The 95450-nt window shown below is 36.0% G+C and carries 101 protein-coding genes, 2 pseudogenes and 2 riboswitches; of the genes and pseudogenes, 93 read left to right on the top strand and 10 right to left on the bottom strand.

The window, feature by feature from the left end; all coding sequences use genetic code 11:
- Positions 1-541: 541 nt before the first annotated feature.
- The 14 genes from LRP83_RS15595 to LRP83_RS15530 all read left to right on the top strand — a co-directional run bounded on the left by LRP83_RS15595 (position 542) and on the right by LRP83_RS15530 (position 14196).
- Positions 542-1210 carry a DUF4912 domain-containing protein gene (locus LRP83_RS15595; protein WP_230497610.1) on the top strand — a complete coding sequence of 223 codons (669 nt, stop codon included), beginning with the start codon at positions 542-544 and terminating at the stop codon, positions 1208-1210.
- Positions 1203-2465, top strand: a complete 1263-nt coding sequence (locus tag LRP83_RS15590; RefSeq protein ID WP_230497609.1) for a glycosyltransferase family 4 protein — start codon at positions 1203-1205, stop codon at positions 2463-2465. Before LRP83_RS15595 ends, LRP83_RS15590 begins: the two co-directional genes overlap by 8 nt.
- A 16-nt stretch (positions 2466-2481) precedes the next feature.
- A complete protein-coding gene (locus tag LRP83_RS15585; protein WP_230497608.1) occupies positions 2482-3108 on the top strand; it encodes a hypothetical protein in 627 nt (208 codons plus the stop codon).
- Between the two features lie 55 nt (positions 3109-3163).
- A complete protein-coding gene (gene rpmG / locus LRP83_RS15580) occupies positions 3164-3313 on the top strand; it encodes a 50S ribosomal protein L33 (RefSeq protein ID WP_230497607.1) in 150 nt (49 codons plus the stop codon).
- A gap of 72 nt (positions 3314-3385) precedes the next feature.
- Positions 3386-3937, top strand: coding sequence for a 5-formyltetrahydrofolate cyclo-ligase (locus tag LRP83_RS15575; protein ID WP_230497606.1), 552 nt, complete (start codon positions 3386-3388; stop codon positions 3935-3937).
- Positions 3938-3941: 4 nt separating this feature from the next.
- On the top strand, positions 3942-4730 hold the full coding sequence (locus LRP83_RS15570) for a DUF92 domain-containing protein (RefSeq protein WP_230497605.1): 789 nt from the start codon (positions 3942-3944) through the stop codon (positions 4728-4730).
- A gap of 16 nt (positions 4731-4746) precedes the next feature.
- Positions 4747-5697, top strand: a complete 951-nt coding sequence (locus tag LRP83_RS15565) for an L-lactate dehydrogenase (RefSeq protein ID WP_230497604.1) — start codon at positions 4747-4749, stop codon at positions 5695-5697.
- Between the two features lie 88 nt (positions 5698-5785).
- Positions 5786-5980: a protein YqgO gene (gene yqgO / locus LRP83_RS15560; RefSeq protein WP_230497603.1), complete on the top strand. Its 195-nt coding sequence runs from the start codon at positions 5786-5788 to the stop codon at positions 5978-5980.
- An 81-nt stretch (positions 5981-6061) separates the two neighbouring features.
- Positions 6062-7585 (top strand): rhomboid family protein, encoded by a 1524-nt coding sequence (locus LRP83_RS15555; protein ID WP_230497602.1) that lies wholly within the window; start codon positions 6062-6064, stop codon positions 7583-7585.
- A 111-nt stretch (positions 7586-7696) separates the two neighbouring features.
- Positions 7697-9157 (top strand): spore germination protein, encoded by a 1461-nt coding sequence (locus LRP83_RS15550; protein WP_230497601.1) that lies wholly within the window; start codon positions 7697-7699, stop codon positions 9155-9157.
- A 138-nt stretch (positions 9158-9295) separates the two neighbouring features.
- Complete coding sequence (locus LRP83_RS15545) at positions 9296-9499, top strand: YqgQ family protein (protein WP_230497600.1); 204 nt, start codon at positions 9296-9298, stop codon at positions 9497-9499.
- Between the two features lie 23 nt (positions 9500-9522).
- Complete coding sequence (locus tag LRP83_RS15540) at positions 9523-10497, top strand: ROK family glucokinase (RefSeq protein ID WP_230497599.1); 975 nt, start codon at positions 9523-9525, stop codon at positions 10495-10497.
- A gap of 394 nt (positions 10498-10891) precedes the next feature.
- On the top strand, positions 10892-12754 hold the full coding sequence (locus LRP83_RS15535) for an LTA synthase family protein (protein ID WP_230497598.1): 1863 nt from the start codon (positions 10892-10894) through the stop codon (positions 12752-12754).
- 305 nt (positions 12755-13059) lie between these two features.
- Positions 13060-14196: a YqgU-like beta propeller domain-containing protein gene (locus LRP83_RS15530; protein ID WP_230497597.1), complete on the top strand. Its 1137-nt coding sequence runs from the start codon at positions 13060-13062 to the stop codon at positions 14194-14196.
- Positions 14197-14240: 44 nt separating this feature from the next.
- Here LRP83_RS15530 and LRP83_RS15525 read toward each other — a convergent pair whose 3' ends face one another.
- A complete protein-coding gene (locus LRP83_RS15525) occupies positions 14241-14420 on the bottom strand; it encodes a DUF2759 domain-containing protein (protein WP_230497596.1) in 180 nt (59 codons plus the stop codon).
- Between the two features lie 204 nt (positions 14421-14624).
- Here LRP83_RS15525 and LRP83_RS15520 point away from each other — a divergent pair, with 204 nt between their 5' ends.
- Both LRP83_RS15520 and LRP83_RS15515 read left to right on the top strand, forming a co-directional pair.
- On the top strand, positions 14625-15260 hold the full coding sequence (locus LRP83_RS15520) for an MBL fold metallo-hydrolase (RefSeq protein ID WP_230497595.1): 636 nt from the start codon (positions 14625-14627) through the stop codon (positions 15258-15260).
- A 167-nt stretch (positions 15261-15427) separates the two neighbouring features.
- The gene (locus tag LRP83_RS15515; protein ID WP_230497594.1) at positions 15428-16510 is read left to right on the top strand and encodes a class I SAM-dependent methyltransferase; all 1083 of its coding nucleotides are present in this window, start codon (positions 15428-15430) and stop codon (positions 16508-16510) included.
- 64 nt (positions 16511-16574) lie between these two features.
- Here LRP83_RS15515 and LRP83_RS15510 read toward each other — a convergent pair whose 3' ends face one another.
- Together LRP83_RS15510 and LRP83_RS15505 are read right to left on the bottom strand one after the other, a co-directional pair.
- Positions 16575-16820 (bottom strand): DUF2626 domain-containing protein, encoded by a 246-nt coding sequence (locus tag LRP83_RS15510; RefSeq protein WP_230497593.1) that lies wholly within the window; start codon positions 16818-16820, stop codon positions 16575-16577.
- Between the two features lie 83 nt (positions 16821-16903).
- Positions 16904-17605 carry a helix-turn-helix transcriptional regulator gene (locus LRP83_RS15505; protein ID WP_230497592.1) on the bottom strand — a complete coding sequence of 234 codons (702 nt, stop codon included), beginning with the start codon at positions 17603-17605 and terminating at the stop codon, positions 16904-16906.
- A gap of 204 nt (positions 17606-17809) precedes the next feature.
- Between LRP83_RS15505 and comGA the strand changes: the two genes are divergently transcribed.
- The 9 genes from comGA to LRP83_RS15460 are packed head-to-tail and all read left to right on the top strand — an operon-like array spanning position 17810 to position 22528.
- Positions 17810-18892 carry a competence type IV pilus ATPase ComGA gene (comGA, locus tag LRP83_RS15500; protein ID WP_230497591.1) on the top strand — a complete coding sequence of 361 codons (1083 nt, stop codon included), beginning with the start codon at positions 17810-17812 and terminating at the stop codon, positions 18890-18892.
- Positions 18893-18932: 40 nt separating this feature from the next.
- The gene (gene comGB, locus LRP83_RS15495; protein WP_230497614.1) at positions 18933-19913 is read left to right on the top strand and encodes a competence type IV pilus assembly protein ComGB; all 981 of its coding nucleotides are present in this window, start codon (positions 18933-18935) and stop codon (positions 19911-19913) included.
- A gap of 17 nt (positions 19914-19930) precedes the next feature.
- Positions 19931-20245 (top strand): competence type IV pilus major pilin ComGC, encoded by a 315-nt coding sequence (gene comGC / locus LRP83_RS15490; RefSeq protein ID WP_230497590.1) that lies wholly within the window; start codon positions 19931-19933, stop codon positions 20243-20245.
- Positions 20246-20249: 4 nt separating this feature from the next.
- Positions 20250-20687, top strand: a complete 438-nt coding sequence (gene comGD, locus LRP83_RS15485) for a competence type IV pilus minor pilin ComGD (protein WP_230497589.1) — start codon at positions 20250-20252, stop codon at positions 20685-20687.
- Entirely contained in the window at positions 20674-20994 is a 321-nt protein-coding gene (locus LRP83_RS15480; RefSeq protein ID WP_230497588.1) for a hypothetical protein, read from the top strand. The genes comGD and LRP83_RS15480 overlap by 14 nt, the downstream gene beginning before the upstream one ends.
- The gene (comGF, locus tag LRP83_RS15475; RefSeq protein ID WP_230497587.1) at positions 20945-21409 is read left to right on the top strand and encodes a competence type IV pilus minor pilin ComGF; all 465 of its coding nucleotides are present in this window, start codon (positions 20945-20947) and stop codon (positions 21407-21409) included. Before LRP83_RS15480 ends, comGF begins: the two co-directional genes overlap by 50 nt.
- Position 21410: 1 nt before the next feature.
- The gene (gene comGG / locus LRP83_RS15470; RefSeq protein ID WP_230497586.1) at positions 21411-21794 is read left to right on the top strand and encodes a competence type IV pilus minor pilin ComGG; all 384 of its coding nucleotides are present in this window, start codon (positions 21411-21413) and stop codon (positions 21792-21794) included.
- 8 nt (positions 21795-21802) lie between these two features.
- Positions 21803-22306 (top strand): shikimate kinase, encoded by a 504-nt coding sequence (locus tag LRP83_RS15465; protein WP_230497585.1) that lies wholly within the window; start codon positions 21803-21805, stop codon positions 22304-22306.
- Between the two features lie 39 nt (positions 22307-22345).
- Positions 22346-22528, top strand: a complete 183-nt coding sequence (locus LRP83_RS15460; RefSeq protein ID WP_230497584.1) for a YqzE family protein — start codon at positions 22346-22348, stop codon at positions 22526-22528.
- A 77-nt stretch (positions 22529-22605) separates the two neighbouring features.
- Here LRP83_RS15460 and LRP83_RS15455 read toward each other — a convergent pair whose 3' ends face one another.
- Together LRP83_RS15455 and LRP83_RS15450 are read right to left on the bottom strand one after the other, a co-directional pair.
- Positions 22606-23397 carry a YqhG family protein gene (locus LRP83_RS15455; protein ID WP_230497583.1) on the bottom strand — a complete coding sequence of 264 codons (792 nt, stop codon included), beginning with the start codon at positions 23395-23397 and terminating at the stop codon, positions 22606-22608.
- On the bottom strand, positions 23375-25063 hold the full coding sequence (locus LRP83_RS15450) for a DEAD/DEAH box helicase (RefSeq protein WP_230497582.1): 1689 nt from the start codon (positions 25061-25063) through the stop codon (positions 23375-23377). The genes LRP83_RS15455 and LRP83_RS15450 overlap by 23 nt, the downstream gene beginning before the upstream one ends.
- A gap of 207 nt (positions 25064-25270) precedes the next feature.
- Positions 25271-25368: riboswitch (glycine riboswitch) on the top strand.
- Between the two features lie 3 nt (positions 25369-25371).
- Positions 25372-25451: riboswitch (glycine riboswitch) on the top strand.
- A gap of 78 nt (positions 25452-25529) precedes the next feature.
- On the opposite strand from LRP83_RS15450, the gene gcvT reads away from it, so the two are divergent.
- The 3 genes from gcvT to gcvPB are packed head-to-tail and all read left to right on the top strand — an operon-like array spanning position 25530 to position 29467.
- A complete protein-coding gene (gene gcvT, locus LRP83_RS15445; RefSeq protein ID WP_230497581.1) occupies positions 25530-26636 on the top strand; it encodes a glycine cleavage system aminomethyltransferase GcvT in 1107 nt (368 codons plus the stop codon).
- Between the two features lie 31 nt (positions 26637-26667).
- A complete protein-coding gene (gcvPA, locus tag LRP83_RS15440; protein ID WP_230497580.1) occupies positions 26668-28014 on the top strand; it encodes an aminomethyl-transferring glycine dehydrogenase subunit GcvPA in 1347 nt (448 codons plus the stop codon).
- Complete coding sequence (gene gcvPB, locus LRP83_RS15435; protein ID WP_230497579.1) at positions 28007-29467, top strand: aminomethyl-transferring glycine dehydrogenase subunit GcvPB; 1461 nt, start codon at positions 28007-28009, stop codon at positions 29465-29467. Before gcvPA ends, gcvPB begins: the two co-directional genes overlap by 8 nt.
- Before the next feature lie 95 nt (positions 29468-29562).
- On the opposite strand, the gene LRP83_RS15430 is transcribed toward gcvPB, so the two are convergent.
- On the bottom strand, positions 29563-29982 hold the full coding sequence (locus LRP83_RS15430; RefSeq protein ID WP_435531365.1) for a rhodanese-like domain-containing protein: 420 nt from the start codon (positions 29980-29982) through the stop codon (positions 29563-29565).
- Positions 29983-30121: 139 nt separating this feature from the next.
- On the opposite strand from LRP83_RS15430, the gene LRP83_RS15425 reads away from it, so the two are divergent.
- From LRP83_RS15425 to LRP83_RS15395, 7 genes and pseudogenes are all read left to right on the top strand, one after another.
- Positions 30122-30958, top strand: a complete 837-nt coding sequence (locus LRP83_RS15425; RefSeq protein ID WP_230497577.1) for a lipoate--protein ligase family protein — start codon at positions 30122-30124, stop codon at positions 30956-30958.
- Positions 30959-31278: 320 nt separating this feature from the next.
- Positions 31279-32067 (top strand): annotated as a pseudogene (locus LRP83_RS15420) (ribonucleotide reductase N-terminal alpha domain-containing protein); the annotation flags it as partial.
- 436 nt (positions 32068-32503) lie between these two features.
- The gene (locus LRP83_RS15415; protein WP_230497576.1) at positions 32504-33289 is read left to right on the top strand and encodes an HNH endonuclease; all 786 of its coding nucleotides are present in this window, start codon (positions 32504-32506) and stop codon (positions 33287-33289) included.
- A 277-nt stretch (positions 33290-33566) separates the two neighbouring features.
- Positions 33567-35303: pseudogene (locus LRP83_RS15410) on the top strand (vitamin B12-dependent ribonucleotide reductase); the annotation flags it as partial.
- 157 nt (positions 35304-35460) lie between these two features.
- Positions 35461-36114, top strand: a complete 654-nt coding sequence (locus LRP83_RS15405; protein WP_230497575.1) for a carboxymuconolactone decarboxylase family protein — start codon at positions 35461-35463, stop codon at positions 36112-36114.
- Between the two features lie 150 nt (positions 36115-36264).
- Positions 36265-37152: a patatin-like phospholipase family protein gene (locus LRP83_RS15400; protein WP_230497574.1), complete on the top strand. Its 888-nt coding sequence runs from the start codon at positions 36265-36267 to the stop codon at positions 37150-37152.
- Positions 37153-37366: 214 nt separating this feature from the next.
- Complete coding sequence (locus LRP83_RS15395; protein WP_230497573.1) at positions 37367-37702, top strand: zinc ribbon domain-containing protein YjdM; 336 nt, start codon at positions 37367-37369, stop codon at positions 37700-37702.
- A gap of 28 nt (positions 37703-37730) precedes the next feature.
- On the opposite strand, the gene LRP83_RS15390 is transcribed toward LRP83_RS15395, so the two are convergent.
- Positions 37731-38105 carry an SA1362 family protein gene (locus LRP83_RS15390; protein WP_230497572.1) on the bottom strand — a complete coding sequence of 125 codons (375 nt, stop codon included), beginning with the start codon at positions 38103-38105 and terminating at the stop codon, positions 37731-37733.
- A 297-nt stretch (positions 38106-38402) separates the two neighbouring features.
- On the opposite strand from LRP83_RS15390, the gene LRP83_RS15385 reads away from it, so the two are divergent.
- The 18 genes from LRP83_RS15385 to LRP83_RS15300 all read left to right on the top strand — a co-directional run bounded on the left by LRP83_RS15385 (position 38403) and on the right by LRP83_RS15300 (position 52275).
- Positions 38403-38924: a YqhR family membrane protein gene (locus LRP83_RS15385; RefSeq protein WP_230497571.1), complete on the top strand. Its 522-nt coding sequence runs from the start codon at positions 38403-38405 to the stop codon at positions 38922-38924.
- Between the two features lie 93 nt (positions 38925-39017).
- Positions 39018-39464, top strand: coding sequence for a type II 3-dehydroquinate dehydratase (gene aroQ, locus LRP83_RS15380; RefSeq protein ID WP_230497570.1), 447 nt, complete (start codon positions 39018-39020; stop codon positions 39462-39464).
- A 3-nt stretch (positions 39465-39467) separates the two neighbouring features.
- Positions 39468-40529 (top strand): M24 family metallopeptidase, encoded by a 1062-nt coding sequence (locus LRP83_RS15375; RefSeq protein ID WP_230497569.1) that lies wholly within the window; start codon positions 39468-39470, stop codon positions 40527-40529.
- A gap of 31 nt (positions 40530-40560) precedes the next feature.
- The gene (gene efp, locus LRP83_RS15370) at positions 40561-41118 is read left to right on the top strand and encodes an elongation factor P (RefSeq protein WP_230497613.1); all 558 of its coding nucleotides are present in this window, start codon (positions 40561-40563) and stop codon (positions 41116-41118) included.
- Between the two features lie 161 nt (positions 41119-41279).
- Positions 41280-42125 carry a class I SAM-dependent methyltransferase gene (locus LRP83_RS15365; protein ID WP_230497568.1) on the top strand — a complete coding sequence of 282 codons (846 nt, stop codon included), beginning with the start codon at positions 41280-41282 and terminating at the stop codon, positions 42123-42125.
- 190 nt (positions 42126-42315) lie between these two features.
- The gene (locus tag LRP83_RS15360) at positions 42316-42768 is read left to right on the top strand and encodes a PCYCGC motif-containing (lipo)protein (RefSeq protein WP_435531364.1); all 453 of its coding nucleotides are present in this window, start codon (positions 42316-42318) and stop codon (positions 42766-42768) included.
- A gap of 9 nt (positions 42769-42777) precedes the next feature.
- A complete protein-coding gene (locus LRP83_RS15355; RefSeq protein WP_230497567.1) occupies positions 42778-43428 on the top strand; it encodes a c-type cytochrome in 651 nt (216 codons plus the stop codon).
- Positions 43429-43760: 332 nt separating this feature from the next.
- Positions 43761-44813 (top strand): hypothetical protein, encoded by a 1053-nt coding sequence (locus tag LRP83_RS15350; protein ID WP_230497566.1) that lies wholly within the window; start codon positions 43761-43763, stop codon positions 44811-44813.
- A 14-nt stretch (positions 44814-44827) separates the two neighbouring features.
- The gene (locus tag LRP83_RS15345) at positions 44828-45295 is read left to right on the top strand and encodes a cytochrome c maturation protein CcmE (RefSeq protein WP_230497565.1); all 468 of its coding nucleotides are present in this window, start codon (positions 44828-44830) and stop codon (positions 45293-45295) included.
- A 21-nt stretch (positions 45296-45316) separates the two neighbouring features.
- Complete coding sequence (locus LRP83_RS15340) at positions 45317-47299, top strand: heme lyase CcmF/NrfE family subunit (RefSeq protein WP_230497564.1); 1983 nt, start codon at positions 45317-45319, stop codon at positions 47297-47299.
- Position 47300: 1 nt separating this feature from the next.
- Positions 47301-47843 (top strand): cytochrome c-type biogenesis protein, encoded by a 543-nt coding sequence (locus LRP83_RS15335; protein WP_230497563.1) that lies wholly within the window; start codon positions 47301-47303, stop codon positions 47841-47843.
- 12 nt (positions 47844-47855) lie between these two features.
- Positions 47856-48224 (top strand): hypothetical protein, encoded by a 369-nt coding sequence (locus tag LRP83_RS15330; RefSeq protein WP_230497562.1) that lies wholly within the window; start codon positions 47856-47858, stop codon positions 48222-48224.
- A gap of 1 nt (position 48225) precedes the next feature.
- Positions 48226-49257: a hypothetical protein gene (locus LRP83_RS15325; RefSeq protein WP_230497561.1), complete on the top strand. Its 1032-nt coding sequence runs from the start codon at positions 48226-48228 to the stop codon at positions 49255-49257.
- Positions 49258-49268: 11 nt separating this feature from the next.
- Positions 49269-49973 (top strand): heme ABC exporter ATP-binding protein CcmA, encoded by a 705-nt coding sequence (ccmA, locus tag LRP83_RS15320; RefSeq protein ID WP_230497560.1) that lies wholly within the window; start codon positions 49269-49271, stop codon positions 49971-49973.
- Positions 49970-50650, top strand: a complete 681-nt coding sequence (locus LRP83_RS15315; RefSeq protein WP_230497559.1) for a heme exporter protein CcmB — start codon at positions 49970-49972, stop codon at positions 50648-50650. Before ccmA ends, LRP83_RS15315 begins: the two co-directional genes overlap by 4 nt.
- A gap of 2 nt (positions 50651-50652) precedes the next feature.
- The gene (locus LRP83_RS15310; RefSeq protein WP_230497558.1) at positions 50653-51399 is read left to right on the top strand and encodes a cytochrome c biogenesis protein; all 747 of its coding nucleotides are present in this window, start codon (positions 50653-50655) and stop codon (positions 51397-51399) included.
- 211 nt (positions 51400-51610) lie between these two features.
- Positions 51611-51736, top strand: coding sequence for a CcmD family protein (locus LRP83_RS15305; RefSeq protein ID WP_230497557.1), 126 nt, complete (start codon positions 51611-51613; stop codon positions 51734-51736).
- A 26-nt stretch (positions 51737-51762) separates the two neighbouring features.
- On the top strand, positions 51763-52275 hold the full coding sequence (locus tag LRP83_RS15300; RefSeq protein WP_230497556.1) for a TlpA family protein disulfide reductase: 513 nt from the start codon (positions 51763-51765) through the stop codon (positions 52273-52275).
- A gap of 77 nt (positions 52276-52352) precedes the next feature.
- On the opposite strand, the gene LRP83_RS15295 is transcribed toward LRP83_RS15300, so the two are convergent.
- The gene (locus tag LRP83_RS15295; protein WP_230497555.1) at positions 52353-53021 is read right to left on the bottom strand and encodes an SIMPL domain-containing protein; all 669 of its coding nucleotides are present in this window, start codon (positions 53019-53021) and stop codon (positions 52353-52355) included.
- 181 nt (positions 53022-53202) lie between these two features.
- Here LRP83_RS15295 and spoIIIAA point away from each other — a divergent pair, with 181 nt between their 5' ends.
- The 23 genes from spoIIIAA to LRP83_RS15180 all read left to right on the top strand — a co-directional run bounded on the left by spoIIIAA (position 53203) and on the right by LRP83_RS15180 (position 73662).
- Positions 53203-54126: a stage III sporulation protein AA gene (gene spoIIIAA, locus LRP83_RS15290; RefSeq protein ID WP_230497554.1), complete on the top strand. Its 924-nt coding sequence runs from the start codon at positions 53203-53205 to the stop codon at positions 54124-54126.
- Positions 54127-54642, top strand: a complete 516-nt coding sequence (gene spoIIIAB / locus LRP83_RS15285; RefSeq protein WP_230497553.1) for a stage III sporulation protein SpoIIIAB — start codon at positions 54127-54129, stop codon at positions 54640-54642.
- A gap of 17 nt (positions 54643-54659) precedes the next feature.
- Positions 54660-54866: a stage III sporulation protein AC gene (spoIIIAC, locus tag LRP83_RS15280; protein ID WP_127737492.1), complete on the top strand. Its 207-nt coding sequence runs from the start codon at positions 54660-54662 to the stop codon at positions 54864-54866.
- Between the two features lie 15 nt (positions 54867-54881).
- Positions 54882-55271 carry a stage III sporulation protein AD gene (gene spoIIIAD / locus LRP83_RS15275; protein WP_230497612.1) on the top strand — a complete coding sequence of 130 codons (390 nt, stop codon included), beginning with the start codon at positions 54882-54884 and terminating at the stop codon, positions 55269-55271.
- 34 nt (positions 55272-55305) lie between these two features.
- On the top strand, positions 55306-56505 hold the full coding sequence (spoIIIAE, locus tag LRP83_RS15270; RefSeq protein ID WP_230497552.1) for a stage III sporulation protein AE: 1200 nt from the start codon (positions 55306-55308) through the stop codon (positions 56503-56505).
- A gap of 11 nt (positions 56506-56516) precedes the next feature.
- The gene (spoIIIAF, locus tag LRP83_RS15265) at positions 56517-57149 is read left to right on the top strand and encodes a stage III sporulation protein AF (RefSeq protein WP_230497551.1); all 633 of its coding nucleotides are present in this window, start codon (positions 56517-56519) and stop codon (positions 57147-57149) included.
- A complete protein-coding gene (spoIIIAG, locus tag LRP83_RS15260) occupies positions 57139-57804 on the top strand; it encodes a stage III sporulation protein AG (RefSeq protein ID WP_230497550.1) in 666 nt (221 codons plus the stop codon). The genes spoIIIAF and spoIIIAG overlap by 11 nt, the downstream gene beginning before the upstream one ends.
- The gene (locus LRP83_RS15255) at positions 57805-58356 is read left to right on the top strand and encodes a SpoIIIAH-like family protein (protein WP_230497549.1); all 552 of its coding nucleotides are present in this window, start codon (positions 57805-57807) and stop codon (positions 58354-58356) included.
- Between the two features lie 258 nt (positions 58357-58614).
- Positions 58615-59112: an acetyl-CoA carboxylase biotin carboxyl carrier protein gene (gene accB / locus LRP83_RS15250; protein WP_230497548.1), complete on the top strand. Its 498-nt coding sequence runs from the start codon at positions 58615-58617 to the stop codon at positions 59110-59112.
- A gap of 14 nt (positions 59113-59126) precedes the next feature.
- Positions 59127-60479, top strand: coding sequence for an acetyl-CoA carboxylase biotin carboxylase subunit (gene accC, locus LRP83_RS15245; protein ID WP_230497547.1), 1353 nt, complete (start codon positions 59127-59129; stop codon positions 60477-60479).
- Between the two features lie 22 nt (positions 60480-60501).
- Positions 60502-60909, top strand: a complete 408-nt coding sequence (locus LRP83_RS15240) for an Asp23/Gls24 family envelope stress response protein (RefSeq protein WP_230497546.1) — start codon at positions 60502-60504, stop codon at positions 60907-60909.
- A 197-nt stretch (positions 60910-61106) separates the two neighbouring features.
- Positions 61107-61499 carry a transcription antitermination factor NusB gene (gene nusB / locus LRP83_RS15235; RefSeq protein ID WP_230497545.1) on the top strand — a complete coding sequence of 131 codons (393 nt, stop codon included), beginning with the start codon at positions 61107-61109 and terminating at the stop codon, positions 61497-61499.
- A gap of 90 nt (positions 61500-61589) precedes the next feature.
- On the top strand, positions 61590-62459 hold the full coding sequence (folD, locus tag LRP83_RS15230) for a bifunctional methylenetetrahydrofolate dehydrogenase/methenyltetrahydrofolate cyclohydrolase FolD (protein ID WP_230497544.1): 870 nt from the start codon (positions 61590-61592) through the stop codon (positions 62457-62459).
- A gap of 85 nt (positions 62460-62544) precedes the next feature.
- On the top strand, positions 62545-63900 hold the full coding sequence (gene xseA, locus LRP83_RS15225; protein ID WP_230497543.1) for an exodeoxyribonuclease VII large subunit: 1356 nt from the start codon (positions 62545-62547) through the stop codon (positions 63898-63900).
- Positions 63893-64126 (top strand): exodeoxyribonuclease VII small subunit, encoded by a 234-nt coding sequence (locus tag LRP83_RS15220; protein WP_230497542.1) that lies wholly within the window; start codon positions 63893-63895, stop codon positions 64124-64126. The genes xseA and LRP83_RS15220 overlap by 8 nt, the downstream gene beginning before the upstream one ends.
- Positions 64127-64129: 3 nt before the next feature.
- Positions 64130-65023, top strand: a complete 894-nt coding sequence (locus LRP83_RS15215) for a polyprenyl synthetase family protein (RefSeq protein ID WP_290369564.1) — start codon at positions 64130-64132, stop codon at positions 65021-65023.
- Between the two features lie 216 nt (positions 65024-65239).
- Positions 65240-67135 (top strand): 1-deoxy-D-xylulose-5-phosphate synthase, encoded by a 1896-nt coding sequence (gene dxs, locus LRP83_RS15210; RefSeq protein WP_230497541.1) that lies wholly within the window; start codon positions 65240-65242, stop codon positions 67133-67135.
- Positions 67136-67138: 3 nt separating this feature from the next.
- The gene (locus tag LRP83_RS15205) at positions 67139-67978 is read left to right on the top strand and encodes a TlyA family RNA methyltransferase (protein ID WP_230497540.1); all 840 of its coding nucleotides are present in this window, start codon (positions 67139-67141) and stop codon (positions 67976-67978) included.
- A gap of 144 nt (positions 67979-68122) precedes the next feature.
- Positions 68123-68572, top strand: a complete 450-nt coding sequence (ahrC, locus tag LRP83_RS15200; RefSeq protein WP_230497539.1) for a transcriptional regulator AhrC/ArgR — start codon at positions 68123-68125, stop codon at positions 68570-68572.
- 12 nt (positions 68573-68584) lie between these two features.
- Entirely contained in the window at positions 68585-70288 is a 1704-nt protein-coding gene (gene recN / locus LRP83_RS15195) for a DNA repair protein RecN (protein ID WP_230497538.1), read from the top strand.
- Positions 70289-70483: 195 nt separating this feature from the next.
- Positions 70484-71746, top strand: coding sequence for a SpoIVB peptidase (spoIVB, locus tag LRP83_RS15190; RefSeq protein ID WP_435531366.1), 1263 nt, complete (start codon positions 70484-70486; stop codon positions 71744-71746).
- A gap of 298 nt (positions 71747-72044) precedes the next feature.
- On the top strand, positions 72045-72836 hold the full coding sequence (gene spo0A / locus LRP83_RS15185) for a sporulation transcription factor Spo0A (RefSeq protein WP_230497536.1): 792 nt from the start codon (positions 72045-72047) through the stop codon (positions 72834-72836).
- An 85-nt stretch (positions 72837-72921) separates the two neighbouring features.
- Positions 72922-73662: a glycerophosphodiester phosphodiesterase gene (locus LRP83_RS15180; RefSeq protein ID WP_230497535.1), complete on the top strand. Its 741-nt coding sequence runs from the start codon at positions 72922-72924 to the stop codon at positions 73660-73662.
- Here LRP83_RS15180 and LRP83_RS15175 read toward each other — a convergent pair.
- Complete coding sequence (locus LRP83_RS15175; RefSeq protein ID WP_230497534.1) at positions 73659-73907, bottom strand: DUF2627 domain-containing protein; 249 nt, start codon at positions 73905-73907, stop codon at positions 73659-73661. The two genes, LRP83_RS15180 and LRP83_RS15175, sit on opposite strands and share 4 nt — an antisense overlap.
- A gap of 161 nt (positions 73908-74068) precedes the next feature.
- On the opposite strand from LRP83_RS15175, the gene LRP83_RS15170 reads away from it, so the two are divergent.
- The 15 genes from LRP83_RS15170 to LRP83_RS15100 all read left to right on the top strand — a co-directional run bounded on the left by LRP83_RS15170 (position 74069) and on the right by LRP83_RS15100 (position 92880).
- The gene (locus tag LRP83_RS15170) at positions 74069-76144 is read left to right on the top strand and encodes a sigma-54 interaction domain-containing protein (protein ID WP_230497533.1); all 2076 of its coding nucleotides are present in this window, start codon (positions 74069-74071) and stop codon (positions 76142-76144) included.
- Between the two features lie 133 nt (positions 76145-76277).
- Positions 76278-77183, top strand: a complete 906-nt coding sequence (gene yqiS / locus LRP83_RS15165; RefSeq protein ID WP_230497532.1) for a phosphate butyryltransferase — start codon at positions 76278-76280, stop codon at positions 77181-77183.
- Positions 77184-77210: 27 nt separating this feature from the next.
- Positions 77211-78308, top strand: coding sequence for a Leu/Phe/Val dehydrogenase (gene bcd / locus LRP83_RS15160; RefSeq protein ID WP_230497531.1), 1098 nt, complete (start codon positions 77211-77213; stop codon positions 78306-78308).
- Between the two features lie 136 nt (positions 78309-78444).
- Positions 78445-79551 (top strand): butyrate kinase, encoded by a 1107-nt coding sequence (gene buk, locus LRP83_RS15155; RefSeq protein WP_435531363.1) that lies wholly within the window; start codon positions 78445-78447, stop codon positions 79549-79551.
- 15 nt (positions 79552-79566) lie between these two features.
- The gene (lpdA, locus tag LRP83_RS15150) at positions 79567-80988 is read left to right on the top strand and encodes a dihydrolipoyl dehydrogenase (protein WP_230497529.1); all 1422 of its coding nucleotides are present in this window, start codon (positions 79567-79569) and stop codon (positions 80986-80988) included.
- Between the two features lie 118 nt (positions 80989-81106).
- Positions 81107-82099 (top strand): thiamine pyrophosphate-dependent dehydrogenase E1 component subunit alpha, encoded by a 993-nt coding sequence (locus LRP83_RS15145; RefSeq protein ID WP_230497528.1) that lies wholly within the window; start codon positions 81107-81109, stop codon positions 82097-82099.
- Between the two features lie 18 nt (positions 82100-82117).
- Positions 82118-83101, top strand: coding sequence for an alpha-ketoacid dehydrogenase subunit beta (locus LRP83_RS15140; protein ID WP_230497527.1), 984 nt, complete (start codon positions 82118-82120; stop codon positions 83099-83101).
- A gap of 27 nt (positions 83102-83128) precedes the next feature.
- Positions 83129-84436 (top strand): dihydrolipoamide acetyltransferase family protein, encoded by a 1308-nt coding sequence (locus LRP83_RS15135; RefSeq protein ID WP_230497526.1) that lies wholly within the window; start codon positions 83129-83131, stop codon positions 84434-84436.
- Between the two features lie 237 nt (positions 84437-84673).
- On the top strand, positions 84674-85363 hold the full coding sequence (locus LRP83_RS15130) for a hypothetical protein (protein WP_230497525.1): 690 nt from the start codon (positions 84674-84676) through the stop codon (positions 85361-85363).
- A gap of 225 nt (positions 85364-85588) precedes the next feature.
- A complete protein-coding gene (locus LRP83_RS15125) occupies positions 85589-87454 on the top strand; it encodes a methylmalonyl-CoA mutase family protein (RefSeq protein ID WP_230497524.1) in 1866 nt (621 codons plus the stop codon).
- The gene (gene scpA / locus LRP83_RS15120) at positions 87451-89643 is read left to right on the top strand and encodes a methylmalonyl-CoA mutase (protein ID WP_230497523.1); all 2193 of its coding nucleotides are present in this window, start codon (positions 87451-87453) and stop codon (positions 89641-89643) included. The genes LRP83_RS15125 and scpA overlap by 4 nt, the downstream gene beginning before the upstream one ends.
- Entirely contained in the window at positions 89644-90663 is a 1020-nt protein-coding gene (meaB, locus tag LRP83_RS15115) for a methylmalonyl Co-A mutase-associated GTPase MeaB (protein WP_230497522.1), read from the top strand. It abuts the gene before it with no gap.
- Between the two features lie 150 nt (positions 90664-90813).
- Positions 90814-91251, top strand: coding sequence for a BrxA/BrxB family bacilliredoxin (locus tag LRP83_RS15110; protein ID WP_230497521.1), 438 nt, complete (start codon positions 90814-90816; stop codon positions 91249-91251).
- A gap of 93 nt (positions 91252-91344) precedes the next feature.
- Positions 91345-92343, top strand: a complete 999-nt coding sequence (locus LRP83_RS15105; protein WP_230497520.1) for an aromatic acid exporter family protein — start codon at positions 91345-91347, stop codon at positions 92341-92343.
- A gap of 24 nt (positions 92344-92367) precedes the next feature.
- Positions 92368-92880, top strand: a complete 513-nt coding sequence (locus LRP83_RS15100; RefSeq protein WP_230497519.1) for a L,D-transpeptidase — start codon at positions 92368-92370, stop codon at positions 92878-92880.
- A gap of 46 nt (positions 92881-92926) precedes the next feature.
- On the opposite strand, the gene prli42 is transcribed toward LRP83_RS15100, so the two are convergent.
- A complete protein-coding gene (gene prli42 / locus LRP83_RS15095) occupies positions 92927-93022 on the bottom strand; it encodes a stressosome-associated protein Prli42 (RefSeq protein WP_230497518.1) in 96 nt (31 codons plus the stop codon).
- A 163-nt stretch (positions 93023-93185) separates the two neighbouring features.
- Here prli42 and mce point away from each other — a divergent pair, with 163 nt between their 5' ends.
- Positions 93186-93605 carry a methylmalonyl-CoA epimerase gene (gene mce, locus LRP83_RS15090; RefSeq protein ID WP_230497517.1) on the top strand — a complete coding sequence of 140 codons (420 nt, stop codon included), beginning with the start codon at positions 93186-93188 and terminating at the stop codon, positions 93603-93605.
- Complete coding sequence (locus tag LRP83_RS15085) at positions 93598-95148, top strand: acyl-CoA carboxylase subunit beta (RefSeq protein ID WP_230497516.1); 1551 nt, start codon at positions 93598-93600, stop codon at positions 95146-95148. Before mce ends, LRP83_RS15085 begins: the two co-directional genes overlap by 8 nt.
- Positions 95149-95450 lie beyond the last annotated feature (302 nt).

The raw sequence follows: 95450 nt of genomic DNA, 5'->3' as shown, positions 1-95450 counted from the left end.
GTTCTCGCGAACGCGCCTCCCGCCCAAATGGTTGTAAAGGTGCACGCGAGAAGTTCTCGCGGAACGCGCCTCCCGCCCAAATGGTTGTAAAGGTGCACGCGAGAAGTTCTCGCGAACGCGCCTATCTGACAAAACATGGTCATAATTCAATCAAAACGCCGAATGGCCGCTCCTTTGACTTATCTATATGCTTTTAGTTTGTTCTTAAAGGTCAATACTCTATAAAGTGGTACCTAGCCCCATGCTGTTTCCCTATTAAAGCATTTGTCTGATGATGACAAATTTCGAAGGAAATCTCTTTTTGTGTATTATATTGTCGCTTATTAATAACAGAGAACAAGAAAAAATGTCGAATACTACTCAAAAGAGTGGACCGAAAAATATTTTTTCGAGGCTGAGGATAAGTCTACCGCGAACAAGCAAATTACGACAAATTGTGTTCATTGTAGGAGTCAACGTTCAATGCTACCATTAAATTAACTGATTTTGGAATATTCGAAGAATAGAAGCATATACTTACTAGTTTTGAAGGAGGGGCGTCATGATTAACGAAATCGTTCAATATAGAAGGCATGGGATGTCCTTCAGGAAAATTGCAGAAAAATTAAATTCAACAGTTGGTAAAGTTCATTACCAATGGATTAAACATGGAATGGATGATTCAAATATAGAATTACAGACAACAAAAGATGGAATTACAAAGCAGATAGAAACAAATATTCAACCAAATAAAGAAAGTGACTCTTACTTAGTTACTCAATTGGTATCAAATCATAAATTAATTTCCAATTGGGAGATTGCCACTTGGCAAAAAAAATTATCAGCTTCTTATTTTGATCAAATTAATCAAGAGATTATTATATTACGTCTTTATGATGTAACTGATATTTATTTTAATGGCTCTAATGCTCATTCATCATATGAATTTCGACTAAAGAAAGATACAACCAACTGGACGATAAAGGGAATTAAACAAGGGAGAAGCTATTTGACTGAGATTGGCTACAAAGTTAATCAAAATCAATACTTTCCAATTCTTCGTTCAAATGCTGTTCATAATCTATTGGGCGCAGTAGAACAAAAGGACTTATTAAGATTTCAACATGATGCTTTCTATAAAGAACGTTTATTGCAACCTAAATGGACTAATAAGGTTAGTACGTATAGCTATTATGAAAATATCAATGAGGAGAATGAAAATAATGGTTAAGTTGGAAATGAAAGATAGGGAGATCCAGGATACTTACATTTCTAATCCAAAACGATTGACCATTCTAATGTTAACTTGGGAGTTCCCTCCGCATATTATTGGTGGGTTAGCTAGACATACGGAAGGTTTATCCCTTCAATTGCAGAAACAAGGTGTGGACGTGCATGTCATCACTACCAAACCAAATCATATGGTTTCAGCCTTTGAGGAATTTGAAGGGGTTAAGGTGCATAGGGTAGAGCCATTAAATGCCATGGATCCTCAATTTCTAAATTGGATAGGTGGGTTAAATTTAAGAATCGCTGAAAAAGCATTTGAGCTTTCAAGAGAGAATAAATTTCATCTCATCCATGCACATGATTGGCTAGTAGGTGAAGCGGCTCAAATCCTTGCAAAGGAATTAAAGCTACCTCTAATTACAACCATTCATGCAACTGAATATGGACGAAATGCCGGGATACATACAGAACTTCAAAACTTCATTCATAACAAAGAGCTGCAGTTAATCCAATCCTCTCAACAAGTGATTGTTTGTAGTGAATATATGAAGGAAGAGATTAGGGGAATTTTTCAAATTTCGGAAAGTAAGATGTCGATTATTCCTAATGGGGTTCAAATTGAGAAGCATAGGGGCGATGGCCATAGTTCCCTACATCCTATCTTGCAAAAGGAAAAACGAAAAATCATTTTTTCTATTGGTAGGCTTGTAAAAGAAAAAGGGTTTGACTTATTAATAGAAGCAGCATCTAAAATGAATAGAAAAGATATCTGTTTTGTTTTAGCTGGCAATGGACCAATGTACGAGGAATACGAACGCTTAATTAGACTACACAAACTTGAAGATGTCATTTATTTAATTGGATTTATTTCTGATCAACATAGAAACCAATTTTTTGAAAGGTGTTCAATGGCGATTTTTCCTAGTCGATATGAACCTTTTGGGATAGTGGCATTAGAAGCAATGACTTTTTCTAAACCGATTATTGTTAGTGAAACTGGAGGTCTTCGTGGAATTAATGAGCATTTAGTCACAGGTTTATTTATGAAACCTGATGATGTGGAAAGTCTCATAATACAAATAGAGATGATACTTTCAAATCCAAAAGTTGCTCAGAAGATGGCTATAAATGGGAAGGCTCTTGTTGAATATTACTATAGCTGGCAAAGAGTAGCGGAAATGACAAAACGACAATACGAGGAACTACAGTTGTTATTTTCTATTAATGAAGAATTGAATGGGATGTATATTAAATAAAAATAGGGTGAAGAGAATGAATACAATCTTCGAAAAAGAAGAGTCGAAAATGGCGGGTTATTTTTTACCACAACTACAACTGGTTATTGGAGTTTGGATCAATGGTCAAACGTATTGGCTCCATAATCAAACGGAAAAAATTATTACAAACGAAAAGCTGACTGTTAAGTTAAAACAAGAAAATATTTTTTCTAAGATAAGAAATAGCCATATTTGTATTACTAATCATGATGAATCAGAAAAAAACGTGATGATTGTCATGATGCATCGTTATCTTCATGCATCGAAAGATCATTTAGCCTTTATTTCTCCTACAGAACACATAATTTTTCATTTAGCTAATAAAAAGATATTTTTAGTAAATGGTCAATACGAAGGACAAGCTATTCAACAGGCAACAATCCAGCCGTTTTGGTCGATGAATACTGATTACATGTGGAGCTGTGAAAGCAAAGGAACATTAAAATATCAACCAATGGCAAAGGGGATAGCAGTAAGTATGTTTACGCTAAATCTATCCATCCCCTCCCATGAAACCAAAATTGCTTACACCTGGACCATTCAAGGAGAAGCAAAAAGTGAATTATTAAATGTAAATGAAGCCCTTTTAAAAAACACACTAGCATTTCCGTTGAAAAAGTGATATTATAGAAAAGTCGTAAAAACGTACTAGCTTTTATCGTTTGGAGGGAAATATAATGCGTGTAAATATTACGTTAGCTTGCACAGATTGTGGAGAGCGTAACTATATTTCGAACAAAAATAAGCGTAACAACCCAGATCGTCTTGAGCTTAAGAAATATTGCCCAAGAGAAAAACGCACAACTACACATCGCGAAACAAAATAAGCAGTAGGGCTATCCTACTGTTTTTTTTGTGCGTAAAATAGAAGGTAGAGAATAGGAAGGAGACGAGGGTATATGAACAAGAAGGAGCTTCGGTCAGTAGTATTGGGGGAATTAAAAAAACTGTCAAAACCTGAATATGAACAGTTTTCTTATGAGATTGCCAATCAACTATTTGCTGATGAATTATGGAAAAAAGCCAATACTATAGGCATTACTGTTTCAAATTATCCTGAGCTTGATACCTATCAAATTATTCGAAAAGCTTGGGAACAAAACAAACGGGTTGTTGTCCCTAAGTGTCAGCCAAAAAGTAAACAAATGAGTTTTCATGAATTAAAACAATTTACCCAACTAGATTCCGTCTATTATGGATTATTAGAGCCCATTGAAGCTCTAACTAAGCAGGTAGACAAAGAGGATATAGATCTATTGATTGTTCCTGGTCTTGCCTTCACAAATGAAGGATACCGATTGGGCTTTGGTGGAGGTTATTATGACCGGTTTTTAACTGATTATAAAGGAAGTACTGTTTCATTAGCCTTTCCAGATCAACTAAAGGAAAAACTCCCTATCGAAAAACATGATATACCTGTCCAAAAAATTATTACATACGAGAAGGCTTAACCCTATGTTAATGGATTTACTGATTATTTTTTTCATAATTATTATGGCGATTGTTGCAAATAAGGGTCAATCGCTTTCGAGATCAGGTGCGATCGCAGCAACCGTAGTAGGCGGACTCATTTATCAAGGACTTTACCTTCAAGGACTTTTGATTTTAGGTACTTTCTTTTGTACATCAAGCTTTTGGTCTTTTTATAAAAGTAAGTTAAAGAAAGATTTAGAAGAAAAACATGAAAAAGGGAGCAAGAGAGATTGGATTCAAGTATTTGCAAATGGTGGAGTTGCTGCTTTATCTAGCCTTCTTTATTACTTCACAAATGATGTCATATGGGTAATAGCCTTTTTAACCTCTCTTGCTAGTGCAACTGGTGATACATGGTCTTCTGAAATTGGTCCATTAAGCAAACGCCCTCCGCTATCTGTGAAGAGCTTTAAGGTAGTAGAAGCAGGTACTTCGGGAGCTATAAGCACTCTAGGAACCATAAGTGCCATTGTTGGGGTCGGAGTTATTACAATCGTCGGGATGTACGTTTTGCCGATTACGGCAAAAATGGCATGGATTATCTTTGTTTTTGGCATATTAGGTAATGGAATAGATACTTATCTCGGTGCTTATTTTCAAAGAACCTATCAGTGTAGGATATGTTTACTTGATACTGAAAAGCCGATTCATTGTAATGAGAAAGCTAGAAAAATAGGTGGGTCCACACTTTTAAATAATGACGGTGTTAATTTCCTAGCGGGTTTATTTGCCCCGATTTTTGCCATTCTTACATATCAGATTTTATTGTAAACAGGGAGGAAAAATCATGAAAAATCATGTTAATCGAGTGGCTCTAATAGGTACCGGCTCTGTAGGTTCTAGTTACGCTTTTGCATTATTAAACCAAGGCGTAACAGAAGAACTTGTGATGATTGATTTAAATAAGGAAAAATCTGAAGGTGATGCAATGGACTTAAATCATGGACTTCCTTTCGCTCCTTCTCGGACAAAAATTTGGTTTGGTAATTATTCAGATTGCAGGGATGCAGATATTGTTGTAATTTGCGCAGGTGCTAATCAAAAGCCAGGAGAAACTAGACTGGATCTTGTTGAAAAAAATACTATAATTTTTAAAGGAATCGTTGACCAAGTGATGGGGCATGGTTTCGATGGAGTCTTTTTAGTTGCAACAAACCCTGTTGATATTTTAACCTATGCAGTCTGGAAATTTTCTGGTTTACCTAAGGAACGAGTAATTGGTTCAGGAACGATCCTAGATACCGCCAGGTTCCGTTTCCTACTTGGGGAATACTTTAACGTTGATACCAGAAATGTTCATGCTTATATTATTGGTGAACATGGCGATACGGAGCTACCTGTTTGGAGTCATGCGGACATTGCGGGAACTTCGATTCAAGAATGGATGAAGAAGAAACCTGAATACAAGCAGGAACACTTAGACGAACTTTTCCTAAATGTAAGGGATGCAGCATACCATATTATTCAACGTAAAGGTGCAACCTATTATGGTATTGCAATGGGATTAGTTCGATTGACCAAAGCTCTTCTTCAAAATGAAAACTCTGTGTTAACCATTTCAGCATATTTAGACGGTGAATACGGACAAAAGGATATCTACATAGGAGTACCAGCGGTAGTAAACCGATCTGGTATTCGTGAAATTGTTCAGTTGAAGCTTAATGAAGAGGAAACAGAAAAATTTAACAACTCAGTCAATGTCCTGAAAAAGACTATGTCCTCGGTTCTTTTACAATAGCTCCCCAAGTAACCAAAATTAAGATATTTTTAAAACTTTTGGATAAAACTTACCCCTCCATCTCAAACTAAGAACAGGAGGGATGTCTATGACAAAATTATTTTCGTCCATAATTATGATTGGTACACTTGGATACACATTATATCGTTATCGTTATCGTTTAATGAATCTAGTTTTAGGTACTGGTTATTTACGAAGAGTTCTAGTGCGCTCGATGATGAGCTTACCGGGTATAAGAAAAAGAATGATGAGTGTTGTATTCAATGGACCGTCCAATTGGTAAAGACCAAGGACGGTCTTTTTTTCGTAAATTAGTTTATAATGAAGGGGTTGGCCCAATATTTATAAAGGAGGCGTATTCCGTTTGGAGGAGGAATATACTTTTTGGACGTTAGCGCATTATTTTGTCAAGGATGAAAATTATCGAATTCTGCATATTTCTAAAGAACAAAAAGAAATCTGGTTAGAGAATCCTGACTCCAAGGAACTTCCAATTATTAGATTGATAAACTGTATTTTAGATTGGAGTAGTTGGTTGGAAAGAGATCTTCAGTTAACAGGGATGAATGGAGAAAATATTAGAAAGCAAAAATTTAAGAAGAATTTACATATTTTAAATATATATATTAGTCCTAATTTACCAGTCGATGACTATGAGCACAGACTTAGCCAGCTAGGTCAATTTAATCAGACACATATTCAGGTTTTAATAATGTCTAGAGAATCTTACCAAACTGTAATAGACAAACTTCAAATGATTTTTAATAAAAGGATCCCTATAGCTAGAGAGATTGAACATGAAATTAGTCCTATTCAAATAGATAATTTAAAAAAAGAAACACTACAGCTTTCAGTAAAGAAGGTCCAGACTGAAAAAAACATTTTCACTTTTGGAAAACCCATAATGACCTATGTTTTTATTGCTGTTCAGATCTTTATTTTCCTATTGTTAGAATTTAACGGAGGAAGTGAAAATTCATCGACACTTGTGGAATTTGGAGCGAAATTTAATCCTTTAATATTAGAAGGTGAATGGTGGAGGTTTATTTCTCCTATTTTTCTGCATATAGGCTTTCTCCACCTTTTAATGAACACATTAGGTCTATACTTTTTAGGTACTGCTGTTGAAAAAATATATGGTAGCTTTCGATTCCTATGGATTTATCTGTTTGCGGGAGTTATAGGATCTATCGCCAGCTTTGCTTTTAGTCCCAATCTATCAGCAGGAGCAAGTGGAGCTATATATGGCTGTTTTGGGGCTCTTCTATATATGGGACTAATCTTTCCGAAATTGTTTTTTCGAACATTAGGAAAAAATGTTATCACGATTCTTGGTCTAAACATTATTATTAGCTTTACAGTACCAAATATAGATATGGCTGGACATCTTGGTGGTTTAGTTGGAGGGTTTGTGGCAACGGGGGTAGTTCATTTTCCTAAAAAGAAAAAAATTGGAAGCCAAGCACTATTCTTCTTTATGAGCCTTGTATTAACAATATCATTATTGTTTTATGGTTTTAATAGACCCGCTGCATTTCAAAGTGAGGATTCCATCCTACAATTAGCACAGGAATATGTAAAAGAAAAAGAGTATGAAAAGTCGTATCAACTACTTTTTGATTACCTGGATGAGGGACGTAATCATTCGGAATACTTTTATTTTCAATTGTCTTATGTTGAAGTTCAATTGAAGATGTATGATGAGGCTAGAGAGCATTTGGTGAAGACAATTAACTTAAAACCTGATTTTCATGAAGCTCATTTTAATTTAGCTCTAGTTTTACTTCAGCAGCATGAGTATGAAGCAGCAAAAAAACATGCAAAAAGGGCTTTAGATTTAGCTCCTGAAAATAAAAATTATCAAGAAATATTTGAAAGCATTCAATAATATATGAAAGATATTTAAAGTAATATGAATTCCATTAGAAGTATGTTTTGACATCCCCTTGTCTATGATGTTGATGATAATTATGTTTGATATAGGCTTGGGGTGCGAAAGATGGACAGTGGAAAGAGAAAAGCAGTTAGTAAAAAAATTAAGGAAAATCTTTTATACTTAAGAGAAGAGCTTGGTGTCGATAAAAGCTTCGACGTCATTCAAATTGATACTTTTTATGCTGAACGTGAAATGGCCCTCTATTTAGTAGATGGGTTTGTAAAGGATGACATTTTACATTATTTAATGAAACTGTTAGCTGATTTAACCAAGGAGCAACTAGAAGAGCATACACTTGAAAAATTACTAAAAACATACATCCCTTATGTTGAAGTGGAATCAACTGATGATTTAAATCAGGTAGTGAATTCTGTTTTAGCCGGTCCAACAGCACTTGTTGTGGATGGGGTTGATAAAGTAATTTTAATTGATGCACGTACGTATCCTGTAAGAGGACCACAAGAACCCGACATCGAAAGGGTGGTTAGAGGGTCAAGGGATGGTTTTGTTGAAACACTGGTATTTAATACCGCCTTAACTAGAAGGAGAATCCGTGATCGAACGTTAAGGATGGAATATTTACAGGTGGGTCGTAGGTCTAAAACAGATATTGTGGTCTGCTATATTGAAGATATTGCTGATCCTGATTATGTGGCTAGGATAAAGGAGTCTATTACTAAAATTGATACCGATGGCTTACCGATGGCTGAAAAAACCGTCGAGGAGTTTATTGAAGGACGACATTGGAATCCATATCCAATGGTTCGCTATACCGAAAGGCCTGATACGGCAGCCTCACATCTTTATGAGGGTCACGTTTGTATTATAGTAGATGGGTCTCCCAGTGTTTTAATAACACCTACTACCTTTTGGCATCACATGCAGCATGCAGAAGAATATCGAAATAAGCCGTTAGTCGGGGCTTATTTAAGATGGGTTCGATTTATTGCTGTTTGGGCATCGGTATTCATGTTGCCATTATGGTATCTGTTTGCCGTGCAACCCAATCTATTGCCGGATGCGATTTCATATATTGGGCCAAATGATTCAGGAAAAGTCCCTTTATTTCTTCAATTCTTAATAGTAGAAATTGGAATAGATGTACTCCGAATGGCTGCTATTCATACCCCCTCAGCACTTGCAACTGCTCTAGGCTTAGTGGCAGCATTAATGATTGGTCAAGTTGCTGTTGAGGTCGGTTTGTTAACAAATGAGGTCATGCTATATTTAGCTATTGCAGCTATTGGAACCTTTGCAACACCTAGCTATGAAATGAGTTTAGCAAATCGAATTTTTCGAATTGGATTACTAACTATTACAGCTCTTTTCCAAACATCAGGTTTCATCGTAGGTGTCTTCTTTTGGATACTTGCTTTAAGCAGGATGAAATCATTCGGTGTTCCATACTTATGGCCGTTTATTCCATTTAATCCACGTGCTTTAAGAGATGTTCTTTTTAGATCGCCAATACCTTTAAAAAATCGTCGACCTAAAATATTGCATCCTCAAGACCCCGACCGTTAAGATACGATCACTCCTTATTCAAGGGATAAGGAGTTTTTCTTTTTAATCAAGACCTATATCTATTGAGATAGATATCCTTTTTGTTTATACTTTAGGAGATTGCTGCGTTTATCATTTCACAAACTCGAGGGACAATCTATGAAAACAATATATGACATTCAACAATTTCTAAAGCAATATGGAACAATCATTTATGTAGGAAGCCGTTTGGCTGATTTAGAGTTAATGGAAGAGGAATTAAAGGATCTTTATCAATCGCAATTAATTGAAACGCAAAAATTTCAAAATGCCTTATTTCTGTTAAGACATGAAATACAAATGGAGAAGGAAAAAAAGAAGTAAAAGTAGTAGGAAAAGGTGATCATATGACAGAAAAATGGATAGTTGGTGTCGATCTAGGAGGCACAACAACAAAGCTCGCATTTATCAATACATATGGAGAAATTATTCACAAATGGGAAATATCAACAGATAAAGAAGAGGATGGAAAATACATCGTTATTAATATAGCTAAAGCTATCGATCAAAAGCTTCAGGAGCTTGATTTAACTAAAGATAAATTAATCGGCATAGGAATGGGAGCACCTGGACCTGTAGATACGAAAACAGGTGTTATATATAATGCGGTTAACTTAGGCTGGAACACACATTTTCCATTAAGAGATATGCTAGAGGTCGAAACATCCTTACAGGCAGTAATTGATAATGATGCTAACTGTGCAGCTCTAGGTGAGATGTGGAAAGGGGCAGGGAATGGTGCTAAGGACCTTGTCTGCATTACTCTTGGCACTGGAGTTGGTGGTGGAGTTATTGCAAATGGTCAAATTGTGCAAGGCGTAAGTGGGGCTGCTGGAGAAATTGGACATATAACATCTGTTCCAGTCAATGGTGCACGTTGTAATTGTGGGAAGACGGGCTGTCTAGAAACGATTGCTTCTGCTACAGGGATAGTAAGAATCGCATCAAATATGCTTGAAAATAATACATCATCTGGTGAATTAATGGGGATTTATCAGAAAGAAGGACATGTGTCAGCTAAAAATGTATTTGATGCAGCTCGAAATGGAGATAAAATAGCTAATAGTGTCATTGAAGAGGTTTCATTTTACTTAGGGTTAGCACTGGCTAATATTGCAAATACATTAAATCCAGAAAAAATGGTTCTAGGTGGCGGCGTGTCAAAGGCAGGTCAAATTCTTTTAAATCCAATCAAAGAAAACTTTGGTAAATATAGCTTTCCTAGAGTAAAAGAATCAACGGAAATAGCAATTGCCACTCTTGGAAATGATGCCGGTGTCATTGGTGCTGCCTGGCTAATAAAAAATAATATTAGTAAATAATTTACGAAAACAAGGAGTTTCCAGTTTATATGGAAACTCCTTGTCGTTTTTAGTCTTCACTTTATGTCGAACTTTGGTTATAGGATTTATTTCACAAACTAATCGTTGGTTTGATACAATAAGACAGCCCCATATCCAACAAAAGAAGTATTTTTTATGAAGTTGGACAATTTTGAAACATAAATGGGTTTCAATCGTCTAATATGTGGGGAATAGGAATAGCGATATATATATATAACAAGTTTAATTTATTTTCTTGAAGCACAGTTTGATTTTTTATAAAAAAAGTATTAAGATATTGTTTGATTGTTTTATAGATATCCATAATTTACAAAATTTTCACAAAGGGAATAAAAAGATTCCAACTGTTTTTTTACAGGGAGGGTATTAGGGTATGCACAAAATAAATTTGCCAAAGGTATCTTTAATTGCAATCGTAACTGTGATGCTATGGCTGAAAACATATATTGTCTACCAAACTAGCTTTGACATAAAAATAGAAAACTGGAAACAAGAATTTATCTTGTTTATAAACCCATTAAGCTTTTTAATGTTTGTTTTTGGTATTGGCCTTTTAATGAAAGAAAAGAACCAAAAACGATTTATTGTCGTCACAAGTTTCTTTATTTCGGCCATTTTATTTGCTAATGTTGTTTTTTATCGGTTTTTTAATGACTTTTTAACAATTCCAGTACTTTTCCAAACCTCAAATATGAGTGATCTCGGTAGTAGTGTAAATGAGTTATTAAATCTAAGTGACTTATTATATTTTGTAGACTTTTTTATTTTAATAGTACTTGTTAAGTTCAAACCGAGGTTTGTTCAATATCGTGAGTTTTCTAAAACTAACCGTCGTGCCTTTTTACTAATTGCAATAGCCATTGCGTTTTTTAACTTAGGCTTAGCTGAAACTGAAAGGCCACAATTATTAACCCGTACCTTTGATCGTGAAATGCTTGTGAAAAATATAGGAACATATAATTATCATATTTATGATGCCTTTTTGCAGTCTAAATCTTCAGCTCAGCGCGCTTTAGCGGATGGCAGTGAGTTGGCTGATATCGACAACTATGTTCGTGCAGGCTATAACAAACCTAATGAAAAATTATTTGGTAGGGCAAAAGGAAAAAACGTTATATTAATTTCTTTAGAATCAACTCAGAATTTTGTCATTAATCAAAAGGTTAATGGTCAAGAAATTACTCCTTTTTTAAATGAGTTTATTAAGGACAGTTATTACTTTGAGAATTTCTACCATCAAACTGGTCAAGGTAAAACCTCTGATTCAGAATTTATCGTCGAAAATTCTTTATATCCATTAAGTCGGGGGGCTGTATTCTTTACCCATTCTAGTAATGAATTTAATGCAACACCTGAAATTTTAAAACAAAATGGCTATTTTACAGCTTCATTACATGCAAATAATAAAAGCTTTTGGAATCGTGATATTATGTATAAGTCATTAGGTTATGAACGATTTTACTCGATGACTGATTATGATATTCGTGAAGAAAATTCAGTAGGCTGGGGTTTAAAGGATAAAGACTTCTTTGAACAGTCGATTCAGCATTTAAAAGCAATGCCAAAGCCTTACTATGCAAAACTCATTACGTTAACTAATCATTTTCCGTTTGAAATTCATGAGGAAGATAAATTTATTGAACCATATGACTCTTCAAGTAATACTCTTAATAATTACTTCCCAACCGTTCGATACCAAGATGAAGCTTTAAAACACTTTGTACAACGTTTAAAAGATGAAGGGTTATATGAAAATTCGATTATTATACTTTATGGAGACCATTACGGGATATCTGAAAACCATAATAAAGCCATGGGACAATTTTTAGGATCTGAGGTCACACCGTTTGTTAGTACACAGCTACAACGAGTTCCCTTAATCATTCATATTCCAGGTCAAAAAGGTAAGACAGTTTCAACTGTTTCTGGTCAAATTGATTTGAAACCAACCCTCCTACATCTGTTAGGAATTGATACGAAACAGGATATTGAATTTGGATCTGATTTATTTTCTAAAGATAAAATGGAATTTACTGTATTGAGAGATGGAAGTTTCATTACGAAGGACTATGTGTACACTCGTGAAATTTGTTACGACAAAAAGACTGGTGAACCAACGGATAATAATTTGTGTGAACCATATTTGGAAAAGGCTAAAAATGAACTTGAATTTTCAGATAAAATCATTTACGGTGATTTACTACGATTTTATGAAGACACTAATGCTATTAAATAAAAGCAAAAAGAGCCTATTACCTTAAGGCTCTTTTTTGCATTTTTTCTTTTTATCGACATATATTTTATATGATGGCCAATTAAATTTACATTCTGGAGTTAATTAATAAGGAAAAGAGGGATAGCTTGTCTTTCACTAAATAAATCGATAAAATAATTTCATTGCAAAAAGGATATCATTGAAAAAGCTGAGATTATCAGGCTTTTTTCATTTTTCGTGATAAAATGGATGAAAGTTGAAACATATGTGATTAAGAAACGTACTAATTATCATACAGACAAAAATGGGGGTGACAGGAGCTGGAAATGATTAACAAATTTATATATTTGATTATGGTATTTTTCCTTTTTCTTGTTTCCCTCATCCTTTTAACAAGTTGTAATTCGTATGATAAGAAATCAGCTTTACACGGTTTATCAAAAATTAATTCGATTCAAATTCATAAAGAATCCCCGCCTACATCTTTTTTTCAAGATTTATCTCTGCCTGTTTCTATTCCAAAAGGTGAATTTAGTATGGTAATAGGTTGGCTTAATGATGAGGAATTTGTCTATATGACACGGTTTTCTGAAGGTGCAAATCTTTACCGATATAGCTTGAAGAGTGGAAGTAGTAGAATTTTATATGAAAGCGAAAATCCAATTGTTTCAACTTTAATTAGTCCTGATCAAACAAAAATACTCATACACTCATCACCATCTACTTATGAAGGGCAAATGAATATAATTGACATTGATGGTGAAGAGTTGTTTGCCAAAGAATTTCCATCCGTAGAAATGGTTTTCGAATGGAACCAATATCAATCTGAACAGCTTTTTATCACTGCCTTTAAAGAGGATTGGAGCTTTACAAATTATTTTTTAAATATGTCTAAAATGGAATTAAAGGAAATTGGAGTTCGAAAGCCTTTTGCAAAATGGACTGGTGAAAGTAAAATGGCTTTTTTAGATTGGAATGAGGAGGATATTTCACTATTGTCTCCCCTCATCCAAAAGGAGTTTGGAAAAGAGGAAGTTTTGTTGAAAGAAAACGTTTTTCAATTCGATACTTTTTTGGGGAAAATATTAACCATTACAGTGGATTCGATTGAGAATCAAGCGACCTATCAATTTTATTCAGAGAATGTAGTGGAACAGGTTTCCTTTAAAACACCAGTATTATCAAGCTATTCAGGATGGCTACTACCTAATTATGAAATGACATCTGATCAAGAGACATTTCTAACGATGGTGCCATTAAAAAGTGGAGATGCTGATACGTATCGTGAGGGATTTCAATTCATCTCGGTAAACACAGAATCGGGGGAAAAAGACGTGATTTTGGAATCTACTGACAATGTTCCTTTTACATGTTCACCTAATAAAAGCTTATGTTTAATGGGATACCAGTTTGAAACGTTATTTAATATACAAACAAAAACAATGAGTTCACTTTTTCGATAGTGTATAAAGGAAAAAAGGACTGCAGATGCAGTCCTTTTTTAGTATTAATGTACAGTTGGAAATCCGTGGTTAATAATTGTCATAACAGTAAACCAACCAAAAACTAGAAAAGATCCGCCACCAAAAACTATTCCAAGCAAATTTTTATTCTTTAAGGCAGTAAATGCTCCGATTCCAGCTAAAATCGTTACTAAAGCAAAAATTATCATTAAACCCCACATCATTTATCCCCCCTTTAAATAATAAGTAGTTAACAGCTATTTTAATAAACTAATTCATATGTAACTAAATTTTACATTCATTTATTATTTTATATTTTTTTTTATTATTTGTCGAGGTAAAAAAAATGATACTCAATTCCAAAGTGGTCATTTTATTATATTCGTGTAAAATAAGAATTGTAATTTCTTTTGAAGAGGTGAAATAGGATGAAATGGTCTCGACTCCCTTTAGGACCAATACAAACAAATTGTTACGTGTTGTCAGAAAAAGATGGAACTTGCTTAATTATCGATCCAGGTGATGAAGGAATTAAATTAAATAATTGGTTAAAAGAAAAGAAGCTTACACCAATAGCGATACTTCTCACACATGCACACTTTGATCATATCGGAGCTGTTGATTTTATTCGAGATAGCTTTAAGATTCCAGTTTATCTACATAAGAGGGAATCTAAATGGCTTAATGACCCTTCCTTAAACGGTTCGCAAAATTTTATGATGATACAACCTATGAGAGTAAAGGCTGCTGATCAATTAATTGAAAAAGAAGAACTACTTACCATTGGTGCATTTCAATTTCAAGTACTTGAGACTCCCGGACATTCTCCTGGTAGTGTTTCTTTTTACTTTGAAAACGATAAGCTAGTTTTATCTGGTGATGCGTTGTTTCAGGGGAGTATTGGAAGAACTGATCTTGCAGGCGGGGATGGCAAGCAGCTAATCAAAAGTATCCATGACAAGCTCCTTACGCTGCCAGAAGATACACTTGTACTTTCAGGTCATGGCCCAGAGACAATCATTGAGGATGAAATGAATTCTAATCCATTTCTTAATGGGTTTTAATTTTGAAGCAAGTGCCAAGGAAAATAGAAAAACCCTTCAAAAAAGAAGGGTTTTTCTGGGGGATATTCTATTCATAATAATGGGAGGGGATATAGTTAAGCTACTATCTTAACAATATAATAAAGTAAACACTGTGTCAATGATGGAAACTTGAAAAAGGTGATATTTTGCAAAATGTAATTATAGAAAAAATCAAACAAGCACCAAATCAGATAATAAATTATGCTGAATTTATCGAACTGGCGTTATATCATCCAACAATGGGCTATTATATGCGAAATCAAGTGAAGATAGGTAAAGATGGGGATTTTATTACGTCAAGTAATATTTCTGATATTTTTGGTTTGATTTTTTCAAAATGGTTTTTAAAGCAAGTAAAAGAAAATAACATTGTACCATCAGTTTGTGAAATTGGAGCTGGAAATGGCCGATTTGCTAAAGCGTTTCTTGACTTTTGGAGTAAGAATACAGATATACCCTTAACGTATTATATTGTTGAAGCTAGCCCTTATCACAGACAGCTACAACAAGCTATCCTTCCCAATGGTGAAAATGTATTTCATGTTGAGAGTGTCACGCAACTAAAGCCTTTTGATGGTCTGATTATTTCTAACGAATTGTTTGATGCGTTGCCTGTCCATGTTATTGAAAAACGGAATGGTCAATTATTTGAGGTAATGGTGGGATGGGACGAAAAGGGGTTTATAGAGCACAATGTTCCGTTATTTAATCCAATCATTCAAACGTTTATTGATGAACAGAACATCACATTAGTAGAAAACCAACGAATCGAAATTCCATTGCAAATGGAATCTATGCTGAAAACAATATCTACTTCAATTGAAAAAGGTCTAATCGTTACAATTGATTACGGATATACAACCGATGAGTGGAAGAGTCCTGCAAGAAAATCGGGCAGTCTAAGGGGCTATCATAAACATCAAATGATTTCGAATGTATTATTGCACCCCGGTGAAATGGATATAACCCACCATATCCATTTTGATGCCTTAATTAATATTGGAGATAAATTAGGGTTAACCTTTATCCTTAAAAATAGGCAGGATGAGTTTTTAGTCGCGGCAGGGTTATTAAAAGAGCTAGAGGATAATTATGATTCCAATCCTTTTTCTGAAAAAAGTAAACATAATCGCGCCATTCGAAGCTTAGTCATGCCAGGGATGAGTTCTTTTTTTGATGTTGTGATTCAACAAAAAGGCATAAATCTTACAGTTGATTGTTTGTTTTGAACTAGAGGAATCCTTAATTAAGCAAAAATAAAAAAACGGTGGATATCCCACCGTTTTTTACTTTTTAATGCCCACCAACACCAGGTGTCATCATAAATGTTGTCCAATACGTAAAGCCAGCAAAGAAAACTGTTAAGTATGCTCCGAAAACGTATATGTACATACGCTCAGAAAGTCTTAAATAACTTAACAATAGGAAGAATCCTGTTTGACATAAGAAAATTAACGACGTAGTGTGCATATGACCTAAATAAAACATAACTGTAAAAATCCCTGTCCAGAAGCCTAATACTTTGAACATATTATCCATGGATATCACCCCTTTAATCCTAATAAGTCCATCATGTAGTATTATAAATGAAAGGGATTCAAAAAGTAAATAACAGATTCAAACTACTTTGCAATTAATGCTTGATACGTACAAGTATGACAACCAGAAATCATGTTTTCACTCTCGATGAGTTCAACGTTATCAAATAATGCTTCAAACATTCCTCGTAAAAACTCATGGTGCATATTACATACTGTTTCAGAATGATCAACCGCAACTTCTTTAAATGGACAGTTAAAGATTTTAAAGTAGATTTTTGTTAATTCCCCATTTACTTCGAACTCAGGATAGAATCCAGCTAAGGTTGCAGCATTCTTTAATATGGTTAGCTTTTGCTCAAAATTTAATTCAGTTCCATTTTGCCCTTTTCTAGTAATTTCTTGTTCAACAATCTCCATCCCAAAGCGTTTTCCCGTTAAGAATAAAGCTTTTTTTCCTTCTTCACCAAGGGTTAACATTGTTTCAATCGCAACCTTGGAAAGCAGCATATAGTCACGAAATGGGAAGTGTAGCTGGATAACATCATCAGATAAACGATATAATCTGCTTGGTCTACCACCTTTACCCGTTTTCTTTGTTTCTGAAATTAGCATATTAACGTCCTCGAGCTTTGATAAATGAAGTCTCGCAACGTTTGGGTGAATATTAAAATTATCTGCCACTTCTTGCACTGTTACTTCCTGGTGCCGTTTTGTAATGTATTGATAAATATAGTAACGTGTTGGATCAGATAAAACATTTGTTATTTTTAATGTTTGTTCCATCTCGTTTCACCTCTTACCCCCATAATTTAGCTTCATTATAATACTTCTTTAGTTTTCTTGTAATGTAGTTAACAATATAAACACTATATGTTTAGAAAATGTTCACAAATTTATTTGTTATTGTCAAAAAATAGACACAATTGAACAGTTATTGGTAAAGGTGGTGGTGAGTAACTGTCGAATTATAGGAGTAGAATAAAAAAGGTGGTGATATTTATCAAAAGCTCGATTGAGCAACTGGCAGATCGAATCGTTTCCGATGCTGCCCGAAACCAAGCATCCGATATTCATATTATTCCCCGTCAACAGGATACACTCATTCAGCTACGAGTAAACAACAACATTATTCCGCAACAATCCTTGCCAAAGGATGAATGTGATCGACTTGTCTCCCATTTTAAGTTTATGGCCAATATGGATATTGGTGAAAAAAGAAGGCCACAAAGTGGCTCCTTTGTTTGTTACGTTAATAGTAAAGCTTATGGACTTCGCTTATCTACATTGCCCTCTAATAGTAGTGAAAGTCTCGTCATCCGTTTATTGCCACAGCAGGACCAGATTCCTTTTTATCAATTATCTCTTTTTCCCAATATAACGAGAAAACTTTTGGCATTATTAAAGCATGCCCACGGATTAGTCATCTTCACAGGTCCCACTGGTTGCGGTAAAACTACTACACTTTATTCCCTACTAAATGAAACCGCTCATCTTTTTCATCGAAACATCATTACTTTAGAGGATCCAATTGAGAAATATTATGATGGTGTTCTACAGGTGCAGGTAAATGAAAAAGCAGGTATTACTTATGCAACTGGATTAAGGGCTATTTTAAGACATGACCCAGATATCATTATGGTGGGGGAAATAAGGGATGCTGAAACCGCTCGGATTGCTGTTCGCGCAAGTATGACCGGTCATTTAGTTTTAAGTACCATGCATACCCGAGATGCTAAAGGGGCCATTTACAGGCTTAACGAATTTGGAGTTAATTGGCTTGAAGTTGAACAGACGATAGTGGCAGTAACTGCACAAAGACTTGTCGAACTATCTTGTCCCATTTGTAAAGGGGAATGCTCGCCCTTTTGCCAAACATTTGGACGAGGAAAAAGAGCAAGTGTGTTTGAATTATTATCGGGAAAAAATTTAAATGCGGTGCTAAAAGAAGCGAAAGGTGAACTTGCAAGCGTCAATTATCGAAAATTAAAGGATGTTATCAAAAAAGGAATTGCGCTTGGCTATATTAAAGAGGGCGAATATGAGAGATGGGTAAGTGACACAGATGGCTAAAGGTTGGTCACTACTCGAGCAGGGGAATTTTTTGAGAAAAATGGGTGAACTTTTGGAACGAGGTTATTCCTATTCAGATGCTGTTGAATCTCTTATTTATCAAATGCCAGTAAAAAGGCATATGGAATTGAGAGCCTGTTTAGAGCAACTTAAAGCTGGTCAACCTCTTCATATAGTTTTAGCAACATTGAAATTCCAGAAGGACTTAATTGGTTATATTTACTTTGCGGATAAACATGGGGGCATGTTAGAAGCGATATCCGAAGGGAGTAAATTAACACTCCATAAAAATATATCAATTGAAAAGTTAAAAAAAGTGATCTTGTATCCAGCATTTTTGTTCTTCATGACAAACATTCTCTTTCTTTTTGTTGAGCGAACGTTACTACCACAATATTTTAATTTGTACGATTCAATGGGGTTAGAGGTTAATATTTTTACAAAAGTTGTTTCAGCCTTTGGAACTTTGCTTCCATGGATTACTGTTTTCTTCCTCCTATCAGTTGTAATGCTCCTAATTGTTTATTACTTATATTTTATTAAGCTCCCCATTCTTAACCAACGTAAATACTTATTGAAAATTCCATTTATTGGTCCCGTCTTAAGGTTAATTCAAACTCAATATTTTACGTTACAGTTAGGTTACTTGCTTTCTGGGGGTTTATCCGTTCATGAATCCTTACAGCTATTTGAAAGTGCTCCTCGTAATTTATTTTATCGAGATATAAGTATCATTATTAATGGAAGGCTTAAAAGAGGAGAGGATCTCCCTCAAATCTTGATGCAGCTACAATTCTTTGAAAAGGAACTGCCAGTAGTGGTAAATCATGGACAAACAAACGGGAGACTGGAAAGAGAATTGCTGTTTTTTAGTAAAAGCTGTCTCAATAAGTTGGAAGAACGAATAGAAAAAGGCTTAAAACACATGCAACCAATCCTTTATGCAGTAATTGCTATACTTGTTATTTCAATGTATTTATCAATTATGATTCCCATGTTTCGATTATTAAATGGAATATAATTCTGGAGGGATATTTTATGAAAAATCAAAAAGGTTTTACATTAATAGAAATGATGATCGTACTTATGATTATATCAGTACTACTAATTATTACTGTTCCAAATGTTACTAAGCATAATGCGAGCATTAATAATAAGGGCTGTGAGGCGTATATCAAAATGGTTCAGGCTCAAGTTCAAGCCTATGAAATGGATAAGCAAGAAGTTCCGACTACTATACAACAATTAATAGATGCAGGTTATTTGAAGTCAAATAAATCAACTTGTGGAAAAGATAAAGTATTAACGATTTCACCTTCTGGCGAGGTTACAAAATCAGATTCTTCTAGTTAACATCGTGGGCAGTAGAGGTTTTACTTTAATTGAAACATTAGTTGTCCTATCAATCGTTGCAGTGATTTCTTCTATAACTATTTTTCAAATTAACCCCAATAAAAATATGTTTGACCATCACCTTTTTCTTTCTCAATTGCAATCTGATTTTTATTTTGCCCAACAATATGCCATTTCCCATCAACAAGAACTGACAGTTGTTTTTGACCTGCAACAAAAAAGGTATTACATTAGGGTGAAATTTGATGGTGGTCTTACAATTGTAGAAAAACAGTTTCCTCCAAAAATATCCGTAAAATATGGTTCCTTACCTTTAACGTTTAAGATATTGCCTGATGGTAATGTGAGTCATTTCGGGTCCTTATATATTTATATCAATGGAAAGGAATATAAATTGACCTTTCTATTAGGAAAAGGAAGATTTTATATTGTGGAAACATAGAGGCTTCTTTATGGTCGACCTACTTTTAACATTATCTGCATGCATATTGATTAGTTCTACTATTTTACCAATGGTGATTCAGCTTATGAAAGAGTCTACAGTAGAGAAAGAAAGGTATGCAGCAACAGTTCTGTTATATGAAAAGCTTCATGAATTATTAATTGAAAACCAATTACCAGTAAATCAAACAATAGTAAAAAATGATAAACAGTACGAATTCATACCAAGTCTTGATTTGAAGGAGGTCTGTATTCAGTTTGAAAATCGCAACCAAAATAAACAAAAGGTATGTGAATTTCTGGAATAGTGGATTTACTTTAGCTGAAAGCTTGATGGGGTTAGCAGCCTTTTGTTTGCTTGCAGCTCTACTACCCTTATCTTTTCAAGTGTTTAGTAAAGTTGACCAGGGGAATTCACGATTACAAACGATGCAATGGGAAGTTTTCTCAAGTCAAATAAAAAAGGAAATTCGGATGAGCCAGAAAATTAACCCACAGGTTAATAAGTTATTATTAACTAGAGATACTGATTCGATACTCTATGAAAAATTTGGTACCAATGTTCGAAGAAGAGTGAACTTGACCGGCAATGAAATTCTCTTGCAAAATGTAAAAAGTATTCAATTTGATTATATTAAAAATGGAACAATCGTAATGGTAGAGGATATTTGGAGTAAAAAGTACTCATTTACGACTAGATCCTACATTAACACAACACAATAGGATGTTGAAAAATGAAAAAGGATTCACCTACCCGTTTGTATTAATGATGATTATTTTATTTTGCCTTTTCTTTACGTATCACGTTCAATTTTATCTATCTGAAAAGAAATTTTTCCATGAATCTGCAAACATACTAAAGCAGGAATACTACATGCATACAGCCGTAAAAAAAATTGAAACGGCATTGAAGAGTAATCTTCTTTCGCCTGGTTTTGGAAAATATGATTATCAAACTGGACAAGCTATATTTCGAGTAGAATCCTACTCTAGTAATTTGCTTAAAATCACAATCACTATTAAGCTAAATACATTAGAGGAAATTGTCGGATATGCATACTATGATATCAATCAAAAGAAAATGACAAAATGGGTGGAAAGAAACTAGGTGACTTCATGAAAAGTATTTATTTAATTGGTTTTATGGGTTCAGGAAAAACAACCATTGGGAAAGCATTAAGTCTTTCCTTAAACCTACCTGTTATGGATAGTGATGAGGAAGTATCTCGTCTGACAGGTAAAACGATTGTGGAAATATTTGAAGGAGAAGGAGAAGTTGGTTTTCGTACATTAGAAACCAAATGTTTGAGAAACCTACCTGTTGAGAATTTCATCATTACTACCGGTGGTGGAATTGTCCTAAAGGAAGAAAATCGACAGTGGATGCGAGAAAATGGGAAGGTTGTCCTTTTAGATGCATCCCCAGAAGAGATCTTGAAAAGACTTGAAGGTGACAAGACCCGACCGTTATTAATAGGGGAAAAAGAGACAAAGGTAGTAAAAATATTAAGTGAACGGATGCCTTTATATTTAGATGCAGCAGACGTTATTATTGATACAACTGATAAATCTGTAGAAACCATTGTCGAAGAACTTATGAATAGACTGAAATTTGTATAATTGGACATACTGGTAGGTAGAGGTAAGGAAGGTGTGTCCATGAAGACAAACGATTATGTAAAGTATCTCACTCAAACGGTTGTAAAGTATATTGATCAACCAAAAGAGGAGAGAGACAGAATGAAAATGGCTAGGAAAGGGGAGAAGGAACCTTTTTTATATAAATGGTTTGGTATTCTTCCCTACTTATTTTATTATAGTATAAAAAAAAAGAAGCAGTAAAAAGGAGCAGACAAATGACTGCTCTTTTTTTGTCTAACTGCAGCGCCTAGCCCGATAAGGCGCTTGCGCTTTTCTTGTTATATAGCTTTTTCCGTTAAATAAAACAGCCCACCATTAATAATGGAAATGTTTATTTTCGGTTCGTACTGTTCTTTTAAAGCTTGCTTTTCCGTTTCATAGTTTTCGCTTTTTTCTTCTACCTCTTCATAAAAATGGTCTAACAGTTTTAAATCCTTATTCCAACGTTCAATTGCCGCTTTTGCCCAGGAATGGTCCTCCTGGTCTAATTGCTGACGAAAGTAATTTTCAATTCTTGTAATCCCACTTCGTGGCTTAACAAGTGGTGATAGAGTAAAAGAATAATCTGGGATTTTAGGTGTAAGCTGCATATTTTGTAAGTGATCATAGAATCCTTCAACCATTTGACCGTTTATTAATTGAAGACCAATTGAATGAAATAGATCTCGTTTTCTGTCACATTGATACGAGATTTTTACATTAAGTCCTAGCCAAGGCAAAAGTGGAACTTGCTGCTGATTAACCTTGTGATTCTCATATAGCCTAATATATCCTGCTAACCTTTTCGTTGATTCAAAAATTTGATGAAGACGAGGTGATCCAAAATGAATATGTTCACCTTTTAATTGTTCGGGAGCCTTTTGACTATCGGTAATAAGCGTTAACCTCATTGGATTGGCTATTCCACCTGTTTTTTCAAGATAATGCCAATAAAAAGGGCGGTTCATCAACTCCTTGTCCATCTCAACTGATAATTGAACAATTAAATATCCAGGACCGTTTTCGATAATTTCGCAATGGTTAGATTGAAAATATTTCTCTAAAAAATTATGAATTTCCTGTTGCTGCATGAACTTGCTCCCCTTTCATTTCTTCAGCAAATTGAATCATTGCTGTTAAATTATCCATTTTTATACGCATTTCTCCTTCAGTGCTTGATTGGCCAAAAATGTCGATTAAATGCTCCTCAATATTTCCAAATTCTAAGCGGGTTAAAATATCATCAAGATCACCGATAACTTTTTCGAATAGTTCTATCTTTTCATACAGAAGCTTTAATATATGCTCTTCAACTGTATTCATTGTGGCGAAATTGTATATTTTTACGTCCTTTTCTTGTCCAAGTCGATGGATACGTCCAATCCTTTGCTCGAGACGCATTGGGTTCCATGGTAAGTCAAAATTAATAATATGGTTACAGAATTGTAGGTTGATTCCCTCACCACCAGCTTCAGTTGCAATAAGAACCTGGACATTTTTTTGAAATAGCTCTCTCATCCAGTCTTTTTTCCCGCGTTTAAAGCCACCACGAAACGGAACAGAACTAATTCCATGTTGTTTTAAGAACCATTGTAAATAAAGCTGTGTAGCACGATATTCGGTAAAAATAATTACTTTATCTTCAATATGCTGAATTAACTCAAGCGCTTTTTTTCCTTTTGAATTGGTTGTAACAGCTTCTACTTTTTTAATTAAGGAAAAAATTTGATCCTGAAATTGCTGAGAAGGATTTTCCTTTCGTTGAAGCATGTTTTTTAGTGTATAGAATACGGCTTCACGACTACTACAAGCTTCTCTTTGCAATGTCATAACGGAGAACTGGCTGGACCCTAACCAATCACCTTCATTCCGTAGATTTGTAACCGATTCATATAAGTCTCTTTCTTCTTTTGTAAGTTCAATAGCAATTGTTTCGACTTGTCGTTTTGTCCATTCAATACCGGTATCACTTCTTCGATTTCGAATCATTACTTTATTTACCAATTCTTTTAAATGCTCATCATCCTGTAAGGAACGAGAATCGCGTCTATATTTTTCAAAGAATGCTGATTCATTTCCAAGATGACCTGGTTTAAGTAAAGAGACTAAATTGAATATCTCTTCTATCCGATTTTGGATCGGAGTGGCTGTTAATAATAGACAGAACTTTTTCTTTAAGTTCTGAACAAATTCATAGTTTTTGGTTTTATTATTTTTTAGTTTATGTGCTTCATCAATGATAATTAAATCATAGTCTTGTTTAAAAATAATATCGCGGTGCGGATTGCGCTTCGCGGTATCGATAGACGATACAACGACATCAGCTTGCTCCCAAACATAGCTCTTTCTTTGAGTCATGGCAGGTATGTAAAACTTCGTATTTAATTCAAAAGCCCATTGCGTTACTAAAGAGGCTGGTACAAGTATGAGAACCTTTTTGACAAGACCCCGAATCATGTATTCTTTCAAAACAAGTCCAGCTTCAATAGTTTTACCTAAACCAACCTCATCAGCTAGAATTGCTTTACCATTCATATTTTCTACGACTTGTTTAGCGACCTCTAACTGATGTGGCAAAGGGGTTAACCCTGATAAGTGGTTAGGGGCTTGTAACCCCTCAAACTCAGGGATAACAAGATGCTTTTCAACCTCAACCGCCAATTTAAATAGCTCCCAATTTCCCCACGGACCATCTTGTTCCATCCGATTTATAAATTCATCCTGCCAGGTGTTATCAAACTCTATTTGAACCGTCAATTTTATCATCTCCTTTTCCTAAAAAAATTGCTTGTTTATCTTTTAGAAAGCGGTTTCTTTTTTTAATAAAATCATTGCCCAATTCCTTTTTTTCATGTAGGATGATAATAGCTTGGAAAGTTTATAAAATTGTAAGCAATCTGAATAATTTATTACGCTTTTCATGTTATTTTAGTATGACCAACTTGGAAAATTTTATAAATGCGAATGAAAACAAGGGGAGAGACTGCATTTGTGGCGCCGAAGGAGCAAACAATGATGAATTTCGTTGTGAATCTCTCAGGCAAAAGTACTCTTGTTGGACGCGCCTCTGGAGAGAGCTTTATTTAGATTTAAGCCACCAAAGGGGAAAACCTTAATTGGTAAACTTTCAGGTGCAAGGACAGAGACCTTCTTTAACTAAAAAGGGGGTTTTCTGTCCTTTTTTGTGAATTTTAGTACCTAGTAGAATCAAGGAGGATGAAGTATGTCAGAATTAAAACGCACTCCGTTATTCGAAATTTATAAAGAATACGGTGGCAAAACAATTGATTTTGGTGGCTGGGAGCTCCCAGTTCAATTCTCGAAAATTCAGGATGAACATGAAGCAGTTAGAACAAAAGCAGGTTTATTCGATGTATCCCACATGGGGGAGTTTGAAGTAAAGGGATCTGACAGCTTAGCATACTTACAAAAAATGATGACGAATGATGTATCAAAATTATCGAATGGTGGTGCCATTTACACAGCCATGTGTTTTGAAAATGGTGGTACTGTAGATGATTTATTAATCTATAAAATTGAAGATGAACACTATTTACTAGTAGTAAATGCTTCTAATATCGATAAAGATTACAAGTGGTTAGAAGACCATCTTGAAGGAAATGTTACATTAATCAATTTATCCGAACATACAGCTCAGCTTGCTTTACAAGGTCCGCTTGCTGAAGTGGTGTTACAAAAGCTTGCTGGTGACACAAATCTAGCTGAAATAGGCTTCTTTAAATTCCAACAGGAAGTTCAACTAAATGGGAAAAAGACATTAGTATCAAGAACCGGCTATACAGGTGAAGATGGCTTTGAAATTTATTGTGATCCTAAGGATGCTATTGCTCTTTGGAAAGAAATTTTAGAGGCAGGTAAAGAGGAAGGTGTCCTTCCTTGTGGACTAGGCGCACGTGATACATTAAGATTTGAGGCAAATCTAGCATTATATGGTCAAGAGCTATCACCAGAAATTACTCCATTAGAAGCTGGGATTGGTTTTGCCGTTAAGCTTAAAAAAGAAGCTGATTTTATCGGTAAGGATGTTTTACTTCAACAAAAAGAGAATGGTCTGCCACGTAAAGTAGTTGGAATTGAAATGATTGATCGTGGAATACCTCGTCATGGATACCCAGTTTATAAAAATGATGAGTTAATTGGTGAAGTGACAACTGGTACTCAATCTCCAACATTAAAGAAAAATATTGGTATGGCTCTATTAAAGCTAGAACATACGAATTTAGAAACTGAAGTAGAAGTAGAAATTAGAGGGAAACGTTTAAAAGCAGTGGTTGTTCCAACTCCTTTTTACAAGAGAGCTAAGAAGTAAACGAATTATTTACATAAGGAGAGATAATACGATGAAACATCGCTATTTACCGATGACTGAAGAAGACAAAAAGGTAATGTTAGAAACAATCGGTGTTAATTCCGTTGAGGAACTTTTCAGTGATATTCCTGAAAGCGTTCGTTTCCAAGGGGAATACAATATCAAAGCAGCTAAGCCAGAAACAGCATTAATGAAAGAGTTAATGCAAATGTCAGAAAAAAATGCTGACTTAAAAAAGTACACAAATTTCCTAGGTGCAGGTGTGTATGATCATTACCAGCCAATAATTGTTGATCATGTCATTTCACGTTCTGAATTTTACACAGCTTATACGCCTTATCAGCCAGAAATTTCTCAAGGAGAGCTACAAGCTATTTTTGAATTCCAAACGATGATTTGTGAGTTAACTGGAATGGACGTAGCTAATGCTTCTATGTACGATGGCGGTACAGCGATTGCCGAGGCAGCAATGCTTAGTGCAGGTCATACTCGCCGCAAAAAAGTGCTAGTTTCTAGTGCCCTTCATCCAGAAACAAAAGAAGTAGTTAAAACCTATGCTAAAGGTCAATATATTGAGGTTATTGAAGTACCACATCAAAATGGTGTGACAGATGTTGAGGCTTTAAAAGAATTAATGACAGATGAAATCGCAGCTGTTATCGTACAATATCCAAACTTCTTTGGTCGAATTGAGCCATTAAAAGAGCTTGAGCCAATTATCCATGAGAAGAATGCACTATTTGTTGTATCTTCTAACCCGTTATCATTAGGTGCTCTAACACCTCCTGGTAAATTTGGAGCGGATATTGTTGCTGGTGATGCGCAGCCATTTGGTATTCCCGCTGGTTTCGGTGGACCTCATTGTGGTTACTTCACTGTTACGAATAAGCTATTGCGTAAGGTTCCAGGTCGTTTGATTGGTCAAACCGTTGATGAGCAAGGACGTCGTGGGTTTGTTTTAACGCTTCAAGCACGTGAACAGCATATTCGTCGTGATAAAGCGACATCTAATATTTGTTCGAATCAAGCCTTATTAGCATTAGCGGCAGCTGTTGCCATGACAGCCCTTGGTAAAAAAGGTGTTAATGAAATGGCTGTAGCCAATATTCAAAAAGCCAATTATGCGAAAAATTTATTTAAAGAAAATGGATTTACGGTTGCTTTTGACGGTGCTTCTTTCAATGAATTCATTGTTCAATTAAATAAACCAATTAAACAAATTAATCAAGACCTACTTAAAAAAGGAATTATTGGGGGCTACGATCTCGGTCGTGATTTCCCAGAATTGGAAAATCATATGTTAATCGCCGTGACAGAGCTTCGGACGAAGAAAGAAATCGATACTCTTGTAAAAGAATTGGGGGATTACCATGCATAATCAAGATCAAGCACTCATTTTTGAAATCAGCAAACCAGGCCGTGTTGGATATAGTCTCCCTGAAATGGATGTCCCAACTGTTGAATTGGAGCAGCTTTTACCAGAAGGATATATTCGTGAAGAAGCACCAGAGTTACCAGAAGTATTCGAATTAGATATTATGCGCCATTACACTGCTTTATCTAATCGTAATCATGGAATCGATTCTGGTTTCTATCCACTAGGTTCTTGTACGATGAAATATAATCCGAAAATTAATGAAAATGTTGCCCGTTTTGCTGGATTTGCACACATCCATCCATTACAGGACGAATCTTCTGTTCAAGGTGCTTTAGAGTTGATGTATGATCTTCAAGAGCATTTGATTGAAATTACTGGTATGGATCAAGTAACACTTCAATCTGCTGCAGGTGCTCATGGTGAATGGACAGGATTAATGATGATTCGTGCTTATCATGAAGCTAATGGTGATACGAACCGTACTAAGGTTATCGTTCCTGACTCTGCACACGGAACAAACCCAGCAAGCGCAACAGTTGCAGGATTTGAAACGATTACAGTTAAATCGAATGAGCATGGATTAGTAGATTTAGAAGACTTAAGAAGAGTTGTCGGAGAAGATACTGCAGCTCTAATGTTAACGAACCCTAATACTTTAGGACTTTTTGAAGAGAACATTTTAGAGATGGCAGAAATCGTCCATAGTGCAGGCGGAAAGCTTTACTATGACGGAGCAAACTTAAATGCAGTACTATCAAAGGCTCGTCCTGGTGACATGGGCTTTGATGTTGTGCATTTAAATCTTCATAAAACATTCACTGGCCCACACGGTGGTGGAGGTCCTGGATCAGGTCCTGTTGGTGTGAAAGCAGATTTAATTCCTTTCCTTCCAAAGCCACTTGTCACAAAACGTGGAGAAGAGTTCGTTCTAGATTATGACCGTCCACAATCGATTGGGCGCGTGAAGCCTTACTACGGAAACTTTGGAATTAATGTCCGTGCTTACACTTACATTCGTTCTATGGGTCCAGATGGGCTGAAGGCCGTTACGGAATATGCAGTATTAAACGCTAACTATATGATGAGAAGATTAGCACCGCACTTTGATCTTCCATTTGATAGACATTGTAAGCATGAATTCGTATTAAGTGGTCGCCGTCAAAAGAAATTAGGTGTACGTACTTTAGATATTGCTAAGCGACTTCTTGACTTTGGATACCATCCGCCAACCATCTACTTCCCATTAAACGTGGAAGAATGTATCATGATTGAGCCAACTGAAACGGAATCTAAAGAAACATTAGACGGATTTATCGATAAAATGATCCAAATTGCGAGAGAAGCAGAGGAAAATCCTGAAATCGTTCAGGAAGCTCCACACTCTACAGTCGTCGGACGTTTAGACGAAACATTAGCTGCTCGTAAACCAGTATTGAGATATCAAAAACAATAATTTTTAAAAAAGGTAACTCGAGGATGAACTCGAGTTACCTTTTTTAAAAATAAAAAACTGCACCAAATTCAATTGATGCAGCGTCTTTATAAGTATTATTTCGTTTTAATTTTCCCAGACCACTTTTTAAATCCACCTTGTAGATGAGAAAGCTCCTTGTAACCCTTACGATGAAGCATGGTCGCAGCACGACCGCTTCTCATACCGCTTTGGCAATATAAGTAGACTGGCTTATCCGGACGAATTTCTCTTAGACGGTTTTTTAATTGTGAAAGAGGAATATTCCTAGCTCCTAAAATATGCCCACCTTCAAATTCATTAGGCTCACGCACATCAATTAACTGCGCTTTACGATATCCTTCACGGAACTGTTCTTCTGTAAGTGTAGCCAAAATTTTTCTTTGGTAGAACCAAGTAATAACCGAGTAAACTATAAAAGCACCTGCGATTATAAGTAAAATATAAACTGTATCCAATGTTACTGCCCCTTTCAACAAGCTTTCATGAATATACATTATATTATATAAGGCAATGACCAATATAGTAAAGAATACGAGACTATATTTTCATTGGAAATACTTCAAACTTTGAATTTAAAGTAAATTTTGCTAGACTATATTATCGTATAAACAATATAAAAATGAGGTTTAATAAATGAAAAAAGAAGTTTGGCGATTTATTGATACAGGTAATTCCTCTGCATCCTTTAATATGGCTTTAGATGAAGCGCTTTTAGATTGGCAGAGCGAAGGGAAAATACCTCCAACAATTCGGTTTTATGGATGGAACCCAGCTACTTTATCGATTGGGTATTTTCAAAAGGTAGAAAAAGAGATAAATCTAGACGCTGTTAAAGAACATAATCTTGGATTTGTTCGTAGGCCAACTGGAGGGAGAGGGGTCCTACATGAACATGAGCTTACATATAGCGTGATTGTTTCTGAGGAACACCCTGAGATGCCTAAAACAGTGACAGAAGCTTATCGTGTTATTTCTGAAGGAATATTGAGAGGATTTCTATCATTAGGTTTAGAAGCCTACTTTGCTGTCCCAAAAACTCTTGAAGAAAGAGAAGCGCTTAAAAGTCCGCGATCGGCTGTTTGTTTTGATGCACCTAGCTGGTATGAGCTAGTTGTTGAAGGACGAAAAGTAGCAGGAAGCGCTCAAACGCGACAAAAGGGTGTCATCCTTCAGCATGGCTCCATTTTGTTAGATATCGATGAAGATAAGTTATTTAGTTTATTTAAATATCCAAGCGAGCGAGTAAAGGACCGAATGCAAAAAGCGTTTAAAGAAAAAGCAGTTGCCATTAATGAAATTTCATCAAAAAGAATTACGATTGAAGAAGCAAAAATAGCTTTTAAGAAAGGCTTTGAAGAAGGGCTGAATATTGAATTAGAGCCATACACTCTTTCTGAGGAAGAGCTAGACTATATTCAGAAATTAGCCAAAACAAGATACGAATCAGATGAATGGAATTATAAGCGATAGAACGACTATTAATCTGATAGTCGTTCTTTTTATGGGAAAATTTTCATTGAGACTTTTCTCCTATGTGGAAAAAGAGCAAGCTCTGAAATTTGTTGAAATAAGTCTAAATATCGTGTTTTTCTTATTTAATCTCTCGAAATCGCCAATATCTACTATTTTTGAAGTTTGACAAAATTTTTTCTATCCACATCTAATACAATATGTAGTGGTGTCGAAAACTTTTTAGATACTATATATTGATTTTTATGAAGAATCTATGATATTTTAAAGCAAGCAACTAGAATCTACTATTTATCTAGTAACTAGAAGGAGATGTGTTCATGTCGGTTGTGCTTAGACAAAAAATGAATATAAACTTTGAAAGATTAAACGAGGACATTCGCTTATTTCCGCAAGTGCATCCTGTTACCCCTGATATGAAAATTGCCCACAAAGGTGTTTCCCGCTTGGTCATGTTGGATCGGTATACGTATAAAGATACCGAGAAAATCACATTAACGAACGGTGACTTCGTTGTATTGACTATAAAAGAAGATCCTAAATTTCCAGCTCGAGGACTTGGTTTTATACTAGATATTGATTGGGAAAAGAAAACAGCAAAAGTATTAGTTGACGAAGAATTCAGAGGAGTTTTAGATAGTCCAGAAGAATCGAGCACTGGTATTATAGTTCGATCACTAGATGTAATTGAAAAACCGCTTGAAGTATTTTACGAGCAAGTGGCAATGCGTAATGCGACTGGACTAGCAGCCGTCGAAAAAACAGAAGAAAAACGACAAGAGTGGTTTCAAAAGTTTTATCATGAACTAGTAAATATGAATTTCATTCCTGCTGGCCGTGTTCTTTATGGAGCGGGTGCTGGTACCGAAGTTACGTTTTTTAATTGCTACGTGATGCCTTTTGTACCAGATTCACGTGAAGGAATTTCTGAACATCGTAAACAGGTCATGGAGATAATGAGCCGTGGTGGTGGGGTTGGAACAAATGGTTCAACGTTAAGACCGCGTAATACATTAGCCAAAGGAGTAAATGGTAAGTCATCTGGCTCTGTATCTTGGTTAGATGATATTGCGAAATTAACACATCTTGTTGAGCAAGGTGGTTCCCGTTAATACCCATGGCGGGATTAAAATCTCGTGAATTGCTGGAATACCCTAAAGCCTTTCAAGCTACAACGTAACTGGTAACGGTAAGCGTGAACGCTTTAAAAATTGATAGGATAAAACAATGGGCAATCAGCAGCGAAGCATCTTTGGAAACGAAGATGAACGTTCAACGACTATTGAAATTTCCTTGAATGGAAAAAGTAAACTTGAGATTCGGTGACGAATTTTAAGGGCACGAGACAAGGTATGTCCTTGATGATATAGTCTGACCTCTAGTGAAAGCTAGAGAGCTAGGCAGAAATGACCTAGCCCACTTTTAAAAGTGAGTAACAAAATGCGTGGTGCACAAATGATAATGTTAGCGGATTAAAAATGACAAATTGCTTAAATCATTGTATAATTACATTAGGAACAAATGTTCTGTATAAGGGTGATCCTAATGAAATTATCCAAAGAATATCTTTACCAAAAATATGTTTTGGACAATCAAACTACCAAGGATATAGCCAATGAATTAGGTATTTCTAGACATACAGTAAAATCGAATTTAAGAAGACTTGGTATCAGAAAAAAGGAATTTAAGTTAGGAACAAAAATTTATGATGATATCAATTGGCTATATGAACAATATATTACTCTGGGAAAAGGTTATACAGTAATAGCAAATGATCTTGGTGTAAGTTATACAACAATTTTAGATAGGATATTATTTTTTGGTTGGGAAATAAGAGGGCATAATGAAATAGATAAAGCAACTCCAAGAAAAGGAAGAAAACATAGTAAGGAATCATTACAAAAGATAAAAGAATCTAGAATAAGAAAAAGGTCATTAACCCAGTGTAACAACTGTAATAATTTTTTCGAAAGGGTTACTTCTTCGGCTAATAGATCTATAAACTCTTATTGTAGTATTAAATGTTACCGTAATTTTCTAAAAGAAAATAGAGTTGTTCCAGATAATATTACATTCTCCGCCGATTATAAGGAATGGCGGAAAAAAGTTTATAAAAGAGATAATTATCGATGTAAAATGCCTTACTGTGAATCTCCATCAAGGGATATTGCAGCCCATCATATTTTTCCTAAAAAACTTTATCCTGATAAAAAATTTGATGTTCAAAATGGCATTACTTTGTGTCGGAAATGTCATGAAAAAACATATGGTAAAGAAGAGCAATTTATTGAAATGCTAGTCCGCGTCGTTCAGACAATGAACGACTTGTAAATCGGGTGAATTGCGGGGAAATCCTTAGAGACATGCAAGCTACAACGTGGTTGGAAACGACGAGCGTGAATGCTATAAAAATTGTATGTATTGGACAATCTGCAGCCAAGTGTCATAGGGCAAAGGTTATGGCAAAGGTTCAACGACTAGAGAGTGAGTCCCAACAATAAGCTCTCATAAGCGCCCGACCCCAAACAGATAGTGCTGTGGGTGATGATATAGTCTAGTCCGACTACTTTAAAGTGGTATAAAATATCCTGAAAGGGACGGTATAACGTGGCATCCAGACATCATTGAATTCATCATTTCAAAAATGCAAAACCCACGTATTTTACGTTTCTTAATTGAAACAACAAATGATGAAACGATTAAGAAGCTTGCGAAGGATAAGCTAAAATTCACTCCTTTAAAAGAGCAAGAAATAGCTATGTATCAAGGTATTTTAAATTTCAAAAACGTTCCTGGGTATGATGGTTTTAACGAAAATATTATTGCTGAAGCAGAAGATAAATTAATTACGGGCGGAACCTATAGTGTTCATAATTCAGAGTTTCTTACTGGAGCGAATATCTCAGTCTGCTTAACAAAAGATTTTATGGACGCAGTTGAAAATGGTGAGAACTATGAATTACGTTTCCCAGACGTTGAAAGCTATGATGCAGAAGGAATGAAAGTTTACAACGAAGAATGGCACAAAGTTGGTGACGTTCGTGAATGGGAAAAGCTTGGCTATAAGGTTCGAACTTACAGAAAAATTGAAGCGAAAGAGCTTTGGAACCTCATCAATATATGTGCGACTTATTCAGCCGAGCCAGGGATCTTTTTTATTGATAATGCCAACGATATGACGAATGCGAAAGCATACGGACAAAAGGTGGTTGCAACCAACCCGTGTGGGGAGCAACCTCTCGCACCATACTCAGTCTGCAACTTAGCAGCAGTAAACCTAGCAGAAATGGCCGATAAAGATACCAAAACGGTAGATTTTGAAAAACTAAAACAAACCGTAGCGGTAGGAGTTAGACTTCAAGACAATGTAATTGATGCTACTCCATATTTCCTTGAAGAGAACAAAAAACAGGCTTTAAGTGAGCGTCGTGTCGGTTTAGGCGTTATGGGTCTACATGATTTACTCATTTACTGTGAAACAGAATACGGCTCTGAGAAGGGCAACATTTTAATCGACAAAGTGTTTGAAACGATTGCAACTACTGCATATGAACAAAGTGTTGAATTAGCAAAAGAAAAAGGAAGCTTTCCATATCTTGTTGGTGAGACAGAAGAAGATACAAATCGCCTTCGAAATGCTTTTATCGAAACAGGGTTCATGCAAAAGATGCCCGAACACGTTCGCCAAGATATATTAGAATACGGAATCCGTAATTCACATTTACTAACTGTTGCTCCGACGGGTTCTACTGGAACAATGGTTGGCGTTTCCACAGGATTAGAACCATACTTCTCCTTCTCCTATTTCAGAAGTGGACGTTTAGGTAAGTTTATTGAAGTAAAAGCAGACATCGTTCAGGAATATTTAGATCGTAATCCAGAAGCAGATGAAAACAATCTTCCGCGCTGGTTTGTATCAGCTATGGAGTTAGCCCCTGAAGCACATGCCGATGTGCAATGCGTAATCCAGCGTTGGATCGATAGCTCCATTAGTAAAACGGTAAACGCACCAAAAGGATATAGCGTCGAGCAAGTTGAACAAGTATATGAGCGCTTATATCGAGGAGGAGCTAAAGGTGGAACTGTGTATGTTGACGGTTCCCGTGATTCACAGGTATTAACTCTAAAAGCAGAAGAAAATAGTACAAACGATACTTTTACTAGAGATAGACACAAACAACATGTTGTCCTTGTAGATACTATTACTCCACTACGTTCAACTGATGTTACAATTGGTTCAGAAGTTGGAAACACTTGTCCTGTTTGTAGGAAGGGGAAGGTTAAAGAAATCGGTGGCTGTAACACATGTACAAATTGTAATGCTCAATTAAAGTGTGGTCTATAAATGTATAGATAGTAGGAGTAATTACAATATTATGTGGTAAGGCACTTCTTTTGTTTCATAAAATTTTTTAGGGAAAAGGAGAGAGACTTATTTTGAGTCTCCCTCCTTTTTTATTGATTTATGGATAATCTAAATAAAATAGAAGGGGGTTTGAAAAATGTCATCAAATCTATATGCAGAAGAAAATACTCAAAAATTAACTCAATTAAAAGCTCTTGCACCAGAACAATTAAAAGCATTTAATGATTTTAATGTTGCTGTTTTTAAAGATGGTGCATTATCGAAAAAAGAAAAAGAAATTATTGCGGTCGCAATTACTCATGTAACGCAATGTCCTTACTGTATTAATGCTCATACCAAACATGCGAAAAAAGCAGGAGCTACTTTGGAAGAATTAGCTGAAGCTGTATTTGTAACTGCAGCAATTGAAGCTGGCGGTACCGTTACTCATAGTACCCATGTCCATAATGCTTTGGCTCAAGATGCATCAGATGTACTCTATGCTCGTTCCAACTTAAAAAATTTAGGTCACTTAGGCAAATTTGCACCAGATGGTTTTAAAGGTTATCAAGCCTTCAGTGCTGCAGCAACCGAAGCAGGTAAACTAACTGCAAAATTCAAAGAAATTATTGCTGTAGCAGTTGCAAACGCTACTCAATGTCCATATTGTATTGATGTTCATACAAAAAAGGCAGAAAAACTAGGTGTAACTAGGGAAGAACTTGCTGAAGCCATAATGGTAACCTCTGCAGTCTGTGCAGGTGGTTCTTATGCTCATATGGCTAATATGATTCAAAGTTACCAAGATTGAGTTTTATTTTAATGTCCATACCAAGCCTATTTTCCAAAATCTGAAGGCCAATATTTCAGATAAAAAAATATTTAGCCTGTACGCCGTACTATTTTATCAGGTTGCCGCTTAAAGATGTATCAATGAGAACATCGAGGGGAGTGGCACCCGATGGAGATAGATGGCGTTTTTTCTGGTGGAGGAGTAAAAGGTATTGCAATAATAGGAGCCGTAAAGGCCATTGAAGAAAAGGGATTTTCGTTTAAAAGAGTAGCAGGGACTAGTGCGGGTTCAATTATTGCGTCACTAGTTGCTGCTGGCTACTCTAGTGATGAAATTTTTAAAATGATGGACGAAATTAACTTAAAGGACTTTCTTGATCCTAGAAAAACTTTTCTTCCAGCGCCATTCGGAAAGTGGATTCTCCTTTACTGGCGACTTGGTTTATACAAAGGAAATGTACTTGAAGGATGGATTGCAGAAAAACTAGCTTTAAAAGGGTTAAGGACTTTTGCGGATCTGCCACCCAATAAACTTAGAGTGATAGCGTCAGACTTAACAAATGGGCGATTAGTTGTCATACCTAATGATTTACCGAATTACGGTATTCCAATAGGTTCATTTTCAATTGCCAAGGCAATTAGAATGAGCTGCAGTATACCTTACTTTTTTGAGCCAGTAAAAATAAAATCTGTGGATGGATGTAATGTTGTGGTGGATGGAGGCGTTTTGAGCAATTTTCCAATGTGGTTATTTGACCAGGAAAACGTGAAAAAGGTGAGGCCAGTTCTTGGAATAAAATTAACTACTAATGGTTCAAATCAACCGCCAAAAAATAACATAAACAATGCCATTCAAATGTTTGAAGCTTTATTTGAAACGATGAAGGATGCTCATGATTCTAGATATATTTCACGAAAGCATGAAAAGAATATCATTTTTATTCCAACCGAAGGTGTTCTGTCAACAGAATTTGATTTGTCAGACGAACGAAAACAGGCATTGTTTCAAGTAGGAGTACAATCTGCAAATGAATTTTTTAAAAAATGGTGTTATTAAATAATTTTCTAAAAATTACTCAGCTAAAAACATCAATTTTCGGCAGTGGAGAGAATTGATGTTTTTATTTATATAAAACAGAGTTAGTGAGAAATTTTGAAGTTAACAACAAAATTCATTATCATCAATGGGAACAAGTGAACATTCAAATAAGTTGTCAATAGATGAAGACTATGACACTATATAAGAATAGTGAGATGGGAGGAAATACATAATGTCAAATTTACCAAATTGTCCAGAATGTAATTCAGAATATACTTACGAGGATGGAACTAATTTTGTTTGTCCAGAATGTGGACATGAGTGGAATTTAGAAACAGAAAATAATGATGACCAAAAGATTATTAAAGATGCTAATGGAAATATTTTGAATGATGGAGATTCTGTTACAGTCATCAAAGATCTTAAAGTTAAAGGTAGTTCCTCAGTTTTAAAAGTCGGAACTAAAGTAAAAAATATACGATTAGTTGATGGTGACCATAATATTGATTGCAAAATTGATGGTTTTGGAGCTATGAGTTTAAAATCTGAATTTGTAAAAAAAATATAATAGTGCCATACGTAAAAAATCGAGCATCTTAAAACGAAGCTCGATTTTTCTTTTTGCTTTTTTTACCTTCAATCACGGTTAAATGAGCAGAGGATTTTTTTCGAATACTAGTCAATTTGGTAAGAGGCTGTGTTCGAGTGCCCTCAACTGGTTTTTTTCGATGAATTTTTTTCTTCGTTCGCTTTGCAGCTCTGAGAAAAGCCTTTTGTTCTTTTCTTTCAGGACTTGGTTTATAAAATCGATTAAATAGAAAGTATATGGTTAACCCGACCAAAATCATGATAGCTATTCTTTTAAAAAGAGCGGCAGGATTTTCAATTAAGCTACTACCGATTCCAATTAATGCAAAAATGATAATACTTATTACGAAAATAGATGAAATCCGATTTTTCAAGAACGCCACCTCCCTAAGAGCATCATAAACAATTTTAATGAGTTTTAAACAATTTATAGATGAATTCTTGTTTCATTTTATGCTTAGGACTTAGTGATTGAAACAGCTATTCACATACTGGACTGTGTATAGTTATATTCTACCCAAAGCGATGAAAACCCTCTAGAAATATCGATAGAAATTATATACTGAATGTTTTTTATAAATAAATTCACATTTAATGCAAATAATATGAAAAGCAACCCTTTTATTATGCTTTTATTTTAAAAGGAAATGAGTGTTTAGGTATAATTTGGAGGTGTAAATATGGTGGAAGAAAACAATAAATTAGAACAAGAGCACCATGAGAAACCAATGTCATTATTGGGTTTGTCAGTAATTACTGGATTGTTTGGTGGGATATTTTGGAGTTCAATTGCTTATTTAGCTTATGTGTTTAAATTTACTGAAATACGACCTAATGTGATACTTGAACCTTGGACAATAGGGGATTGGAAAGTAGGCTGGCTAGGAACAATAATTAGTATTATTATTATTGGTATGCTATCAATTGGTGTAGCATTAATATATTACTTTACTCTTAGAAAATTTAATCGAATGTATATTGGAATAGGATATGGTCTTGCTTTATTTTTAATAGTTTTCTTTGTGTTAAATCCTATTTTTCCTGGGATAGATCCATTTAAAGAATTAAGTAGAAATACGATTGTAACCTCCATTTGTTTTTACGTTTTATATGGGGTATTTATTGGTTTTTCTATCTCATACGAAGAAAGTGAAATCCAAAAATCGAAAGATTCGAAACAAAAAGAAGTTCGAAGCACGTAGGATGGTAGTCCTTTAGAAATAATTTGTGTTAGAATGTCTTATGGACATTCTTTTTTATAGTAGAATGCTAAAGACTTGTCGTGAGGGGTTAGCATGAAAAAAGTTCTCTTATTAAATGGCCCTAATTTAAATTTACTTGGGACACGCGAACCTGGAATTTATGGGGGAGACAGATTAAAAGATGTTGAAGAAATGGTTACAACGTTAGGTGGTAATTTAGGTTGGGAGGTATTTTGTTACCAATCTAATCATGAAGGAGATCTTATTGATCAAATTCATGAAGCTTTTTTTCAAGGATATTCAGGTATAATTATTAATCCTGGGGCGTATACCCACTATAGCTATGGAATTCGGGATGCAATTGCAGGGATTAACATACCGGTTATCGAAATACATATATCAAATATCCATGCCCGTGAATCCTTTCGGCATGTATCAGTGACAGCACCTGTCACTGCGGGACAAATCATTGGTTTTGGGGTAAAAGGATATGAGCTAGCATTAATAGCTCTAAATCAGTTAAGTTTGGAGAGGGGATAAATCATGGAGAAATTAGAAAAATTAAGAAATAGTTTTGAGAAATTAAATATTGATGGGCTTCTAATAGCAAGTAACTTTAACCGTCGATACATATCCAATTTTACAGGCTCGTCAGGTGTAGTTTTGATTAGCAGCGATAAGGCGCTTTTTATTACCGATTTCCGTTATGTAGAACAAGCGTCTAACCAATGTGAAGGGTTTGAAATTGTTCAACATACTGGAACTATTATTGAAGAGGTTGCAGCACAAGCGAAGAAATTGGGCATTAACAAGCTTGGGTTTGAGCAAGATCATGTAACATTTGGAACGTATCGTTCATATGAAAAAGCTGTAGAGGGAGAATTAGTTCCAGTATCAGGTGTGATTGAAAAGTTACGCTTGATTAAGACCCCTTCAGAGATTAAGATATTAAAGGAAGCAGCAGATATAGCTGATGCTGCATTTAAACACATTTTAGACTTCATCCGTCCTGGTAAAACAGAGCTTGAGGTCTCAAATGAATTAGAGTTCTTTATGAGAAAAGCAGGTGCTACTTCATCTTCATTTGATATTATTGTTGCTTCAGGTTATCGTGGGGCTCTTCCACATGGAGTTGCAAGTGATAAATTGATTGGAAATGGAGAGTTAGTTACACTAGATTTCGGTGCCTATTATAAAGGTTTCATTTCAGATATAACTCGTACTGTCGCAGTCGGAGAACCAAGTGCAAAATTAAAAGAAATCTATGATGTTGTATTAGAAGCACAATTAAGAGGTATGGCTGGAATTAAACCTGGAATGACTGGTAAAGAGGCAGATGCATTAACGAGAGACTATATTACAGAAAAAGGGTACGGGGAATACTTTGGACATTCTACAGGACATGGAATTGGTCTTGAAGTTCATGAGGGACCTGCGTTATCTTCAAAATCTGATATTATTCTTGAACCAGGAATGCTTGTAACTGTTGAACCTGGTATTTACATCCCTGGTTTAGGTGGAGTCCGTATAGAGGATGATACTCAAATCACTGAAACTGGAAACGAAACTTTAACTCATTCAACAAAAGAGCTCATTATTCTGTAATGACTATCTAGGAGGAACTATTAGTATGAGCATGACATCTGTAAACGATTTTCGTACTGGATTAACCATTGAAGTAGATAACGGCATATGGCGCGTTATGGATTTCCAACATGTAAAACCAGGTAAAGGAGCTGCATTTGTACGTTCTAAGCTTCGTAATCTTCGCACTGGTGCTGTTCAAGAGAAAACATTTCGTGCTGGTGAAAAAGTAGCTAAAGCACAAATTGATAATCGTAAAATGCAGTATTTATATGCTAGTGGAGATCAACACATTTTCATGGATCAAGAATCTTATGAACAAATCGAACTTCCAGCATCTGCTATTGAATACGAATTGAAGTTTTTAAAAGAAAACATGGAAGTACACATTATGTTATATCATGGTGAATCACTTGGTGTTGAACTTCCGAACACAGTTGTATTAGAAGTAACTGATACTGAACCAGGTATTAAAGGAGATACTGCTTCCGGTGGCACTAAGCCTGCGATTCTTGAGACAGGATTATCCGTTCAAGTTCCTTTCTTCATTAATGCTGGAGACAAATTAATTATCAATACTACTGAATCTAGTTACGTTTCTCGTGCATAATAAGTAGAAATTCAAAAGGACGAAATCTTATTGATTTCGTCCTTTTAATTATATTTCTTCTCATTTTCAATTATAATTAGCGATTCAACTTGCACACTATAAAGGAGTTTTGTTTTAAATATAGAATTAATGATTGAGCGATTATTACTGGGAGTGAAGATATGAATAATAATGTTATAGATTATATTGTTACCTGTATGGCAACTAATAGTTTAGTTCCTAATATTCAGAGAATACAAACAGAACATAGGATGAAATTAGCTGAATTTTGGGGGATTAAGGAAGGAAGTAAAGTATTAGAAATAGGCTGTGGACAAGGTGACACAACGGCAGTGTTAGCATACTTAGTTGGAGAAAAGGGCTTTGTTCAAGGGATAGATATAGCAACCCCTGAATATGGTAGTCCAATAACAATAGGTGACTCCATTGACTTTTTAAAAAAATCAGAGTTAGGTCATCGAATAAAAGTAGATTTTGAAATTGATATTCAATCTACAGAAGTGAATTATTCAGAAGGATATTTTGATTATGTTATTTTGTCCCATAGTTCATGGTACTTAAATTCATCTGAGGAGCTTCTCGCTATACTTCGGAAATTAAAAAAGTGGGGAAAAACCTTATGTTTTGCGGAATGGGATATTAGAATCCAGTCAGACCAACAATTACCACATTTTTTATCAGTACTCATCCAAGCGCAATATGAGTGTTTTAAGCAGAATAGTAACTCAAATGTGAGAACTTTGTTCACTCCAATGGATCTTCTGGAGATTTCTCAGGAAGCGGGATGGAATATTGTTGACGAGACTTCAATTTACTCCTCGAATCTACAGGATGGAGAATGGGAAGTAAAACAAACTTTAACTGATTATCAAAATGAGCTTAATAATATTGATCATATGCCAATTAAATTACATACTCTAATTAAATCTGAAATATTATTATTAAAGGATTCGCTAAAAAAAGGGCCAATCAAGCCGATGCCAACCTTTAGTTTTATAGCTGAATAAGTTGTTTTTGTGAGTCATTCTTTAAGGGATGGCTTTTTTGATGTGGGAATAATCTACTAATAGAAATAAATTAAATTCTATTTACAAATTAAAAACGTCACTATTTAGTAAGAATTATAAGATAAAGAACGACTGTTCATCTGATAGAATGAAACTATAAATACTTTATTAATTGAAAGAGGTGATTGTAGTGAAAAAGTTAAAGTTCACTTCACTCTTACTTTCAGGAATTCTAGCGGTTGGTTTTGTGTCTGGATGTAGTTCTAATAAAGAAGTAGTTAAGCTTGATCCAAAGCATAAGCCGTTACCTGATTATGTGTTGAATACGTCGGAAAAAATTATTGAAACGTATACGATGGCAGCAACGTATCCCGAAGTAGTTGCATCTGTCCCTTGTTATTGTGGGTGTAATGAACAAGATGGCCACATGAGCAACCTAGATTGTTATATTGATCAAATGGGTCCGGATAACGAAGTTCAAGAATGGGATGCAATGAGTATATCCTGAGACATCTGTATAGACATCGCCCGGGAGGCGGTAGAGATGCATCAAGATGGTAAAGAGCTTAAGGATATTCACCGTTTAATCAAAGAGAAGTATAAAGATTTTGGTGAGCCAACCCCAACGCCTGAACCGAAGTAGGGGATAAATGTGAAAAAAATATTAATTGGTATTTATATACTCGTAACATTAGGAATAATTTTCCTTCTAATTCAATTGAATCCTAAGGAAAAAAAAGATTTGGTAGCGATTGAAGCGGGAGAAAAACTCTATATGCAAATGTGTTCATCCTGCCATGGAAATTCTGGCCTAGGTGAAGGTGCTAAACAAGGGACAGCGCTAAATAATCAACAGTTCCTTAGCACTGTATCTAATCAGGACCTAATTCATTATGTAAAGTATGGTAGAGAAGGGACGATAATGCCCGATTATAAATTTCTTTCAGATGAGCAACTAAATCAGCTTGTAGCGTTCATGCGAGATTGGCAGACAGAAAAAATTCATTTTGATGCTCCTGAAACAATCTCTGGTGATATTGATAATGGGGAAAAAGTATATGGATTATATTGCCTGAGTTGCCATGGTGTCGATGGTGTAGGTAAAAAGAAAATGGGGACGGCTTTGTCAAATCCTCAATATTTAAAATACACCACTGATCAACAAATATGGATTAGTACCGCTTATGGACGAGATAAAACTAGAATGTCAGCTTCCTTAGAAGGGCTTGAGGGAGTTCGGCAATTAAGTAAAGATGAAATAACGGATGTCATTAGCTTTATTCGTTCATTTGAGAAAAAGTAAGAACCTTGGATTAGCGAATCCAAGGTTCTTACTTTTTGAACAAATTATTTTTCAACTTCGCCATTCCACTTATTCATCCCACCGGTCATGTTATATACGTCATCCCTTTTTCCATTTTTAAAACAATCCAGGTAAGTGTACTTTTGGCAAATTGTGAATTCTTTATGAAATAATTTTGTCAAAATAGAAACGTTTTATAGCCTTTTACAAAATGTTCAATATTGCTGCAACTATGAGGGCTGTTAAGGGATTATATTTATTTCAAAGAGGACTATAGTGAAAAAGTATGACAAAAGAATATCGGGGAGCGTCAATTAATGAGGAGGATTTACATGTTAAAAAAACTAATGGCTTTCGTGTTCATTACGACACTCATAGGAAGCTTTTTTCTAAAAGATGTGAGTGCAAATGAAGCGTTTCAAGCAGAAAAATTCCCCTACAAGGAAATGCAAGTCCAAGTAATGCCAGAGTTTGATTATCCAAAGGATTGGTCAAAAGAGAAACCATCTTTATTAGTAGGGTATTTTGGAACATTTGTTAATAAAAGTGGTTCCGAATACAGTGGGGAAATAACATTTCCTCTCCCAGTTGATGATCCAGACTTTGAAATGTACCTGGCAGCTGAGTTTCCAGAAGCGAATAAGCCTGAAGTCCAAGTAGAATATAGGATTGACCAAGAACAGAAATTGATTATTTGGAAGCCTACTAAACCGATTGAAACAGATGCTACTTATAATTATGTCATTGAGTACTACGCAAACCCAATTGAAGTAAAGGATACAAAATCTTTCAATTATAGATTTACTCCTCCTGCTAATATGGAACAATTAAACATCGTATTCTACGCACCAATTAATTCAAAAGATTTTACGATGGAACCTAAAGCAACAAATGAATCAAAGAGTGAGTACGGGGAAGAAATTCATCATTACCAATATTTAAACGCTAAAAAGGGAGCCGAAGTTTCATATAAAGCCTCCTATGTAAAAAAAGATAATGCCTCATCTATGTCAGTCATCAGTACAATGGATCCACCAAATGATGAGAATCATCAAGGAACTTCCGGAACAACCGCAACTGAACAAGTTCTGAAGAATAGCGGAGGAACTAGTAAAGCATCAAACCGTCCCTTTATTGATACAACAGGAGCAGTTATCATTGGCTTTTCCATGATCATTATGGGTGTATTCATATTCCTTGGTTTTAAAGGAAAAAAATCGGTACCATCACCAAAGAGTCCAGTTTCAAAAGAAGAAACCAAGGGTTCAAAGAATACTAAAAAAGTAGATTCAAAGAGTAATGAGAAAAAACTACTTCGCAGCATGTTAATGACTGGTGAAATTGATCAACAAACATACGATGAAAAAATTAAAAAGTTAGGTTAAGGAGCGAGCTAAAAGTGAAGAAAAATACGATGGTTTCAATTGGCGGATTAATAATAGCTGGAGCGATAGTGTTTTTATTAATGGCTGCAACACCTGGTTCAAGTGGTGTAGAGATTACCCTGAAGGAGTTAAATGGAAACCAACAAAAATATGAAGAAAATTATGTAACAGTTGAAGGATTATTAGTTGAAGAGTCTATTGAATGGGATGCAGATAAAATTGAGCTTCAATTTGATGTAAAAGATAACGAAGGAAATAAGCTCCATGTTACCCATAATGGAGTAAAGCCAGATAACTTTACTGAAGGTGTAATCGTAATACTTCAAGGAAATCCTGCAAAAGAGCAAGGCGAATTTATTGCTGAAACTGTAAAAACAAGATGTCCATCTAAGTATGAAGGTCAAGATATGGAAAATTATGATCCTGAATCACATAAAGACAAATTAAATAAGCCTTCTTCTGAATCAGAAGGAGAAAAATAGCACTCAAAGTAGGTGACTTAAATGTATTTAGTCGGAAATCTATCCATTTATATTGGCCTTGCCATTTCAATCTTTTCATTATTAATTTTTATTATCGGCATTTACAAACAAGATCAAAGATTTATAAATAGTGGAAAAGGCGGAGTATTAGCAGCGTTTATTTGTACCGCAGTCGCATCCGCCATTCTATTATACTTACTTGCTACAGAACAATTTCAATTCCAATATGTCCATGATTATACAAGTAGTGAGCTTCCATTAATCTATAAACTTACTGCATTTTGGGCTGGTAACTCTGGTTCCTTACTGCTTTGGTCATTATTTTTATCTATGTACACAGTAATGGTAGTTTTCTCGAAGAAAATGAAAGGGAACCCAATGGTCCCTTATATAGCTTCTATTATGCTAACAAATGTTATTTTCTTCTTCTTTATTTTAGGATTTGTAGCTAAACCGTTTGTTTTATTAGACGAAGTTCCGATTGAAGGTAAAGGTTTAAATCCAATGCTTCAAAACCCTGGGATGATCCTACATCCAGTAACCCTGTATCTAGGATATGTCGGTCTTGCCGTACCTTTTGCTTTTGCAATGGCGGCACTTATTTTAAGAAATATGGATGATTTCTGGATAAAAATGACTCGTCGCTGGACGATTCTAGCTTGGATGTTCTTAAGCTTAGGAAATATCCTTGGTGGTCAATGGGCCTATGTAGAATTAGGATGGGGTGGATATTGGGCATGGGACCCGGTTGAAAATGCATCATTTATGCCGTGGTTAACTGCAACAGCATTCTTACATTCTGTCATGATTCAAGAAAGAAAAAATATGTTAAAGGTTTGGAATGTTAGTTTGATCATCACGTCTTATGCACTTACACTCTTTGGTACGTTTTTGGTTCGAAGCGGAGTTCTAACCTCGGTGCATGCATTCGCAGATTCAAATCTAGGATTATATTTTTTAATCTTCATGGCATTTGCAGTCTTAGGTGGACTTTATGTCTTGATGAGTCGTTACAACTTAATTAAACGGGATGCAGGGCAATTTCATTCGTTTTTATCGAAAGAAAGCAGCTTTTTAATTAACAATCTATTATTAGTTGGTGCAGCATTTGCGGTATTCTGGGGAACTATTTTCCCACTAGTTTCGGAGGCTGTTAGGGGAACGAAAGTAACTGTCGGAATTCCATACTTTAATGCAGTCCAATCACCTATTTTATTATCGATGTTGTTTGTAATGGCAGTATGCCCATTGATTGCATGGCAGCGCTCAAGTGCGAAAAATTTAAGAAAAAATTTCTTGTATCCATCCATATTTGCAATCATTGCTATGGTCTTAATGGTAGTTATAGGAGTTAGAAAGACTTGGGCAGTTATCGGATATGGTGTCATTGCTTTCTTATTAATCACTCACTACCTTGAATTTTATCGCGGAGTAAAAGCTCGTCGCAAGATGACTAAAGAAAATATACCAGTAGCACTTTGGCGTTTAATGGTCCGTAATCGTAGAAGGTATGGTGGATACCTAGTCCACTTAGGTATTGCTTTTATAGCAATGGGGATTATTGGTTCGCAGAACTATGATTTAGAAACGATGAAGACCGTAAAACTAGGTGAATCTATTGAAATAAAAGATTACAAGATTATTTATGAAAAATTAGACCAACGTAAAGAAGGAATAAACGATATTATTTACGCGGATTTAAGAATTTTTCAGAATGGTAAACCACTAGGTGTTATGGAACCTGAAAAGGTTTTCTACGGAAACTGGGAGCAACCATCCTCAGAGCCGGCAATTGTGAATTCATGGAAAGAAGACTTATACCTTGTATTAAGTGCTTGGGAAAATGACGGTAGAGCTACCTTTATTGTAAAAATTAATCCTATGATGAACTGGTTATGGCTCGGCTCAATTATTCTAGTAATCGGAACATTATTCGCAGTGTGGAGTGGGAAGTACGGAAATATAACACCTAGATACTCTGGCTCGAAAAGAGAGGTGTCATAATATGAAAGTAATTTTACAGGTTATTACTCTCTTAGTAATATTTTTGATTCCGTTCGCATCTTGGCAACCTGTTTCTGCAGAGGAACAAACAGAAAAAGTGGAACAAAAGGAAGAATTTGATTATAAATCAGCTGAATTTAAGGGGGTCGCATCTCAGTTTAAATGTACTTGTGGATGTGGCCAGGACCACTACGAATGCGATCCTAGTACATGCAATTTAACAACTGAATGGAAAGCAGACTTTGTTGAAATGATGAATAAAGGTATGGATAAAGATGAAATCCGCAAATATTATGTCGACATTTATGGTGAAGAAATCCTTACGGCTCCTGAGAAGAAAGGCTTTAGTTTAACAGCATGGGTAACACCCTTTGTTGTATTAGCAGGTGCTGGTTCAGGCGTGTTTTTCGTTATTCGAAGATGGGTTCGTAGAAAAAATGATAATGATACACCCACGTTAATGGACGAGAATTTAACTACAGATGAGACTGAAAACGAAATTCTTCAATCAATGATTGATGAAGAACGGAAAAAGTTTTTTTAGGATGTGAATGAAATGGAAATTTCAGTATTATCAATGATTGCTTCAGCAGTACTAGTCTTAGTGTGTATGTATCTAATCATCTCACCATTTTTCAAAAATGAATTGAACTTGTTTCAACCAGTGATTGATTTGACTGCACATGATCATAAAGCTGCGTTAATGACTACCTTAAATGAAATTGAGTTTGAACATAAAATGCATAAAATATCTGATGAAGATTATAAAAAGTTGAAAAAACAGTATGAAGTGTTGCTAGCAGATCTAATCAAGGATAATCAACAAATGGATCAAAAAGAAGTGGATCATGATTTATTAAAAGCAGTAGAAGAGGAAATTGAAAATGAGCTTCGTAGAAGAAAAGAAGAGCAAGGGAGGAAGTAGGATGAAAAAGTTTTGGTTTAGCTTGATTTTCTGCTTCTTACTTACTCCTTCCTTACTTGTGTCAGCATTTGGTCAAACACCTGTTTATGTTGATATGGAATACATTATCATCAGACCTAGTGATGAGGGCACTGTTGCTCTTATGCATATGACAAGTGTTAAGAACCTACTGGAAGAAGAGTACAAAGGTGATGGGCAATCGAAGACGGTCTTAACAGTCAACATTCCAAAAGGGGCTACCAACCTACAAGTTCACGATAATTCTTTAGGGATGACTGAAATAAACAGTGGATTTACAACAACTAAAGCAATTCCAGCCAAAGAGTCGATTATCCTTCCATATAGCTACTGGCTAGAGAATAGTAAGGATGGGATTGAGTTTCAATATCCTTATCCAGTTCAAGCTATGCAAATTTTAGTTCCAGAAAAATCTGGCAGTCTAATGATTCAAGGGTTAGAGTATACGATCCAAGATTTATTTGAATTTGAAGGTCAGAAATACTATGGCTATAATATTGCAGGCATAGCTGAAGACCAACCGTTTACTGTTATTTATGATCAAGAGAAACAGCCTTCTCCAGATCAAATTCAAGCAGCCATTGATGAGAATGCTACAACAGCTAATAAGGAAAATGCTGAGAGTGATAATGCTGCTTTAGGTGATATTACTCATTCCGCTCCCGTTTTTCATAATCCTGGACATATTCGTATGTGGTATCAATCACCATTAAGTGGTTTTGAGCCCCATGTTTTAATGATTGTGCTTGCTGTAATTCTACTTGGTGGAACTGGCTATTATTCCTACTTTAGGTGGAAAGGTAAGTTGCTTGAAGATCAACGATTGTCAGATAAAGAAGAGCAAGCCTTTCTACTATTAATTAATAAACGAAAAGCAATAATGGATAAAATTGAAGAGCTTGAAGAGAACTATACTGATGGACAGATTTCGGATGAAGACTATCAAAAAAAATTAGAAGCTTTCAAGCACCACCTCTTACAGGTTAAATTGAATCTACAAAAATATACCGAGTAAGGGGGATTAAAGTGATACAGACAAAACAGCTTATCAAACGTGTAGGCGATAAGGTCATTCTTAGGGGTGTAAACTTATCTATAAAAGAAGGGCAAACCGTTGCCATATTAGGTCCAAATGGGGCGGGTAAAAGTACCATTTTGAAAGTTATTGCGACCTTAATAAAACCATCTAGTGGGGAAGTATTGATTAATAATAAGGAAATAAAGAAGCATGCACTTGAAGTTAAATCGTTGATTGGTTATTTACCACATGCAAGCTTACTTTATGATCACTTTACACCATTAGAGAATCTAATATTATTTGGAAAATTATATGGCGTAAAGGACGTTGAGAAACGGGCTAAAGAATTAATCGAAAAAGTTGGCTTATCCTTTTTCCTACATGAGCCTGTTAAAAGCTTTTCAAGAGGAATGATTCAAAGAGTAGCTATCGCTCGTGCAATTGTTCATGAACCAAGAATCATATTGCTAGATGAACCCCATACAGGACTTGATCAACAGGCGATTGTCATATTAAATAAAGTAATCCTTGAGATGAAGGCCCAGGGCACTACAACAGTGATGGTAACGCATGATTTTAAACAAGCGGCAGAAATTTGTGACCGAATTATTATAGTGAAAAATGGTAAGATTGTCGATGATTTTATGCTAGAGAATAACAATCTCGATTTAGTTTTTGATAAATACGCATTACTAACGGAGGGAGTCGTATGAGTATATTTACTAATGCTCTCTCTATAGCTTGGAAGGATTTATACTCTGAATGGAAGACTAGACAAGTACTAACCACAATGATCATCTTTGCAGGTTTGGTCATAGTAGTTTGTAGTTTTGCTTTTGACCCAACTAATAACACGACAAAAGCAGTTATACCAGGTGCCATTTGGATTATCATTGTTTTTTCAGGGATTTTAGGGCTTAATCGTTCCTTTGTTTCAGAGCAAAAAAATGATAATATGCATGCTCTATTAACAGCACCATTAGATGCAGCAAGTATTTATTTAGGGAAATTTCTAGCTAACTTTATCATGCTGTTAATTGTTGAAATTGTGGCGATACCATTTTTATTCTTACTTTTTGATTTTCGTGAAATGGGGAGTTTTCCTTATTTTATACTAGTCTTATTTATTGGTAGTTTTGGTTTTGTAGCAATAGGAACGTTTCTCGCTGCTTTAGCGGCCAATTCAAGGAGCAGTGAAATGCTGCTACCGATTATGTTGTTCCCACTGGTTAGTCCTATTCTAATTGGTGCAGTTCAGGCAACAAAAATCATCCTTACAAATATTGATAAATTGCCTAATGCCATTTCCTGGATACAGTTAATTGGTGGTTATAATGTTATTTTCTTCGTATTATGTGTCTTATTATTTGAATATGTGTTGGAGGTGTAGAAATGAAGACAACATTAAATTTAGAGCAAGAACCGTTCACTAAGCTTAAGGATTCACTTGTCCACAGGGTATTAGTATGGGCTACAATTATATCTATTTTAACTTCCTTCTACTTAATATTTATTTACGCACCATTAGAAACTACTATGAGAGAAGTACAGAAAATTTTCTACATTCATGTTAGCTCAGCTTGGGTTGCTTTTCTAGCATTCTTTGTCGTATTTGTCCTTAGTATTATGTATCTAGTAACTCGGAAAAGAATTTATGATATTTATGCTGGTATATCAGCAGAAATTGGAGTTGTTTTTACAACCATCGTTATGACAACAGGTCCGATTTGGGCGAGATCTTCATGGAATACGTGGTGGGCTTGGGAACCAAGATTAACGACGTCGTTAATTCTTTGGTTCATCTATTTAGCTTATATCATGATTCGTCAAATGGATGGTGCTTGGGATAAGAAAGCTCGACTATCTGCCGTGTTTGGGATTATTGGATTTATTGATGTTCCTATCGTATTTATGGCTATTCGCTGGTGGCAATCTAAATTCCATCCAATCGTGTTTGGAGATGGTCCTAGTCAAAAAGGTGGCGGTGTTGAACCAGAAATGCTAGTTGCCTTAATTACTATGACAATCTCATTTACGCTTTTGTACGTAGTGTTATTACAAAAGGGTGTTTATTTAGAAAAAGCCAAAATTACAGTTGAAAATTGGAAAGAAAAATTACGTGAAAAATTAGTCGGCTAATAAAAGGGTGTCTTCGCAGAAATTGTTGTTTTTCGAAGACATATTAATTCCCGTATAAAATATGGGTTTCGTGCTCTTTTCCTTACTCAAAAAAAATTCACACTTAAGAAATTGGTAGATAAAACCGTAAAAATCCAAATTCCGATTTTTACTTTGATTCAAATAGCACCAAAGTTTACGAAAAGAGCCTAATCAAAGGGAGGAAACGAAAATGGCATATATGTTAGGTGCGTATTCAGTAGCTTGGGTAATTATATTTGTTTATTTATTAACCATTGGAAAACGCCAAACAAAAATTGTTAAGGAAATTGAATTTATTAAAGAAATGGAAAAGTAAGTAATGCCCAGTTTAGGGGGATATATATGAAAAAAGAAACACTCATTAAGTTAATCGTGTTGGCAGGGGTAATGGCTATGTTTATATTTTTTGCCATTAGTTTACGGCAGCAGAGTGGAGATATTACGGGGGTAGGTGAGACAGCCTACAACTTTGAAATGGAAGATTTGGATGGAAAACTACAAAAGTTATCGGATTATAAGGGCCAAGTAGTAATCTTAAACTATTTTGCCACCTGGTGTACACCTTGTATTGATGAAGCTCCAGAATTGGAAGCTTTTGAACAAGAATATGGTGATCAATTTAAGCTACTAATCATCGACAGAGGGGAAACTAGGGATCGAGTAAAAAAATATGTGGCAAAATATAAAACAACTTCCACTTTTTTATTCGATTATAATCATAAAATATCCAAAAAGTATAATGTAGTAGCTCAGCCAGAGACATTTGTCATTGATCAAGCTGGAACGATTAGAGAACACCATATTGGACCTATTAGTAAGTCAGATCTTTATGCATTAGCATCAAAGTACCATTAAAACTATTAAAAAAGCAAAGATTTGGAGGGATTTACCCAAATACTTTGCTTTTTTAATAGTTTTTATGTGTTTTCCTTTTAAGAATATAGGTACTTCACCAACACATCAGCATTAAACTGAAGGATTCCTGGCTGAAATTGTTCAGTTGACACACCTTTAACAAACGTCAATTGCGGCTCAATCGGCCCATTTACCTTTCTAAGTTCTTCAACGTGTACAGGAGTAGAACTCCATTTAACTTTTAAATTATCCACAATTACCTCTGCCTTTTCATGTGCATTTCTTAAAGCTCTTTTTAATGCTTGTAAATAGTAAGGATTTGGATCAGATACACTAAATTGAACATTTGAAACATTATTTGCCCCTGCTTCAATAACTCTATTAATAATTGCCCCTAGCTGATTAACTGCATCTAAAGTTACTTTCAATAAATTCGATACACGATACCCACGGAAAATCTGTTTTCCATCTACATAGTCGTATTCAGTACTTACTTGATATTCTACTGTTTGCACATTCTTCTGAGGAACATTAAAGGTACTTAATACAGAAATAATCCTAGAAATGGTGTCTGAATTCTCTTTTTGAGCTTCGGTTAAATCCTTCCCTTCAGTAATTACACCAATCGTTGCAGATGCTTGATTAGGTACTGCCGTCACCATTCCTTCTCCGATTACCTTAATTATATTCTTATTCTCTAATCCCTCATTTTGATTTCGATAGACTGAACGATAAGGATAATACATGTTTATTCCTCCCTTTCCTCTCCTTATATAAGTATTTTCGATTGTATTCGAACATTCTAAAATCCTCAAAAATCAAAATCTATTAAAAAATTTCAGATTATAAAATATAAATGAAAGTCATAATGTGTCCAAGCAGGCATACATTTTAAATAATGAGAGATTGACCTCGAGGAGGAGACACATGGAAACAGTCCTATCCTTTTTACCAAAAACAATAATAGAACAATTAGAGCAGATCCCTCCTATTCAGAAATTAGAGATTGAGGAAATCCGAATTCGAACCAATCGTCCTATCGAAGTAACAATGGGAGGAAGAACTATTTTTCTTCCTTATTTAATCAATGTTGAAGATGCTAATCAGCTATTAAACAAAATTAGCCATCATTCCATCTATGCTCTTGAAGAGGAGTTAAGGCGAGGGTATATCACGATTGATGGAGGTCATCGAATTGGACTAGCTGGTAAGGTTATATTAGAGGCTGGAAAGGTAAAAGCATTAAGGGATATTTCATCCTTTAATATTCGAATAGCAAAAGAGAAAATCGGTATTGCCGAAACATTAATACCTGCTCTTTATGATCAACAATGGAAACATACGATGATTATTGGTCCTCCTCAGACGGGAAAAACGACTTTATTAAGGGATCTAGCAAGAATCGTTTCATCTGGTGATCATAAAAACGGTATACCTGCTAAAAAGGTAGGAATTGTCGATGAAAGGTCTGAAATAGCTGGATGTGTCAATGGTATTCCACAATTAACCTTTGGTCCTAGAATCGATGTATTAGATGCTTGTCCTAAAGCAGAAGGAATGATGATGATGATTAGGTCTATGAGTCCTGATGTGTTAGTGGTGGATGAAATAGGTAGATTAGAAGATACTGACGCAATATTAGAAGCTGTAAATGCAGGAATCAAATTGATTATGACAACTCATGGTGATTCGTTCGAGGAAATCCGAAAACGTCCTAGTTTACAAGCAATCCTGAAACTTGAGATTTTTCAGAGGTACATTGAGTTAAGTCGAAGTAACGGTCCAGGTACCATTACAAGGATTAAAGACATCAATGGCAATGAGATTTCAAGTAAAGTGAGAGTGACCTAAATGATGAAAATCATTGGAGCCATATTCATCATTGTCGCCACTACTTGGACGGGGTTTGAAGCTTCTAGACATTTAAGCGAAAGGCCAAGACAATTAAGGCTTTTAAAATCAGCCTTACAATCGCTTGAAGCAGAAATAATGTATGGACACACACCGTTACATGAAGCGGCTAGAAGGTTATCAACCCAATTAGCTAAGCCTATATCCTGGTTCTTTGAATCATTCGCTAAAAAGCTAACAGAATCGGATACAACTGTTAAAGATGCTTGGGAATCAAGCCTTAAGGAGATATGGAAGTTAACTGCTTTTAAACAATCAGAATATGAAATTATGAAGCAATTTGGAGAGACGCTTGGTCGTCACGATCGTTTGTCCCAGCAAAAGCATATTTTGCTCACACTTTCTCATCTAGAAAGAGAGGAAATGGAAGCAAGGGATAGGCAATCCAAATATGAAAAAATGGTAAAAAGTTTAGGCTTTCTTTCGGGATTATTACTAATCATTTTATTGTTGTAGCTATAGGAGGAGAATTAATGGGGTTAGAGGTCGATATCATCTTTAAAATCGCTGGAGTTGGAATCGTGGTAGCCTTTTTACACACCATTCTCGATCAGGTTGGTAAAAAGGAATATGCACAATGGGTGACACTCTTTGGATTTATCTACATTTTATTTATGGTCGCAAACATAGTAGATGATCTATTTCAGAAAATTAAATCAGTCTTTTTATTTCAAGGTTAAAGGAGGATTCCCGCCATTGAAATTTTGCAAATCGTTGGCATAGCACTTGTAGCTACCTTTTTAGCCCTTATTGTAAAAGAACAAAAACCAAATTTCGCTTTTCTATTAATTGTCTTTGTTGGTTGTGCAATTTTTCTCTTCCTTGTTGATCAAATCTATGCCATTTTCCAAATGCTTCAAAAGATAGCTGTAAATGCTAATGTGAATTTAATCTATGTGGAAACGATATTAAAAATTATTGGAATAGCCTATATTGCTGAATTTGCTGCTCAAATTACCAAAGATGCTGGTCAGGGAGCGATTGCTTCAAAAATAGAACTCGGAGGGAAAATATTAATTTTAGCCATGGCAATTCCAATCTTAACAGTAATGATTGAAACCATAATTCAACTCATTCCTAATTAAGAATCAGCAATATCTTTCAAAAAAGGGGTGTACTATGAAGCAACGGCTCCCGACCTTAATAATCATACTAATTCTATTTTCTCTTCTTTTTACTCCAGTTGTCCAAGCCATACAAGAGACGAGCCAAGGCGAAACGCCTAAAACACCTCAGCAACTGGTTGAGTTACAGTTAGAATCGTTGAATATCGACGAATTAAAGCAATATTGGGAAGATGTCAAACACCAATATGGTGGATTTTTACCGGAAAGTCAAAAGGGAAGTTTATACGATTTTATTAAAGGTGAGAAACAATTTTCTTTTAAACTATGGTTTTCTGGTATGTTTAAATTTGCTTTTCAGGAATTTATTATGAATGGAAAATTGTTAGGTTCTTTAATTTTATTAACTATCTTTAGCATGTTTCTTCAAACCTTACAAAATTCGTTTGAGCAAAGCTCCATTAGTAAAGTCGCTTATGCAATTGTTTTTATGGTCCTTATGATAATTGCCTTAAATAGCTTCCATGTCGCTATTAATTATTCGATGGACGCCATAAATACTATGATCTCGTTTATTTTAGCCTTAATCCCATTACTGTTGGCATTAATTGCATCCTCTGGTGGACTGATTTCAGCAGCTTTCTTTCATCCAGTCATACTTTTTCTAATGAATTTAAGTGGTGTATTTATCCAATATGTCGTACTACCCATGCTATTTTTATCCGCATTACTAAGTATTGTAAGTACACTCACAGAACACTACAAGGTTACACAGCTGGCCAATCTTTTAAGGAATTGGAGTATTGGTTTACTAGGATTATTCTTAACTGTATTTCTTGGAGTTATTTCTGTTCAAGGTGCCTCAACAGCCATCACAGATGGAGTAACAATTCGAACAGCCAAATTCATTACTGGAAATTTCATTCCGGTAATAGGACGAATCTTTACAGATGCCACAGATACAGTTATTAGCGCATCTGTTTTACTCAAAAATACGGTTGGGATAGCAGGGGTAGCGATTTTAATTTTAATTGCCGCATTCCCAGCCATAAAAATTTTAATGATTGCCTTTACTTATAAATTTGCTGCGGCAATTCTTCAGCCACTTGGTGGAGGACCAGTTATTTCTTGCTTGGATATTATTAGTAAAAGTGTTATCTATGTTTTTGCAGCCTTAGCCATCGTTTCACTTATGTTCTTTCTGAGTATTACAGTCATTATAGCAGCCGGAAACTTAACCATGATGGTAAGGTAGGTGAGAAAAAAGTGCAATTTTTAACAGAATGGGTTACTAATATCATTATTTTCGTTTTATTAGCTACTGTAATTGATATGTTGTTACCAAATACCAATCTACAGAAATACACAAAAATTGTTACTGGACTATTATTAATAGCAATTATACTGACCCCAGTATTAAAACTAATTTCAAAGGATTTTGAGACTGCGCTGCAATCTATCCCTATTTTTGAAGGTACTGAAGAAAAAAATATGGAAAATTTAATAGAATTGAAGAAAAAAGAAATACAAGCCTCACAACGTGCATATATTTTAGAAACAATGGCTGTCCAACTAAAAGAGGGCACTGCGGAGGAGTTGATGAATCAATACGGCTTAGAAGTCGCAAACATTGATATTACACTTGATGAAACAACCAAACAGTCTTTCCCAGACAACCTCCAAAAAGTCATTGTTCAGTTAAAGCAATCAGAAGAAGAAGCTAATGTCGTTGCAGTGATCAAGCCAGTGGAGATTAACACCAATCAACCTTCACAAACAAAACGATTGACAGCTCAATCAGAAGAGATTACATCGCTTCTAGCTGAAAGATGGAATGTATCAGAAGGTGCTATTGAAGTTTTGATTGAAGGGGAGGTGACAGACAATAATGGACCGTAAAGGACCCATTTCATGGTTAAAACAATTGCTGTCAAAAAGTGAAAAACCAGAGAAAAAAAATACTAAATATCAGTATTTATTAATTGTTGGAATTTTTGGAACAACGATAATGTTGGCAAACAACATTCTATTCTCTGATACAAAAAAGGGAGAAACAGTTCCTACCTTTCAAAATCAAACGGTGACTGAGGAAGATGTGGAGGCATTTGGAAATAAGACTGGTGGTGCTGGAAACGACACCATTTCTGATTATGAAAGTGCCTATGAAGCTGAGCTTAAAGATGCCTTGGAACAAATGCTTGGTGTCAATAAGGTATCGGTCATCGTGAATGTAGACGCTACAGATAAAAAAGTATTAGAAAAAAACACTGTAACTCAAACCCAAACAACAAATGAAACTGATCGTGAAGGTGGTACACGAAAGGTTGAGGATGTCTCTGTTGATGAACAATTGGTCATCGTTAGAAGTGGCGAAAAAGAAGGACCGATCCTCATCGAAACAAAGAAGCCATCCATTCGTGGTGTTTTAGTTGTTGCACAAGGTGCCGAAAATATTCAAGTGAAAAAATGGATCATTGAAGCGGTTACAAGGGTACTAGATGTACCAGTTCACCGAGTAGCAGTGATGCCCAAAAAAACTAAGGGGGAATCTTAAATGTTATTGAAAAAACAAACAGTATGGTTATTAACAATGCTTAGCTTAGTGGTGGTATTATCAGTATATTACATTACATCACCAGAGCAACAAAAGATGACAGACATGGCAAATGTGGAAGAAAAACAAGATGGGGCTATGACTACTGATGTAACGTCGTCTGAGAAAGATGATACTATCATTTCTGGAATTGCATCTGATGAGGAATTCGAAACTTTACGTATGGAATTAGAAAATTTCCGTAGTGAAAGAAAAGAAAAGCTAGAAGCGATTATGGCTTCTACGGATCTACCTTCTGATCAAAGAAATGCTGCTTATGATGAATTTAATGAATTAGATGATGTTGCTAAGAATGAAGCAGTAATTGAAACAATGATTAGGGCTTCGTTAGGGTATGAGGATGCACTAGTTCGTGCTGATGGTGGGAAAATTGTTATCACAGTAAAAGCAGAAAAGAAGTCAGCAAAAGCTGCAAACGATATTATTAAGCTTGTAAAAGATGAAATCGGAATGATGCAATACGTAACAGTAGATTTTAAAACTGAAGAATAATGGATTGTGAGGAAAGCCTGATCGGCTTTCCTTTTATTATTTTAAGTAGAGAAATTCCAATCTACATTGTTTATTTTACAAAAAATAATATATGATGACAGTAGTCAATAGTAAAAATATTTAGTTGATTACATTACTTTATTGAACTTTCATAAGAAATTATCGTATAGTATTAGTATCTAGTCATAATTCCTTTATGGTTATTTATTTTTAAAAACTTTTAACAGAATATAAATAGTGGACAAGGAGTGTTTTTTCGTGCTAAAAGTTCAAGAAATTCGCGAGCTCATTAAATTAGTCGATCAATCCAACATTGATGAATTTGTTTATGAATCAGAAGGTTCCAAAATTAAAATGAAAAAAAATGCGGTTGAGACAATTACGGTATCTCAACCACAGCAAGTAGCAATTCCAGCCGTACAACCACAACAGGTGGCGGAACCAGTTGCAGTTCAAGTAGTACAATCAGCTCCTACACAGCCTGTACAAGAAGTTGTTAAGGAAGATACTTCCAACTTACATAAAATTACGTCACCTATGGTGGGTACATTCTATCAATCACCATCACCAGATGCAGATGTATATGTAAAACCAGGTTCTAAGGTAACGAAGGATTCGGTTGTATGTATCGTTGAAGCGATGAAGCTCTTTAACGAAATTGAAGCTGAAGTAAATGGTGAAATAGTAGAAATTCTTGTTAAAGATGGACAGCTAGTTGAGTATGGCCAACCGCTATTCTTAGTTAAGCCTGAATAAGGAGATACTTGCGGATGATAAAAAAATTATTAATTGCCAATCGTGGAGAAATTGCAGTACGGGTCATTAGAGCCTGCCGAGAGTTAGGGGTAGAGTCTGTCGCCGTGTTCTCAGAAGCAGACAGAGAATCGTTACATGTTCAATTAGCAGATGAGGCTTATTGTATTGGTCCTACATCATCAAAGGAAAGCTATTTGAATTTTACTAACATCATAAGTGTAGCGAAATTAACTGGTTGTGATGCCATACACCCTGGATATGGATTTCTCGCTGAAAATGCTGATTTTGCTGAATTATGTCGTGAAGTTAATATTACTTTTGTTGGACCAAGTCCTGAAGCGATTACGAAGATGGGGACAAAGGATATTGCTCGCCAAACAATGGCAGATGCAGGTGTTCCAATTGTTCCAGGATCAAAAGGAATTATTAAGAATATTGAGGAAGCAATCGAGCTTTCCAATGATATGGGATATCCAGTGATCATAAAAGCTACGGCTGGTGGTGGCGGTAAAGGAATTCGTGTTGCGAAAAATGAGCAAGAGCTCATTAAAGGAATTTCCATTACTCAACAAGAAGCGGCTACTGCTTTTGGAAATCCAGGAGTATATATTGAGAAATACATTGAAGATTTCCGTCATGTTGAAATACAGGTATTGGCCGACTCCTATGGAAATACGATTCATCTAGGTGAGCGTGATTGCTCTATACAGCGTCGATTACAAAAGCTACTTGAAGAAACTCCTTCTCCTGCATTAGATGGAGAAATCCGTGAAGAGATGGGGAATGCGGCTGTAAAGGCAGCACAAGCCGTTGAGTATACAGGAGCGGGAACAGTAGAATTTATTTATGATTATCGTAATCGTAAATTTTATTTCATGGAAATGAACACCCGTATTCAAGTAGAGCATCCAGTAACAGAAATGGTAACAGGAGTCGATTTAATTAAGGAGCAAATCAAAGTTGCATCTGGAGAGAAGCTTCCATTAACACAATCTGAAGTCACCTTTACAGGTTGGGCAATTGAATGTCGGATTAATGCTGAAAATCCTGAAAAGAATTTCATGCCATCACCAGGAAAAATCAAAATGTATTTACCACCTGGTGGATTTGGGGTTAGAATAGACTCAGCAGCTTACCCAGGATATTCGATTCCTCCTTATTATGATTCAATGATTGCCAAAGTTATTGCTTACGGAAACACTAGGGAAGAAGCAATTTCTAGAATGAAGCGTGCGTTAAGTGAATTTGTAGTTGAAGGAATTCATACGACCATTCCGTTTCACCTTAAGCTACTAGAGCATGAAAAATTTGTTGAAGGTCAGTTCAATACGAAGTTTCTTGAATTGTATGATGTCATGAAATCATAATAAATTACGGGAGGGAACTTAGATGAGTGAGAACCATATTCTAGAAATGAACCAAGAGCAAGCAGGACTTGGGAAGGTTGAGATTGCACCTGAAGTAATTGAGGTTATTGCAGGAATTGCAGCATCAGAAATAGAAGGTGTTGCATCGATGCGTGGTAATTTTGCTTCTGGGGTAGTTGAAAGACTAGGAAAGAAAAACCATGGCAAAGGTGTTAAGGTAGAGCTAGCTGAAGATGGAATTAAAGTTGATGTTTATTGTGTCATGAAATTTGGAATATCAATCCCGACCGTGGCTGGAAAAGTCCAAGACAATATCCGTCAAGCTTTATTAAATATGACAGCTTTAGAGGTAAATGAAGTAAACATTCATGTAGTAGGTATTCAATTTGAAAATCAAAAACATGAAGTAGAGGTTGATCAAGAGTTATAAAAGGTGGAACCAAAGGCATTGTCTTTGGTTCTTTATTTTTGTAAATATTATGAATATTAATTGCTCCTCTTACTAGAACTAGTTTTTACTAAGGAAGTTTGTCATAATAAAGAAGATTGTTCTTATATTAAGAAGAATGTGATATAAATTATAGCTAATATGTATAATTGAAAGTAAGGTAAAGGAGTTAATACTTAATGAAACGTAGAATGGCAAGAGAAAAAGCACTACAAGCTTTATTCCAGATAGATATGAGTGATATTAATCCCAAAGAAGCTATTGAGCATGCTTTGGAGGACGTTCCATCAGATCCTTATCTAGAAAAATTGGTTTTTGGTGTACTTGAACATCAAGAGGAAATTGACCAATTGATCACTGCACAATTAGAGAAATGGTCGTTGGAACGATTAGCTAATGTTGATAGAAGTGTCTTACGGATTGCAATCTTCGAGATGAAATACTGTTCTGATGAGGTACCAGTAAATGTCATTCTCGATGAGGCGATAGAAATTGCGAAATTATACGGAGATGACCAATCTAGTCGATTTATCAATGGGGTACTTGCGAACATAAAACAACATATGTCTTAATCATCACGCCCCTCTTAGATGTTGGTCCTCGCATTGTCTTTTGTTTTTTAGACAATAGGAATATTTCGCAAAACATGAGGAGGATAAAGGATGGCTGCTACAATTATCGATGGGAAACAAATTGCCAAGAAAAAGCACGAGGAAATTTCTAGGGAAGTTGAAAAGCTAAAAATCGAAAATATCATTCCTGGCTTAGTTGTTATTTTAGTTGGAAATAATCCTGCATCAAGAACTTATGTTAAAAGCAAGGAAAAAACATGTACCAATTTAGGAATGAATTCTATTCTAATCGAATTACCTGAAACCGTTAGTGAAGTCGAATTATTAGCCAAGATTGAGGAGTTAAATCTAGATTCGTCGATTCATGGAATTCTTATTCAATTGCCATTGCCTAAGCATATCAATGAAAAAAAGGTGATTGAAACGATTGTTCCTGAAAAAGATGTTGATGGTTTTCATCCAATCAACATCGGGAGAATGATGACTGGGCAGGACGCCTTTTTACCTTGCACTCCATATGGAATCATGGTAATGCTAGAAGAAATGAATATTCCGATTGAAGGTAAACATGTCGTCGTAGTAGGTCGAAGTAATATTGTTGGCAAGCCTTCAGGTCAATTATTCTTAAATGAAAACGCTACTGTCACCTATTGCCATTCAAAAACGAGGGACTTGAAAGCTATAACAACTCAAGCAGATATTTTAGTAGCAGCAGTAGGTAGGGTAAATTTTATTACAGCGGAACATGTGAAAGAGGGTGCTGTTGTAATTGATGTTGGAATCAATCGCAATCATGAAGGTAAGCTTTGTGGGGATGTTCAATTTCAAGAAGTAAAGGAAAAGGCAGGATACATAACACCTGTTCCCGGTGGAGTAGGTCCAATGACTATAACGATGTTAATGTACAATACATTAAAGTCTGCCCAAAATATCCAACGAACTCTTCAGAATACAATTTAATATTCCTTCTATGTCCATGTCCATGGCATTTATATGTGATGGATTTGGACATTTTTTTGGACGATGAAATTAAGGAGTTTTTATTATGTCAGAGCAGCGATACTTAACAGTGAATGCTTTAACAAAATACATAAAAAGAAAATTTGATGCTGACCCTCATTTGCAAGATGTTCTTGTGAGAGGGGAAATATCCAATTACAAACAGCATTCTAGTGGTCATATGTATTTTACACTAAAGGATGATAAGGCTAGAATCCTTGCTGTCATGTTCTCCAGCTATAATAAATCGATGAAATTTTCTCCTGAAAATGGAATGAAGATTCTAGTTAAAGGCGATATTTCCTTATATGAAGCTAGTGGGCAATATCAAATCTACATAAAAGAAATGCAACCTGATGGTGTAGGAGACCTGTTTCTTGCATATGAACAGTTAAAAAAGAAACTAGAGGAAGAGGGTTTGTTTTTACAAAATCGCAAGAAGAGCCTACCTCTTTACCCTAAAAAAATAGGAATCATCACTTCTCCAACTGGGGCTGCCATTCGGGATATTTTGACTACTTTAAAAAGGAGATTTCCTATCGCAAAGGTTCTCATTATTCCTGCATTAGTTCAAGGAGGACAGGCTGCACCTTCGATTGTAAAGGCTATTGAAAAAGCCAATGCATTGGCTGACATGGATGTACTAATTGTTGGTCGTGGTGGAGGTTCTATCGAAGAGCTTTGGCCATTTAATGAAGAAGTTGTCGCGAGAGCTATTGATAAATCATCGATCCCCATTATTTCAGCTGTAGGGCATGAAACGGACTTTACGATAGCCGATTTTGTAGCGGATTTAAGAGCGCCGACACCTACAGGAGCAGCAGAGTTGGCGGTCCCACATATTGACGAATTACATGAAAGAATACTCCAAAGACAATCTCGCCTTATAAGATCAATGCGTGAGAAGTTAAGTTTTCAACAGGCGAGAATAGAGCGAATAGGGAAATCTTATGCATTTCGTTATCCTAAAAGGTTATATGAACAAAAGCTCGAACACATTGATCGATTAACGGATCGATTAAGCAAAGGGGTTTTTGTCTCGAATAGTCAAAAAAAGGAAGAAGTCTCTTTCTTGTTAAAACGACTGAATCGTAATCACCCCAACCAACTTTTACTTAAAGAGCAAGAGAGCTTTGTGAAAACACAAAAAAGATTAATTCGAGCGACGCTTAATGTCTATCAACAGAAACAACGAGAATTTCGAAACGTTATTACAACTCTAGATGCCCTTAGTCCTTTGAAAATTATGGATCGGGGTTATAGTCTTGTTTATACTTCTGAACAAGAACTAATCAAAAGAATTGACCAGGTAGAAACCAATGATTTAATTCAAATTCAATTGAACAATGGAAAAATAGAATGCCAAGTACTAAATGTAGAAGGTAGTGTTAAATATGACTGAAAAAAATGCATTTACTTTTGAAGAAGCCATTCAAAAACTAGAAGTAATTGTTGAACGTTTAGAAGAAGGCGATGTTCCTTTAGAGGAAGCAATCGAGATTTATAAAGAAGGTGTGAATCTATCTAAGCTTTGCCAAGATAAACTAAAATATGTAGAAGAACAACTAGCAGAAATGTTAACGGAGGATGGACGGACTGTTCCGTTTACTGTCCGTGAGGAGGAATAATTTTTGGCTACACAAATTTTACCTGAATTTTCTCGAAAGTACCGGTCGCTTTTAGAGGAGGAAATGCGAAATAGAATTCAGATTCTACAGGCTCCTGCTGTTATTAAGGATGCTATGCAATATTCCTTAGAAGCAGGTGGAAAAAGAATTAGACCATTATTAACCTTTGCCACCATCTCTGCCTTTAAAAAGGATGCGTCGATTGGACTTGATGTTGCCGTATCCATTGAGATGATACATACCTATTCACTTATTCATGATGACTTACCTAGTATGGATGATGATGATCTCCGTAGAGGGAAACCAACGAATCATAAAGTGTTTGGGGAGGCAATGGCCATTTTAGCTGGAGACTCTTTGCTAACATACAGTTTTCAAATAATCTCTGAAATAAATCCAGCAATTGTGAATGATGCTAAAAAGCTTGAAATGATCCTAGAACTTTCAAAAGCTGCTGGAGCAGAAGGAATGGTTGGCGGTCAGGTAGCAGATATAGAAGCTGAAGGAAGAAGCTTGGAATTAAAAGATTTAGAATACGTTCATATACGTAAAACGGGAAAACTTTTAGCATATAGTGTTCTAGCTGGGGCCATTCTCTCAGATGCTGATAAGAAGACGAAAGATTATTTATCCCATTTTGCCCACCACCTTGGTATCGCCTTCCAAATTCAAGATGATATTCTAGATTTAGAAGGGGACCAGGAGCTTATTGGTAAACCAGTCGGTAGTGATGAGAATAAAAATAAAAGTACGTATCCTGCACTATTATCCATTGAAGGTGCTAGGAAAGCTTTGCAAAATCATATTGATGAAGCAAAACGTAATTTAATCGCAAGCCAATTAGATACGAAGATATTAGAAGAAATAACGGATCTAGTAGCATCAAGAAATCATTGATTAAATAATATCAATATTTGAGTGGGAAAAATTATTATGGTATAATTGAATTAATTACCTTAAAGTGTATTCTCACAATGCCGTTATCACATTTGTGTTAGCGGCTATTTTTTCTATGATATATTTTTTAAATATAGTAATATCCCATATACTATTAACGAGAAAACACGTATTCACACCAAGGAATAATTAGAAACGAAAGTGAGTGGTCCATACATGGATCTTTTAAATATAAAAGACCCTTCTTTCTTAAAAGGTCTAACAATCCCAGAATTAGAATCATTAAGTTCAGATGTTCGTCAATTCCTCATTGAAAAGCTTTCTGTAACAGGAGGACATATCGGACCTAATCTAGGTGTGGTAGAATTAACCATTGCTCTGCATACTTGTTTTGATAGCCCAAAAGATAAACTAATTTGGGATGTCGGACATCAATCTTATGTCCATAAGATTCTTACTGGTAGAGCTTGTCAGTTTGATACTTTAAGACAATTTAAAGGTTTATGTGGTTTTCCAAAAATGGTTGAAAGCGAACATGATGTTTGGGAAACAGGTCATAGTTCAACTTCATTATCAGCTGCAATGGGAATGGCGATTGCTCGTGATATTAAAAAGGAAAAGTCCTATATTGTTCCAATTATTGGGGACGGTGCCCTAACTGGCGGTATGGCTCTTGAAGCATTAAATCATATAGGACATGAAAAGAAAAATATGATTGTCATCCTAAATGATAATGAAATGTCTATTGCACCAAATGTAGGAGCTCTTCATTCGGTGTTAGGAAGACTTCGTACAGCTGGTAAATACAATTGGGTCAAAGATGAAATGGAATATATTCTAAAAAAGATTCCTGCTGTAGGTGGGAAATTAGCTTCTACAGCTGAGCGTGTGAAAGATAGCCTCAAGTATTTATTTGTGTCAGGTATGTTTTTTGAAGAATTAGGATTCACCTATCTTGGTCCGGTCGATGGCCATAATTATGAAGATCTTTTTGAGAACTTCAAATATGCTAAGAAAACGGAAGGACCTGTGCTTCTGCACGTTATTACAAAAAAAGGAAAGGGCTATAATCCAGCTGAAACTGATAAAACAGGTACTTGGCATGGAACCGGTCCATATAAAATTGAAACAGGAGATTTTGTGAAACCGGCAACTTCAGCACCTCCTGCTTGGAGTAGCCTAGTTAGTGAGACTGTCCGAAAACTTGCTCGTAAAGATGAGCGGATTGTTGCCATTACACCAGCAATGCCTGTTGGTTCAAAACTTGAAGGGTTTGCTAGTGAGTTTCCTGAAAGAATGTATGATGTGGGTATTGCGGAACAGCACGCAACAACGGTTGCTGCTGGATTAGCGACTCAAGGAATGAAACCATTTCTAGCTATTTACTCCACCTTCCTACAACGAGCATACGATCAAGTAGTTCATGATATTTGCCGTCAAAATCTAAATGTGTTTATTGGAATTGACCGTGCAGGTTTAGTTGGTGCAGATGGTGAAACCCATCAAGGTGTCTTTGACATTGCCTTTTTGAGACACATTCCAAATATGGTATTAATGATGCCGAAGGACGAAAATGAAGGTCAGCATATGGTTAGTACAGCAATCCATTATGAAAAGGGTCCAATTGCGATGCGTTTTCCAAGAGGGAATGGGATTGGGGTTCCGATGGATGAAAACTATAAGAACATCCCTATAGGGACATGGGAGATACTAAAAGAAGGTGACGATGTAGCTATTTTAACCTTTGGAACTACGATTCCGATGGCTTTTGAGGCAGCAGCTATTCTTGAAAAAGAAGGTATAAATGTTAAAATTGTGAATGCTCGTTTTATTAAACCTTTAGATGAGAAAATACTAGCGGGAATTTTAGATGCCAATATACCAATTTTAACGATTGAAGAAGCTGTTTTACAAGGTGGATTCGGAAGCGCTGTGTTAGAGTATGCTAATGAGCATCGTTATCTGTCTGCAAATATTGAACGTATGGGAATTCCTGATCAGTTTATTGAGCACGGAAATGTAGATAAGCTTTTAGATGAAATTGGACTTACTACAGAATCTGCTGTAGAAAAAATAAAAAAACTAGCCAAGTTAAAAGTAAAAAGGGTCTAATACATGAAAAGTAAAAAGGAACGAATCGATGTTTTACTTGTAGAAAGAGGCCTAATAGAAACACGTGAAAAAGCCAAACGGGCTGTCATGGCAGGGTTAGTTTATTCAAAAGAAGAAAGATTAGATAAACCTGGTGAAAAGGTTGATTCCGAAATACCATTAACAATCAAGGGAAATGTTCTACCCTATGTTAGTCGTGGTGGCCTAAAGCTAGAAAAAGCCTTGAAGGTATTTGAAATCGAAGTAAAAGGAAAAAAAATGATTGATATTGGTTCAAGCACTGGGGGATTTACTGATTGTGCCCTGCAAAATGGTGCTTTAATGTCATACGCCTTAGATGTTGGTTATAATCAGCTTGCTTGGAAACTAAGACAAGATGAGAGAGTAGTCGTAATGGAACGAACAAATTTCCGTTACGTGACACCAAGTGACTTAGAGATGGGAATGCCTGAGTTTGCATCTATTGATGTTTCATTTATATCCTTAACCTTAATCTTGCCAGTTCTTAAAACACTATTAACAGAAGATAGTGATGTTGTAGCACTTATTAAGCCTCAATTTGAAGCTGGCAAAGAACAGGTAGGAAAAAAAGGAATTGTAAGGGATCCAAACGTTCATACCTTTGTAATTGAAAAAATTATTAAACACTCCCTTCAAGAAGGGTATAATGTCATGAATCTTTCTTTTTCACCGATAACTGGTGGAGATGGCAATATTGAATTTTTAATCCATTTAAAATGGACAGGTATTGCACAAACAAGTGAGAATCTTCTTAACACTACTCCTGAAGAAGTTGTTAAGATAGCACATAACGAGTTAAAAACTAAGAAAGAAGAGGCGTAAGTATACTTACCTGTCTCTTCTTTCTTTTTTTTAAACAAAATAGTACTTATAAAATAAATGTACATTAAGGACGAAATCGGCTAACATATGAGTATATACGACAAAATACTACATATACAGTTATGTATTTTTGAGGTGAGGGTAATGAATAAGGGTCAACGGCATATAAAAATTAGGGATATTATTACAAATAATGACATCGAAACACAGGATGAATTAGTTGATACTTTAAAGGAAGCTGGATTTAATGTAACACAGGCTACGGTTTCGCGGGATATTAAGGAGCTTCATTTAGTAAAAGTTCCTTTAATGGATGGTAGGTATAAATACAGTCTCCCGGCGGATCAACGCTTTAATCCTTTACAAAAATTAAAGCGATCACTTATGGATGCCTTTGTAAAAGTTGAATCGGCAGGACATCTGATAGTAATGAAGACATTGCCTGGAAATGCAATGGCTATTGGTGCACTCATCGATCATTTAGATTGGGAAGAGATTTTAGGAACAATTTGTGGAGATGATACATGCCTCATCATTTGTCGGACGCCAGATGATACGGAAAAAATCTCAAATCGATTCCTTGAAATGCTTTAAGGAGGGACCGATTTGTTAATTGAACTGTCGATTAAAAACTTTGCAATTATTGAAAAACAAACCGTTTCGTTCGATAAAGGCCTTACGGTATTAACGGGAGAAACTGGAGCTGGAAAATCAATTATTATTGATGCAATACATTTACTTGTTGGTGGAAGAGGATCATTTGAGTTTGTTCGACATGGGGAAGAAAAGGCTGAGATTGAAGGACTTTTTCAAATTGATGAAATCGAGCACCCAATTGTAAAAAAAACATCTGAATTTGGAATTGAAATTGAAGATGGAATGGTTGTTCTGCGAAGAGAAATTTCTAAAAGTGGAAAAAGTGTTTGCCGTATCAATGGAAAACTTGTAACTATTTCGACTTTGAGAGAAATTGGGGCAACTATTGTAGATATTCATGGACAGCATGAACACCAAGAGTTGATGAATGAATCCTCTCATCTTCCGCTATTAGATCAATTTGGGACACAAGAAATATACTTGGCATTAAAAGAATATCAAAGCGTTTATAACCAATTTGAACAAACAACAAAAAAGCTAAAAAGCTTAAATGAAAATGAGCAACAAATGGCCCATCGTTTGGATCTCATCCAATTCCAATTAGATGAAATTCAAAAAGCAAAGCTTAAACCAAAAGAGGATGAAACACTTTTTGAAGAAAAGAAAAAACTTGGTAATTTTGAACGACTTTATAGTTTATTCCAAACCTCATATGATGCCATTAACGGGGACCGAAGGGGTCTAGATTCAGTTGGCATAGTTATGGGGCATCTTGAGGATGCTGCAAGTTTAGATTCGCGTTATCAGAATGTATATGAAGCAATATCCAATATTTTCTATTCACTTGAAGATATGAATCGTACATTAAGAAATGAATTGGAAGGACTTGAATTTGATCCTAATCGACTCAATGAAATTGAGGAAAGATGGAACGAAATAACCCAACTTAAACGTAAATATGGTAAAACCATTGAGGAAATTGTTGAATACGCAGCTACAATCGAGGCAGAAATAGAAACTCTGCAAAATAAAGAGACCCATATTGGTCAGCTAGAAAAAGAATTAATTGAATTAAAAATTGCCTTAGAAGCGAAAGCGCACATATTAAGCCAACTTAGAAAGAAGTGGGCAAACCAATTAACAGTCTTAATCCATAAGGAATTAAAAGAGCTTTATATGGAGAAATCCGTATTTGAAATCAGAGTGGATTATAAGCGTGAACACTTTACGAATACAGGGTCAGATCAAATAGAGTTTTATATTTCCACTAATCCAGGTGAACCATTAAAGCCACTAGTGAAGATAGCATCGGGCGGAGAACTATCAAGAATTATGCTTGCCTTAAAAAGCATTTTCTCAAAGCATCAAGGGGTTACATCGATTATCTTTGATGAGGTAGACACTGGAGTGAGTGGAAGAGTAGCACAAGCAATTGCGGAAAAAATATACCAAGTTGCGGTTAACTCTCAAGTCCTTTGTATTTCTCACCTACCACAAGTTGCGGCTATGGCTGATATTCACTTATTTATTTCTAAAAAGATGCTAAATGGCAGAACGAAAACTTCTGTTAAGTCTCTAACGAAAGAAGAAAAGGTTGGCGAAATTGGAAGAATGATTTCAGGAAAAGAAATTACCGATCTTACTAAGCAGCATGCAGAAGAACTTTTAGAATTGGCCGATAAGATGAAGACAAAGAAGGAAACTGTCCGATAAGGGCGGTTTTTTTCTTTTTTTAGGTCCTAAATAGTAAAAAAGAGTATTTTGGTTATACATTCTAAACCTTTTCTTTATCTTCCAGTTATAAATGACCTATTTCAAGGCAAAATTATAACTGTAGCCAATTAGACGTTTGTGGACTAGAAGCGAGGAGAGTGAAAAAATTTGTTCATTGAAAGCTTAAGAAAAATAATGGGTGGAATTCTCCTTGTTTCATTAATTTCGATAGGTTTTTCCTCGTTCTTCCAGGAGTATATAAATATTCCCAAAAGTATAACTGTATTTGAGGGACAGCAATTGCAATTAGCTAAGGCAGTACCTGTTTCGGTCTCTTTAAACCATAACAATTCAAGTGTTTCCCTAAGAGACAAAAAGAATACGATTAATATTAGTGGAACAGAACAAGGAAACAATGAAATGCTTCTCGAATTAGCTGGTTTCCCAATTAAAAAAGTGGATGTCAATGTCTTAAAGGATTTTAAGGTAATTCCTGGTGGCCAATCCATTGGAGTAAAATTAAATTCTGTTGGCGTTTTAGTTGTAGGACACCATCAAGTAAATACAAATGATGGGAAAAAATCACCTGGAGAAATTGCAGGGATTAAAGTTGGAGATATTATTACGAAAATAAATGGGCAACGTATAGAAAAAATGTCAGATGTAGCCCCTTTCGTTAAGGATTCAGGTGAAAAAGGAAAACCATTACAGGTAGTTATTAGTCGTGAAAGTGGTGAATTCACAACTAATCTTCAGCCTTTAAAGGATGAAAATGAGGAATCCTATAAATTAGGTTTATATATACGTGATTCAGCTGCAGGTATTGGTACAATGACGTTTTATGAACCTAAATCAATGAAATATGGAGCACTTGGTCACGTTATTTCAGATATGGATACGAAAAAGCCAATAGTTGTGGCAGATGGACAGATTGTGCGTTCAACCGTAACCTCTATTGAAAAAGGTAGTAATGGTGATCCTGGAGAGAAGCTAGCTCGTTTCTCCTCAGACAGAGAAGTGATAGGAAATATTAAACGAAATAGTCCGTTTGGAATTTTTGGAGAACTAAATAAAGACATTTCAAATGGAATTTCGGATAAACCATTACCGATTTCTTTGTCACATCAAGTAAAAGAAGGGCCGGCTCAAATCCTAACAGTAGTTGATAATGATAAAGTTGAGTTATTTGATATAGAAATTGTTAGTACCATTCCTCAAAAATTTCCTGCAACAAAGGGAATGGTTCTTAAAGTTACTGATAAAAATTTATTGGAAAAAACGGGCGGGATTGTTCAAGGAATGAGTGGAAGTCCAATTATCCAAGATGGAAAATTAATCGGAGCTGTTACACATGTTTTTGTAAACGATCCTACTTCAGGATATGGTGTGCATATTGAGTGGATGCTTAATGAAGCGGGTATAGATATATATGAAAAGCCAAGACAAAAAGCGAGTTAAAGTAAATAGGCAATAAAATAGGCGGTTCATCCCCGCCTATTTTTTTATGGAGTAAGAGTCAAATTTGTGGTAAGATATCCGCAAATAAAGATTTTTCGACAAAATTACACCGATTTAATTGTCAACTATCGAAATAAGTCGAAATAACCAGAAAAACGGAGGAAATGAAAGATTTTCCGTATTTTTTTAGAAAATTTTAAAAAAGAAGAGGTATTTTAGTTGCATTGTCGAATTTGTCATTTAGAATAGAATTATTGAGTATTAGAAAAGGTTGAGAATCAAGAGGAGGAAATAATTAGTGAGGAAAATAAAAGTATGTATCGTGGATGATAATAGAGAGCTTGTTGGATTGTTGGAAGAGTACTTTTCATCCCAAGAAGACTTGGAAGTTGTTGGAGTTGCGCATAACGGTCAAGAATGTCTAACTATGCTTGAGCAAGTTAATCCAGATGTTCTTGTTTTAGATATAATCATGCCTCATTTAGATGGATTAGCTGTTTTAGAACGTATTCGTGAAGTAAAGAAAACTTCCCTGCCTAATGTCATTATGTTAACAGCCTTTGGTCAGGAGGATGTAACAAAGAAAGCGGTTGAACTTGGAGCTTCCTATTTCATTTTAAAACCTTTTGATATGGAGCATTTAGCTAGTCATATTCGTCAGGTTAGTGGTCAAACTAGCCAAATTTTAAGAAAGCCGCTTGGTCAAGGTGTTCGTCATCAAATTGAACAAAAACCTAAGAATTTGGATGCAAGTATTACTAGTATCATTCATGAAATTGGCGTCCCAGCCCATATTAAAGGCTATCTTTATCTACGTGAAGCAATTTCGATGGTTTATAATGATATCGAGCTACTAGGTTCCATTACAAAAGTTCTATATCCTGACATTGCTAAAAAGTATAATACGACGGCAAGTCGGGTTGAACGTGCCATTCGTCATGCAATTGAAGTTGCTTGGAGTCGTGGGAATATTGATTCGATTTCATCCTTGTTTGGGTATACGGTAAGTATGTCAAAAGCAAAGCCAACTAATTCTGAATTCATAGCTATGGTTGCTGATAAGTTACGTTTAGAGCATAAAGCCTCATAAATAGTTAAAGTTGAAAAAGACTGGTTAATAGCTAATTCATCTATTAATTAGTCTTTCTTATTTTTAAAAAAGGGGTGTAAGAAAATTGACTCAAATACTTGCCCATCGTGGCTTTTCGGCAGCCTTTCCAGAAAATACAATGAAGTCGTTTATTGAGGCGGAAAAAGCAGGAGCCGATGGATTGGAAATTGATGTACAGCTAACGAAAGATGGAGAAGTTGTTGTCATTCATGATGAAAAGGTAGACAGAACGACGAATGGAATTGGGTTTGTTAAAGATCTTACATATAGAGATTTACAAAGATTGGATGCTAGTTATAAAAATAAAAAATGGCTAACGAAAGAGCCTATACCTGCATTTTCTAAGCTATTAGAATGGTTAACAACCAATACTCTAACTTGTAATGTGGAGCTAAAGAACGGTATTTTTCCTTATACAGGCATGGAAGAAAAGGTAATCTCATTAATTAGACACTATAAGTTGGAAGATAGAATTATCCTTTCCTCCTTTAATCATTATAGTATTGTTAATTGTTATCGACTTGCTCCAGAGATTGAAACAGCACCCTTGTATTCAGAAGGTATATACATGCCATGGATCTATGCTCAGTCAATTAAATCGAAGGGGATACATCCAAAGCTAATTGCAGCTCCGAATGAAATTATCTTAAGAGCAATGGAAAATGGAATTGCCGTTAGACCGTATACAGTCAATAAAGAAAAAGACATGCAAAGGCTGTTTGAAGTCGGTTGCACCGCGTTCATTACAGATAATCCGGTAAAAGCATTAGAGATAAAAGAAAAGAGACCTAGAATAAAAAACTAAGGTCTCTTTTTTACCTGTTTAAAACGAGCTTGAACTTTATTGCGTTTTCGGTCTCGGAAAAGGATAAAACCTGCAACAAAACCAAGACCAGCTAAGAATAATATAAGTCCAGCTACAAATTGTAGCCATAAATAAGGGAAGGGATCTTGGAGGATTCCAAAAAACATATCCCTCATAAATTTAATTCCAGCAGCAGCAAAAAAACCAGGAATAAGTAATATTATTAAGGCGAAAATTCTTGTCATAGTAATCATCCAATCAAATAATTAAGTTTCTGCACACTAAAAATGATAAACCATGAATGATATTTGTCAAGATTTCAATTAACGTATAAAATAGAGAATGAAAAATATTTCATAGTAACTCCAATGGAAATTGAAAGATATTTCTAAAAAGGAATGATTTTATGCAGAAAGTAATGATTGTTGGAGCGGGAAAAGGTGGAACATCCATTTTAAAGATTTTAAAGGAAACAGCGGTTTTAGATGTTAAACTGGTAGTCGACCATAATCCTAATGCACCAGGATTGAAATTTGCTAAACAAGAGGGAATCCAAACAGGGAGTGACTGGAGAACTCTATTATCAGATGAAATCGATATAATTATTGAAGTTACAGGTAAACACGAGGTATTTGAAGAACTAAGGGATGCAAGAAGTAAAAATACAGTTTTAATCCCAGGAAGTGTTGCTTTTCTTATTTCGAAATTAATGGAAGAAAAAGAGGAGCTAATCGAAAAATTAAGAAATGAAACCTACAAGCATGATCTAATTCTTAATTCAACTGATGATGGTATGATTGTAGTGAATGTAAAAGGAGAAATAATCTTCTTTAATAAAAGTGCAGAAAAAATTGTAGGTTATAAAAGTAAAAATGCGATTGGAAAACATATAACCGATATCATTCCAAATACAGAATTAATAAGAGTTATTGAGTCTAGACGAGTTGAGGTGAATCGAGAACTAGTCCTCATGAATGGGCTTAAAATTATCACTACTAGAATTCCGATGGTGGATGAAAGTGGCCGTTTATTTGGTGCTTTTGCTGTTTTTAAAGATATTACAGAAGTAATGAATTTAGCCGAAGAAGTAACTAATTTAAAAGAAATTCAGACGATGCTTCAGGCGATAATCCAATCAAGTGATGATGCTATATCAGTAGTGGATGATATAGGTCGAGGAATCTTAATTAACAGAGCTTATTCTAGAATCACTGGATTAAAGGAAAGTGAGGTCATAGGCAAACCTGCAACTGCCGATATTTCAGAGGGAGATAGTATGCATATGAAGGTTCTTCAAACTAGAAGAGCCGTCCGCGGGGTCGCTATGCGAGTTGGTCCGAATAAAAAAGAAGTTGTGGTAAACGTAGCACCTATCATTGTAGATGGAAAGCTTAAAGGGAGTGTAGGGGTAATTCATGATATGTCCGAAATACAGTCCTTAAATAGAGAATTAACTAGGGCTAGACAAATCATCAGGACTCTTGAAGCAAAATATTCATTTGAAGATATTATCGGGACTTCCGAAGAAATGACACTAGCTATTGAACAGGCTAGGTTAGGTGCAAAAACCCCTGCAACGGTTTTGTTGAGAGGAGAATCTGGTACAGGTAAAGAACTTTTTGCTCATGCCATACATAATGCAAGTGATCGCAAGTTTAATAAGTTTATTCGCGTAAATTGTGCAGCTATATCTGAGTCCCTTTTAGAAAGTGAGTTATTCGGATATGAAGATGGAGCTTTTTCAGGGGCAAAAAGAGGTGGAAAAAGAGGGTTTTTCGAGGAAGCCAATAATGGTAGCATTTTTCTAGATGAAATAGGTGAATTACCAGCTGGAACCCAAGCTAAGCTTCTTAGGGTTCTGCAAGAACAGGAAATCGTCCGTGTTGGTGGAACCAAACCGATTCCTATAAATGTTAGGGTCATTGCAGCTACTAATGTGAATTTAGAAAAAGGAATGGCCAATAAGTCTTTTAGGGAAGACTTATATTATCGCTTAAATCGAATGCCTATTCAGATTCCACCATTAAGAAAAAGGATTCAAGAAATTCCGCTACTATGTGTGCGTTTATTACAGAAAATTAATAGAGATTATGGTCGTAATGTAGAGGGCGTTACAGAAATTGCGCTTTCACAACTAATGGCATATGATTGGCCAGGGAATGTCCGTGAACTTGAAAATATATTAGGTAGAGCCATTATTTTTATGCATTATCATGAAACGATGGTGGATATTCATCACTTACCAGAATTAAAAAATAGTAAACCATTAGTAAAAAAAACAGATAAACAGGATATTCAAGTGTTTGAATTAAATCAATCACTTTCAGCGCTGCTAGAGAATTATGAATCAAAAATAATCTTGCAAACACTAACTCGTTTTAATGGTAATAAAACACTAACCGCAAAAGCACTAGGATTATCGTTAAGAAATTTATATTATAAACTTGAAAAGTATGGACTTGCAAATAATAGCATGCAATAATTTTCATAGTATGAAAAAGATTGCGTAATATATTTAGGGGAATAAAGCGTTTTCATAATGAAATTTTCTTGGCACGCTTCTTGCATATATTATTATGTGTGTTTGTTATGATTAGAAAGGGTTGGAAACGTTCATGAAATTAGACCTACTTATTGAGAAGGCAACCCAATTGAAAAACAAAACAGTTGCTGTTGCATCTGCAGAGGATGAAGAAGTCATTGAGGCTGTTTCAGAAGCAGTAAAACGAAATTTAGCTAATTTCCTTCTTTATGGCGACAAGGGGAAAATCCTTAATCTGATAAATGAAAATAATAGTCATTTATTACAAAATTCCTCTGTTCAAATCATTCATACAAATTCGTCTCAATTAGCAGCTGAAAATGCTGTTAAAGCGGTAAAGTTGAATGAAGCGGATGTTTTGATGAAGGGAAATATTTCAACCGCATCCATTCTAAAAGCAGTATTAAACAAAGAATACGGTTTAAGAACCGGAAATGTATTATCACATGTTGCCGTTTTTGAAGTTGATGGATTTGATCAATTTATTATTTTAACAGATGCGGCCATGAATATCGCTCCCGATTTGGAGCAAAAAGCTCAAATAACGAATAATGCAGTTATGATTGCAAGAAAAATTGGGGTGGAAATCCCAAAAGTAGCACCAATCGCGGCTGTTGAAGTAGTCAATCCAGTCATGCAGGCAACAATAGACGCTTCAGTGCTAACTGTAATGAATAAAAGGGGGCAAATTAATGACTGTGTGATAGACGGTCCACTTGCCTTGGATAACGCAATTTCAAGTTTTGCGGCTGAACATAAAGGAATTGTAAGTGAGGTCGCAGGACAAGCTGATATTCTTTTAGTTCCAACAATTGAAGTTGGAAATGCAATATACAAATCGCTTGTTTATTTTGCGAAAGCAAAGGTTGGTGCTGTAATTGCAGGAGCAAAAGCACCAATAGTATTAACGTCAAGAGCAGATACTGCCGAAAGTAAATTATATTCACTTGCATTAGCACTTTGCTCTGCTTCAAAATAGATTTTTAAAATTGGGGAGGAATATAAAATGGAAATTTTTAAGTACTTAGAAAAATATGATTATGAGCAAGTGGTATTTTGTCAGGATAAAACATCAGGTTTAAAAGCCATTATTGCTATTCATGATACAACACTGGGACCTGCGTTAGGTGGAACACGTATGTGGACTTATGAGTCTGAGGAAGCAGCAATTGAAGATGCACTTCGACTTGCAAAAGGAATGACATACAAAAATGCTGCAGCTGGTTTAAATCTTGGCGGAGGTAAAACGGTTATCATCGGTGACCCTCGTAAAGATAAAAATGAAGAGATGTTCCGTGCATTTGGCCGTTATATCCAAGGACTAAATGGCCGTTATATTACAGCTGAAGATGTTGGCACAACTGTAGCTGACATGGACCTAATCCACGAAGAAACAGACTTTGTTACTGGAATTTCGCCTGCATTTGGTTCTTCAGGTAATCCATCACCTGTAACCGCTTATGGAGTATACGTTGGAATGAAGGCAGCAGCGAAGGAAGCGTTTGGGTCCGATTCATTAGAAGGCAAAGTGATTGCTATTCAAGGTGTTGGAAATGTAGCCTATACACTTTGTAAATATTTGCATGAAGAAGGAGCTCAACTAATCGTTACTGATATTAATAAAGAAGCTGTAGCGCGGGCTGTTGAAGACTTCGGTGCAAAAGCTGTTGACCCTAATGATATATATAGTGTTGAATGTGATATTTATGCGCCGTGTGCATTAGGAGCTACGATAAATGACGACACAATCCCACAATTAAAAGCAAAAGTTATTGCAGGTTCAGCTAACAATCAGCTAAAAGATACTCGTCACGGAGATATTATCCATGAAATGGGAATCGTTTATGCGCCGGACTACGTCATCAATGCAGGTGGAGTTATCAATGTAGCTGATGAATTATATGGATACAATCATGAACGTGCAATGAAAAAAGTAGAGCTAATTTACAACAGCATTGAGAAAATCATCGAAATCGCTAAGCGCGATGGAATTCCTACTTATGTAGCAGCTGATCGTATGGCAGAAGAGCGTATCGAAAGAATGCGTAATTCTCGTAGTCAATTCTTACGAAATGGTCACAACACTTTAAGTCGTCGTAAATAACAAAGTATTATAAAATTATTAAGGGACTAGTCAGGCAAGACATTCTTCCTTGACTAGCCCCTAAACCTATTTACTAAAGAAAAAATTTCTCGTCAAAAGAAGAGCAGTATCTTCTTTAAAAATGGAGGAATCTACGTTGTTAGATAAAGAATATCGAATACTCGTTATCAACCCTGGTTCAACATCTACGAAAATTGGCGTTTTCGATAATGAAATGTCTATACTTGAAAAAACAATCAGGCATGATTCAGAAATAATTAATTCATTTGATAATATCATTGATCAATATGAGTTTCGTAAAAATACCATACTAGAAACTCTTGATAATGAAGGTATTAATGTTTCAAAGCTTAGTGCTGTTTGTGGTCGTGGTGGACTTTTGCGTCCAATTGAAGGTGGTACTTATGTGGTAAATGACTTAATGCTTCAAGATTTAAGAGCCGGCTATTCTGGTCAGCATGCCTCTAATCTTGGTGGGATTATTTCATATGAAATTGCAACTGGTTTGAATATACCATCATTCATCGTTGACCCAGTTGTGGTCGATGAATTAGATGATATTGCCCGTATTTCTGGTGTTGCATTGATTGAGCGAAAAAGTATCTTTCATGCATTAAACCAAAAAGCCGTTGCAAGACGTATTGCTAAAGAACTTGGAAAAAAATATGAAGATTTAAATTTAATCGTAACACATATGGGTGGCGGAATTACAGTTGGGGTACATAAGAAAGGCCGTGTCATCGACGTTAACAATGGTCTGCATGGAGATGGCCCTTTTAGTCCTGAACGTGCGGGAACAGTTCCTGTTGGCGATTTAGTTTCATTATGTTTCTCTGGGGATTACTACCGCGAAGAAATTATGAAAAAATTAGTTGGTCAAGGCGGATTAGTTGGTTATCTTGGTACAAACGATGCTGTTAAGGTTGAACAGATGATTAGTAAAGGTGACGAAAAAGCAAAGCTTGTCTATTCCGCTATGGCCTATCAAGTCGCAAAGGAAATAGGAGCTGCAAGTGCAGTGCTTACAGGGAAAGTGGATGCGATAATCCTAACCGGGGGTCTAGCCTATGGGAAGGATTTCGTGAAAGATATTAGCGAGAGAATTAATTGGATAGCGGATGTAATTGTCCATCCAGGTGAAAATGAACTTCAAGCTCTAGCTGAAGGTGCTCTTCGTGTGTTAAGAGGGGAAGAACATGAAAAGATTTACCCTGGAAAAATGAAAAAAACAACTTCAGTTTAAGGTGGGGGTTATTCGATGGCACAAGAATACGATTTAGTTATCCTAGGCGGCGGTACTGGCGGCTACGTTGCTGCTATTAAAGCTGCACAGCTTGGCTTAAAAACAGCAGTGGTGGAAAAAGGCAAGCTAGGTGGAACATGCCTTCATAACGGGTGTATCCCAAGTAAAGCATTATTAAGAAGTGCTGAGGTTTATGCACAAACTAAACATAGTGAAGATTTTGGTGTAATGACTAGCGATGTATCGGTAAACTTTGCTAAAGTTCAAAAACGAAAAGAAAAAATCGTTGATCAATTACATAAAGGTGTACAAGGGTTAATGAAAAAAGGAAAAATAGATGTGTACGAAGGTCTTGGGAGAATATTAGGTCCTTCCATCTTTTCACCAATGCCTGGAACTATTTCAGTTGAAATGAATGATGGTAGCGAAAATGAAATGCTAATTCCCAAAAATGTAATTGTTTCTACTGGTTCACGTCCTCGTACGCTTCCTGGCCTTGAAGTTGATGGACAATACGTAGTAACCTCAGATGAGGCACTAGCAATGGAAGAACTTCCAAATTCGATGATTATTGTGGGTGGAGGAGTCATCGGTATTGAGTGGGCTTCTATGTTATCTGACTTTGGCGTCGAAGTCACAGTGATTGAATATGCAAATCGTATCATTCCTACTGAAGATGTAGAAATTTCAAAAGAAATGCAAAGATTAATGAAGAAAAAAGGTGTCAAAGTTGTCACAGGAGCTAAGGTTTTGCCAGAAACTTTAATTAAAGACAATGGTGTCATTATTTCTGCTGAAATTAAAGGTGAAAATAAAGAGTTTAAAGCAGAGAAGTTATTAGTCTCTGTTGGACGACAAGCTAACGTAGAAGGAATTGGACTAGATAACACCGAAATACAGATTGATAGAGGATTTATTCTTACTAATGAGTTCTTCCAAACAAAGGAATCACATATTTATGCAATTGGTGATGTAATTGGTGGACTTCAGCTAGCACATGTTGCCTCACATGAGGGAATCGTAGCAGTCGAGCATATTGCTGGACATACACCTAATCCAATTGACTATAATTTGATTTCAAGATGTATTTATAGTACACCTGAAGTGGCAAGTGTCGGTATTACTGAAGAACAAGCAAAAGAAAAAGGACACAAAGTAAAAGTGGGTAAATTTTCTTTCAGAGCTATAGGAAAGGCACTTGTGTTTGGAGAAAGTGATGGGTTTGTAAAAATCATTGCTGATGAGGAAACGGATGATTTACTAGGTGTTCATATGATTGGACCACATGTTACAGATATGATTTCTGAAGCAGGGCTGGCAATGGTACTTAATGCAACACCGTGGGAAATCGCACATACGATCCATCCACATCCAACATTGTCAGAGGCAATTGGGGAAGCGGCTTTGGCGGTTGATGGAAAAGCAATCCACGGATAACGAATTGCGGTTGGGATGCTGCAGAGGTTGGATAATTCTAGAAATTAAAACTTAAATAACCATATGGGGATATGGAGAAATAGTTTTGCTATCAAGTTAAACATAGGAGGTAGAGAAAATGACGGAAAATCGTCATCAAGCATTAGGCTTATCTGATGAAAAAGTATTAGAAATGTTTGAAACAATGCTATTAGCACGTCGTATTGACGAGCGTATGTGGTTATTAAACCGAGCAGGAAAAATTCCTTTTGTAATTTCATGTCAAGGGCAAGAGGCTGCACAAGTTGGAGCAGCTTTTGCTCTTGATCGTGAAAAGGACTATGTCCTTCCATACTATCGTGATATGGGAGTAGTTTTGACATTTGGAATGACTGCAAGAGATATAATGCTTTCCGGCTTTGCGAAAGCTGAAGATCCAAACTCTGGTGGACGTCAAATGCCAGGTCACTTTGGTCAAAAGAAAAACCGTATTGTTACGGGCTCATCTCCTGTAACAACTCAAGTTCCACATGCAGTTGGAATTGCACTTGCTGGGAAATTGGAAGAAAAGGATCTAGTTACATTTGTAACGTTTGGTGAGGGATCTTCTAACCAAGGAGATTTCCATGAAGGGGCAAACTTTGCAGGTGTCCATAAACTTCCAGTTATTTTCATGTGTGAGAACAATAAATATGCTATTTCTGTTCCAATTGAAAAACAACTTGGTTGTGAAAATGTTTCTGATCGTGCAATTGGTTATGGTATGCCTGGATTTACAGTAGATGGAAACGATCCGCTAGAAGTGTATAAGGTAGTAAAAGATGCAGCGGAACGTGGACGTCGTGGCGAAGGGCCAACTCTTGTTGAAACCATCTCATACCGATTAACACCACATTCCTCTGACGACGATGACAGAGCATATCGTGAACAGGGAGAAGTGGCAGAAGCTAAAGCTAAGGATCCGATTATTACTTTTGCAGCCTATCTAAAGGGTGTTGGAGTTCTTTCTGAAGAGCTTGAAAAAGAAATGAATGATCGTATCATGAAATTGGTTAATGAGGCAACAGATTACGCTGAAAATGCAGCATATGCAGCTCCAGAACATGCCATGAAATATGTGTATGCGGAATAGTAGGGGGGAACAAAGAAGATGGCGGTAATTTCATATATCGATGCGGTAACTATGGCAATTCGCGAAGAAATGGAAAGAGATCCGAGAGTATTTGTTCTCGGGGAAGATGTTGGTAGAAAAGGTGGCGTTTTCAAAGCTACCAATGGTTTATATGATCAATTCGGAGAATATCGTGTTTTAGATACTCCATTAGCAGAGTCAGCTATTGCTGGTGTTGGAATTGGTGCGGCAATGTACGGAATGCGTCCAATTGCAGAAATGCAATTTGCTGACTTCATTATGCCAGCTGTCAATCAAATTGTGTCAGAAGCAGCGAAAATTCGCTATCGTTCCAATAATGATTGGAGCTGTCCAATGGTTATCCGTGCTCCTTATGGCGGAGGAGTGCATGGTGCCCTTTACCACTCTCAATCTGTTGAATCTATGTTTGCGAGTACACCAGGACTAAAAATAGTAATGCCTTCAACTCCTTATGACGTAAAAGGTTTATTAAAAGCGGCCATTCGTGATGAAGACCCTGTATTATTTTTCGAACATAAAAGAGCTTATCGCTTAATAAAAGGTGAAGTTCCTGAAACAGATTATGTATTACCAATTGGTAAAGCAGACGTAAAACGTGAAGGTGAAGACATCACGGTTATTACATACGGTTTATGTGTTCATTTTGCTTTACAGGCAGCTGAAAGACTTGCTAAAGACGGTATTTCTGTTCATATTCTTGATTTACGTACCGTGTATCCGTTAGATAAAGAAGCCATTATTGAGGCAGCATCAAAAACTGGTAAAGTCCTATTAGTAACAGAGGACAATAAAGAAGGAAGCATCATGAGTGAGGTTTCAGCCATCATTGCTGAAAATTGCTTATTTGAGTTAGATGCACCAATTAAACGTCTTGCTGGTCCTGATGTTCCTGCGATGCCATATGCTCCAACTATGGAAAAATACTTTATGATTAATCCGGATAAAGTTGAAAAAGCGATGCGTGAATTAGCAGAATTCTAATTTGTCTTAAGAATGGAGGTTTACCCTTTGGCTGTTGAACAAATCAAGATGCCCCAATTAGGGGAGAGTGTTACCGAAGGAACAATTAGCAAATGGCTCGTTGCCGTCGGTGATAAAGTAAATAAATACGACCCTCTTGCAGAGGTCATGACAGATAAAGTAAATGCAGAAATCCCCTCTTCCTTTTCTGGAGTTATTAAGGAACTAGTCGCGAACGATGGTGATACGTTAGCGGTTGGAGAAATCATCTGTACGATTGAGGTTGAAGGTGGGGCAGACGAAACACCTGCAGCATCTTCTGGCGTCGTTAACAATGCTCCTGTAACGTCAAGTGCACAAGTAGTTGAAGAAGATGCACCGAATAAGGCTAGATACTCTCCAGCAGTTCTTAAACTATCTCAAGAGCATGGGATCGATTTATCTCAAGTAAAAGGTTCAGGTGCTGGTGGACGTATTACTCGTAAAGATTTATTAAGCATTATTGAATCTGGCAATATACCAAAGGCAGGAGCTGTTACTCCTACTACGCAACCTGTTGTGGAAGCCCCTGTAGCAAGACAGGAAGCCATTGCTCCTGTTACACCACCTACACAAAAAACGGCTGCAACGGCTCCAAACATTCCTACTTTACCTGGAGATATCGAAATTCCGGTAACAGGAGTGCGTAAAGCGATTGCAACCAATATGCTACGCAGTAAGCACGAAGCGCCACATGCTTGGACGATGATGGAAGTAGACGTTACGAATCTTGTTGAATACCGTAATTCCATCAAGGATCATTTCAAGAAAACAGAAGGATACAATTTAACATTCTTCGCTTTCTTCGTTAAAGCAGTTGCTCAAGCATTAAAAGAGTATCCACAAATCAATTCTATGTGGGCTGGCGACAAAATCATCCAGAAGAAAGACATTAATATTAACATTGCTGTAGCAACAGATGATGCTTTGTTTGTACCAGTTATTAAACATGCTGACGAAAAAACAATTAAAGGAATTGCACGTGAAATTACAGAATTAGCTGGGAAGGTCCGTAATGGACAATTAAAGTCAGATGAGATGCAAGGTGGAACGTTCACTGTTAACAACACTGGCTCATTTGGTTCTGTACAGTCTATGGGTATCATTAACTACCCTCAAGCTGCTATTTTACAGGTAGAATCCATTGTTAAGCGACCTGTTGTCATGAACAATGGAATGATTGCAGTTCGTGATATTGTTAACCTGTGTATGTCACTTGATCATCGTGTTTTAGATGGTTTAGTATGTGGTCGTTTCTTACAACGTGTGAAAGAGATTTTGGAGAATACTTCCAAAGATACAACATCGATTTATTAATTAAAGGGAGTGACCACTTATATGGTGGTTGCTCTTTTTATTTTTGACCGAAAACGGTAATTGATTGAATAGCCTCTAATAGTTACCATTTCCTTAACACTATAACAGGAAATATTTATTTATTATTAAATTGGATATAATAACTTGGTATATAAATTGCTAATAAAATTTCTTAAAAAACTTTTCCAAAGAACCACTGGATAATAATACACCAAGGAATAATCGGGAGGCTTTAGAATGAGAAGGATAAATCCAGGCTCCGTCATTTCTTATATTAGATATGGAAACATAAAAATACCAAAGAGTATTCAATGTGAGTGCCCAGGATGTAGAAAACTAAATGAATTTTTACTTAATGCAAATTATCAAAACCGTAAAAATAACTTAGTAACGGAGTGTAGCTGTCCTACATGTAAAAATTCTGCAGTTTTTATTATTATGACTAAAGATATTGCTGAAGATCAAGATGAGCATGCTGATACCTATATTTATGACCTTCAGGCTTCAAAGCATCCTATAAATCAAATAGAGAATTTACCTAATATACCTAAAGATCTCATCAGAGCCTATAGATCGGCGATTAATGTACATCAGTCTAGAGAAAATTCAGCTACTGCCGTCATGTCAAAACGAGTGATCGAAAGCATCCTAAAACATTTTCTAGGAGAAAAAAGTAAAGGTCAACCTTTATCAAAGCAGCTTGAAGTTCTCCCAAATCATCTCGATTTAGCAAAGCCGATTCAATCCCTTAGCCATTTATTAGGGCCAGAAAGTCCCTTATCCAGAATGCTTGAATTAGATATGGAAATGGATTACGAAACAACCTCGTTATTAATGGACTTACTAGAAAACTTAATCGAGTATTTATTTGTTCTGCCTGGAAAAATTGATGTCACCTATGACAAAATTGCAAGGAAATTTAATTAACCAAGCCCGCTAAATTAAATATATCTGTAAATCATAAAGAGGCTGCTCAAAAAAATTGTCTATTAATAGCCATTGTGGCAGCCTTTCATATAGGAACACAAAAGGTATTAATTATGTTTCTTTATTTCCTTCTTAACCTGTTTATACTAAAATAGTATTAAAGATAATTTAGAATTTTATTATAATTTCTGATGTTAGGGGGGAAGCTGTTTATCACAGCACATTATGTCAATAGAAACTATGAAGAATGCTAGTTTTCCACTATCAACTAATCAAAACTGGATAGAGAAAGTGGAAGATTCCTTAAAGGGTAAAAAGTTTGAAACATTAATGAAAAATACATATGAAAATATTGTTTTGAAACCGCTTTATTCTGAGACTGATATAACTGCTGAAATCGGGTATCCAGGAGTTGCAGATTACCGGAGAGGAATTCATTCACTTGGTTATCATTCAAATCCTTGGAAAGTAGCTCAAAAAGTTTCTTATCAAACAATGGGAGACTTAAAAGGAAATTTATTAAATGCTTTAAAAAGAGGTCAAACAGCCCTTTCCTTTAAATTAAAAAAAGAGCTTTTCGAGGAAGCTGATCAGTTTGAGAAATTGTTGTTTGAAATTATGGGGAAAGCATCATTTGCAATTGAAGCAGATGGTTTACAAAAGTCATTTTTGTCTCTACTCCAAAATGGAAATGAAAGCAGTGTCGTAACAGGTTATGTAGCAGAGGATCCAATGGCTGCCTTAGTGAAAAGTGGAACACTGCCCTTTGCCATTGATAACTATTTTAATTCATGGGTAAAGACAATTAAGGATTCCCATCAATTTCTTCCCAATTTGAAAACAGTCCTAATAGATACTACACCTTACCATAACGGTGGTGCGAATGCAGTCCAAGAGCTTGCAGTTGCTTTGGCGACTGGTGTCTTCTATTTAGAAGAATTAAAGGTTCGTGGCCTTGCTCCAGAAGAATTATTTAAGAAAATAATTTTTAAATTTCAAATTGGATCTAATTTCTTTATGGAGTTAGCTAAACTAAGAGCGGCTAGAGTTCTTTGGGATAAAATCGGTGAAGCATATGGCGTTCCTGCTGAAAAAAGAGGAATGGAAATAATTGCTGAAACCTCTAACTTTACTAAAACCTTGACTGATCCGCATGTAAACATACTGCGTTCTGGTAACGAGGCATTTGCTGCTATTCTTGGGGGAGTACAGTATTTACAGGTACATGCTTTTAATGAATTAGAGGGTATTACTCCTTTAGCTGAACGTCTAGCTCGTAATACACAGCTTATTTTAAAACAAGAAACATTTTTACAAGATATTGTTGACCCAGCAGGTGGTTCGTGGTATATCGAATCCTTAACCAATGAGTTAGTCAATAATTCTTGGGAGTATTTCTTGACTATAGATGAAAAAGGTGGACTTATGCAAGTCCTAGAGGCAAACTGGCTACAATCCGAGATTGCTACTTTACTTAATAAGCGTCACCAGGACACCTTTACGCGTAAACAAAGTATTGTTGGGACAAATGTATATGCTAACCTGAATGAGTCACTTCAAAGCCTTTTTAAAAATGAAGATAAATTCCTTTACGGTGAAGAGCAACAATCATTTCACTCAATTCAACCGATTGTTATGCAAAGATTGTCAGAGCCATTCGAAAACTTAAGACAATCTGCCCGTCAATTAGATAACAATCAAGTAGGTTTAGTATGTTTAGGGGAGTTAAAAGAATATAAAGCTCGTGCGGATTTCATGATTGGTTTTCTTTCAGCAGGTGGTTTATTAGGAGTTAAAAGTCAGGGTCTAAAAGCTTTATTAGATGCACATGCCTTTATAGTTGAATCTAATCTAAAGCACTACGTTCTATGTAGCTCTAACGAAAATTACAATAATTTTGGTTTAGAATTACTTAAACAGCTAAAGAAAGAACTTCCAAAAGTTCATTTCTATCTTGCTGGTTTACCTGAAAAAGAAACGCAAGTCCAATGGCTTGAAGCCGGTATCCGTGATTTTGTCCATTTGAAAACAAACTGTTATGCAATTAATTCTTCCATTATAGATGAAATTAAAGGGGGTGGAACACCGTGAATAATAAACCAGATTTTCGAAAAATAAATCTTAATCAACCCTCTAAATTCTCTCAAGAGGATTGGAAGAAAAAAGCCGAAGCGGAACTAAATCAAGAGATAGATAACCTGTTGTTTGAGACAAACGAGCAAATCAAATTGAAATCACTCTATACAGAGGAAGATTTAAAGGATTGTGAGCAATTGGGTGGAAGGCCAGGGATTGCTCCCTTCACACGTGGTCCTTATCCAACTATGTATGTAAACCGACCTTGGACCGTTAGACAATATGCGGGATTCTCAACTGCTGAAGAAAGTAACGCATTTTATCGTCGGAATCTAGCGATGGGACAGAAAGGGTTATCCGTTGCGTTTGACTTAGCAACACATCGTGGTTATGACTCCGACCATCCACGGGTGGTAGGGGATGTGGGAAAAGCCGGTGTGGCTATTGATTCCATCGAGGATATGAAGATTTTATTTGATGGTATCCCATTGGACCAAATGTCTGTTTCGATGACGATGAATGGGGCAGTCCTTCCGATTCTAGCATTTTTTATCGTGACAGCCGAAGAACAAGGTGTAAGTAAGGAGAAATTATCTGGTACGATTCAAAATGATATTTTAAAAGAATACATGGTGCGTAATACCTATATCTATCCACCTGAAATGTCGATGAAAATCATTGCTGATATTTTTGAATATACAGCCAAAAATATGCCGAAGTTTAATAGTATTAGTATCTCCGGTTATCATATGCAAGAAGCGGGGGCACCAGCAGATATTGAGCTCGCTTATACCTTAGCGGATGGGCTAGAATATGTCAGAACGGGACTAAAAGCTGGAATTGATATTGATTCCTTCGCTCCGAGATTGTCATTTTTCTGGGCGATTGGCATGAACTATTTTATGGAAGTTGCAAAAATGCGTGCTGCACGGTTTATTTGGGCGAAAATGATAGAAACCTTTAATCCTCAAAATCCTAAGTCACTTGCGTTAAGAACGCATTCGCAAACATCAGGATGGAGCTTAACCGAACAGGATCCATATAATAATGTCATACGAACTTTAATAGAAGCACACGCGGCGGCAATGGGGCATACGCAATCACTGCATACAAACGCACTGGATGAGGCGATTGCTTTGCCAACGGATTTCTCAGCTAGAATAGCTCGTAATACCCAATTGTTTTTACAGGAAGAAACAGGAATTACCAATGTAATCGATCCTTGGGGTGGCTCTTATTATGTAGAAGCCTTGACAAAGCAGTTGATTGACCGTGCTTGGGAGCATATTGAGGAAATCGAGAACTTAGGTGGAATGGCAAAAGCGATTGAAACTGGCCTTCCCAAAATGCGAATTGAAGAAGCAGCTGCTAGAAGACAAGCGCAAATTGATTCCGGTAAGGAAGTAATTATTGGGGTTAACCGTCATCGACTAGAAGAAGAAGAGCAGCTTGAGATATTAAATATTGATAACACCGCTGTTCGTACGATGCAGCTTGAAAAATTAAAAAAGCTAAAGGATTCCCGTGATGAAAAACAAGTTAGTGAAGCTTTAGCAGCCTTGACTGAAGCAGCACAGACTGGCGAAGGAAATTTGTTAGACCTTTCTGTTCAAGCAGCTCGCGTGAGAGCCACATTAGGTGAAATATCCGATGCGATTGAAAAGGTAGCAGGTAGACATAAGGCTATCATTCGTTCAATAAGCGGTGTGTATAGTAGTGCCTTCTCCAATGATGAAGAAATTAAAGCTGTTAAGGATATGACGGAGGAATTTTTGGAGAATGAGGGAAGAAGACCAAGAATCTTAATCGCCAAAATGGGTCAGGACGGTCATGATCGTGGAGCGAAGGTGATTTCAACGGCTTTCGCCGATTTAGGCTTTGACGTCGATATCGGACCGTTATTCCAAACACCTGAGGAGACTGCTCGTCAAGCAGTTGAAAATGATGTTCATGTCGTTGGGATGAGCTCACTTGCAGCTGGCCATCGAACATTACTCCCTCAGCTAATGGAAGAGCTAAAGAAGTTAGGTAGAGAAGATATTTTAGTCGTTGCAGGTGGAGTTATTCCATTTCAAGATTATCAATTCCTATACGAAAATGGAGCAGCTGCCATTTTTGGTCCAGGGACCGTTATTCCTGTGGCCGCTCAGAAAGTAATTCGTGCCATTTATCAACAATTAGGGTATGAGGAAGTGTCACTATAAATGAGTGAACATATTAGTGGGAAAAGTCGTTTTCAAAAACGAGGTGGCGCGGCATTCTCTATACCTGATTTATATAATGGGATAGTGCAGAGAGACAGAAGTAGCCTTGCTCGAGCTATTACTCTAATCGAGAGTAATGCGGAGCAACACTTTTCTCTTGCACAGGAGCTTTTACAAAAAGTTCTTCCTAAAAGTGGTAAATCACTACGAATTGGGATCACAGGTGTACCTGGTGCAGGGAAAAGTACGTTTATTGAGGCTTTTGGCATGCATTTATGCAATTTGGGATTTAGGGTTGCAGTATTAGCGGTAGACCCTAGCTCAAGCATTAGTGGTGGCAGCATTTTAGGTGATAAAACTAGAATGGAGCAGCTTTCTCGACATCCTAATGCCTTTATAAGACCTTCCCCTTCTGAAGGAAAACTCGGTGGTGTACATCGTAAAACACGCGAAACGATGTTACTATGTGAAGCATCTGGCTTTGATGTGATTTTAGTAGAAACGGTCGGAGTTGGCCAAAGTGAAGCTATCATACGTGATATGGTTGATTTCTTTTTACTTTTGGTTCTTACCGGCGCAGGTGACGAGCTCCAAGGAATGAAAAAGGGAATCATGGAATTGGTTGATGCTATTGTTGTCAACAAGGCCGATGGTGACAATAAGCCGCTCGCTTTAAAAACAAAAAAAGAATATAATCAAATACTTCATTTCTTACATCCAGCAACAAGTGGATGGAGAACGAAGGCATATACATGCTCTTCACTGTATCTTGAAGGGATTTCCGAAATATGGAATGTGATACTAGAATTTGAGAAGAATACGAAAGCTTCTCGAATGTTTAATGAACGCAGAAAAATACAAAATAAAAAATGGCTTTATTCAATGATTAGTGATCAGCTACATTATAGATTTTTTCAACAGTCAGAGGTGAAATCTGTTTTACCTAGACTTGAAAGAGCTGTCATGGATGGAGAAAAATCAGTTTCTGCAGCGGTATTTGAATTATTTAATGAGAGTTAAGCTTATCCCGTTATAGGATAGTAGGTTTTAAATGTATGTCCATTTTTTTACTTGGAATCCACTTTTAATTGTTGAGTAGGTAATTTCATTGAAATTTTTATTAGTAAATTGGTATGATGTATATGTTAGTAACAGAAAGGAGTTTTTTACATGAATATGGATTTTAATTTATTTATGAATGATGTCGTGCGTCAAGCACGTCAAGAAATAACAGCTGCTGGTTATGAAGAATTAAAAACACCTGAAGAGGTTGAAGAAGTTTTAACTAAGACTGGCACTATTCTAGTGATGGTGAACTCTGTTTGTGGTTGTGCTGGTGGAATTGCTAGACCTGCGGCAGCTCATTCCCTTCATTATGATAAGCGCCCAGAACAAATAGTAACGGTGTTTGCTGGTCAAGATAAAGAAGCTACAGAAAAAGCACGAAGCTTTTTCACTGGATATCCACCATCCTCACCTTCTTTTGCTCTTCTTAAAGATGGAAAGCTAGTGACTATGATTGAAAGACATGAAATTGAAGGACATGACCCAATGTCTGTTGTGACAAAATTACAAAATGCTTTTGAACAATATTGCGAAGAAGTTTAATGAACATGACCCTGGACATCACTCTAGGGTTTTTTTGTTATGATGTAAGAGAATAATATAATGGAGAAATGTATTTTTGAGGAGATGCGTGGAATGAAATATCGAATCGGCTATCGAACGTTAAAAACCGCGCTAGGCACTACATTGGCAATCATCATCGCGCATCAGCTTGGATTAGAGAATTATGTATCTGCTGGGATAATAACAATTTTATGTATTAAAGTTACGAAGCTTAAAACGGTACGTACCTCATGGGATCGATTTATGGCATGTATATTAGCGATGCCATTTTCGTATCTCTTTTTTGAAGGAATTACATACCATCCGACTATTATTGGCCTAATGCTATTATTTTTTATCCCTTTACTAGTGATGCTTCATTTAAAGGATGGTGTTGTCACAAGTACGGTCATAATTTTACATATCTATTCTGCTGGAGAAATTACTTGGGCAATGTTACTGCAAGAATTTGGAATCATTGTTGTAGGGGTTGGTATTGCTTTGTTAATGAATTTATACATGCCTAGTGTAGATAAAAAGTTAGAGCAATACCAACAAGGAATCGAAGATAATTTAAGAATAATTTTTAAAGAAATGGTCCATTATTTAAAAACGGCGGATAGTGATTGGGATGGAAAAGAAATAACGGAAACAGCTAAGTTATTAGAGGAAGCCAAGTTAATATCTTATCGAGAGGTTGAAAATAATTTACTATTACGAAATGAAAACCTCTACTTCCATTATTTCAAAATGAGAGAAAAACAATTAGAGATTATTGAACGTATTCTACCAATGATTACATCTATCCCTGTAACTTTAAAGCAAGGACGCATGACAGCTGATTTTTTTGACGAACTATCTGAACGAATTCATCCAGGCAATACCGCACGATTTTTTTTAGAAAAATTAAGAGGTTTACGAGTGGAATTTGAAGAGATGCCATTACCTAAAACACGTGAGGAATTTGAAATACGAGCCGCTTTATTTCAAATTGTTAAAGAGATTGAACAATATTTAATTATCAAGAGCTCCTTTAAAGGGATGAAAAAGGAAAAAGAAACGAATCAAAAAATGGAAATTGAGACAAACTAATGAAAATGATTTTAGGGTGATGTTATGTTAAAAGCATTTTCAGCCTTAGTCTTTACCTTTTTTATTTCTCCCATCTGGCCATTAGGTCCTAATCCGCTTCCAGGAGACCCGTTTGTGATTGTTAATAAAACAACGAATGAAATGGCATTTGTAAACGAGAATCGGATTCAAACGGTTGTAAATGTTGCAACTGGTAAAACGGAGGAACTTACACCAGAAGGTATTTTTACTATAACGGTTAAAGCTCCAAATCCATATTATCGAAAAAAAGATATTCCAGGTGGTTCACCTGAAAATCCACTGGGGACTAGGTGGATTGGATTTGATGCAGAGGAAACCGATGGCAGGATTTACGGACTTCATGGAACCAATCAGCCAGAATCGATTGGAAAGAATGTTTCAAATGGTTGTATCCGCCTGCAAAATGAAGCGATTGAATCCTTGTATGACCTTATTCCATTAGGGACAAAAATAGTTGTGGTCAAGTCGAACAAAAGCTTTGAAGAAATTGCCAGAGAACATCATGCACTAAATTAAAAAAGGGACTGCACCATTTATGTGGAGCAGTCCCTTTTGCTATTATTTATAAAAAAGATGAAATTCCAATTAGAATGGTAGAAGCAAGCATGGCAATCAGCATTGAGTAAACAACTATCTTTTGCACTTTTCTATTTGACATAAGAGAGCCCTCCTTTTAAGCAACAGCAAATTTATCTCTATTTCTATTTTACATAGAAATGCTCTTTACAACAACTACTTAAATTAGGAAGGATTTATGACACTTTTGTCGAATAATATATTGTCGAATTAATGTAAAAAATGCAAAAATGGAGAGGGTACTATTGGTTAAAAAGATAGACCATATTGGGATTGCGGTTCATTCGATTGAGAAGGCGCTTCCCTTTTATACGGAAAATTTAAATCTAACTCTATTAGGGATCGAAGAGGTGGAAAGTGAAAAAGTGAAAATTGCCTTTTTGAAAATTGGAGAGTCAAAGATAGAGCTACTAGAGCCTCTGACAAAGGAAAGTCCAATCGCAAATTTCCTAGAAAAACGGGGTGAAGGCATACATCACCTCGCTCTAGCGGTTGATTCCATTCAGGACCGAATTAATGAAATAAAAGAAAAAGGTATTCGGATGATTAATGATACTCCTAAAACAGGTGCAGGTGGCGCAATGGTGGCATTTATGCATCCTAAATCAACTGGAGGAGTTTTGTTCGAATACTGTGAAAAGAAAGGAATGGACAAACATGACTGACATCTATGAAAAAATAAATGACTTATATGATCGAAAACGTGAGATAGAATTGGGTGGCGGGGACGAGCGTATCCAAAAGCAACATGAGAAAGGGAAACTGACGGCTCGAGAAAGAATTGAGTTATTAGTTGATAAAGGTTCCTTTGTGGAATTGAATCCATTTCTAGAACACCGATGTGTGGATTTTGGTTTAGATTCTCAAAAATCACCTGGTGATGGTGTTGTTACTGGTTACGGAAAAGTGAATGGCCGTCCGATTTATTTATTTTCACAAGATTTCACTGTTTTTGGTGGAGCTTTAGGAGAAATGCACGCAAAGAAAATAGCCAATGTTATGGACCTCGCTGCGAAAAATGGGGCTCCATTTGTTGGCCTTAATGATTCAGGTGGCGCAAGAATTCAAGAGGGTGTCGTTTCCTTAGATGGATATGGCCATATTTTTTATCGAAATGCGATTTATTCAGGGGTAATTCCACAAATTTCGGTGATTATGGGACCATGTGCAGGAGGGGCTGTATATTCTCCAGCAATAACAGATTTCGTTTTTATGGTGGAAAAAACTAGTCAAATGTTCATTACTGGTCCTAAGGTTATTGAAACGGTAACAGGTGAAAAAATTTCAGCAGAAGATTTAGGTGGAGCATTAGTTCATAGTTCAATTAGTGGAAATGTTCACTTTCATAGTCAAACTGAAGAAGACATTCTTAAGCAAGTTCGGAATCTATTAAGCTATTTACCACAAAATAATGAGGAAAAGCCTCCTCGGTTAGAAGTTGACGGTGAAGATGATTACCGTCCTGATTTAACAGATGTTGTCCCATTTGATTCTGTGCGTCCATATGATGTGCAAAGAGTGATTGAACAGGTAGTTGACACCGATTCCTTCATGGAGGTTCATAAAGATTTTGCAAAGAACATCGTAGTAGGATTAGCTAGAATCAAAGGTGAATCGGTAGGACTCGTGTGTAATCAACCAAGATTCATGGCTGGGGGTCTGGATATTGATTCCTCTGATAAAGCATCAAGATTCATCCGTTTCTGCGACTCTTTCAATATCCCGATTATTACGTTCGAGGATGTAACTGGCTTTTTCCCTGGAGTTAAGCAAGAACACGGTGGAATCATACGTCACGGAGCCAAAATCCTGTATGCTTATTCAGAGGCAACTGTTCCAAAATTAACAGTGATACTACGTAAAGCTTATGGTGGTGCTTATGTAGCATTAAATAGTAAATCTATTGGCGCAGACCTTGTCTTTGCATGGCCAAATGCGGAAATCGCTGTAATGGGACCACAAGGTGCAGCAAATATTATATTTGCTCGTGAGATTGAGAACAGTGATAACCCCGAAGCAGTGCGACAACAGAAAATTGAAGAATACCGTGAGAAATTTGCTAATCCTTATGTAGCAGCAAGCAGGGGAATGGTCGATGACGTCATCGATCCAAGAGATACTAGAATCAAAATCATTCAAGCACTCGAAATGCTACGTAATAAAAAGGAAACTAGACCTGCTAAAAAGCATGGGAATATTCCTTTATAAAAAAGAGCACCGTCCATTATATTAAACCGTTCCGTTTTGAGGTGCAAATCCTGTAAATGACAATGAAAAAGGCGTGCAATCTGACAACAGATTTGACACGCCTTTTTCATTTATTTTGGTGTCTTTGATATCGATAAATTTAAATAAAGAGCGAACCCTCAATAAGCGGAGAAATTTCCCTTAATTATTAAATAGACCTAAAAATAGCGTAAATAGACGGAAGGATTCCGACTATTTACTCAAAAAACGTCAAAATAGGTCATTTTCCTTTACTTAACCGGAAAACCTCCGCTTATTTACCC

This window comes from Pseudoneobacillus rhizosphaerae (genome assembly GCF_917563885.1).
Taxonomy (GTDB): domain Bacteria; phylum Bacillota; class Bacilli; order Bacillales; family Cytobacillaceae; genus Pseudoneobacillus; species Pseudoneobacillus rhizosphaerae.
Note: the sequence above shows the minus strand (reverse complement) of the source record. Positions and strands in the feature narration are given on the sequence as shown.

Bases quoted from the DNA above. Each gene is read 5' to 3' on its own strand.
- LRP83_RS15505 (WP_230497592.1), bottom strand. From the start codon at position 17,605: ATGGAACAAACATTAAAAATAACAAATGTTTTATCTGATCCAACACGT.
- LRP83_RS15255 (WP_230497549.1), top strand. From the start codon at position 57,805: ATGTTATTGAAAAAACAAACAGTATGGTTATTAACAATGCTTAGCTTA.
- spoIIIAA (WP_230497554.1), top strand. From the start codon at position 53,203: ATGGAAACAGTCCTATCCTTTTTACCAAAAACAATAATAGAACAATTA.
- LRP83_RS15310 (WP_230497558.1), top strand. From the start codon at position 50,653: ATGAAGACAACATTAAATTTAGAGCAAGAACCGTTCACTAAGCTTAAG.
- gcvT (WP_230497581.1), top strand. From the start codon at position 25,530: ATGTCAGAATTAAAACGCACTCCGTTATTCGAAATTTATAAAGAATAC.
- dxs (WP_230497541.1), top strand. From the start codon at position 65,240: ATGGATCTTTTAAATATAAAAGACCCTTCTTTCTTAAAAGGTCTAACA.
- LRP83_RS15570 (WP_230497605.1), top strand. From the start codon at position 3,942: ATGTTAATGGATTTACTGATTATTTTTTTCATAATTATTATGGCGATT.
- gcvPB (WP_230497579.1), top strand. From the start codon at position 28,007: ATGCATAATCAAGATCAAGCACTCATTTTTGAAATCAGCAAACCAGGC.
- LRP83_RS15300 (WP_230497556.1), top strand. From the start codon at position 51,763: ATGAAAAAAGAAACACTCATTAAGTTAATCGTGTTGGCAGGGGTAATG.
- LRP83_RS15540 (WP_230497599.1), top strand. From the start codon at position 9,523: ATGACAGAAAAATGGATAGTTGGTGTCGATCTAGGAGGCACAACAACA.
- lpdA (WP_230497529.1), top strand. From the start codon at position 79,567: ATGGCACAAGAATACGATTTAGTTATCCTAGGCGGCGGTACTGGCGGC.
- LRP83_RS15325 (WP_230497561.1), top strand. From the start codon at position 48,226: ATGAAAAAGTTTTGGTTTAGCTTGATTTTCTGCTTCTTACTTACTCCT.
- LRP83_RS15590 (WP_230497609.1), top strand. From the start codon at position 1,203: ATGGTTAAGTTGGAAATGAAAGATAGGGAGATCCAGGATACTTACATT.
- LRP83_RS15130 (WP_230497525.1), top strand. From the start codon at position 84,674: ATGAGAAGGATAAATCCAGGCTCCGTCATTTCTTATATTAGATATGGA.
- LRP83_RS15110 (WP_230497521.1), top strand. From the start codon at position 90,814: ATGAATATGGATTTTAATTTATTTATGAATGATGTCGTGCGTCAAGCA.
- LRP83_RS15170 (WP_230497533.1), top strand. From the start codon at position 74,069: ATGCAGAAAGTAATGATTGTTGGAGCGGGAAAAGGTGGAACATCCATT.
- LRP83_RS15105 (WP_230497520.1), top strand. From the start codon at position 91,345: ATGAAATATCGAATCGGCTATCGAACGTTAAAAACCGCGCTAGGCACT.
- LRP83_RS15385 (WP_230497571.1), top strand. From the start codon at position 38,403: ATGGTGGAAGAAAACAATAAATTAGAACAAGAGCACCATGAGAAACCA.
- LRP83_RS15365 (WP_230497568.1), top strand. From the start codon at position 41,280: ATGAATAATAATGTTATAGATTATATTGTTACCTGTATGGCAACTAAT.
- LRP83_RS15510 (WP_230497593.1), bottom strand. From the start codon at position 16,820: ATGGATAATATGTTCAAAGTATTAGGCTTCTGGACAGGGATTTTTACA.
- LRP83_RS15315 (WP_230497559.1), top strand. From the start codon at position 49,970: ATGAGTATATTTACTAATGCTCTCTCTATAGCTTGGAAGGATTTATAC.
- LRP83_RS15430 (WP_435531365.1), bottom strand. From the start codon at position 29,982: ATGTATATTCATGAAAGCTTGTTGAAAGGGGCAGTAACATTGGATACA.
- spoIIIAC (WP_127737492.1), top strand. From the start codon at position 54,660: ATGGGGTTAGAGGTCGATATCATCTTTAAAATCGCTGGAGTTGGAATC.
- prli42 (WP_230497518.1), bottom strand. From the start codon at position 93,022: ATGTCAAATAGAAAAGTGCAAAAGATAGTTGTTTACTCAATGCTGATT.
- bcd (WP_230497531.1), top strand. From the start codon at position 77,211: ATGGAAATTTTTAAGTACTTAGAAAAATATGATTATGAGCAAGTGGTA.
- yqiS (WP_230497532.1), top strand. From the start codon at position 76,278: ATGAAATTAGACCTACTTATTGAGAAGGCAACCCAATTGAAAAACAAA.
- LRP83_RS15140 (WP_230497527.1), top strand. From the start codon at position 82,118: ATGGCGGTAATTTCATATATCGATGCGGTAACTATGGCAATTCGCGAA.
- LRP83_RS15465 (WP_230497585.1), top strand. From the start codon at position 21,803: ATGAAAAGTATTTATTTAATTGGTTTTATGGGTTCAGGAAAAACAACC.
- LRP83_RS15550 (WP_230497601.1), top strand. From the start codon at position 7,697: ATGGACAGTGGAAAGAGAAAAGCAGTTAGTAAAAAAATTAAGGAAAAT.
- LRP83_RS15145 (WP_230497528.1), top strand. From the start codon at position 81,107: ATGACGGAAAATCGTCATCAAGCATTAGGCTTATCTGATGAAAAAGTA.
- LRP83_RS15205 (WP_230497540.1), top strand. From the start codon at position 67,139: ATGAAAAGTAAAAAGGAACGAATCGATGTTTTACTTGTAGAAAGAGGC.
- yqgO (WP_230497603.1), top strand. From the start codon at position 5,786: ATGACAAAATTATTTTCGTCCATAATTATGATTGGTACACTTGGATAC.
- LRP83_RS15220 (WP_230497542.1), top strand. From the start codon at position 63,893: ATGACTGAAAAAAATGCATTTACTTTTGAAGAAGCCATTCAAAAACTA.
- LRP83_RS15595 (WP_230497610.1), top strand. From the start codon at position 542: ATGATTAACGAAATCGTTCAATATAGAAGGCATGGGATGTCCTTCAGG.
- comGC (WP_230497590.1), top strand. From the start codon at position 19,931: ATGAAAAATCAAAAAGGTTTTACATTAATAGAAATGATGATCGTACTT.
- LRP83_RS15585 (WP_230497608.1), top strand. From the start codon at position 2,482: ATGAATACAATCTTCGAAAAAGAAGAGTCGAAAATGGCGGGTTATTTT.
- gcvPA (WP_230497580.1), top strand. From the start codon at position 26,668: ATGAAACATCGCTATTTACCGATGACTGAAGAAGACAAAAAGGTAATG.
- LRP83_RS15330 (WP_230497562.1), top strand. From the start codon at position 47,856: ATGGAAATTTCAGTATTATCAATGATTGCTTCAGCAGTACTAGTCTTA.
- LRP83_RS15425 (WP_230497577.1), top strand. From the start codon at position 30,122: ATGAAAAAAGAAGTTTGGCGATTTATTGATACAGGTAATTCCTCTGCA.
- folD (WP_230497544.1), top strand. From the start codon at position 61,590: ATGGCTGCTACAATTATCGATGGGAAACAAATTGCCAAGAAAAAGCAC.
- spoIVB (WP_435531366.1), top strand. From the start codon at position 70,484: ATGGGTGGAATTCTCCTTGTTTCATTAATTTCGATAGGTTTTTCCTCG.
- LRP83_RS15395 (WP_230497573.1), top strand. From the start codon at position 37,367: ATGTCAAATTTACCAAATTGTCCAGAATGTAATTCAGAATATACTTAC.
- LRP83_RS15460 (WP_230497584.1), top strand. From the start codon at position 22,346: ATGAAGACAAACGATTATGTAAAGTATCTCACTCAAACGGTTGTAAAG.
- LRP83_RS15240 (WP_230497546.1), top strand. From the start codon at position 60,502: ATGAGTGAGAACCATATTCTAGAAATGAACCAAGAGCAAGCAGGACTT.
- LRP83_RS15545 (WP_230497600.1), top strand. From the start codon at position 9,296: ATGAAAACAATATATGACATTCAACAATTTCTAAAGCAATATGGAACA.
- LRP83_RS15525 (WP_230497596.1), bottom strand. From the start codon at position 14,420: ATGATGTGGGGTTTAATGATAATTTTTGCTTTAGTAACGATTTTAGCT.
- aroQ (WP_230497570.1), top strand. From the start codon at position 39,018: ATGAAAAAAGTTCTCTTATTAAATGGCCCTAATTTAAATTTACTTGGG.
- LRP83_RS15350 (WP_230497566.1), top strand. From the start codon at position 43,761: ATGTTAAAAAAACTAATGGCTTTCGTGTTCATTACGACACTCATAGGA.
- comGB (WP_230497614.1), top strand. From the start codon at position 18,933: ATGGGTGAACTTTTGGAACGAGGTTATTCCTATTCAGATGCTGTTGAA.
- spoIIIAG (WP_230497550.1), top strand. From the start codon at position 57,139: ATGGACCGTAAAGGACCCATTTCATGGTTAAAACAATTGCTGTCAAAA.
- LRP83_RS15575 (WP_230497606.1), top strand. From the start codon at position 3,386: ATGAACAAGAAGGAGCTTCGGTCAGTAGTATTGGGGGAATTAAAAAAA.
- accC (WP_230497547.1), top strand. From the start codon at position 59,127: ATGATAAAAAAATTATTAATTGCCAATCGTGGAGAAATTGCAGTACGG.
- LRP83_RS15295 (WP_230497555.1), bottom strand. From the start codon at position 53,021: ATGTATTATCCTTATCGTTCAGTCTATCGAAATCAAAATGAGGGATTA.
- LRP83_RS15400 (WP_230497574.1), top strand. From the start codon at position 36,265: ATGGAGATAGATGGCGTTTTTTCTGGTGGAGGAGTAAAAGGTATTGCA.
- LRP83_RS15335 (WP_230497563.1), top strand. From the start codon at position 47,301: ATGAAAGTAATTTTACAGGTTATTACTCTCTTAGTAATATTTTTGATT.
- LRP83_RS15305 (WP_230497557.1), top strand. From the start codon at position 51,611: ATGGCATATATGTTAGGTGCGTATTCAGTAGCTTGGGTAATTATATTT.
- LRP83_RS15455 (WP_230497583.1), bottom strand. From the start codon at position 23,397: ATGCAGCAACAGGAAATTCATAATTTTTTAGAGAAATATTTTCAATCT.
- LRP83_RS15175 (WP_230497534.1), bottom strand. From the start codon at position 73,907: ATGACAAGAATTTTCGCCTTAATAATATTACTTATTCCTGGTTTTTTT.
- nusB (WP_230497545.1), top strand. From the start codon at position 61,107: ATGAAACGTAGAATGGCAAGAGAAAAAGCACTACAAGCTTTATTCCAG.
- LRP83_RS15565 (WP_230497604.1), top strand. From the start codon at position 4,747: ATGAAAAATCATGTTAATCGAGTGGCTCTAATAGGTACCGGCTCTGTA.
- spoIIIAE (WP_230497552.1), top strand. From the start codon at position 55,306: ATGAAGCAACGGCTCCCGACCTTAATAATCATACTAATTCTATTTTCT.
- LRP83_RS15085 (WP_230497516.1), top strand. From the start codon at position 93,598: ATGACTGACATCTATGAAAAAATAAATGACTTATATGATCGAAAACGT.
- xseA (WP_230497543.1), top strand. From the start codon at position 62,545: ATGTCAGAGCAGCGATACTTAACAGTGAATGCTTTAACAAAATACATA.
- efp (WP_230497613.1), top strand. From the start codon at position 40,561: ATGACATCTGTAAACGATTTTCGTACTGGATTAACCATTGAAGTAGAT.
- ahrC (WP_230497539.1), top strand. From the start codon at position 68,123: ATGAATAAGGGTCAACGGCATATAAAAATTAGGGATATTATTACAAAT.
- LRP83_RS15125 (WP_230497524.1), top strand. From the start codon at position 85,589: ATGTCAATAGAAACTATGAAGAATGCTAGTTTTCCACTATCAACTAAT.
- LRP83_RS15520 (WP_230497595.1), top strand. From the start codon at position 14,625: ATGAAATGGTCTCGACTCCCTTTAGGACCAATACAAACAAATTGTTAC.
- LRP83_RS15535 (WP_230497598.1), top strand. From the start codon at position 10,892: ATGCACAAAATAAATTTGCCAAAGGTATCTTTAATTGCAATCGTAACT.
- LRP83_RS15100 (WP_230497519.1), top strand. From the start codon at position 92,368: ATGTTAAAAGCATTTTCAGCCTTAGTCTTTACCTTTTTTATTTCTCCC.
- spoIIIAB (WP_230497553.1), top strand. From the start codon at position 54,127: ATGATGAAAATCATTGGAGCCATATTCATCATTGTCGCCACTACTTGG.
- LRP83_RS15375 (WP_230497569.1), top strand. From the start codon at position 39,468: ATGGAGAAATTAGAAAAATTAAGAAATAGTTTTGAGAAATTAAATATT.
- LRP83_RS15530 (WP_230497597.1), top strand. From the start codon at position 13,060: ATGATTAACAAATTTATATATTTGATTATGGTATTTTTCCTTTTTCTT.
- comGG (WP_230497586.1), top strand. From the start codon at position 21,411: ATGTTGAAAAATGAAAAAGGATTCACCTACCCGTTTGTATTAATGATG.
- LRP83_RS15415 (WP_230497576.1), top strand. From the start codon at position 32,504: ATGAAATTATCCAAAGAATATCTTTACCAAAAATATGTTTTGGACAAT.
- meaB (WP_230497522.1), top strand. From the start codon at position 89,644: ATGAGTGAACATATTAGTGGGAAAAGTCGTTTTCAAAAACGAGGTGGC.
- LRP83_RS15340 (WP_230497564.1), top strand. From the start codon at position 45,317: ATGTATTTAGTCGGAAATCTATCCATTTATATTGGCCTTGCCATTTCA.
- rpmG (WP_230497607.1), top strand. From the start codon at position 3,164: ATGCGTGTAAATATTACGTTAGCTTGCACAGATTGTGGAGAGCGTAAC.
- LRP83_RS15405 (WP_230497575.1), top strand. From the start codon at position 35,461: ATGTCATCAAATCTATATGCAGAAGAAAATACTCAAAAATTAACTCAA.